We start from the raw sequence: 110172 nt of genomic DNA, 5'->3' as shown, positions 1-110172 counted from the left end.
CCAATGGCGCTGGACGACGACGTCGCCGAGCGCCGTTGCGGCGACGATATAGGCAACGAAGCCTATTACGCCGATCAGGAAGGCGAGCTTTCCACGTGACATCGAAGTGACATGAACTCCTTGGCCGCCATGGCCTTTTGACACCCGCCGAAGGTTGCGGGTCCTTCGCCCCAGAGGGTAGGCTCCGCGCCGAAAACCAGTCTGCGCCTCCCGCGCCGGCGGTGCGCCGCGAAGAAAGCCCGTGACCGAGCAAGAACTTAAGAGCCACATCCGTGGCATTCCCGATTTCCCGAAGCCGGGGATTCTCTTCTACGACATCTCCACGCTGCTCCGCCACGGCCCCGCCTGGAAGGCCGCGATGGCCGAGATGGCGGCGCGGGTGCGCCCGTATAAGCCCGATCTTCTGGCCGGCATCGAAAGCCGCGGCTTCCTGCTCGCCGCCCCGCTGGCGCTCGAACTCGGGCTCGGTTTCGTGATGCTCCGCAAGCCCCGGAAGCTGCCGGGTGCGACGGTGGGCTTCGACTACGCCCTGGAGTACGGCACCGACCGGATCGAGATGCAGGCGGATGCCGTCTCGCCCGGCCAGCGCGTCGTCCTGCTGGACGACCTCCTCGCCACGGGCGGGACCATGGCGGCTGGCCTGCAGCTGCTGCGCCAGGTGGGCGCCGTGGTTCCGGCGGTCGCCGCGCTGATCGAATTGACCTTCCTGGAAGGACGGAAGCGCCTCGATGTCCCCGTCGAAACGCTCCTGGCCTACGACGACTGACACGCCGGCCAGGCTGGACCCGGAACAGATCGCCCGCGATCCTTCCGGCAACATGATGCTGCATGGCGCCGGGGACACCATCCTCGGTGCCGGCATGGGCGAGCTTCTCGCCGCGGTCGCCGCGGCGGTGCCAGTCGGGGTCACCATCGCGGATGCGACGCAGCCCGATTACCCACTGGTCTTCGTCAATCCAGCCTTCTGCCGCATCACCGGCTACGCCGCCTCCGAGGCGCTGGGGCGGAACTGCCGCTTCCTCCAGGGGCGGGGAACGGCTCGCGAGCAGGTGCTGGAGTTGCGCCACGCGATCCGCGAGCGGCGGCCCATCACCATCGAGATCGTGAATCACCGCCGCAATGGACGCCGCTTCGTGAACGAGCTTCACGTCGCCCCCGTGCTCGACGCGACGGGCGAGCCCCTCGCCTACCTCGGAATCCAGCGGGACCTGACGGTGCTGCGCCGGACCGAGGCGAAAGCCCGTTCCGGCGCTCGTGCGGCTGAGCGTGTGCGGCGCCGCGCGCATGATTTCCTGACCCTCGCCTCCCACGAGCTGCGGACGCCGCTGCACAGCGCCGCGGGCATGCTGGCGCTCTTGCTCGAGACTCCCCTGGATGCCGAACAGCGCGCCTATGCCGAAGCCGCGCAGCGTGCCACGCACACGCTCGCCCACGGCATGGAGGAATTGCGAGACCTCAGCCAGCTCGAGGGTGGACAGCTTCAAATCTTGGCCGCGCCCTTTCAGCTCGGAGAGCTGCTGAAGGGGATCGTTCAGGAGTTGGCGCCCGCGGCCGAGGAGGGCTCCATACAGCTTGGCTACAGCCTGGATCATCTGCTTCCGCCGCGCGTGAAGGGCGATGCGGCGCGGATCCGGCAGGTGCTTCGCACGTTGACCGAAAACGCCATCCGCAACACCCAGCGCGGCGGGGTCGAGATTCGGGTCACGGCTCTGCCCGATGGGCATGTAGGCTTCGCCGTGACGGATACGGGCAGCGGCCTCGCCCCGCCCCTCGGACACCGGCTCTTCGGCCGAGCGCCCATGCCGGGAGAGCGGCCGGGCGCGGGCCTCAGCCTGACGATCGCTCGGCAACTCGTGTCGCTGATGGGCGGCGAACTCGCACTCGACAATGCGCCGGGACGCGGCAGCACCTACTTCTTCGACCTGGCCCTCGCCCGCCTGCCCTCGGCGAAACTCGCCGCACCCGCGAGGCCGGCGCGGGTCGCTCGCGCGCGCATCCTCGTGGCCGAGGATGGCCGGGCGAGCCAGCTGGTCGTTGCCTCCATGCTGCGGAAGGCCGGGCACAGCGTCGACCTCGCGCATGATGGCGTCGAGGCCGTGGCGCAGGCGCAGGCGAACGACTACGACCTCATCCTCATGGACCTTCGAATGCCGTTGCTGGACGGCTACGCAGCCACCCGCGCCATCCGCCACATCGAAGGGCCTCGGGGCCGGGTGGCGATCCTGGCCATGACCGCGAGCAGCCTGCCGGACGATGTGGAACGCTGCCTGGCGGCCGGAATGGACGGGCATCTCGCCAAGCCCGTCTTCGGCGCGCAGTTGCTGGCTGCCGTCGACCACGCCATCGGCAATCGCCCGCCCGTGCCGCAACCCGCCGGCGAACCGGGCGCGACCCCGCCGCTGATCGACCGTGAGACGCTGGAGGAACTGCGCTCGGCTGTCGGGCCGGGGCGCCTGCCCAACCTGATCGACGTCTTCGCCGCGGAGACGCGCGAGCGGGTGCGCCGCATGCGCGGCCTCTCCGACCCGGAGCGGATCGAGGACGAGGCGCAAGGGCTGCGCTCCGCCGCCGCGACCTTCGGCGCGCTCGCGCTGCGCGACGCCGCCGGGGCGCTGGAAGAGGCCTGCCATAGCGGCCGGCCTGAACGCTGGGCCGGATTGCTGGAGGGGCTGACGGAGCTGACGGAGCGGAGCCTCGCGGCCTTCCCGGCCCGGGGCAGGAAGAACTCCGGCGGCTAGAGCCGCCGCAACTCGCCGGCGATCTCCTCGAGCTCGGCCAGGACGCTGGCCAGCCCGCTCTCCTCAAGCGCCGGCTCAGCCAGCGGCAATTCGGGCTCCGTCTCGCCCAGCAGCCGCTGGACGCCCTTGATCGTATAACCTTGCGTATAGAGCAGGTCGGAGATGCGCTTGAGCAGCGCGATGTCCTCCGGACGATAGTAGCGCCGCCCACCCCCACGCTTCAAAGGCTTGAGCTGAGGGAACTTCGTTTCCCAGAAACGGAGCACATGCTGCGGGACATTGAGCTGATCCGCCGCCTCGCTGATGGTCCGGAAGGCTTGGGCGGATTTGCGCAAGCGGGGACGATCCTCTAGATCGGGCAGCCCACTCACGCCTCTTCGGCTTTCACCGGTTCGCCGTTGATCCTGGCCTTGAGGACCTGGCTCGGCCGGAAAGTCAGCACGCGCCGGGGCAGGATGGGGACTTCAACGCCGGTCTTGGGGTTGCGCCCGACGCGCTGCCCCTTCTGCCGAATGAGAAAGGTTCCAAACCCAGAAATCTTCACGGATTCTCCCGTTTCCAGCACGCTGGATATCCGCTCCAGCACCGCTTCAAGCAGGGCGGCGGATTCGTTCCGGGACAGTCCGACGGCAGCGTAGATGGCTTCGGCGAGGCCTGATCGCGTCAACGTCTCCATGGCGTGCGCCCAACCCTGCAAGTGATTGATGAAGCAGGAAAGCCGGTTCGGCCCCTCCGCGTCAACCATGTTTCGCAAGGGAATGCCGCGCCGCCGCAATCTTCCCTCATTCATTCGATTTTTACCGAGGGGTCGCCATTTCCGTGGCGGCCCAGGAAGGAGTCCTGACCAATGGCACGACGCCATGCTCCCTTTCGGGCCCTGTTTCCGGCCCTGATCCTCGCCGCCTCCCTCCTGTGGGCGGCGGCGCCTGCCCAGGCCCAGACGGCAAATGCCTGCCCGGATATTCTGCTCGGCGACAGCCTCGCCGAAGGCATGGGCCCCTATGCCCGGGAGCTCGGCTTCGAGGTGATCGCGAAGAACGGCGCCGGGATCTCCTGGCTGCGGACCCAGGCTCCGCGCTGCGCCCGCCGGCTGGTCCTCGTCTTCGGGACCAACGACCTCCGCGGCATGGACGCGGATTCCTACCTCGCGCAGATCGTGCAGGTGTTGCAGGGCTGGGATGCGCAGCAGATCATCTGGGCCACGCCGGGCTGCTTCTCGCAGGACAGCCAGCTGGACCGCAGTAGCCAGGCGCTGGAGCGAGCGCTCACGCGCATCCGCCGCTCGCCGGAGCGCACGCTCGACCTTCCCGCCATCAACAACGGACGCGAGGCGCGGTGCAGCTACCCCTCGCGCGACGGTATCCATCCCGCCACCGGCATGGCCTACCGGGCTTGGTGGCTGGGCCTCGCCGAGGTGCTGCAGCGCAATCGGCTGCCCGGCACCTGATTCAATCCCTGCGGCCTGAGGCGAGCAGGGCACGCGCCTCATCCAGGAAGGCGGGAATGCCGAAAGCCTGCATGAGCCCGTTCCACCCCTCCGCGACAGAGATGAGCGTCTCCGTTCCGGGCGCGACGGGCAGGCCGTAGGCGGCATCCACGATCGCGTCCGACCTCCCCATCAGCAGCAGCAGCCACACGACAGCCAGCACGGTCAGCGCGCCACGCAAAGGCATGGTCGCCGAGGAGCTCGAGAAGTCGTCGGCTACGCCCTTTCGGGCCGGCGTTCCGGGCGGGTTCAGCCAAGGCTGCTGCATGTGGCCAACTCCTCAGAACTGGAAGTAGATGAAGGGGGCCACGCCCTCGGGCCCCGCGAGCAGGATCGCGAGCAGCACCACCCCCACCGCCCCGCCCAGTACCAGCGGCGGCAGGCCCCGGATCCAATCCTCGACGCGCTCGCGCAGGTCCGGCGGCAGGAAGTGGATGCCCAGGCCGAACGCCACCAGCAGAAGCAGCCGCCAGCTCACCAGCTCCGCCGGCAGCGGCGAGGCGAGACCCGCCAGCATTGCGCCGAAACTCGCCATGTCCGGCGTACGGAACAGCACGAAGGCGAGCACCACGATGTGGAAGGTGATCAGCCAGCGCAGCAGCCGCCCCGTGCCTGTGCGCGGCTCCCCCTTACCGCCCAGAGCGCGCTCGACCGCGAGGGCCGCGCCGTGCAACGCCCCCCAGAGCAGGAAGGTCCAGTTCGCACCATGCCAGATGCCGCCCAGCACCATGGTCAGCAGCAGGTTCACGCGCGTCCGCGTCTCCCCCCGCCGGTTGCCGCCCAGGGCGCGGATGTAGAGGTAGTCGCGAAGCCAGGTGGAGAGCGAGATGTGCCAGCGTCTCCAGAATTCGGACAAGGTGACCGCCCGGAAGGGCTGATCGAAATTCTTCGGGAAGTGGTAGCCCAGCAGCGCCGCGAACCCGATCGCCATGTCCGAATAGGCCGAGAAGTCGCAGAAGATCTGCACCGAATAGGCGTAGGAAGCGAGCCAGACATCCGCCGCGCCATAGGCCGAGGGGTCGCGGAAGACCGGATCGACGAGGCCGGTCGCCAGTTCGCTCGCGATCACCATCTTCTTGAACAGCCCCCCCAGGATCAGGATAGCCGCCATCGCGACGGGAATGCGGAAACGGTCCGGAGGCGTGTGGAGCTGCGGCAGGAAATGCGCGGCGCGCACGATGGGCCCCGCCGCGAGGTGCGGAAAGAAGGTCAGGTAGACGAGCACGTTCAACGGGCTGCGCTCCACCTCCGCTTCGCCGGAATAGGCATCGACCATGTAGGAGATGGCCTGGAAGCAGTAGAAGGAGATGCCCACCGGCAGCACGATATCCAGGAGCGGTATAGGCCCGAGGCCCAGGAATTCCGCGCGGTTCAGGACCTCCTGGATGAAGAAGTTCGTGTATTTGAACCATCCGAGCCACAGCAGCGCGCCGCCGACGCCGACCCATAGCCAGGCCCGCGATCTCCGACCCCCAGCCAGCAGTCCGATCATCCAGGTCCAGAAGCCCACGAAGAGCAGCGCCGCGCAGAACTCCACGCTCCAGAACGCGTAGAAGGCTAGGTTCGCAGCCAGCAGGAAGAGTCGGTCCCATCGCGGCGCCCAGCGCACCAGCGACCAATGGCCGAGGAAGACAACCGCGAAGAAGATCGCAAAAATCCCGGTGGGAAAGAGCATGCGGTGGTCAGATCTCGTTCTGGCCGCGCGTGCCGAAACCAGCACCGCGCATGATGTGGGCGTAGAGCCGCTCGGCCGTCAGGCGGTAGCCGTCCGGGGTGAAGTGGACGAGGTCGGCGCGCATCAGCGGCGTGTCACCACTGGCCAACTCAGGCAGGCGGCAGATGTTGCGCGTCACCTCGGCGCTCCAATCGAAATAGCCGACGCGCGTCTGCTGCACGACGGCGCGCTGCGCCGCGCGCACGCGCGATAGCGCGACCAGCGGCGTCACTGCCGCGCAGCCCGTGGGCGGCCGGCGTGGTGGCGCGCCCCGGCGGACGGGCCGCGTGCTGACGCGCACGGGCCTTCCCGCATCGGGGACGCCCATAAGCAGGATGCCGCTGCGCGGGAGGATGCGCCGAAGCCGCTCGATCTGCCGGGTGAGCGCCGCGGCATAGGCCGCCTCGTCGAAGTCAGGGTCCGTCGCCTCGTTGGTGCCGAACTCTAGGATGACCAACGCGGGCGGCCGGCCCGTCAGCTCACGTGCCAGGATGTCCGGGTCGCGATATTCCAGCGAGGCGAGGGTCGCGCCATTGATCCCGAAGCCCTCGACCAGCACCCCCCGGCTCCGCCGCTCCAGGCCCCAGCCCAACAACTCAACCTGGCCGTCGCCGGTCAGCTCGATCGCAATCTCCCGGCTGTTGCGCGGGACATCCAGCGAGAGGGGGCGGAACTCGGCCCGTGCATGCCTGAGCGTCGCGGGGCCGATCCAGTTGTCATCCACGCGCAGCCGGAAGCTGCCGGCCTCCGGCCCCGTCATCATGGAAAGCTGCAGCCGGTCGAAGCCATCCGTCTCATTGGAACGGAGCGTGATCGTGTCTCCCGGTCCGGCGCCGGAGAGGCGATAGCCGGTCAGGCCGAACGGCCCCTGGGAACTCGCCCGCAACGCGTTGCGGGCGGTCCATTCGCCGGTCTGGGTAATCTGCACCGCCGTCGGGTTGAAGTAGCGCTGTGCGCGGCCCGGCGAGAGCCTTCCCACACCGGCCGCGCCGAAGCGCGACTGCATCAGGTATCGCAGATGCTCCACCATGACCGGGCCGGCGGTGTGGCTGTCGCCCATCAGCATGACGAGGGCGCGCGCTTCGCGGTCGCCCCGCTGGATACCGCGCAAGGCGGCGCCCAGGGGCGCATAGGCGTCGCCTCCCATGCGGACCGGCAGCACGGCGTCCAGGGCTGCATCGGGCGCCGATTCGACCCGGAAGGCCGGATCCTGCCATTCAGGCAGGTCGCCCGATCCATGCAGCCCGCCGCCGCCCGCGCATCCGCTCAGCATGGCGCCGAAGCCCGCCAGAATCCCGCGGCGATTCAGCATTTCTCCACGCTCCGGGACTTCATCGCGGCCCTGCTCATGCTATGCTTCCCCTCAGCATTTCCATGCGTGGCAACTTCCATGCACGGCAGATGCCGCCCTTTAAGTTGTGACCTTCTGGTCTGGAGAATGCGGCGTGGCCGTCGGCTTCGATGAACCTACTCTGCCCCGTCGATCCCTTCTCTATGGCGCAATAGCGCTCCTGTCATCGGCTAGCGCGGCACCGGCACAGAGCGCAGCGGAACGCGCGGTGCCGGATCGGGTGAACATCCTCTTTTGCGGCGACTCCCTGGCCCAAGGAATGTTCCTCTCCCTCAATGGCGTCCTGCGCCGCCGTGATGGCGTGCGCGCGACCAATGGAACGCTCCACGCCACGGGCGTGACCCGCAGCGACGAACGTGATTGGCCGACCGCCGCGCGAGAGCTCGTGATGCGGCATCGGCCGAACCTGGTGATTTTCTGGATCGGCGCGAACGACTTCCGCCCGCTCGTCGTGCGGGAGCAGCGCATCCGCTACGCTTTCGGCACGGCGGGCTTCGCCGATGGCTACGCCAAACGGGTGGAGGAGATGGTGGCGCCGGGTATCGAGACCGGGGCGCGCGTCGCCTGGTTCGGCCTGCCCAATATGCGGAACGCGCAATTCGCCGATGCCGCACGCCAGTTGAACGACATCCAGCAGGCGGCCGCGGAGCGCGCGGGCGCCGTCTGGATCCCGACCTGGGATGCGACCAGCGACGCGCAGGGCCGTTTCCTGCCGAGCGTCACCTCAGATCGGGGCAGCCGCCTCTTCCGCGCCGATGACGGCGTCCATTTCACCGATTGGGGCTATCGCCGCATCGCGTCGCTGTTCTTCGACGACGTCGACCATTTCTTCCCGGAGCTCGCGCCCGGGCTGGGCCGCATCAGCGACACCTGACCGGCCCGCGTCACGCTCAGGTTTGCCCCCGGCGCGGACGCGGCGTAATCAGTCTGCGGCAAAAGTGATGCGCGCGTGATCCTCAATCCTTTCGACGACCGGCCGGAGCGCTCCCGCACCAAGATCGCGCTCGTCTACATTCTTCTCCTGGCCGCGAATCTCGCCGCCTGGGCCTGGGCCTGGGTTGCCTTCTCGCATTCCCCGACGCTCATGGGCACGGCCTTCCTGGCCTATATGCTCGGCCTGCGGCACGCCTTCGACGCGGATCACATCGCGGCCATCGACAATGTTGTCCGCAAGCTGGTGCAGCAGGGCAAGGCACCGCACACGGCGGGCCTCTTCTTCTCACTCGGCCATTCGTCGATCGTGGTGATCGCCTCCGCCATCCTGGCCGCCACCGCGGCGGCGATGCAGGACGAGCTGGCCGAGTTCCACGAGATCGGCGGCATAATCGGCACCGTCATCTCGGCGGGATTCCTGCTGCTGATCGGCTTCGCCAACCTGCTGATCCTGCGGCGAATCTGGGCCGCCTTCCGCCGCGCCCGACAAGGCGAGCACGTCGCCGAGGAGGAGCTGGAAGCCGTTCTCTCCGGCCGGGGACTGCTCTCGCGGCTGTTCCGGCGGGCCTTCGGCCTCGTCTCGCGCTCCTGGCATCTCTACCCGGTGGGCTTCCTCTTTGGCCTGGGCTTCGACACGGCCACCGAGATCGGGCTGCTGGGCATCGCCGCGGCCCAGGGCGCACAGGGCATGCCGATCTGGACGATCCTGGTCTTCCCCGCGCTCTTCACCGCCGGCATGACGCTGATGGACACGACGGACAGCGTGCTCATGACCGGCGCCTACGGCTGGGCGTCGGTGCATCCGGTCCGCAAGCTCTGGTACAACCTGACGCTGACCGCGGCCTCGGTGGCAGTCGCGCTCTTCATCGGCGGACTCGGTGCGCTGGGATTGATCGCCGAGAAGCTGGGCCTGGAAGGCGGCATCTGGGATTTCGTGAGCGAACTGAACGAGAATCTCGGCCAGCTCGGCTACGCCGTCGTGGCGATCTTCCTCATCAGCTGGGTGGTGTCCGTCCTGGTCTATCGCCTGCGGGGCTACGACCGGATCGGGGTGGCGGAGACCCCTTAATACCGTACCAGCGCCGCGCCCCAGGTCAGCCCACCACCGATTGCCTCGAGGAGCACGAGGTCGCCTTTGTGGATGCGGCCGTCCGCGGTCGCCTCGGCCAGCGCCAGCGGCACGGAAGCGGCCGAGGTATTGGCGTGCCGCGCGACAGTCTTCACCACCCGGTCGCCGGAGAGGCCGAGCTTGCGGCCCATCGCGTCGATGATCCGCACATTGGCCTGGTGCGGGACCAGCCAATGCACGTCCTGCTTCGTGAGATTGTTGGCGGCCAAGGCCTCGTCCACCGCGGAGGAGAGCTTATTCACCGCCTGGCGAAACACTTCCTTGCCCGACATTCGCAGCGGCCCCGTCGTGCCCTGCACGTAGAGGATGCCGGCCTGGGTGCCGTCCGCATGCAGATGCGTCGACAGCACGCCGCGCTCGGTGCCCTCCTCGGCCCGCAGCACCACGGCGCCCGCGCCATCGCCGAAGAGCACGCAGGTGGAACGGTCCGTCCAGTCCAGGATGCGCGAGTAGACCTCGGACCCGATGACGAGCATGCAGCGGGCCTGACCGCTGCGGATCATCGAGTCGGCCACCGACAGCGCGTAGATAAAACCCGTGCAGGCCGCCGAGACATCGAAGGCGAAGCCCCGGCCGACGCCGAGCGCCGCCTGGATATGCGCCGCCGTCGAGGGGAAGGCGTTGTCCGGCGTCGAGGTCGCGACGATGATGCCATCCACCTCGGTCGCTGCGATCCCGGCGTGGGCCAGCGCGCGGCGTGCCGCTTCCGCGCCCAGCGAGGTTGCGGTGTCGTTCGGCCCGGCGAGATGCCGCTGCATGATCCCACTGCGCTCGCGGATCCACTCGTCGCTCGTGTCCAGCCCGTACTTCTTCGCCAGCTCGTCATTGGTGAGCACGAGTTCGGGGAGGTAGCCGCCGCAGCCGGCGATCACGGAACGAAGGGACAAGGTCGGTCTCAGTCCTGCTGCGCGGCGAGGGGCGGCGCGGTGTCGGGGATGAGGGGGCCGGCATGCTTGGCCAGCCGTGAAAGAGCATCGCGGATCGTCGGCGTGAAGCCGTGCGTCACCATGTCCATGGCGACATCGATTGCATGGGCGAAGCCCGTCGCATCCGTCCCGCCGTGAGACTTCACGACCACGCCATTAAGGCCGAGCAGGATAGCGCCGTTGTAGCGGCGCGGATCCATCCATTCGCGCAACCGATCCAGCGCGGGCCGCGCCAGAAGGTAGCCGAGTCGGGACGACAGGCTGGAGGTGAAGGCCTGGCGCAGCATGTCGCGCATCAGCTTGAACACGCCCTCGCCGGTCTTCAGTGCAACATTGCCCGTGAAGCCGTCGGTCACGATGACGTCGACCGTGCCGGCGCCGATGTCGTGGCCCTCGACGAAGCCGTAGAAGTTCAGGCCCGCATGGCCCTGGCGCAGCACCTCGGCCGCATCGCGGACACGGTCGTCCCCCTTCAGCTCCTCGGAGCCGACGTTCATCAGGCCGATACTGGGATTGGGCAGGCCGAGCACGGCGCGCGCAAAGGCATCGCCCATCACCGCGAACTCGACGAGGTTGCGCGCGTCGCACTGCACATTGGCGCCAAGATCGAGCAGCACCACATCGCCGCGGATCGATGGCGCGATGGCCGCGAGGGCCGGCCGGCTGATCTCGGGCATCGTCTTGATGACGATCTTCGCCAGCGCCATCAGCGCGCCGGTATTGCCCGCCGAGACGACGCCCGCGGCCTCGCCGGCCGCGACGGCGTCGATCGCCATGCGCATGGAGGATTTGCGGCCCTGTCGCAGCGCCTGGGTCGGCTTCATGTCGCCGGGAATCGCATCCGGCGCATGGCGCAGCACGCAAGCCTTGGCCGCGCGGGGACGCGTGGCCAGCGCGGCCTGCAGCCGCAGCTCATCGCCCAGCAGCAGGAACTGCGCACCGGGATGTCTTTCCGCCGCCAGCTCCAGACCATCGAGCACGATGTCGGGGGCGTGATCGCCCCCCATCGCATCGATCGCCAGGGAAAAGCGGCGCAGCTGGCCTTCGGCGGGCGTGGCCATGTTCACTGAGGAAGAGCCCCGCCCGTCGCCACGTCAGCCGCGGACCACGCCCTTCAGCGCGTCGGCGGCGGCGACCTCACGGCCGTCGTAGTGACCGCAGGAGGAGCAGACATGATGCGGGCGCTTCAGCTCGCCGCAGTTGGAGCACTCCAGGTGCGCTTCCTTGGCCACGGCGTGGTGGCTGCGGCGCATACCCATGCGGGAGGGCGAGACTTTCTTCTTGGGGACGGCCATCGGAGCCAGCCTTTCAACGGTAAATCTGGGGCATTTGCCCAAGCGGGGGCCACCGCGGCAATCCTGCAACGGCAGAGAGGGGGGCGCTTAGCACCCATCCTCCCCGGCGCGCAACCTACTCGGGCCGCTTGAGCTTCAACAGGGCTGCAAAGGGGCCATGCGGCGCGTCGTCGCCCAGCTCGGGCATCTCCGCGCCGGGCGCGCGGGGATAGGGGTCCAGCACCAGGGAGAGCTCCTGGGCCAACGCCTCGCCGAGGTCGACCACGCCACGCTCGCTTTCCAGATCGTCCGGGTCGTCCTCGCCATCCGAGGGTTCCATGCCCTCAGGGAGCAAGCGCCAGGCGAGCGGCACGTCCACTTCCTGCCGGACCGGGACCAGGGTGATCCCGCAGGCCTGCTCCAGCGCCGCCCGAAGGCGGCCGGTGACCTTCACCACGCCCTGCGGTCCCGGATCCATCTGGAGTTCGGCCGAGAGGCTCTGCAGCGATAGCAGGCCCAGGCGCTCGGCCAGGGCGGCGCGCTCGGCCTCGCTGGCCTCCAGGCGTAGGCCGCGCCCGCCGGAAGGAACATGCGACAGGATGACGGGATGGCTGAATTCCGTGCTCATGCGAATCGGGCCTCCCCCCGGACCAGGTCTTCGATGGGCTGGGCGGCCAGGATCGCGTCCGCCTCTGCCAGCCGGCGGCCCACCGCCAGCGCCGCGCCGGGCGGCGGCGGCTCCTTCGCCCAGATGTTGCGGGTCAGCGCCTCGGCCAGGGCCGAGTCGTCCGCAGCGGCCAGGGCCGCAGCGTAAGCCTCGGCACGGCCATGGAAACCTTCCCAGAGTTTCTTGACCCGCTTGCCGACGGTCATATCGCCGATGCCCATCTCGCGCAGGGTCACGTCCATATCGGCGAACATCGCGTCAAAAGTCGCCTGGGCGAGGTCGTCGCCCAGGCGGCTGCCCTCCGCACGAAGGCGGCGGATCACAAGGGCGACATGGGCGCAGATGAGCTCGAAACGGCCCGGCGTGGTGTCCGGAACCGCCATCGCCTCGTAGAATTCCGGCCGGCGGGCGGCGGCCACGGCGCAGCCATAGAGGAGGAAGCCTGCCCTCTCATGACGGGGGCGTCGGAAGAGGCCGAGAAGGCCCATGTGGGTCAGGGTCCTGAGGGAGCGCCCCTGGCCGATTGACCGCGAGGGCTGGGTGTCGTTAATCCCCGGCACATGGCCCGTCATCCCGCCCCGGTCAACATCCGCCGCACCGTGCGCGCCCCCTTCTGGGGAGTGCTGCTGCTCGCTCCGGTCCTGGCGGGATGCAACTACATGCCTCCCCTGCCGGAGCGGCCGCGAGACGTCTTCACGACGCCCCGCATTCCCCGGGGCCACGCGGTCACCGAGGAGCAGCTGGCCCAGGTCACACCCGGCGTCTCTACCCGCAACGACGTCCAGGCGGCGCTGGGCAGCCCAAGCCAGTCCGGAACCTTCACCGACGACGTCTGGTACTACATCAGCGGCGTGACGCAGCTCCGGCCGGCCCGCGCCCTGGCCCTGCGCTCGCAGAAGGTGGTGGTCGTCAAGTTCGACGATCGAGGGACGGTACAGGAAGTCCGCGAGCTGACGGACGCCGACATGCCGCGCGTCGATTTCGTTTCCCGCGAGACGCCGACGCCCGGCAACGACCGCAGCATCCTGCAGGCGCTCTTCGGCAATATTGGCCGCTTCGGGCCCACGCCGGGTGGCGGCGTCGGCGCCGATGGCATGTCGGGCACGGGTGCACCGGCCGGCGCCCCCCGGTAACGGTTCCGGGTCATTTTCAAGCCCAGGCTTGGCCTGAGCCCGCTTTTGCATCAAATTGGGGGTTTCTTCCCGCATCCTGCGGAAAGAGGACTCCAAGAGGAGCGCTGAAGCGTGATCCCCGCCCTGATGCCGACCTACAACCGTGCCGACCTCGCTTTCGAGCGTGGCGAAGGCGCCTATGTGTGGACGGAAGACGGGCGACGATTCCTCGACTTCGGCTCCGGCATCGCCACCTCCTCCATCGGCCACGCCCATCCGCACCTGGTGAAGACCATCGCGGACCAGGCTGCCAAGGTGATGCATGTGAGCAACCTCTACCGGGTGCCGCAGGCGGAAAAGCTCGCGGCCCGGCACGTGGCCGCCTCCTTCGCTGACTCGGTCTTCTTCTGCAATTCGGGCGCCGAGGCGAACGAGGGCATGATCAAGGCCGTCCGGAAGTACCACTCGGAGAACGGGCATCCGGAGAAGTTCCGGATGATCTGCTTCGAGGGCGCCTTCCACGGCCGCACGCTCGCCACCCTCTCGGCGACGGGCAACGAGAAGTACCTGGCCGGCTTCGGCCCGCCGGTGGACGGCTTCGACCACGTGCCCTTCGGCAACATGAACGCCGTGCGCGCCGCGATCACGCCCGCGACCGGCGGCATCATGATCGAGCCCATCCAGGGCGAAGGCGGCGTCCGCCCCGCGGATCTCCGCTTCCTGCGCGAGCTGCGCGCGGTCTGCGACGAGTTCGGCCTGCTGCTGGCGCTGGACGAGGTGCAGACCGGCATGGGCCGCTCCGGCAAGCTCTGGGCCCATGAATGGGCCGGGATCGAGCCGGACGTCATCTCCTCGGCCAAGGGCATCGGCGGCGGGTTCCCGCTCGGCGCCATCCTGGCCAAGGAGAAGGTGGCCAAGCACCTCAAGCCCGGCACGCACGGCACCACCTATGGCGGCAATCCGCTGGCCTGCGCGGCCGGCAATGCCGTGCTGGACGTGGTGCTGGCCGATGGCTTCCTCGCCCAGGTGGACCGCGTCGCGCGCTACCTGTGGAAGGGGCTGACGGCTCTGGCCGAGCGCCATTCGGCCATCGTCGAGAAGGCACAGGGCGCGGGGCTGCTCGTCGGCCTCAAGCTCAAGCCCGAGGTCACCAATGGCGATCTGCAGACCGCCTGCGTGAAGGAGGGGCTGCTGACCGTCGCCGCCGGCATGAACGTGCTGCGCGTCGCGCCGCCGCTCATCATCACGGAAGCCCAGGTCGACGAAGCGCTCGGGATGATGGACCGCGCGCTCACGGCGCTCACGCCCGCCAAGTCTCCGGCGCTGGCGAAGTGAGCGCCGTGCTCAAGCCCGTCGAGGGAAGTGGCGCGCCGCGCCACTTTCTCGAGCTCATGGACCATGACGCGCTGACCCTGCGCCGCATGCTCGACCTCGGTTCCCGCGCCAAGCGCGGGGACCTGGCGGGCAAGCCGCTGGCCGGCAAGCACATCGCCATGATCTTCGAGAAGCCCTCTACCCGCACCCGCGTCAGCTTCGAGGTGGGCATCCGCCAGCTCGGCGGCGACGTCGTGACGCTGGCCGGCAAGGACACGCAACTGGGACGCGGCGAGACGCCGGCGGATACCGCGCGCGTGCTCTCCCGCTATGTGGACGCGATCATCCTGCGCACGGACCGCGTCTCCAAGATGCGCGAGCTCGCGGAATACGCGACAGTGCCGGTCATCAACGGCCTCACCGATGTCTCCCACCCCTGCCAGCTCATGGCGGATGTGATGACCTTCGAGGAGCATCGCGGCCCCATCGCCGGCCAGACCGTGGCCTGGACGGGCGACGGCAACAACGTGGCCCAGAGCTTCATCCAGGCCGCCGCGCGCTTCGACTTCACGCTGCGCGTCGCGACCCCGCCCGAGCTCGCGCCCGACGCCGGCCTCATCAACTGGGCGCGCGGCCAGGGTGCCCGGATCGAGCTGACCAACAGCCCGCAGGAGGCCGTCTCCGGCGCGCGCTGCGTCGTGACCGACACCTGGGTCTCCATGAGCGACGACAAGACCTCGGCACGCCAGCGGCACAACCTGCTGGCGCCCTACCAGGTCAACTCGGCCCTGCTGAAGCATGCGGCATCGGACGCCATCGTGATGCACTGCCTGCCGGCGCATCGCGGCGAGGAGATCACCGACGAGGTGATGGACGGGCCGCAGAGCGTGGTGTTCGACGAGGCGGAGAACCGCCTGCACGCGCAGAAGGGCGTGCTGCTCTGGGCCCTCGGGCTCGCCTGACCGAAAAGGGTTGGGGTTATCCGCCCCAACCCCCGCGACCTGAGCCTCAATCGATACTCAGGTTCAGTCGCCGCACCATATCTTGCTCGTAGAGCACCCGCTCCCGCGCGAAGGCCAGGTATTCCTGCGGGCCGAGATACTCGTTCGGCAGTTCCCACCGCGTCACGATCGCCTGGCACAGCTCGTCGTCCAGGGCCTTCTTCAGCGAGCGGTGCAGCACGTCCACCACCTCCGGCGGCATCCCCTTCGGCCCTACGATGCCATAGGGCGAGGTAACGCTCATCCCAAAGCCGAGCTCGAGCAGCGTCGGCGCATTCGGCGCCGAACCGAGGCGCGTCAGAGTCCAGGCCGAGAGCAGCCGGAACTCCCCGCTCTCCACCTGCGGGCGCCAGCTCTGCGAATCCGCCACCACGTCGATCTGCCGGCCGAGCAGCATGGTCACACCTTCCTGCGACCCGCGTGTCGGGATGTGCTCCATCCGCCCGCCCCGGCGCGTCAGGATGTCCTCCATCGCCAGGTGGTTGGTCGTCGCGATGCCGGAGGTCGAGTAGCTGAGCGTGCCCGGCTTCTCGCGCGCCTCGTTCATCAGGTCGTCGAAGGTCTGCCACCGGCTGTCGGCACGCACGGCCGTTCCGAAGACGAAGCCCGTGATCTGCATGACATAGGTGAAATCGGTCACCGGATCCCAGGTCGGCTGCCGCGTCAGATACGGATGCCGCAGGATGGAGAGGTGATGATGCGCCAGCGTGTAGCCGTCGGGCCGGGCCTGCTGCGTGAGGAAGAAGGCCGCGCGGGTGCCGCGCGCGCCCGGCATGTTCTCGATGACGAAGCTCTGGCCCAGGTCGCGCCCCGCGATCTCGAACATCTGCCGGTGCAGCGCGTCGAGGCTGCCGCCCGGCGGCCAGGGGATGAGAAAACGGATCGGCCGGTTCGGATAGCGGCCCTGGGCAAGTGCAGGCGCCGAAAGCGCGGTCGCCGCCAGGGGCAGCGCCGCGAGTAGGTTTCTTCTTTTCATATGAACGTCTCCCCGTGAAATGGCCGCGCCCTATTCCATGCGGATGCCGAGCCTGGTCACGATGTCGCGCTCATAGGCCGCGCGGCGGACGACGAAGTCCTGGTACTGCTCGGTATTGAGGTACACGAGCGGCATGTCGAACTGCGCGCGCACGCGCGTGTTCTCCTGGCTCATCAGCGCGTCGCGCATCGCATCGTGCAGCACCTTCACCACGCCCGGGTCCATCCGCGGCGGGCCGCTGACGCCGTAGGGCGACGTGACCTCCATGTCGTAGCCGAGCTCCTTCAGCGTCGGCACGTTCGGGAAGCGCGGCGCGCGCTCGGCCGACCAGACGCAGAGCAGGCGCATCTGCCCGGCCTCCACATTGCCGGCCCAGGTGCTGCTGTCCGCGATCATGTCCACATTGCCGCCAAGCACCGCCGTCACGCCCTCATTGGCGCCGCGGAAGGGAACATGGGTCAGCTCGATCCGCTCCCGCGCGATCAGGTCTTCCATGGCAAGGTGATTGGAAGTCGCGATGCCCGAGGTCGCGAAGCTCAGCTTGCCCGGGTTGGCGCGGGCATAGGCGATCATTTCCGGGAAAGTCTGGAAGGGACTGTCGGCCTTCACCGCCACGCCGAAGAGCCAGCCCGTCATGCCGATGATGTGCGTGAAGTCCTTCGTGGCGTCCCATTGCGGCGTGCGGACCAGGAAGGGGCGCCGGATCACCGAGAGATGCATCTGGCCGAGCGTGTAGCCGTCCGGCCGGGCCTCGCGCGCCAGGTGCACCGCGTGCAGCGTGCCGCCCGCGCCGCCGCGGTTCTCGATCACCACGGTCTGGCCGAGCGCGCGGCCCGCGATCTCGCCGATCGAGCGCAGCTGGGAATCCGCGCTGCCGCCCGGAGGCCAGGGGATGATGAGGCGAATGGGCCGATCCGGATAACGGGCCTGCGCCAGCGCTGGTGCCGAGAGAAGCGGCGCCGCAAGCGGCAGGGCCAAAAGGGATCGACGCTTCATTCCATATTCTCCCAAGAACATTCTTCCGCCTCTCTCATTCCATCCGGATGCCGAGGCGGTTGACGATCTCGCGCTCATAGGCGGCGCGCCGGATGATGAAGTCCTGGTATTGCTCGGTATCGAGATAGGCGAGCGGCATGTCGAACTGGCCGCGGACACGCGCGTTCTCGGCGCTCATCAGCCCATCCCGCAGCGTATCGTGCAGCACGCGGACCACGCCCGGATCCATCCGCGCCGGGCCGCTGATGCCGTAGGGCGAGGTGACGACCATGTCGTAGCCGAGCTCCTTCAGCGTCGGCACGTTGGGGAAGCGGGCCACGCGCTCCGCAGTCCAGACGCAGAGCACGCGCATGGCGCCAGCCTCGACCTGGGGCGCCCAGGTGCTGCTGTCGGCGATCATGGTGACGTTGCCGCTGAGCACGCCCGTCACGCCCTCGCTGGAGCCGCGGAAGGGCACGTGCGTCAGCTCGATCCGCTCCTTCGCCGCGATATCCTCCATGGCGAGGTGGTTGGTCGTGGCGATTCCCGAGGTCGCGAAGCTCAGCCGGCCCGGGTTGGCGCGGGCATAGGCGATCATGTCCTGGAAGGTCTGGAAGGGGCTGTCGGCCTTCACGGCCACGCCGTAGAGCCAGCCTGTTAGGCCGATGATATGTGTGAAGTCGGTCGTCGCATCCCATTGCGGCGTGCGGACCAGATAGGGCCGCCGCACCACCGAGAGATGCATCTGCCCGATCGTGTAGCCATCCGGCCGCGCCTCGCGCGCCAGCGTCACGGCATGTAGCGTGCCGCCGGCGCCGGCCCGGTTCTCCGCCACCACGGGCTGGCCGAGCGCGCGGCTCGCGAGGTCCGCCAGATTGCGGAGCTGCACGTCCGAGCTGCTGCCCGGCGTCCAGGGAATGATCAGGCGGATCGGCTTGTCGGGATAGCGCGTCTGGGCCAGGGCAGGCGCCGCCAATGGCAGCGCCGCGGCTCCCAACAACAGATCACGGCGCGCAAACCGGGGCTGCGGCTGCCACATGAACCTTCCTCCAAGTGTCGCGCATCTGACGGCGCGGTCATCTTGGGATTGGGGCATGGATCGGCGGCCGGTGCCAAGCCCTTTCACCCCATGGGACGGCTCATCGGGACGCTAGGGCATCACGACGCAGGTCAGCGTGGTCTTGGACTGGAGCGCCGACACGGCGAGCCGGTTCGCCGTCCGCGCCAGCTCCCGCCGGGTGAAGCCATTCGGAGCGAGCTCGGAGGCTGGAGAGATGATCTCGCCGCCATCGCTGAACCGGTGCGTCACCGCGATGCGGCCCTGGCTGATGTTCCGCAGGTCCACCCGGTTGGTGAAATAGCCCCGGCTGAACTCGCTGGACCAGTTGGTGATGTCCAGCACCTGGCGGCATTCGACGGGCGTCTGCGCCTGCGCCAGGCTCGCCGCGGGCAGCATGAGCAGGGCTGCGAGAAGTGTCGGGCGCATGGCGGCCTCCTTCAGCGCGCGGTGCAGGTCAGCCGCGTCGCGGCGATGATCTCGTTCGGGGAATAGCGGTTGGTCGTCCGGGACACCTCGCGCCGGGCGGGCGCCCGCGCGGCGATGACCCGCGGCGCCGACCCGATGGCGCCGGGCCCGGTGAAGACGTGGGCGATCTCCACGGGCTGGCTCAGCTTGTTCACCAGGTCGACCCGGTTCGAGTAGTAGCCACGCTCATAGACGCTGGTCCACGTCATCTCGAAGGCCGTGCTGCAGGCGAGGACGGTGCCGGCCGGGTAGGACTGGGCCTGGGCGGGGGCGGCCAGGGGAGCCATCAGCATGGCAGCCAGCCAGATTCGTCGCATGGGAGTTTCCTTTCCGTATGCCCACATCTTGCCAAACTGGCAGGCCTGGGACCAATCGAAGCCTTCCATGCCGCCGATAGGCAAGGCCATAAGGCCCGGCTTGCGCCCTTTCCCGCCCCGCGTCAGTTTGCGGCGGCTTTCTAAGAGGATTTCCAATGTCCGCGACCGTCCCTGACAGCTTCGACGTCATCGTCATCGGCGCCGGCCCTGGCGGCTATGTCTGCGCCATCCGGGCCGCCCAGCTCGGCATGAAGGTGGCCTGCGTCGAGAAGCGCGCGACGCTCGGCGGCACCTGCCTGAACGTGGGCTGCATCCCCTCCAAGGCCCTGCTCCACTCGACCGAGCACTACGACGAGGCGAAGCACAAGTTCGCGACCCATGGCGTCGTGGTGGGCGAGGTCTCCTTCGACCTGCCGCAGATGATGAAGCACAAGGCGGATGTGGTCGGCGCCAACGTGAAGGGCGTCGAGTTCCTCTTCAAGAAGAACAAGATCACCTGGCTCAAGGGCGCGGGCAGCATCCCGGCGCCTGGCAAGGTCGCCGTGGACGGCAAGGAATACGCCGCCAAGCACATCGTCATCGCCACCGGCAGCGAGAGCATCCCGCTCCCCGGCGTCGAGGTGGACGAGAAGAAGATCGTGACCTCCACCGGCGCGCTGGAGCTGGAGACGGTCCCGGGCCACCTGGTCGTCATCGGCGGCGGCGTGATCGGGCTCGAGCTCGGCTCCGTCTGGAAGCGGCTGGGCGCCGAGGTCACGGTCGTCGAGTTCCTGGACCGCCTGGCCCCCGGCCTGGACGCCGAGGTCGGCAAGCAGTTCGACCGCGTGCTCCAGAAGCAGGGCATGAAGCTCAAGCTCAAGACCAAGGTCACGGCCGCCAAGGTCACCGACAAGGGCGTGGACCTGACGCTGGAACCCGCCGCCGGCGGCGCGGCCGAGACGCTCTCGGCCGACATCGTGCTGCTGGCCATCGGCCGCCGCCCCTATCTGGAGGGGCTCGGGCTCGACAAGGTCGGCGTGAAGCTGACCCCGCGCGGCCGCGTCGAGGTCGGCCCGCATTTCGAGACGAACGTGCCCGGCATCTACGCCATCGGCGACGCGATCGACGGCGCCATGCTGGCCCACAAGGCCGAGGACGAGGGCTCGGCTCTGGCCGAGATGCTCGCCGGGCAGAAGCCGCACATCAACTACGACGCCATCCCCTCGGTCATCTACACCTGGCCCGAGGTCGCCGCGGTCGGAAAGACCGAGGAGGAGCTGAAGGCCAAGGGCGTCGCCTACAAGGTCGGCAAGTTCCCCTTCACGGCCAATGCCCGCGCCCGCGCCATGGCCGAGACGGACGGCTTCGTGAAGGTGATCGCCGACGCCAAGACCGACCAGGTCCTGGGCGCGCACATCATCGGCCCGGATGCCGGCACGCTGATCGCGGAGCTGGCCATGGCCATCGAGTTCGGGGCGAGCAGCGAGGACGTGGCCCGCACCTGCCACGCCCACCCGACGCTGAGCGAGGCGGTGAAGGAAGCCGCCCTCGCCGTCGAAGGCCGGGCTTTGCACATCTAAGCCCTCGAACGCCGGGCGCGCGCATCCGCGCGCTCGGCTTCGCCGCGCGCCGGATCGAGCCGGGGCCGCCTTACTATCTTACCATCTTACTATCTTACCGCTCGCCGACGCGGACGCACCTCGCCACCAGCGAGCCGCCATTATAGGAAATTTGTCCTTATTTCTCAAGCGCGACGTGACGCGGCCGCCGTCATGACCGGCGCATGTCGGGGCGACCGCTATTCGGAGCGGAGGTTCGCCCGCTGCACCACGCCGCCCCAGCGCTCGCGCTCGGTCACCAGGAAGCGCGCGAAATCGTCCGGCGTGGGGCTCGTCTCGATCTCCACGCCGTTCTCCACCAGGCGCGCCCGGACCGTCTCGTCCGACAGGGCCGCGTTGAGCGCGGCATGGACGCGCAGCACCGCCTCCTGCGGCGTCCCCGTCGGCGCGAGCAGGCCGTACCAGGTCGCGCTCTCGATCTCGGGGAAGCCTTGCTCCACCGAGGTGCCGAGCTCCGGCAGGATGGAGGCGCGCTGCCGGCCCGCGATGGCCAGCGCGCGCAGCCGGCCTGCAGCGAGGAAGGGCAGGAAAGGCGCGGCCGCATTGGTGATCATCTGCACGCGGCCCGCCACCACGTCCGTCAGCGCGGGCGCGGTCCCCCGGTAGTGCACGAACTCGATCGGAAAGCCGAGCGTGACCGCGATCATCGCCCCCAGCGCATGCGCCGTCGTGCCCGCGCCGGGCGTGCCGAAGGTGATGGTGGGATGCGCGCGCGCATGGTCGCGCAGCTCGGCAAGGTTGCGGACGGGCACGGACGGATTCACCGCGATGACGTTCGGCCCCGCGCCGACGAGGCCGATGGCCGAGAACCCGTTTGCCACGTCATAGGGGACGCGCGGATGCACGAGGCTCGAGATCACGAAGCTGCCGCTGCCCGCGAGCAGCAGCGTGTAGCCATCGGCCGGCGCCTTCGCGACGAGATCGTTGCCGAGGATCCCCCCTGCCCCGCCCCGGTTCTCGATCACGATGGCCTGGCCGAGCCGCGCCGACATCGCCTCGGCCAGGATGCGGCCCACGATGTCGTTGCTGCCGCCCGCGGTGAAGGGAATGACCAGCCGCAAGGGCCGCGCGGGAAAGCCCTGCGCCCGCGCGACGGCGGGCGTGGCGAGCAGCGCGAGGGCCGCGCGGCGCTGGATCATGGAAGCTTCCCCGATCTTATTTGATCGGAAGCAGGCCCCGAAACACGGGGCCTGTCCAGCTCAACTCCGCTTCTCCTGCGCGTTCCGCAGCAGCGCGAGGCCGCGATACACGCCATGCACCATCTTGCTGTAGGGCAGCACCAGGAAGAGCGCGAGCACGAGGCCGAGATGCAGCGCCAGCATCACCCCCATCGCGCCCGTGTGCCGCACCACCAGCAGCAGAAGCCCCGTGATGGAGACGGAGAAGAGCAGGCCGAGCATGGCGTACTCGCCGCCCAGCAGCCGCTTCGCCACGGGGCCCGGATCGGTGACCGTCTTCACCCAGAGCAGCCCCGCCGTGCCGATGCACAGCAGCACGCCGCCCCAGGTGCCGAACTGCACCGGCAGGCTCAGGAAGGCGTGCGGCGACTTCCAGCCGAAGAGATGGTGGTAGATCGCGCCCGTGGTCGTGGCCGCGAAGCAGAGCATGAAGCCGTAGAACATGGACTGGTGGAACCAGCGCCGCGTCTGCGCGAAGCTGTCGTCCAGGTCGTTGCAGCCATGCCCGCCGCCGCCCAGGTTGCGCAGCGTCAGGATGTCCACCGCCGCCGTCGCGACGGGCTGCGCGGTGATGGGCTTCTGTCCTTTCCCCGGCGCCGTGCCGCGCCAGAAGCGGATGGCGCCCATCGTCATCGCGACGATGGCGTAGCCGAAGGTCAGCCCCGCCATGCCCGTCATCAGCCAGTAGGGAATCACGCGGAAGAAGGCGCCCGTGCCGGTCTGCGCCGTGTACAGGATCGCGGGATCCTGCAGGCCCATGGTCAGCAGCAGCACGGCCGTCACGGCCAGCACCGCCGTCAGCGTCACCAGCGTGCCGTTGCGCTCGAACAGGCGCCCCATCGGGGCGGGCCAGGCGTATTCGGCGTAGGATTCCTGGCGGATGGTCGCGAAGGTCGCGGGGATGTTCACGCCGAAGGGATGCGGCGGCGCGTACTGGCACGCGTGGTAGCAGCCCTTGCAGGAATGGCAGAGGTTCGCGAGGTGCGTGAGGTCGCCCGTCGTGAACTCGCGGCGCAGCGTCATGGCGGGGAAGACGGCGCAATAGCCCTCGCAATAGCGGCAGGCGTTGCAGATCTCCATCTGCCGCCGGGCTTCGATGACGGCTTCGGATTCAGTTGCGGACATACTTGGCTGCCCCCTCTCCCGCGAGGCGACCGAAGACGGTGCCGATGGTCATGCCGAAGCCCGCGAGATAGCCCTGGCCGAGGATGTTGCCGGCCATGATCTCGCCGGAGGCGAAGAGATTCCCGCTGGGCTTGCCGTCGGCCATCATCACCTGCGCGCGCTCGTTCACCTTCACGCCCAGGAAGGTGAAGGTGATGCCCGGCGCCAGCGGGTGGCCGTAGAAGGGCGGCGTGTCGATGCGGCGCGCCCAGTGCGTTTTCTCGATCGCGAGGCCCTTGGTACGGCAATCGTCCAGCTTGTTGCCGTGGAAGGTGCCGGGCTGAACGGCGGCGTTGTACTCGTCCACCACCGCCTGGAGCTTCGCGGCATCGAGGCCGAGCTTGCCCGCCAGCTCCGCGATGCTGTCCGCCTTCTCCGGCGGGAAGACGCTGGGAAGGTAGTTGTGCAGCGCCTGGCTGTCGGTGATGGCGAAGGCGCGCTGGTCGGGCTGCTGCGCGATGAGCCGCCCCCAGATGGCGTACCGCTTGGGCCAGACATCCTCGCCCTCGTCGTAGAAGCGGTCGACCCTCTTGTTCACGACGATGGAGAAGGGCACGCAGTCGAGCCGCATGGCGAGCCCGCCATCCACCATCGGCGCGCGTGCGTCGTTGGCGACGGCGTGGAACTGCGTGGGATCGCCCACCTCCTGCACGCCGCCGGCGAGCAGGTCCTTCAGCACCGTCCCCTGGGCATAGGGCGTGCCGCGGATCTGGAAGTTGTCGGCCGCGTCGCCCCAGTATTCCCGCAGCCATTCGCGGTTCGCCTGGAACCCGCCCGCCGAGGCCACGATGGCCTTGAAGCGGATGCGCTCGGGGAAGCCGCGCCAGGAGACGATGGCCTCGGTCGCGAAGCCGTCGCGCAGCTCGATGTGCTGCACCTCGGTGTCGTAGAGGATGGTGATGCCGAGCTTCTCGGCCGTGCGGTACAGCGCGTTCACCAGCGCCTTGCCGCCGCCTAGGAAGAAGGCGTTGGTGCGGCTGAGGCTGAGGGTGCCGGAAAGGCTCGGCTGGAAGACCACGCCGCAATCGGCCAGGAAGCCGGGCGCGTGCTGGCTCGCGCGGATGGTCATGCGCGCCAGCTCCTCGTTGGTGCGGCCACCGGTCACGCGCAGCAGGTCGTCCCAGTACTCTTCCTCGAGATAGCTCTCGGTGAGGACGCCCGTGGGCTTGGGGTGCAGCGCGCGAAGATTGCGCGTGTGACGGCTGTTGCCGCCGCGCATCGGTTTGGGCGCGTGCTCGGCCACGACCACGCTGGCCCCCGCCTGCCGCGCGGTGATGGCGGCGCAAAGGGCCGCGTTGCCCCCGCCCACCACCAGCACGTCGTAGGTGCGGGTGAAATCCATCCTGTCAGTTACTCCCATCCGGAACGGATTGTATCCGGCTGTATCCCGGCATGTCCATATGGGCTATGATCGCGCCATGGACGGCCAGACGCAGATCGGACGCGGCCAGGAGGCCTATGAGCGCGTGCGCGAGGCGATCCGCGACGGCTCCTTGCCGCCTGGCGTGCGCCTGACGGAGACCGACCTCGCCGCCCGCTTCGGCGTCTCCCGCACACCCATCCGCCAGGCCATCGCGCGGCTGGAGGCGGAGGGGCTGCTGACGCACGAGCCGCGCCGCGGCCTCTCCGTCACGCGGCACGACCATGCCCAGATGGTCGAGCTCTACGCGATGCGCGAGATCCTGGAGGGCGCGGCCGCGCGCCTCGCCGCCCAGCATGCGAGCGAGGTGGAGCTGGCCGCGATGGAGGAGCTGGTGGCGCGCGAGCCCGCCTGCCTCGGCGATGCCGCGCGGCTGGTCGAGGTGAACCAGAGCCTGCACGGGCTGCTCTACCTCGCCGCGCACAACCGCTACCTGCTGCGCAGCCTGGAGCAGCTTTCGGCCGCCATGTCGCTCCTGCCCTCGCTGCTGACGCGCGGCGGGCGGGCCGAGGAAGCGCATGCCGAGCACCGGGAGCTGCTGGCGGCGCTGCGCGCCCGCGACGGGGAGGCCGCGGAAGCGGTCGCCCAGCGCCATGCGCGATCCGCCCAGCGGCACCGGCTGGCTTGGCTGGTGCAGACGGGCGGCGTACCTGTGGCCGCACCAGGCGGCACCCCCCAGGAGCAGCGATGACCGAGACGGACCACGAGATCTACGCCCGCCAGGGCATGGGCCAGACCTCCGGCATGGGCGAAGCCCCGGCACTGGTCATCGTGGATTTCGTGGTGGGCTTCGCCGACCCCGCGCATTTCGGCGGCGGCAACATTGCCCCGGCCATCGCGGAGACGGTGAAGCTCCTCGCCTTCGCCCGCGCCCAGGGCTGGCCGGTGGCGCATACCCGCGTGGTTTATGCCGATGACGGCTCGGACGCGGGGGCCTTCACGCTCAAGGCGCCCTCGCTGCTGAAGCTGACCGAGACCTCGCCCCTCTCGCAGATCCTGCCGGAGCTGACGCCCGCGCCCGGCGAGCTGGTCGTGCGCAAGCGCGGCGCCTCGGCCTTCTTCGACACGCCGCTGAAGGGCTGGCTCACCTTCCGCCGCGTGGACACGCTGATCGTCGCGGGCTGCACCACGTCGGGCTGCGTGCGTGCGACGGTGGTGGATTCCATGCAGCACGACTTCCGCACCATCGTCGCCACGGATTGCGTGGGTGACCGCGCGCTGGCGCCGCATGAGGCGAATCTCTTCGACATGGGCCAGAAATATGCGGACCTCATGACACACGCCCAGATATCCGCGAGTGTTCGCCCTCGGAACTGAGGGAAGCAGGCGATGCCCGATATCCTGGGCTGGCGGAAGATCTTCGGCGTGATGGGCCCCTCCACGAACACCGTGGTGCAGCCCGATTTCGACATGATGCGCCCGCCCGGCGTGACGGCGCAGTACAGCCGCATCTTCACCCCCGATTCCGACGCGGTGAGCAACGAGAGCTTCCGCGCCGGCGTCGAGGTCATCGGCGCCAATACGCTCGACGCCGTCCGCAGCGTCATGACCGCAAGCCCGGACTACCTCGTGATGGGCATGAGCGCCGTGACCTTCTTCGACGGGGCCGAGGGCGCCGACCGCTTCGTCCGCAGCGTGGAGCAGGAGAGCGGGCGGCGCATCAGCATCGGCTCGCATTCCTGCACCGCCGCGCTGAAGGCCTATGGCGGCATCCGGCGCCTCGCGATCCTCTCGCCCTACTGGCCGAGCATGAATGCCGAGGTGATCCGTTACTTCTCCGACATGGGCTACGAGGTCGTGCGCGACCGCGCGCTCCAGTGCCGGAGCTGGACGGCCATCGCCAAGGTCCCGCCCTCGACGCTGGCGCCCGTGCTGCGGGAGCTGGACGGCGACGACGTGGACGCCATCATCCAGGTCGGCACCAACCTCTCCATGGTGCGCCTCGCGGCGGCGGCCGAGCTCTTCCTCGGCAAGCCGGTCATCGCCATCAACACCGCCACCTGGTGGCACGCGCTGCGCGCCAATGGCATCCACGACAAGCTCGACGGCTTCGGCCGCCTGCTCGCGGAGTTCTGAACATGCGTTTCGACGAGATCACCGCGCCCAGGCCCACCCCGGAAAGCCTCGCCGCCGACGCCGCCGAGGTCGCGACGCTGCTGGACAGCGGCGCCCGCGAAGAGGCCGTGGCGAAATGGGACGCCCAGCGCCGCAGGACCGATACCTGGAGCGCGCTGGTCCATCTTCGCTTCGCGCAGGACACCACCAGCCCCGAGGCCAAGGCCGCGCGCGAATATGCCGATGCGCTCTCTCCCGTCGCGACGGGGCATGAGGTGGACATCAAGCGCCGCCTGATCGACGACCCCGACCGCCCGGGCGTCGAGGCGCTGGTCACGCCGCATGTGCTGCGGCTCTGGGAAACCGACATCACCACCTTCGACCCCGTCATCGCGGCGGATCTGGAGGAGGAGTCGAAGCTCTCCGCGCGCTACACCGAGCTGCTGGCCTCGGCGAGCTTCGAGATCGGCGGGACCAAGGTGAACCTCTCCGGCCTCGCCCCCTATGCCGAGAGCAACGACCGCGAGATGCGGCACCGCGCGGAAAGCCTGCGCTGGGCCTTCTTCGAAAAGAACGGTGCCGAGCTCGACGCGATCTACGACGCGCTGGTGAAGCTCCGGCACGGCATGGCGCTGAAGCTGGGCGATGAGAGCTTCACGCCGCTGGCCTATCGCCGCATGCGCCGGGTGGATTACGACGCCGCCGATGTCGCGCGCTATCGCGACCAGGTGGCCGAGCACGTCGTGCCACTGGTCGGCCGGCTGCTGGAGGCGCGGCGCCAGGAATTCGGCTGGGACAAGCTGCGCTACTGGGACGAGGCGCTGGTGGACCCCGCCGGCAATCCGGCGCCTATCGGCGACCACGACACGCTCGTCGCCGCCGCGCAGACCATGTTCGACCGGATGGATCCGCGCCTCGCGGAGTTCTACCGGATGATGGAGGCCGGCGGCTTTCTCGACCTGAAGAACCGCCCCGGCAAGGCGGGCGGCGGCTTCTGCACCTCCTTCCCCACGGTCGGCGCGCCCTTCATCTTCGCGAACTTCAACGGCACGCATCACGATATCGGCGTCTTCACGCATGAGATGGGCCACGCCTTCCAGTGCTGGGAGAGCCGGCACCAGAAGGGCGTGGACCAGCTCTGGCCGACCATGGAGGCCTGCGAGATCCACTCGATGGGGCTGGAGTTCCTGACGCATCCGCAGATTGGGCTGCTGGTGGGGGATGCGGCGGCCGGCCGCTTCCGGCGGATGCACCTCATCACCTCGCTGGCCTTCCTGCCCTACGGCGTCTGCGTGGATCACTTCCAGCACGAGGTCTTCGCGAACCCGGGCGCCACGCCCGAGGAGCGCCATGCGATCTGGAAGCGGCTGGAGGCGCGCTACATGCCGTGGTCGGATTATGGCGACATCGCCTACCTGGCGAAGGGCGGGCGCTGGCAGGCCAAGCACCACATCTACAACAGCCCGTTCTACTACATCGACTACACGCTGGCGCTCTGCTGCGCGCTGCAGTTCTGGGCCAGGTCGCGGCGCGACCCGAAGGGCGCGCTGGATGCCTATGTGGCGCTGTGCGAACGCGGCGGCTCGGCCGCCTTCCAGGATCTGGTGCGCTCCGCCGGGCTGGTCTCTCCCTTCAGCGCGGGCGCGCTGGAGGAGGTGGTGCGAGAGGCCGAGGGCGCGCTGGGACTGTAGCGGGCAAAAATCACCCGCTCGTCAGGGTGAACTCCGCGCCGCCCTTGCCCGCGAAGCGGGCGATGAGCCGCGCGCGCGAGGCGTGGCGGATGGTGAGCGCCGCGCCAAGCCCGCGCTCATCGAGCGCACGCTTCAGCGAATCCACCTCCGGATGCTCCGCTTCCAGCGCGACGAGGCGCAGGTGGCTGTCGTGAAGCCGCTTACCCGCGCGCTCGCCTTTCCACTCGATCATCGCGGGAATCATATTGTCCATGTCCTGCCGCTGCGGCGGCAGCATCATGCGCCAGGCCAGGTCGCCGCGATGCATCTCGCGCAGCGCGCCGCCGCGCGGCCCCAGGCGGGACTTCACCGCATCCATCGCCGTCGTGCGCGCCACCCAGGTCAGCAGGCGCGGCTCGGCTTCCAGCATGGTCCTGGTCGCGGGGTCGTCGAGGTCGAAGAGGCGGGGCTGCGGCGGGTCGGGCTGCGAGGGATCGGGGGCGATGACCTCCAGGTAGCAGTCAGGCCCCATGCCCACGAGCATGTTGTGCGTGCCGGCGCCGTCATGCCGGCCGCCGGGCTGGGGCTTCACTCCCAGCTCGCGCTCGATGAAGGCGGCACCCTCCTCGAGGGTGCGGGCGCCGATGACGATGTGGTCGATCTCGGCCATGGCTCAGAAAGCCCCGAGTGGCGTGGCGCCGGACATGATCTTTGCGTTCCCCTCGTGAGTCGTCACACTCAGACGATGGGGCCGCGGTCGCGCCGCTGCAAGGAAAACGCCACAAATCCGTGCCTCAGGCGCGATGCGCCCGAGGCCACGATCAACCGATCGCGCGCTCCACGAGCGGACCGGGCGCCGGGATCGCCGCGACCTCGCGGATGATCTTGCGGCGCACCGCCTGCTCGAAGCTCTCGAAGCCCTCGGCCACCATCAGGAAGGCGCCGGGGCCGCCGATCACGCGCTCGCGGTAGTACTCGTCCAGCGGCTGCATGGCGCCGAGGCCCGGCGGCGGCGGCGTGCGGTCGAGCACGGCGAGGCCGTTCAGCACGATGCCCTTGTTCAGCGCATCCTCGCGCGCGAGGTTCACATCGCGGCCGGAGTTGTTGATGCCGTCGCCCGAGATGTCGACGACGCGGCGCGTGCCCTCGAAGCCCTGGCCGAACAGGCCGGAGGCGAAATCCATCGCGCCCGAGATCGAGGTGTAGAGATGCGTCCGGCGCGGTGCGGCGTCGAGCGCCTGGGCGAACCGCTCGGCCGCGGCCGGGCTGTCCAGCTTCATCCAGGGAACCAGGTGCTCCTGGATGTTCCAGTCGGACCAGGTGAAGAAGGTGCAGGCGATGGAGCCGATGGGGCCGCGCATCATCGCCTCGATCAGGCGCGGATCGCGGAAGGCGGCGGCATAGCCGTTGAACTGCATCTCCTGCTCTTCGGCGTCCACCGAGCGCGAGACGTCGACGGCGAGGACCAGTTCCACATCCACCGGTTCCAGCTCCTGCGCGCGGGCGCCGAGGCTGCGGATGAAGACCGGAGCGGCAAGGGCTGCGGTCAGAAGGCGACGACGGTGCATTCGAGCTCCCCCAAATCCAGGAGCCGTGCAGCGCATTTCTCCCAAGTCATGTCCCTGATCTGAACTTCGATCGGACAGGGGTCAAGACCTAATTGTTGCGTTGCAGCATGATCCGCCCGCGCCGCGCAAGCCTCCCGCGACCCTGGCGCAAAGGAAGCTGGCCCGGCTTGGCCGGGATGACCTGCAAGCCGCTGATTCCACGAGGAGGACTGGAATGGGCCATGAACCCATTCCAGGCGATGTTAGTCGAGCAGGGCCGATATGCGACCGACTGAGCCCACGGCCGCCGACCACTTCTGGCCGGGCAAGGGCGGCGCGCCGGTGGCGAGTCCGGCCACCACGAGCACCGCGCCGGCCGGAAGCCCGCCCAGCCGGCGCGCCTCGCCGGCGGCCTCCTCCATCAGCGCGGCCAGGGGCGCGCGAAGCTTGCGGGGATGGCTCCCGGTCGGGCCGATCCGCACTTCGCCATCCTCGGGCAGCGGCAGGGCGCTGCGCTTGCCGACGAGCACGAGGCCGAGCCCGCCGAGGTCGGCCAGCAGGCTCGGTGCGTCGGTGGGCGTGCGGCCGAAGCGGGTCGCGGCGATGTCGATGACGGGGTGGAGCGCGCTGAAGACCGGCGCGCCCTCGCCCAGCCCCTCGGCCAGGACGCCCAGGATCCCGGCGGAGATGCGGGGCTGCCGCAGCGTCGAGAGCGCGACGGGCGTGCCCGCGCGCAGCATGCGCGGCTCCAGCATCGGCGCGGCCAGGCGGGTCAGGCCATCCGGGCCGGGGGCGAGCCGGACGCCGCAGACGTGCTGGCCCAGTTCCTCCACGAGCGCGAGGGCGATGGCCTCGCCGGCCGCCATGTCCTTCGGCGCGGCTTCCGGCGGAAGGGACGCCAGCGCATCGCCGCTGTGCCAGGCTTCGGCGAGCCACTTCGCCGCGGCGGCGGCGGTATCCGGCATCATGAACGCATCACTGAAGGGGCGGCAATTCGGGCATTTCCTCTTCCTGGAAACCGCCGGCCGGCGGCGCGTCCATCTGGACCGCCGGGGGGCCGGACTGGCCGCCATACAGCTGTTCCGGCAGCCATGTCACGATGCCCGGGAAGATGTAGACCATGAGCATGGTGAAGACGACGATGTAGATGAAGGGCATGCAGCCCCTGAAGATGTCCTCGATCCTCACATGCTTCGGCGCTACGCCCTTGAGGTAGAAGGCGGCCATCGCGACCGGCGGCGAGAGGAAGCTGGTCTGCAGGTTCAGCGCGATCAGCACGCCGAAGAACATCGGGTCCACGCCGAAATCGTCGAGCAACGGCAGGAAGATCGGCACGAAGATCACGATGATCTCCGTCCATTCCAGCGGCCAGCCCAGAATGAAGACGATGGCCTGGGCCAGCAGCATGAAGGTGAAGGTGTTGAGCGGCAGCGACTTGACGAATTCCTCCACCACCGACTGCCCGCCGAGATAGCCGAACACCGAGCTGAAGATGTAGGAGCCGACGAAGAGCCAGCAGACCATCGCGCTGGTGCGCGCCGTGAGGAACACGCTCTCCTTCAGCTTCGGGAAGGAGAAGGAGCGGTAGGCCACCGCCAGGATGATGGATCCGAGGCTGCCCATCGCCGCCGCCTCCGACGGCGTGGCGAGGCCCATCAGGATGGCGCCTAGCACCATGGCGATGAGCAGCGCGAGGGGGAAGAAGCTCGTCAGCAGGGCCCAGAGGAGCTTGCCGAAGGGGACCTTCACCTCGTCGGGCGGCAGGCGCGGCGCGACCTCCGGCTTGATGATCGCGATGCCGATCGCATAGACGATGTAGAGGCCGGCCAGCATGATCCCGGGCAGGAAGGCGGCGGCGTAGAGCTGCACGACCGAGACGCCCGCCGTCGCGCCATAGAGGATCAGCATGATCGAGGGCGGGATCAGGATGCCCAGGCAGCCGCCCGCGCAGACGACGCCGGCCGCGAGCTTCGGGTCGTAACCCGCGCGCAGCATGGCCGGGAAGGCAAGCAGCCCCATCAGCGTCACCACCGCGCCCACGATGCCGGTGGCCGTCGCGAAGAGCGCGCAGGTGGCGAGCGTCGCGACGGCGAGACTTCCCGGGATGTTGCCGGAGGCCATCTGCAGCGACCGGAACAGGCGGTCCAGGATGTTCGCGCGCTCGATGATGTAGCCCATGAAGACGAAGAGGGGGACGGAGATCAGCACGTCGCTGCTCATCACCGCGTAGGTGCGCTGGATGAGCAGGTCGAAGACCCGGTCGCCCATGCCGAGGAAGCCGAAGAACAGGCCCATCGCCATCAGCGTGAAGGCGATCGGAAAACCCAGCAGGATGAAGAAGAGGAAGAGGAGAAGCTGCGTCAGGCCGAGGCCGGCATCGGAGATCATGGGGCGTCAGTGTCCCTTGTGGAGCACGGCGTCGCCCTGCGCGAGCTCGCGGGCGAGCTCCTCCGGGGACTTCTCGGCGGCTTGGGCGAGGATGATCTGGTCCAGCTCCTCCACATCGGAAAGGCGCTGCGGCCATTCGCCGGTGCGGATGCAGCGCACGCAGCGCACCACCTCCACGAGGCCCTGCAGCAGCAGCAGGAAGCCGACGACGGGGATGATGCCCTTGAATGGCCAGATGACGGGCCCGGATGGCGAGAACATGCTGTGCTCGTTCTGCAGCCAGCTGAGCTCGAAGAAGTGGAAGCCCGCGACCATGAAGGCGAAGATCGCGGGGAAGAAGAACAGGATGTAGAGAACGAGGTCGAGCATCGCCTGCCGCCGCGGCGGCAGCATGCGGTAGAGGAAGTCGCCGCGCACATGCCCGTTCCGGCTCAGCGCATAGGCGCCGGCGAACATGAACAGCACGCCGTAGAGCATGTACTGGCTGTCGTAGCCCCAATTGGTCGGCGCGGCGAAGAACTTGCGCGCCACGACCTCGTAGGTGATCGCGAAGGTCAGCAGCAGGATGCACCAGGCGAAGGTCTGGCCGGTGATCGTGGAGAGGCGGTCGACGCCCAGCAGCACGCGGTTCACCACCGGGCTGTTCCAGAACAGGATGCCCACGACAAGAGCTGCCACGACGAGCCCCGCGAGCCCGCCGGTAAACATGCTGTCGCTCACGCTCCGCCTCCCCCGTCAGGCAGAATGGGCCCGGGCGGACGCCCGGGCCGCGTCGTCCCGGTGCCGGTCAGCGCCGCGCGAAGAAGTGGTTGTAGGAAACCACCGGGCTGACCTGGTAGCGCAGGAAGAAGTTGCCGACGCGGGCGCACCATTCCCGCTGGCTGTCGCAGATCTTCTTGAACAGCGGGCCGTTCGCGGGGCTGCTGTTGTCGCCCTCCATCTTCGCGATCACGCGGTCCCAGGCCTGGAGCTGCGCGTCCAGGATGGGGCGCGGCGTCGCGCGCACGTTCACGCCCTGCTGCTGCGCCATGGCCAGCAGGTCGCGCGAGTAGCGGTCCTGCAGCTTCCAGGACATGTCGGCCGAGGCGGCCTCGGCGCTGGTGCGCAGGATGGCCTGCTGCTCGGCGGGTAGGCCCTCGATCTTGCCCTTGTTCCAGAGGATCTCGAAGCACTCCACCGCCTGGTGGTAGCTCTGGATGTAGAAGTTCTTCGCGACGTCCGGGAAGCCGAGCACGCGGTCGGAGGAGGGGTTGTTGAACTCCGCCGCGTCGATGACGCCGCGCTCCAGAGCCGGCACGATCTCGCCGCCCGGCAGCGCCACGACGGCGGCGCCCATCTCCTGGTAGAGGTCGGTCGCGAGGCCCACGGTGCGGTAGCGCAGGCCCCGGATCTGCTCGGCGCGCTCGATCGGGTTGCGGAACCAGCCGAGCGGCTGCGTGGGCATCGGCCCGGACATGAAGCCCACGACGTTCAGCCGCAGCGTGTCGACCAGCAGCTCCTTGTACAGAGCCTCGCCGCCGCCGTAGTAGAACCAGCCCAGCATCTGGTTGGCGTCGCCGAACCAGGGCGGCGTGGTCCCGAAGAGGCTGAACGCCTTGTTGCGGCCGAACCAGTAGGCCGCCACGCCGTGCCCGCCGTCGAGCGTCCCGGAATGCACGGCGTCCAGCAGCTGGAACGCGCCTACCACCGCGCCCGCCGCCAGGAGCTCCACCCGCAGCCTGTTGCCGGCGAGGTTATTCACCCGCGTCACGTAATCCTGCGCGAATTCATGGAAGATGTCGCGCTGCGGCCAGGTGGACTGGAAGCGCAGCGTGACGGTCTGCGCCCGGCTCACCTGCGGCGTCATCAGGACGGCGGCGCCGGCGGCCGTGACGGCGCCGGCCTTCAGCAGCCCGCGCCGCCCGGCCGGGACTTCGGATTCCGGACGCGACTCACTCTGCGTGATTTCAGACATTCTGCGCTCCCGAGTATTTTTGCTTCCGCTCGTTCTGGCGGATTTCATCGCAGATAAAGAAACGTCCATCGCTGCGCAATGGTCTATCGTCCCTCAGGCTTGACTCACCGCCCCCCGACGCGCGACGAAGGTGTTGGAACGCTGGGAAAGATGAACGAGCTCCTCGACCAAACCGGCCCGGAGACGACATCGCGAGAGGCACATGCGGGCTACCGCCTCGATGCCTCGGCCGGGCATCTGCTGCGCCAGGCGCACCAGCGGTACCAATCCATGTTCCAGGAATGCGCGGCGGGACTCGGCCTCACCGGGCCGCAATTCGCGACGCTGGTTCGCCTGTCGGAGACGGGGCGCGCCACACAGAATCACCTGGGGCGCCTGGCGGCAATGGATTCCGCAACGGTCCAGGGCGTGGTGCGCCGCCTGATCGACCGCGGCCTGGTCCGCACCGCCGCCGATCCCATGGACCGCCGCACGCGGGTCCTGACCATCACCGAGGAAGGCCAGGTGCTTCTCCGCACCGCGCAGGACGCCGGCATCCGCGCCAACGAGGCGTTGATGGCCCCGCTCTCCCCGGAGGAGCGGGCCAGCCTCATCATCCTGCTGAAGCGGATTTCCCGATAGGCGCATCGAACCGCTGGATCTCGAGCGTGTAGCCCGCCGGGTCGCGGAAGAAGAAATGCGTGATGCCGTAGCGCTCCCAGCGCGCGCAGCTTTCCGGCACATCCACGCCCTTGGCGGCCAATGCGGCGCGCCAGCCCTCCACATCTTCCGTGACCAGGGTCACCATCGCGCTGCCTTGCGCGCGCAGCACGGCCTGCCCCGGCTGCCGCGCGCGGCAGATGCCGAGGAACCCGCCGCCGGCCGCGTAGATCCGCACATCGCCCTGGTCGCGGACGAGCGGGAGTTCCAGCACCTCCTCATAGAAGCGCCAGGAGGCTTCGGGCGCCTCCGCGTAGAGGAAGGTGATCTGCTGCTCGATGCGACTGGCCATGCGGCGTCATCGCATGGGGCGCATGCATTCGTCAGCAAGTGCTTGCGGCGGTCACGGCGCCTCCGCTGAAATAACGGTCCAATCGAAAGGAGGCACGCATGCAGGCGCCCATCCAGATCACGCGGCCGCAATGGATAAAGGATTTCCAAGCCTTCCTCATGCGGGGCAACGTCATCGACCTCGCCGTCGGCGTGGTCATCGGTGCGGCCTTCACCACCGTCGTCACCTCGGTGGTCGAGGATCTGATCAATCCCCTCATCGGCCTGCTAATCGGCGGGATAGACTTCTCCAACCTCTTCGTGGTGCTGACGGGCGAGCGGCAGCCGACGCTGGAGGCAACGCGCCAGGGCGGCGCGGCCGTGATCGCTGTCGGCCGTTTCATCAACGCCGTGATCAAGTTCGTGATCGTCGGCTTCGCCGTCTTCTGGCTGGTGCGCGCGTTGATGAAGGTCGGCCTCGAATCCGGCAAGAAAGCCGGCCCGACGCCGAGCGAGAAGCTGCTCGCCGAAATCCGCGATGAGCTGAAGGTGCAGAACGAGCGCGGCGGGGTCGCGACGCCTCCGCCGGCGTGACGTCCTTCCGGCCCGGGGGCTTCGGCCCCGGGCCGGAAATCCGTCTACTCCGCGGCCAGCTTGGCCGCCTCGTCCATCGCCAGCCGCAGCATGCCATCCCGCGTCTGCGGCAGCTTGCGGCCCAGCAGCTGCTCGGCCACCTGGTTGCGCAGGATCTGCGCCGTGCCGCCCGCGATGGGGAACATCCGCGCGTCGCGCACGGCGCGCTCCATCGGGTTGTCGCGCGAATAGCCCGCCGCGCCCCAGAGCTGCAGCGCCATGTTCGTGACCTCGACGGCGCTGTCGGCCGCAAGCACCTTGGCGCGCGCCGCCATCAGCCGGTCGGGGAAGCCGTTCGGCCCAGCCGAGGCCGCCGCTTGCCAGATGAGCGCGCGGCTCGCCTCCAGCTTGATCGACATGTCGGCGAGCATCCAGCTCAGCCCCTGGAACTCCGCGATGGGCCGGCCGAACTGGCGGCGCTGCTGCACGAATTCCAGCGCGCGGTCATAGGCGCCGGCGGCGATACCGAGGGCGGCCGTCGCCGCGCCCACCCGCTGGCCATTGTAGGCGTCCATCAGCTTGCCGAAGCCGCGCTTGAAGCCGCCGGGCCCGCGCAGGACCATGTCGTCCGCGACCTCGAGGTCGCGGAAATGCAGCTCCGCCTCGGGCATGCCGCAGAGGCCCATGGAGGGGATGCGACGCTCGACCACCAGCTGCGCCGGATCGTTCTCGCCGTTGCGGACCACGAGGAAGCCGCCGATCCCCTGCTCCACCCCATCCTCGATGGCGCGCGCGAAGATCAGGTGCAGGCGCGACACGCCGCCGCCGGTAATCCAGTGCTTCACGCCGTTGATGATCCACTTGTCACCCTTGCGGACGGCAGTGGTGGTCATCTCGGAGGCGGCGGAGCCGGCCTCGGGCTCGGTGATGCAGATGGCGGGCTTGTCGCCGGCCAGCACGAGATCCGCGGCGATGCGCTTCTGCGCCTCGGTGCCATAGGTCATGACGGCGCCGACCGCGCCCATATTCGCCTCGACCGCGATGCGGCCGCAGACGGCGCACCCCTTGGCCATCTCCTCCACCACCAGCACGGCGTCGAGGTAGGAACCGCCCTTGCCGCCCCACTCGCGCGGGATGGTCAGGCCCATGAAGCCCTTCTCGGTCATGCGGCGGACCATGGGCCAGGGATACTGCAGGCTGCGGTCCGTCTCGGCCGACTGCGCGAAGGCCTCCTGCGCCAGCTCGCGCGCTTCGTCGCGCAGGCGCTGCTGCGCCGCATTCAAGGTGAACATTCGAACTAACCCCCCAGTCTTATGTCGACAGTCGTTTTTCGATGGCCGAAAGCGCGGCCTTGTCCAGCTTCAGCGCCTGGCCCAGGCGATCGAGCCAGGCGCGTTCCTCGTCGCTGACCTCGCCCACCGCGCCGAAGGCGGCGGCGTAGAGCTGCGCGGCCAGCATGGGGTCACGGGCGCCGCGTGCCAATTCCTCGATGCTCGCCGGACGGTCGAAATCCTCCAGCACGCGGTCGCGCTCCTCGACCGTGAGGCCCGCGGCGTCGAGGCGCTTCGCGATCTCCGTGCGCTCCGTCCGGTCCACGGCGCCATCGGCGCGCGACGCCGCGATCATGGCGCGCAGAAGCAGCATCGCCTCCGCATGCTCGGCGCCGGCGGCGGGCGGTGGAGGCGCCTCGGGCGCGCGGCCCGTGTCCGGAATCCGCCAGGGCGACGGGCGCGGTGGGGGGATGGGAAGGGGCCCCGCGGGCGCGATATCGGGGATGCGCCCCTGGGGCGCCCTCGGCGCGGGTTCATGGGAAGTGGGCCTGGACAGCGCATCCGCCGCGATGGAGGCCAGCGCGCCGATGGCCCGGCCGATCTGCCGCGTCTCGGCCTGGGTCATGCCGAAGGGGCCCGTGCCGCGCCGCGTGCCGGTGCCCTTCCGCGTGGTGCGCCGGGGGCGCTGGGCCGCGCCGTTCAGAACGGCGTCGAAGATGCGTCCATAATCCATGCCATCAGCCTACGCCCTCCGCGATGGAGGGCGCCAGCGCCCGGAACTCGGCGGCACGGGCGCTGCGCGGGCGCCAGGCAAGGGCAAGTGTGCGTGCCGGCGGCGCCTCGCCCCCCGAATCGCCGACCACCGGACGCACGACGAGCCCGGTTCCGCCCAGCACCCCGCCTTCCACGGCCAGGCGCGGCAGCAGCGTGAGGCCGAGCCCGCCCGCCACCATCTGGACCAGCGTGTGCAGCGAGGTCGCGGCGAAGCCCTCGGTGGAGATGCCGCGCGGCAGGCCGCAGGCTTCCTGCGCCTGGGCGCGCAGGCAATGTCCGTCCTCCAGCAGCAGCACCCGCTCCCCGGCCAAGGCCCCCATGGGCACCTGCGGCAGCGCGGCGAGGCGGTGGCTGGGCGGCAGCGCCAGCATGAAGGGGTCGGGCGCGATGGGCTGGATCTCCGCCGCCGCGCAATCGCACGGCAGCGCCAGCAGGATGAGGTCGAGCTTGCCCTGGTCGAGCTGCGCCATCAGCCGGTCCGTCATCTCCTCGCGCAGATAGAGCTTGAGGCGCGGGAAGGCGGCGCGCAGCGCGGGCATCAAACGCGGCAGCAGGAACGGCCCGATGGTCGGGATCACGCCCAGCCGCAGCGGGCCGGAGAGCGGATCGCGCGAGGCCGCGGCGGTCTCGAACACATCCTCCAGCGCGGCGAGCGCGGAACGGGCACGCGCGACGACCTCAAGCCCGATCGGCGTGAAGACCGGCCGCTTGGTGGCGCCGCGCTCGATCAGCGAGGTGTCGAGCTGGCGCTCCAGCGCCATGATTCCCGCGGAAAGCGTGGACTGAGTGACGGCGCAGGCCGTGGCGGCGCGTCCGAAATGACCGTGGTCCGCCAGGGCGGTGAGATAGCGAAGCTGTTGCGGGGACGGGAGTATCATCCAAGGAAACGATCATTTGAACCGGAATAATTCATTGGACCGCATGAGGGGACGAGACGCAAGCTACCCTCATGGCAAGCCAGACCAGCGTGCCAGTCGGCCCCTCACACGCCGCCGGCAGTCGATAGAAGCAACGAAGAGAATTGGAGAGAGATGATGGACGCAAACACGGAAGCAGGCGCGGGCAAATGCCCCTTCGGCCACGGTGCCAGCAAGCTCACGGTCGGCGGCGGGACCAACAACGCCAAGTGGTGGCCCAGCTCCCTGCGCGTGGACCTGCTGAACCAGCATTCCTCCCGGTCCGATCCTCTCCGCCAGGGCTTCGATTACCGTGAGGAATTCAAGAAGCTCGACTACGAGGCGCTGAAGGCTGACCTGCGCGCGCTGATGACCGATTCGCAGATCTGGTGGCCCGCGGATTTCGGCCATTACGGCCCGCAGATGGTCCGCATGGCCTGGCACTCGGCCGGCACCTATCGCCTCGCCGACGGGCGTGGCGGCGGCGGGCGCGGGCAGCAGCGCTTCGCGCCGCTCAACTCCTGGCCCGACAACGTCAATATCGACAAGTCGCGCCGCCTGCTTTGGCCGATCAAGCAGAAATACGGCCAGAAGATCTCCTGGGCCGACCTCTTCATCCTCGCCGGCAATGTCGCGCTGGAGACGATGGGCTTCCGCACCTTCGGCTTCGGCGGCGGGCGCGCGGATGTCTGGGAACCCGACATGGACGTGAACTGGGGCCTGGAGACCGCCTGGCTGCAGCATCGCCCGCTCGAGGATTTCAGCGGCCCCCTCGGCGCCACCGAGATGGGGCTGATCTATGTGAATCCTGAAGGCCCCGGCGCGAATGGCGACCCGGTCTCCGCGGCGCATTTCATCCGCGAGACCTTCAAGCGCATGGCGATGAACGACGAGGAGACCGTCGCCCTCATCGGCGGCGGACACACCTTCGGCAAGACGCACGGTGCCGCGGCCGAATCCCACAAGGGGCCGGAGCCCGAGGGCGGGCCGATCGAGGCCCAGGGCTTCGGCTGGACCAGCGGCTACGGCACGGGCCATGGCGCGGATACGATCAGCTCCGGCATCGAGGTGACCTGGACGCAGACGCCCACGCAGTGGAGCAATTTCTTCTTCGAGAACCTCTTCAAGTTCGAATGGGTGCAGACGCGCAGCCCGGCCGGCGCGATCCAGTGGGAGGCGAAGGACGCGCCCGACGTCATTCCCGACCCCTTCGACCCCACGAAGAAGAAGAAGCCGACCATGCTCACGACGGACCTGTCGCTGCGCATGGACCCGGAATACGAGAAGATCTCGCGCCGCTTCCTGAACAACCCGCAGGCCTTCGCCGAAGCCTTCGCCCGCGCCTGGTTCAAGTTGACCCATCGCGACATGGGTCCGCGCTCCCGCTACCTCGGGCCCGAGGTTCCGAAGGAAGTGCTGATCTGGCAGGACCCGGTGCCGGACGTCGATCATCCGCTGATCGACGAAGCGGACGTGAAGGCGCTGAAGGCGAAGATCCTCGCCACGGGGCTGACCGTTTCCGAGCTGGTCGGCGTGGCCTGGGCCTCCGCCTCCACCTACCGTCACGGCGACAAGCGCGGCGGCGCCAATGGCGCACGCATCCGCCTCGCGCCCCAGAAGGACTGGGACGCGAACGAGCCCGAGAAGCTCGCGAAGGTGCTGAAGGCGCTGGAGCGTGTGCAGTTCGAGTTCGGGCAGGAGGCCACGGGCGGCAAGAAGGTCTCGATCGCCGACCTGATCGTGCTCGCGGGCAATGCGGGCGTGGAGCAGGCTGCGCGTGCCGGCGGCGTGGAGCTGAACCTGCCCTTCTCGCCGGGCCGGACCGATGCGACGCAGGCGCAGACCGACGTCGAATCCTTCGATGTGATGGAGCCGGTGGCGGATGGCTTCCGCAACTTCGCGCGGGAGGGCCTGCCCGTTCCGGCCGAGGAAATGCTGGTCGACAAGGCGCAGCAGCTGACGCTGACGGCGCCGGAGATGACCGTGCTGGTGATGGGCCTGCGCGCCATCAACATCAACACGGGCGGCGCCACGCATGGCGTGCTGACCGCGCATCCCGGCACGCTCTCCAACGAGGTCGTGGTCAACCTGCTCGACATGGCGACCGAGTGGAAGCAGAACGGCGCCGACAAGACGCTGTACGACGGCAAGGATCGCGCGACGGGCGCCCCGAAATGGACGGCGACCCGCGCCGACCTGATCTTCGGCTCGAACTCGGTGCTGCGCGCGATCGCCGAGGTCTATGCCCAGGGGGATGCGAAGGAGAAGTTCGTGAAGGACTTCGCCGCCGCCTGGACGAAGGTCATGAACCTCGACCGTTTCGATCTGCACGGCTGAGAGGACGAGGCAGGGCGGCGCGATCCGCCGCCCTGAGACGAGGACGCCGCCGGGGATCTCCCGGCGGCGTTCTTCATTCCGCCGGCGCGGGCGCGGGCGCCGCGACGGCGCTCCACAATTCCGGCTTCAGCTCCTCCCGCCGGTTCGGGAACCAGATGGCGCAGACCAGCGTGATCACGCCGAAGCCGGCCAGAACCACCATGGCCAGTGCCAGGTTGCCCGTCGCCTCGTGCAGGAAACCCACGATGGGCGAGGCGAGCGCCGCCCCCATGAATCCCACCGTGAAGCGGATCGAGTAGATCTTCGCCCGCATCTCGGGCGCGATGTAGCGCGCGGTCATGGTCTCGTTCACGGTCACCTGGCCGAAGATGGCGGCGGCCACGAGCGCCGAGACCGGCAGCACCGCCCAGCCGTCCAGGAAGGACAGCGCCAGAAGCCCCGGCACCAGCACCAGCGCGAGCGGCATGAAGACGGACTTCAGCGTGCGCCGGTCGATCATCTGCCCCACAGTGAACTGGGTGATGCCGCCGCAGATGGTCGCCAGGAAGGCGAGCGCGCCCACGACGGGCAGCAGGTCCGGATTGCCGGCCAGCCTCTCCTCCATGAGCTTGGGCAGGAGCAGGGTGAAGGCATTGAAGATCAGCCCCGACACCGCGCCGATGGCGAGCAGCGACATGATGGCCTGGCGCACCACATGCGGCGGGATGGCGGGAAAGGGCTTGGTCTGCACGCCGGCCTTCTTCGCGTCGAAGGCGGGCTCGCGCAGGTAGAGCAGGCCGATGGCGAAGCAGGCGACACCCGGGAGGATGAAGGCCCAGCGCCAGCCGAACTGGAAGGCGAGGAAGGCGGTGACCACGGGCGCCAGCGCCACGCCGATGTTGCCGAAGACGCCGTTGATGCCCATGGCGCGGCCGACGCGGTCGCCGCCGGCCTCGGCGATGATCGCGGTGCCGATCGGGTGGTAGATGGCCGTGAAGGCACCCATCGCCGCCATCAGGATGGTCAGCGACAGCGGCCCGGAGGCGAAGCCGCAGGCCGCCATGGTGACGCCCGCGCCGAGGAAGAAGGCGACCATCATCGCCTTGCGCCCCACCTTGGCCGCGATGGAGCCCATCGGCAGTGCGCCCAGGCCGTAAACGACGAACATCGCGGTGCCGAGCGCCAGGATCGGCCCGAACTCCGAGCCGAAGACCTCCGGCTCCTGCTGCACCATGGCCAGGACGGCGGTCGCGAGGATCAGCAGGCTGTAATGGGTGAAGGTGTGGGCGGCGTTGATGAAGCACACCTGCCGCGTGGCGGATGACATGGCGGTTTCCTTTCGTTGTCCGAAGGAGTAGCTTGTCCGTCTCTCAATGTCCTGACGTATCATGTCGCTAAACGGCCAAAACCCGCGCACCGTCGCCCATGAGAAGGTGGACCGTCCCCTCGCCGCCTATGCGCGCGACTACGAGGATGGCGAGGAGACGGGCTGGCACGACCATGTCCGCGCCCAGCTCCTCTACGCGACCGAAGGCGTGATGCGCGTGGGCACGAGCCCGATGCAGTTCGTGGTACCCCCGGGCCGCGCGCTCTGGGTGCCGGCCAATACGCTGCACGAGGTGCGGACGCAGGGGCGGGTCGCGATGCGCGCGCTGTTCTTCCGGGCCGACGCAGCCCAGGTGGGGGAGCTGAAGCCCGCCGTGCTCGGGGTCTCCAACCTCCTGCGCGAACTCATCCTCGCGGCCTGCGCCGAGCCGCTGGAATGGGACGAGGCCGGGCGCGGCGGGCACCTCGCCGCGCTGATTCTCGAGGAGGTGGCGCGCGCGCCCCGCCTGCCTTTCGCCATCCCCGCCCTGCAGGACCCGCGCCTGCGCCGCCTGGCCGAGGCGCTGGCCGCCGACCCCCGGAGCGACCTCACCCTCGACGACTGGGCGGCGCGCTGCGGCGCCAGCGCGCGCACCATGGCCCGGCTCTTCCATGCCGAGACGGGGATGGGCTTCGCCCGATGGCGGCAAACGCTCAGGCTGGCCGAGGCGGCGGCGCTGCTGGCGGGGGGCGCCACCCCGGCCCGGGCGGCGGCGGCCGTGGGCTATGCCAGCGCGCCGGCCTTCGGCGCGGCCTTTCGGGCCGCCTTCGGCATCACGCCGGGCGAGGCGCGGTAGCCCTCAGCTCCCGCGCAGCTTGCGCGCATTGGCCCGCACGCGGCGGCGAACGGGGGCGACGGCGGCCTCGGCCACGGTCCGCGGGCCGGAGCCGCGCGCGGCAGCCGTCAAGGCTCCGGCCATGCCCTGGGCGAAGGCGATCTGCTTCTCGGCCGCCAGGACCGCGAGCCGCTGGCCGGCGCTCGCGGGCTCGGCCCAGAGGCGGGCGCTGTGCATCAGGAACACCCACCCCGCCTCCGCGAGCCAGGCATGGGAGGCGGTGGATTTGCGGCGGGCCATGCTCAGGCCCTCTCGTAGACCAGCCGCCGCGCCAGCCAGCAGCCGACCTCGACGCTGGCGGGCCTGCCCGAGGCATCGCGGCGGAAGGCCAGCGTCCAGTCGCCGGGCGGCGTGTGGTCCAGCGCGCGCGGACAGGGCAGCGCCCAGAGGTCCGGCGCGATGGGGTTCAGCAGCTCCATCCGCCCCTGGCCGAGAAAGCCCGAGAAACCGCCATAGAGCGTGCCGCCCGTCTCCACGATGGTGAGCTCGGCATCGAGCTCCGCGCAGCGGTAGCGGCCGCCGGTATCGGCGGTGGGCTCCCCGGAAACCGCCTGCAGGCGGGTCGTGAAATTCTCCTGCGGCCGGTCCATCCAGAGGCCGTCATCCGCCATCCGGAGCTTCGTTCGGCCATTGCCCGCCGTGCCGTCGGCATGGAGCCTCAGGCGCTCGGGGGAATGGCCGAAGCGCAGCAGGACTTCGCCGCCCCCCAGGGATTCGATGCGGGCGGAAAGGCCGGTCTCGGGCTCCGCATACGCGCCAAGCCAGGCGGGCGGCGGCAGGCTCGGGTCGGGCGCGGCGCGCTCCTCGCCGAGCACGGCGGCCAGGAGGTCCATGGCCGCGCCATAGGCATCGCCGAAATGGTTGAACATCACCACGACGGAGACGCGCTCGGACGGCACGTAGAGCCGGTGGCTGCGCCAGCCGCGCAGTGCGCCGCCATGGCCGGTATGGGCGCGGCCGAAATCCGTGCCGCGCGCGAGTCCGAAGCCATAGGGCGCCTCGGCGCCGTCCGCGAAGGAGACAGGCGCCGCGATGCGGCCGTAGAGCGAGTCCGGGTCGTCGCGCGTCGCGTCGATATGGCGCTCCCAGGCGATCATGTCGTCCAGCGAGGCGCCGAGCCCGGCATCGCCGGTCCAGAGGATGCGGTTTTCCGCGGCCCGGAAGCCTGTGACGGGGTTGCCCTCATAACCCTCGGTCCCGTCGGGCATGGCGCGCGTGTCGGCGGCGAGGATGGCGCTGTCCATCCCGGCGCGGTCGAAGACGCGTTCCCGCAGGAGATCGGCGAAGGACGACCCGGTGCGGTCCTGCAGCAGGTCCGAGATCAGGCGGAAGTTCTGGTTGACGTAGGAGTAGCGCGTGCCCGGCGCGAAATGCAGCGATCGCGTGCCCGAGATGACGCGCTCGCCCTCCGTGTCGCCGAAAGGCGCCTCGACCGGCGAGCCGTGCAGCATGGCTACGGCCCAATAGTCGCGCAGACCGGACTGGTTGTGGGCCAGCTCCCGCACGCCCGGGGCGCGACCTTCGAGCAGCGGCAGGCGCGCGCGCAGGTCCGCATCCAGCACCGACGGGTCGGGAAAGAGCTCCAGCAGCGCCGCGCAGGTGAACTGCTTGGTGATGGAGCACATGCGGAAGAGCGTGCGCGGCGTGAAGGGAATCCGTCGCTCGGCATTGGCGAAGCCCCAGGCGTGGCGGACCAGCACCTCGCCATCGCGCAGCACGGCCACGGCGCCGCCCGGGCCGGGATAGGCGCGCGGGAGGCGCGCCAGAATCTGGTCGAGGGAGGGCATCAGGCTTCGGTGGCCTCGGGGAGCTTCATCCAGGCAGGCACGACCGGGCGCAGCCGCGCCTCGCCCGCCCTGAGGTCACCGCCCAGCGCGGCGATGCGGATCAGCGCCATGCCTCGCTTGCCCTGGCCGGAGCGCATCTCGCCCACCTCGGCGCCGCCGCGGGTGACGGGGGTGCCGCGCGGGGGCAAGGGGCCCTCCACCAAGACGGGCACCAGCCGCTTCTTGATCAGGCCGCGATACTTGGTCCGCGCCGTCAGCTCCTGGCCCATGTAGCAGCCCTTGGTCCAGGAGACGCCGTTGAGCTCGTCGAAGCCGGCCTCGAGCAGGATGGAGTGCTCGGCCTCCATGTCGCGGCTGCCGTCCGGCAGGCCGAGGGCGAGGCGATGGGCATCGTATTCGTCCAGGCTCGCGCTCGTGGGCAGCGGGGCCGGGGTCATCAGGCGCCAGCCCGCCTCGGGCAGTCGCGGATCGGGGCTCGCCCCCGGCGGCGCGGCCCCTCCCCAGCCGGCCTGGACAACCCAGCCCTCCGGCCGGGACATGGCCACCTTGGACCGCAGGCGGAAGCGCAGCAGCTTCGCCATCACCATCTCGGCCAGCCCGGCTTCGACATCCATCAGCACGCGATCCGGCGCGGCGGCCAGGAAGAAGTCCGCCAGCCATTTGCCCTGGGGCGTCAGCAACGCCGCCCAGAGCGCTCTTTCCTCGCCGATCTGCGTCACATCGTTGGAAATCAGCCCCTGGAGGAAGGCGAGGCGGTCCTCGCCGGTGACTTCCAGGACGGCGCGGTCGGGCAGGGTCGCGATGGGCATGGGGCAAAGGTGGCCGCGATCTCCCCCGGCTTCAACTACGGGGCCTCAACAGGGGCGCTTCAACAGGTGGGGGTTCAAGACAAAGGCTTTCTGCTAGAGGGAGCCCGTGCGGATCCTTTTCATCACCTCCACCCGGATCGGCGACGCCGTGCTCTCCACGGGCCTGCTCGACCACCTCCTGCGGCAATATCCCGAGGCCCGGTTCACCGTGGCCTGCGGCCCCGTCGCGGAGGGCGTCTTCACGCGCATGCCCCGGCTGGAGCGCCTGATCGTCCTGGCCAAGAAGCGCTGGTCGCTGCACTGGCTGGAGCTCTGGTGGCAGGTGGGCTTCAGCCGCTGGGACCTGGTGGTGGATCTTCGCGGCTCGGCCATGGCCTGGCTGCTCCGGACAAAGCGGCGCGCCGTGATGCGCGGCGGCCGGCGGGCCGGGCACCGGTTGGTGCATATCGCGGACACGCTGGGCGTCACGCCCCCTCCCCGGCCCGTCGTCTGGTTCGACGCCGCGGAGGCGGGCCGCGCCGAGGCGCTGCTGCCCGGCGCCCCCTGGCTGATCCTGGGCCCGACCGCCAACTGGGCCGTGAAGACATGGCCCGCCGCGCGCTTCGTCTCGCTCGCCTCCCGCCTGACCGCCCCGGGCGGGGTGCTGGCCGGGGCCCGCATCGCGATCCTGGGCGGGCCGGGCGAGCAGGAGCGCGCCGCCGCCGCCCCGGTGCTCGCCGCCCTGCCGGGCGCCGTGGACCTGGTCGGCAAGCTGCCCCTGCCGGAGGTCGCGGCCGTGCTGGAGCGCGCCGCGCTCTATGTCGGCAATGATTCGGGGCTGATGCACATCGCCGCCGCCACTGGGGCGCCGACGCTGGGGCTGTTCGGCCCCACGCCCGCCAGCGAATACGGCCCGGTCGGCCCGCGCGCCGAGGCCGTGCTGGCCGACGGCCCGCCGGCCGGCTCGCCGATGGACCGGCTCTCCGTGAATGCCGTGGTCGAGGCCGCGACCCGCCTTCTTGCCCCGGTGCCGGCATGAGGCTCTCGGCGCTCGTCGTCGCCCGCAACGAGGAGGCGCGGCTGCCCGCCTGCCTCGCCACGCTCGGCTTCGCGGACGAGATCGTCGTCGTGCTCGACCGCAGCACCGACCGCAGCGCCGAGATGGCGCGCGAGGCCGGCGCCGTGCTGCTGGAAGGCGAATGGGCGCTGGAAGGCGAGCGGCGCAATGCCGGCATCGCCGCCTGCACCGGCGACTGGATCCTGGAGATCGACGCCGACGAGCGCGTGCCGCCCGAGCTCGGCGCCGAGATCCGCCGCGTGGCCGAGGCCAGCGCCGACGCCTTCCACCGCGTCCGCATCGACAACTACGTGGGCGAGCGGCTGATCCTGCACGGCTGGGGCGGCAGCTTCGGCACCACGCTCAAGCCCATCCTTTTCCGCAAGGGCGCCAAGCATTGGCGCGCCCAGCGCGTGCATCCCGGCCTCGACTGGACCGGCAGCGAGGGCGAGCGGATCACGAAGCACGGCATCCGCCACGAGGTGGACCGCGACATTTCCGACATGCTGCGGCGGCTGGACCGCTACAGCAGCGCCAAGGCGGCGGACATGCTGGAAGCGGGCGACATCGGCACGCTCGGCAACAACCTCCGCCGCTTCGTCTCGCGCACCTTCAAGTGCCTGATCGGGCGCAAGGGCTACAAGGAAGGCGGATGGGGCGTGCTCATCGCGCTTTGCGCCGGGCTGTTCCCGCTGCTGTCGCATCTCAAGGCCCGGCTCGAACCGGAGCGTCACCGGCCTTGAGGATCGTGCTGGCCAATGAAGGGCCGCGCATCGAGGCGGCCGCCATCGGCACGCGCCCGCTGGGCGGGGTCGAGACGGCGGTAGCGCTGCTGGCCGATGCCTTCGCCCGTGGCGGCCACGACTTCCACCTGCATTTCGAGGGCGAGGCCGCGCCGCTCCCCCCGCGCGCGGATCTGGTGATCGCGGCGCGCGTGCCGCGCCTGTTCCGCGAATTGCCGAAGGGGCATCGCGCGCTCTGGCTGCACAATCCCGCGCGATACCTGAAGAAGCCGCGCCACCTGCTGCCGCTACTGGGCGCGCGGCCGGATCTGGTCACGCTGGGCGCGCATCACGCTGCGACGCTGCCGCGATGGCTTCCGGGGCGGCGCGTGGAGATCCCGCTCGCGGTGGCGCAGCCCTTCGACCAGCCTGCGCCCGAGCGTGCCCCGCCCGCGCCGGTGGCCATCTTCACCTCCAGCCCGCTGCGCGGCCTCGATGAGCTGGCCGCGCTCTGGCCGGAGATCGGCGTGGGGGAGCTGCACGCCTATTCGGGGGCCGCGACCTATGGCGGCCATGCGCGGCTCGCCGAGCGCGCCGCCCCCATCCTCGCCCAGGCCGCCGCGACGCCGGGCGTGCTGCTCCACACCCCCCTGCCCCGCGCCGAGCTGCGCGAGCGGCTGATGGCGGCCCGCTGCATGCTCTACCTCGGCGACGAGGGCGAGACCTTCTGCCTCGCGCTCGCCGAGGCGCAGGCGGTGGGCCTGCCCTGCGTGGTGATGGATCGCGGCGCCGTGGCCGAGCGCATCCGGGATGGCGTGACGGGCATCGTCGCGCGGGACAAGGCGCAGTTCGTGCAGGCCGCGCGGCGCCTCATGACAGATGACGGGACCTGGCGCGCCATGCACCAGGCGGCGCTGGCCCGCGGCCCCGGACCCGGCTGGCCCGAGATCGCGCAACGCTTCGAGGCCCTGGCATGACGCGCATCGCGAACATCATGGCCGGCGCCCGCCACGGCGGCGCCGAGGCCTTCTACGAGCGCCTGACCATCGCGCTGCATGGCGCGGGCGAGGAAGTGCTTGCCGTCATCCGCCGCGACGAGGAACGCGCCGCGCGCCTCGCGGCCGGCGGCGTGGCGCCCCTGCAGCTAGGCTTCGGCGGCCCGCTCGACATCCTCACGCGGCCGCGCATCGGCCTCGCGCTCAAGCGCTTCCAGCCGCGCGTCGCCGTGGTGTGGATGAACCGCGCGGCGAGCAAGACGCCGGAGGGCCCCTGGCCGCTGGTCGGCCGCCTCGGCGGCTATTACGACCTGCGCTACTATCGCTTCTGCGATCACCTCGTGGGCAATACGCGCGACCTGCGCGACTGGATCGTCTCCCAGGGCTGCCCGCCCGAGCGCGCGCACTACCTGCCTAACTTCGCCGCCGACTTCGCGGGGGTGACTCCGGCCGGGCTGCCCGGCCAGTCGCCGCGCCTGCTGGCCATGGGGCGGCTGCACCGGAACAAGGGCTTCGACACGCTGATCCGCGCGCTGGCGCTGGTGCCGGACGCCACGCTCTGCATCGCGGGGGAAGGGCCGGAGCGCGCGGCGCTCCAGGCGCTGGCCGAGGAATGCGGCGTGGCGGGGCGCGTCCACCTTCTGGGCTGGCGGCAGGACACGGGCGCGCTGCTGGCGGGCTGCGACGTCTTCGTCTGCTCCTCCCGGCACGAGCCGCTGGGCAATATCGTCCTGGAGGCGTGGTCCGCTTCGCGCCCCGTGGTCTCCACCGCCGCGCAGGGGCCGAGCGAGCTGATCGAGCCGGACGAGACCGGGCTTCTCGTCCCGGTCGAGGATCCGGAAGCCCTGGCCGGCGGCATCCGCCGCCTCCTGGCCGAGCCGCAGGCGGCCGCGCGCCTCGCCCAGCTGGGCCGCGCTCGCTTCGAGCGCGACTTCGCCGAGGGCCCGGTCCTCGCAAGCTGGCGCGAATTCCTGCACAAGGTCGAGCGATGAGGAACATGCCATGTGCGGCCTAGCCGGCCTCGCCCTGCTTCCGGGCGTCGCGCCCCAGGCCTCGGTCTTGGAGGCGATGACGGCCGCGCTGGCGCATCGCGGGCCGGACGGCGCGGGGCTTCACCTCGCGGGTGGCGTCGCGCTCGCGCATACGCGGCTCTCGATCATCGACCTCGTGACGGGCGACCAGCCGCTCTTCGCGGGCGGCGCCGCGCTCGTCGCCAACGGCGAGATCTACAACTACCGGGAGCTGCGGGAGCAGAACCAGCTGGTCTGCGCGACGCAGTCGGATTGCGAGCCGCCGTTGCACCTCTACCGGCGCGACGGGCTCGCCTTCGTGAACAACCTGCGCGGCATGTACGCCATCGCGCTGCATGACCGCGCGGCGCGGCGCCTCGTGCTGGCGCGCGATCCCTTCGGCATCAAGCCGCTTTACATCGCCGAGACGGCGGATGGCGTCGCCTTCGCCTCCGAGCCGCAGGCGCTGATCGCGGCCGGCATCGTGAAGCCGCGAATCCGCTCGGAGGCACGGGACGAGCTGCTGCAGCTGCAGTTCACGACGGGCGCCGAGACCATCTTCGAGGGCATCCACCGCCTGCTGCCCGGCGAGAGCCTGAGCGTGGCGGACGGCCGCATCGTCGAGCGCCACCGCCGCATGGCCCTGCCCGAGGGTGGCCCGGAGACGATCGGCGAGGAGGAGGCGCTGCAACGCCTGGATCGCGCGCTGGAGGAAAGCGTCGCGCTGCACCAGCGCAGCGACGTACCCTATGGGCTCTTCCTCTCGGGCGGCACGGATTCCGCCGCGATCCTGGCCATGATGGCCCGGCTGAACGAGAAGCCGGTGATGGCCTTCACCGCCGGCTTCGACGTGAAGGGCGCCGCCGACGAGCGCGAGGCCGCGCGCCGCGCCGCCCAGGCCGCCGGCGCCGAGCATGTCGAAGTGCAGGTCGGCGAGGAGATGGTCTGGCGGCACCTGCCCGAGATCGTCGGCGCCATGGACGACCCGGCGGCCGACTACGCCATCATCCCCACTTGGTTCCTCGCGCGGCGTGCCCGGCAGGATGTGAAGGTGGTGCTTTCCGGCGAGGGCGGAGACGAGATCTTCGGCGGCTATGGCCGCTACCGGGCCGCGATGCGGCCCTGGTGGCTCTGGGGCCGCGCCATGCGCTCGCGCGGGGCTTTCGACCGGCTGGACGTGCTGCGCACCGAGCCGCGCTTCTGGCGCGACGGCATCGCCTCCGCCGAGACCGAGGTCGCGGGCGGCGGCCGGACCCGCCTGCAGGCCGCGCAGGCAGTGGACATCGCGGACTGGCTTCCGAACGACCTGCTGACCAAGCTCGACCGCTGCCTGATGGCGCATGGCGTGGAGGGGCGCACGCCCTTCCTCGACCCCGGCGTCGCGGCGGCCGCTTTCCGCCTGCCGGACGGGCTGAAGGTGCGGAAGAACACGGGCAAGTGGCTGCTGCGCCAGTGGCTGCAGCGGCACTTCCCGGCCTCCGAGCCCCACCGGCCCAAGCAGGGCTTCACCGTGCCCATCGGCGCGTGGATCGCCCGGCGGGGCGACAAGCTGGGGCCGCTGGTCGCGAAGCAGCCGGGCATCGCCGAGATCTGCAAGCCCGGCCGGGTCGAGCAGCTGTTCCGCCACGCCGCCGAGAAGCGGCCCGGCAGTGCGGCCTGGCACCTGCTCTTCTACGCCATCTGGCACCGCCGCCACGTCGAGGGACGCCGGGCCGAGGGGGATGTGTTCGACTTCCTGGCGTAGGTCACTCGCCGATGTTGAGCAGCGCGCCCTTCACCCGCGCCGCCTGGAACTGGCTCATGAAAAGCCAGCCCATGGCCGCGAGCCAGACCGCGTCCAGCACATAGGCGGCGCCCAGATGGCCCCAGGCGATCTCGCCATGGGTCAGAGCCGCGCGCATCCCCTCGAAGACATGCGAGGCCGGGAGCGCCAGCGCGACGGGCTGCAGCCAGGCGGGCAGCACGCTCACGGGATAGAAGACCGCGGCGAACGGCGTGATGCCGAAGAGCACCGACCAGGCCAGCGTTTCCGCCCCGGCGCCATAGCGCAGGATGAGCGAGGTGACGCCGAGCGCGACCGCCCATCCCATAACGATGAGCGCCGCGAAGAAGGCCACCACCACGGGCCCCATCACGAGGATGTTGAAGTGGTAGAGCAGCCAGGCCAGCAACATGGCCGGCACCACGCCGATCAGCGTCCGCAACACGGCCATGACCGCGAGCCCCGCCACCAGCTCCCCTGGCCTGAGCGGCGAGACGAAGATGTGGCCGAGGTTGCGCGACCAGATCTCCTCGAGGAAGGAGACGGAGAAGCCCATCTGGCTGCGCAGAGCGCCCTCCCACAGCAGCACGCCGCCCAGCAGCACGCCGGCCGCGATGGAGCCGAGATTGTCCTGCACGCCGGCGAGATAGGCCGTGATGAACCCCCAGACGACCATCTGCAGCACGGGCCAGTACATCAGCTCGATGAGGCGCGGCGGCGAGCGGCGGTAGAGCGCGAGGTGGCGATAGACCAGCCCCCAGACGCGACGGAGCGACCCGTTCACTGCGTCGCCTCCGCGCGGGTTCCGCGCGCGATGTCGAGGAAGACCTCCTCCAGATCCTCGCGCCCGAAGCGCTCGACCAGGTCGCAGGGGCTGCCCTGGTCCACCACCTTGCCCTGCTTGAGCATGAGCACGTGGTCGCAGAGCCGCTCCACCTCGCCCATGTTGTGGCTGGCGAGAAGGATCGCGCAGCCGGTCTGCGCGCGGTAGCGCTCCAGCCAGCTCCGCACCCAATCGCCCGTATCCGGGTCGAGACTCGCGGTCGGCTCGTCCAGCAGCAGCAGCTCCGGGCGGTTGATGAGCGCCTTGGCCAGCGCCACGCGCGTCTTCTGGCCGGCGGAAAGCTCCCCGGCGGGACGGCCGAGCAGGTCTTCCAGCTGTAGGTCGCGCGCCAGTTCCGCGATGCGGGCCTCGGCGTTCCGCACATTGTAGAGATGGCCGTAGACCCGCAGGTTCTCGGCCACCGAGAGGCGGTGCGGCAGGGCGATGTAGGGAGAGGAGAAGTTCATCCGCGCCAGCGCGCCGAAGCGGTCGCGCGCCATGTCGTGGCCCAGCGCCGTGATCCTTCCCGAAGTCGGAACCAGCAGGCCGAGCAGCATGGCGATGGTCGTGGTCTTCCCCGCGCCATTGCCGCCGAGCAGCCCATAGGTCGCGCCCATGGGCATGGTGAAGCTCAACCCGGCCACCGCGGGCGGACGGTCGGGAACGTAGGATTTGACGAGGTTCTCGACCGTGAGTGCCTGGACCATGCGGGAGGATATGCGGTGGCCAGGTGGCCGCGCCATCCCCCGGACCGGACGGCCACCCTTGCGCCCCGCGCCGGACGCGTCAGATTGCGCCGGTCTATCTTCCGGAGTGTTACCCGATGCCCCATTTCGATCTCATCCTGCGCGGCGGCCAGGCCGTCCTCCCCTGGGGCATCGAGCCGCTGGACATCGGCGTGCGCGACGGCCGCATCGCCGCCATGGGCGCGCTCCGCACCTCCGAGGGCGCGCAGGAGATCGATTGCCGCAACCTGCACGTCCTGCCCGGCCTGATCGACGCGCATGTCCACCTGCGCGAGCCGGGCGACCCGGCCGTCGAGACCATCGAGACAGGTACCAAGGCGGCGGTCCTGGGCGGCCTCGCGGCGGTGTTCGACATGCCGAACACCTCCCCCTCCATCACCGATTCCGCCCAGCTGGCCTGGAAGCGCGAGCACGTCTCCCATCATGCCTGGTGCGACACGGGCCTCTATGTCGGCGCCTCGCGCAAGAACATCGCGGAGCTCGCCTCGCTGGAGCTGGAGCCCAATGTCTGCGCCGTGAAGGTCTTCGCCGGCTCATCCACCGGCGACCTGCTGATCGAGGACGACGCGACGCTGGAGGCCGTGATGCGCTCCGGCCGCCGCCGCATCTGCTACCACTCCGAGGACGAGTACCGCCTCCAGGAGCGCAAGCCCCTCTTCACGGAGGGCATGCCGCACCGCAACCACATGGAATGGCGCGACGTGGAATGCGCCATGCTGGGCACGAAGCGCCTTGTGACCCTCGCCCGCAAGACCGGCCGCCCCGCGCACATCCTCCACGTCTCGACGGCCGAGGAGCTGGAGTACCTGGGCGAGCACCGGGACGTCGCCTCGGTCGAGGTGCTGATGAACCACCTCACCCAGACCGACGAGGCCTATGACCGCCTCGGCGGCTATGCCGTGATGAATCCGCCCATCCGCGACAAGCGCCACCTCGAGGCGGCCTGGGCCGCCGTGCGCAACGGCACGGTGGACGTGGTGGGCAGCGACCACGCCCCGCATTCCCGCGCGGCGAAGGAGCGCCCCTGGCCCAACACCGCCGCCGGCCTGACCGGGGTGCAGACCATCGTCCCCGTGATGCTGGACCATGTGAGCGCGGGCCGCCTCAGCCTCTCCCGCCTCGTGGACCTGATGTGCGCCGGTCCCGCGCGGATCTACGGCGCGGTGAACAAGGGCCGCCTCTCCGTGGGTTACGACGCCGACTTCACGCTGGTGGACATGGCGAAGTCCCGCGAGATCACCAACGACTGGATCGCGAGCCCCTGCGGCTGGACGCCCTTCGACGGCTATCGCTGCCAGGGCTGGCCGGTGGGCACCATCATCCGCGGCCATGTCGCCATGCGTGAGGACGAGGTTCTGGGCAGCCCGCAGGGCAAGCCGGTCAACTTCCGCTGAGATCATGGCCAAATCCCCCAAGGATTTGGATTTCCATGAATACGCCTCCCCGGCCTGCTACCTGCACGAGCTCGACCCGGCCTATGCGCCCGAGCCCGATGCCCAGCAGCGCCGGGACGTGGCCCGCTGGCGCAAGGCCGAGCGCGAGCGGCTGATCGCCGCCCGCCTCGCCATCCCCGCCGGGGCGCGGGCAGCGGGCACGGAACGGATCGCCGCGGCGCTGGAGGCGGCCCTCGGCGATCTCTCGGGCCGGATCATCAGCCTCTACTGGCCCTTCCGGGGCGAACCGGACTTCAGGCCCTGGATGAAGCGCCTCGCCGCCCGCGGCGTCCGGACCGCGCTCCCCGTGGTGGCCGAGCGCGCCAAGCCCCTGATCTTCAAGCTTTGGTCCCCCGGCGATCCCCTCACCCCCGGCATCTGGAACATTCCCGTGCCGGCCAACGGTGCCGAGGTCGTGCCCCATATCGTCCTGGCCCCCGTCGTCGGCTTCGACCCGGCCGGCTACCGGCTGGGCTATGGCGGGGGTTATTTCGACCGAACGCTCGCCGCCCTCGCGCCCCGCCCGACGGCGATCGGGGTCGGCTGGTCGGCGGCCGCGATCCCCACGATCTTCCCACAGCCGCACGACATTCCGATGGACCTGATCCTCACCGACCTCACAGATCCGGCCAGCGCGCCGTCCGGTCCTGCTCCTGCGCGGGCGTGAGGGTCACAGGCCCATTCACCACCCCCTCCTGCATGGGAATGCTGGGCGGGCGGGTCACCCAGCAATCCACGCTGCCCCGGCTGCGGGTGCAGTAGGGCGGCGGCCCGGGGGCGGGCGCCTGGGCTTCGCAATAGGAAAGCCCCCGGTCCAGCCGGACCACGGAGCAGTCCCGCCCCGTCACCCCGGAAACCAGCAGGTCGGGCACCGCCCGGCCGAAGACGGTGATGGAGGCGACGTTCACCCCCACGGTCGCGACCGCCGCCGGGCCGTCGCAGGCGGCCAGGAAAAGGAGGATCAGAAGGGGGACCGGGCATCGCACGGGGACCAGCCAACACCGGCAAGCCTTAACGCCACGCGAAGGGGCCGCTATACCCCCTCCTCCCGAACCGCGAGGACGCCAGACTCTTGTCCGATCTGATCAGTGAAGTCGATGAGGAGATGCGCGCCGAACGGGCCCGCAAGCTGGCCCAGCGCTTCGGCGGTGTCGCCGCCGTCATCGTCGTGCTGGGACTCGCGGGCTTCGCCGGCTGGGAAGGCTGGCGCTGGCATGAGCGGCGCGAGGCCGCCAAGGCGGCCGAGACCTTCCTCTCCATCTCCCGCGACGCCGCGGCCGAAGGCGCGGACCTGCGCGCCGTGGCCGACAGCTTCGAGGCCGTCTCCCGGGACGCTCCCGCGGGCTACCGCACCATGGCGCGGCTGCGCGCCGCCGCCCTGCTCGCGGAAACGGGCCAGCTGGACCGCGCGTTGGCCGCCTATGACGCCATCGCCCGCGATCCGGATGCCGACCAGCTCTACCGCGACCTCGCCACCGTCATGTGGGGCCTGCACGCCGTCGATACGGTGGACCCCGCCCAGGTCGAGGCCCGCGTGACGCCGCTCGCCGCCGACGGCGCCCCCTGGCGTGCCTCCGCCCGCGAGGTCCTGGCGCTCGCCGCCATCAAGCGCGGCAATACCGATCTCGCCCGCACCACGCTCGAGTCCCTGCAGACCGACGTGGCCACTCCGCAGGGCCTGCGCGACCGCGCGGGCCGCCTGCTCCAAGGACTGGGAAGCTGATGTCCGACATGACGAGACGCCCGATGGGCCGTCGCCTGGCCCTGATGGGCGCGGCCGCCACCCTGGCCGGCTGCGAGAGCGTCCGCGACCGGGTGGACGACTGGCTGAGCCCGACCAAGGTTCCGCTCCAGGGCGAGCGCCACGCGATCCTCGCCGCCGAGCGCCAGGTCGCGATCGACGATACCGCCCGCACCCGCGCCTTCAGCCTGCCGCCGCCTGTCCTCAACATGGAATGGCCGACCGCGGGCGGCAATGCGGGCCACGCGCCGGGCCACCTCTCGCTCCCGCGCCCGATCGGCGAGGTCTGGCGGTCCTCCATCGGCTCCGGCACATCCTACCGCCGCCGCCTCACCGCCGCGCCGCTGGTGGTGGGCGAAACGGTTTTCGGCATCGACGCCTATGGCTGGGTGACGGCGCTGGATGCCGCGCGGGGCCGGCAGCGCTGGCAGACCGACACCCGTCCCCGCCGCGACCGCGACGGCGCGCTGGGCGGGGCCTTCGCCTATGCCAACGACACGCTCTATGTCGCGACCGGCCTCGCGGAGGTGATGGCGCTCGACCCGGCCTCGGGCGAGATCCGCTGGCGCGCGCCGCTGCCCGTGCCCGCGCGCGGCGGCCTCTCCGTCGCCGGCAACCGAATCCTGGTGCCGACGGTGGAGAACCAGCTCCTCGGCCTGAACGCGGAGAACGGCGAACGCGTCTGGACCTTCCGCGCGACTCCCGTCCAGGCCATGCCGCTCGGCCTGCCGAGCCCGGCCGTCGAGGGCGAGATCGCCGTCGCGGGCTTCGCCTCGGGCGAGGTCGTGGCCCTGACCATCGCCGATGGCCGCGTGCAGTGGAGCGAGAGCCTCGGCACCACGCGCGGCGGGGCTTCCATCGCCGATATCGGCGCGATCACCGCACTCCCCGTCATCGACCGCGGCCGCGTCTTCGCGGTCGGCATGGCGGGCGCGGCCACCGCGCTCGACCTGCGCTCCGGCCGTCGCGTCTGGGAGCGCGAGGTCGGCGGCACGCTGACGCCCAGCGTCGTGGGCGACTGGATGTTCATGCTGGCGCGCGGCAATGCCCTGATGGCCATGACGCGCGACGATGGCCGCATCCGCTGGATCACCCAGCTTCCGAGCTATCGGGACGAGGCCCGGCGCCGGAACCCCATCGCCTGGGGCCCGCCGGTGGTCGCGGGCGGCCGCGTGCTCATCGCCGGCAACCATGCCCAGCTCTACGAGATCGATGCCGATACCGGCGAGGTCGCCGGGCGCTCCCGCCTGCCGGACGGCACGACGCTGGAACCTGTCGTGGCCAACAATAGCGTCTATATGCTGACCGACGGCGGCACGATCGTCGCCCTTCGCGGAGTGGGATGAGATGGCGCGTTCCGGGCACTCCGGCGCGGAGGGTCCGGACCGCGACACCTCCGCCCTGCCAGTCGTGGCCATTCTGGGCCGGCCGAATGTAGGCAAATCCTCGCTGTTCAACCGGCTTGTAGGCCGGCGTATCGCCATCGTGGACGATACGCCTGGCGTGACGCGCGACCGCAAGGAAGCGGAGACCCAGATCGCGGGCCGCGACATCCTGCTGATCGACACCGCCGGGCTGGAAGAGGCCGCGCCCGAGACGCTCTTCGGCCGCATGCGCGCGAGCTCCGAAGCCGCGCTGGAACAGGCCGACGTCGCCGTCTTCGTCATCGACGCCCGCACCGGCATCACCGCTTCCGACCGTGCCTTCGCCAATTGGCTGCGCCGCGCGCGCCGGCCCGTCCTGCTCGTCGCCAACAAGGCCGAGGGCCGAGGCGGCGCCGCGGCCGCGATGGAAGCCTACGAGCTCGGCCTCGGCGACCCCATCGCCGTCTCCGCGGAGCACAACGAAGGCATCGCGGGGCTGATGGAGGCCATCGGCGAACACCTGCCCGACAAGCCCGAAGCCCCCGAGGGCGAGGAGGAATCCAAGCTGCTGCGCCTGGCCATCCTCGGCCGGCCCAATGCGGGCAAGTCCACCCTGCTCAACACGCTGCTCGGCGAGGAGCGCATGATCACCGGGCCCGAGCCCGGCCTGACGCGCGACGCCATCGCCGCCCAGTGGCAGGACGACGAGGGCCCCATCCGCATCGTGGACACCGCGGGCATGCGCAAGCGCGCCCGCATCAACCACCGGCTGGAGGAGATGAGCGTCGCCTCCTCCATCAACGCCCTGCGCGAGGCGGAGGTGGTGATCCTGGTTCTCGACGCCCTGCTGGGCCTGGAGGAGCAGGACATCCGCATCGCCCGCCTCGCCGAGCGCGAGGGGCGCGCGGTCGTTATCGCGCTCAACAAGTGGGATGCGGTGGAGGATCGCGCGGCCGCCCGCCAGCGCGTATCCGACACGCTGGAGACCTCGCTCAACCAGCTGCGCGGCATCGAGGTGGTCACCATCTCGGCTGCCACGGGCGCGGGCGTGGACAAGCTGATGCCCGCCGTCCGCCGGACGCATGAGCGCTGGAACCGCCGCGTCGGCACCGGCGCGCTCAACCGCTGGTTCTCGGACATGCTGGAACGGCATCAGCCGCCGCTAGTGGAGGGCCGCCGCCTCAAGCTGCGCTATGCCACCATGCCCAAGGCGCGCCCGCCGACGATCACCATCTTCGGCACGCGGGCCGAGCAGCTGCCGCAGGAATACCAGCGCTACCTGCTCAACGGCTTCCGCGAGCAGTTCGACATGCCGGGCGTGCCGATCCGGCTGCAGCTGCGCGGAACCGACAACCCCTACTCCGAAGAGCAGGACTGAGTTTCGGAAAATGCCGAACGGTTCCGCCCGTTCGGCCGTCTAGGCTCTGCGCTCCCAGGGAGGAAAGCCCATGAGCGCCGCCTACGAGACGTTCCGCGACCTGCATAAGTCCTGCTTCGTCATGCCCAACCCGTGGGATGGCGCCTCTTCCGTGCTGCTGGCGCGCGAGGGCTTCCCGGCGCTCGCCTCCACCTCGCTCGGCATAGCCTTCGCCATGGGTGTGCCCGATGGCCGAGCGGCGCTGAGCCGCGAGGTATCGATCGAGAACGCGGCGATGATCCATCGCCTCACGGGCCTGCCCGTGAACGGCGACCTGGAGGACGGCTTCGGCCCCTCGCCCGAGGATTGCGTGCTGACGGTCGAGGCCTCGATCAAGGCGGGGCTCGCGGGCCTCGGCATCGAGGACACGACGGCCAACCCGGCGGATCCGATCCATGGCTTCGACCAGGCGGTGGCGCGCGTAAAGGCGGCGGCCAAGGCCGCGAAGGGCCGGATCCTCCTCACCGGACGCACCGACAATTTCCTCAACGGCCGGCGCGACCTGGACGACACGATCCGCCGCCTGCAGGCCTTCGCCGAAGTGGGCGCGGATGTGCTCTACGCGCCCGGCCTGCCGGACATGGCGGCCATCGAGGCGGTGGTGAAGGCGGTGGCGCCCAAGCCCGTGAACGTGGTCTTCGGGCCCGGCACCGGGCCGGTGCCCCTTTCGGTGCTGGCGGCGGCGGGCGTGAAGCGCGTCTCGCTCGGGGGCGTGCTGTACCGGCACGCCATGGGCTCGATGGTGCTCGCGGCGAAGCGCCTGCGCGAAGGCGACTTCGACATCATGAAGGGCATGCCGACGAGCGCGGAAATCACCAAGCTGCTGCCGCAGCTTGGTTGATTCCCCGCCGCCCTCAAGCGCGCGGGGAGGGGTCATGGGCGGCGCCGGCCGGTATTCGCGGCCGGAAGGATCTCCGATGGCTGGCCTGATCCCTGGCCTGGGACTAGCGTTCACGGCAATCAATGTCCGAGGATTGCCGTGAACGCCCCCGACCGCCTGCGTGCCCTGCTCGCCAAGCCCGATTTCGTCACCATGCCCGCCGTCTGGGACGGGCTAAGCGCCAAGCTCGCCGCCGAGGCGGGCTTCCCCACCGCCTTCCTCTCCGGCTCCTGCGTCGCGGCCAGCCGGCTCGGCGGGCCGGATCTCGACCTGCTTTCCTTCGCCGAGATGTTCGACAGCTTCCAGATGGTCCATGGCGCCGCGCCGCAGACCCTCGTGCTGGCCGATGGCGACCATGGCTACGGCAATGCGATGAACGTACAGCGCACCGTCCGGGCCTATGGCCGCGCGGGCGCCGCCGCCATCCTCATCGAGGACAAGATCACGCCCCGCGAACTGACCGCCGCCGGCAAGCCCTGCCTTCCGCGCGAGGAAGCGCGGATGAAGCTGCGCGCCGCCGTGGAGGCCGCGAAGGATTCCGGCATCCTGGTCCTCGCCCGCACCGATTGCCGGCCTACCCAGGGCATCGACGAGGCCGTGGCACGGATCGAGATGTTCGTGGAGGAAGGCGCCGACATCCTCTTCCTCGACAGCCCCGCCGATGACGGGGAGTTCCGCCGCGCGGTGGCCGCCGCCAAGGGCAAGCCCTCCTTCGCCGTGCTCTCCCCGGGACCGGGCCGCCGCATCCCGACGAAGCAGGAGGCGATCGCGCTCGGCATCAAGATCGGCACCTACCCCACGGGCATGATCTCGCCCGTCGCGGCCGCGATGAAATCGGGGCTGGCGGCGCTCGTGGCCGGTGAGGCGGAATCGAAGGACGCGCTCCCGCCGGCCGAGCTGCGCGCCACCCTCGGCTATGGCGACTACGATACCGCGGCGAGGCGCTTCCACATCGCGAGCTGAGGCTATCCCAGCCGCCAGCATGGCTGATTTCCCGGCCGCGGGTCTTGGAGAATGCGTTTCCCCAACGCAGTATCGCCCGCGCCCGGGGGCGGCGCCCCCATCGACGGCGTAATGCGGAGTGGGGACGGAAATCGATTCATGATCAATAAGATCGTCAAGACGCTGGCCGAGGCGCTGAACGGCATCAAGGACGGCTCCACGGTCCTCATCGGCGGCTTCGGCAGCGCGGGCCAGCCGGACGAGCTCATTGAGGCGCTGATCGAGCAAGGCGCCAAGGACCTCACCTGCGTCGCCAACAATGCGGGCACGGGCCATGTGGGCCTGGCTCGGCTCATGGAACTCGGGCGCGTGCGCAAGATCATCTGCTCCTTCCCGCGCAGCGCCGGCAGCGTGGTGTTCGAGCAGCTCTACCGCGAGGGCAAGCTGGAGCTGGAGATCGTCCCCCAGGGCACGCTGGCCGAGCGCATGCGCGCCGCCGGAGCCGGCATCCCCGCCTTCTTCACCGCGACCTCGCACGGCACGCTGCTCGCCAAGGGCAAGGAGGAGCGCGAGTTCGAGGGCCGCGACTATGTGATGGAGCGCTGGCTGAAGGCCGATGTCGCTCTCATCGAGGCCTGGAAAGCCGACCGCTGGGGCAACCTCGTCTACAACCAGTCCGGCCGGAACTTTAACCCGGTGATGGCAACGGCCGCCGAGCTGACCATCTGCCAGACCCAGCATATCGTGGAGCTGGGCGAGCTCGACCCGGAAGCGATCGCGACCCCCGGGATCTACGTGAACCGCGTCGTGCAGGTGGATCGCGGCGCCCCCTGGGCGCCCTGATCTTCGCGTTCAGCCGTAGCGGCGGCGGGGCATGGCGGCGAGAAGCCGCTGCGCCTCCATCGCGCGGGCACGCGTCTCCTCCAGCGGCGTGATCTCCGCCATGGAGCGCGCCAGCCGCGCCATGGTCGCCTCCCCTGCCTTCACCAGCGGCAGGCGCGGCTCGGCCGCGCAGAATCCCAGCAGGTGCAACGCCATCTTCGCCGGAACCGGATTGGTCTCGACGAAAAGCGCTTCGTGCAGCGGCGCGAGCGTGTCGGCGAGTTCGGCGAAGCGGCGCAGGTCGCCGGCCCGCCAGGCCTCCTGTACCGCCGCGCACAGCGCGGGCATCACATTCGCCGTTACGGAGACACAGCCCGCGCCTCCCATCGCCAGATGCGCGGGCGAGGTCGCGTCGTCCCCCGAGAATTGCGGAAACTCCGCCCCGCAGAGCCGCCGCAGGCGGAAAAGGCGCGCGATGTCGCCCGTCGCGTCCTTGATCGCCGCGATCGCGCCCTCCTCCCAGAGGCGGGCGATGGTCTCGTCGGCGAAGCCCACCGCCGCGCGCGAGGGCACGTCGTAGAGCATCACCGGCAGGCCGCTGCGCGCGGAGACGGCGCGGACATGCGCGCGCAGCCCCTCCTGCCCCGGCCGTACATAGGGCGGCGCCGAGACCAGCAGGGCCGAGGCGCCCATATGGCCGGCCGATTCCGCGAGGCGCACCGCGCCCTCCGTGCAGGAAGCGCCGATGCCCGCGATCACGGGCGCGCGCCCGGCCACGGCCTCCAGCACGGCGGCCAGGGCGCGCATCTGTTCCTCGGCCGACATGGCCGGAGCCTCGCCAGTGGTGCCGCAGACCACCACGGCGGCCGACCCGCGCGAGACGGCGCGATCGGCCAGCCGCGCGAGCGCCGGCAGGTCCGGCTCCATCGATTCCGCCTCGAAGGGCGTGACGAGGGCGGGGATGCTGCCCTGGATCCCCGCGAAGCCGCGGAACAGGCGCATGGGGGCGGTATTCCTCATCGCGCGGACCCGTAGCGGCAGAGCAGCAGAACGCCGCCATCGGCGGCAGCGCGGCGGCGGACGCGGGCGAAGCCGTAGGCATGGAGGCGGCGGCGCACCCCACGCACGGCCGCGACGGCACCGCCTTTCAGCAGCAGCGCGAGGCGCCCGCCTCGCGGCAGAGCGCGGCTGGCACTCGCGGCCACCTCGACAGCCTCCTCCGGTGTCTCGATGCGGGGTGCGAGCACGAGGTCCGCGGGCTCAGGATGGCGCGGCGGCGTGGCGACCGTCATCGCCGTGCGGCAGCCGTGGCGCAGCGCCGAGCAGAGCAGCGCCGGGCCGCCGCGCACCAGCAGCACGCGGTCCTCCGGGCCGGCGTGAACGGTGTCCAGAAGGTCTTCAGGTCCAGGATCTGGGGTGTGGGGCATGGTCCTCTCCATGCCTCAAGGCTGCGCGCGCCGGCCGTCGCGAAGCGATGCGGAAGAGGACGGCGCGGCGTAAGCGTCACGTAAGGCCGGGGTGCTGGACCTCGGATGCCGGCAGGCTTAACTTCGCGGCCTCAAGGAGGAATGACCCATGCCTTTCAGTCGAACCGACATGGCCGCGAAGGCGGCCGCCGACATTCCTGAGGGCTGGGTGGTCAACCTCGGCATCGGCATGCCGACGCTCATCGCCAATGAGGTTCCGCTCGAGCGCGAGGTGATCTTCCAGTCGGAGAACGGCGTGCTCGGCATGGGCCCCGCGCCGGAGCCCGGCAAGGAGACACCCTGGCTCATCAACGCGGGCAAGCAGTTCGTGACGCTGCGTGCCGGCGGCTCCTTCTGCCACCATGCCGACAGCTTCTCGATGATCCGGGGCGGGCATATCGACCTCTGCGTGCTCGGCGGCTTCGAGGTCGCGGAGAATGGCGACCTCGCCAACTGGGCGACCAGCGAGAACGATACGGCCCCGGCCGTGGGCGGGGCGATGGACCTCGGCGCGGGCGCGAAGCGCCTCTGGGTCGTGATGGACCACACCACGAAGGACGGCCGCTCCAAGATCGTGGAGAAGTGCGGCTATCCGCTGACGGCGCTCGGCAACGTCTCGCGCGTGTACACCAACCTCGCCGTGCTGGACGTGGTGCAAGGCCTCGGCTTCGTCGTGCGCGATATCGCGCCGGGCATGAGCCTCGAGGAACTTCAGTCCAAGAGCAGCGCCAAGCTGCACACCCGCTCGTGAGCGCCGCCACCGCCGCCGGCGTCGCGCCCTTCTCGGGCGAGCGCGCCGAGAGCATCGAGATGATCCGCGACTCCGCGCGCGGTCTCCTCGGCGCCGAGATGGCCCGCATCCGCAAGCTCCGCTTCACCGAGCCGGGCTTCGATCCCGCGCTGCTGCGCCAGATGGGCGAGGCCGGCTGGATCGGCCTTTCCGTCTCCGAGGAGGCCGGCGGCACCGGCCTCGGCATGGGCGAGATGATCGCGCTGGCCGAGGAAATGGGCCGTTCGCTCGCGCCCGAGCCGCTGATCGGCTGCGCCATGTCCGCGCATCTTCTCGCGGCCGCCGGCGAGACGGAGCTGCTCGGCCAGCTCCTGGCCGGCGAGGCCGTGGTGCTCACCGCCTGGCAGGACCGCGCGAACACGCTCCAGCTCTCCGCCACCGCCGACGGCGCGCGCCGCTTCGTGCCGATGGCCGCGGGCGCCACGCATATCCTCTGGCCCGTCGTGGACGAGGCGCGCGTCGCGCTGCACGTGCTGACGCGCGACGAGGTCGAGATCACGACCGAGGCCACGCAGGATGGCGGGCATCTCGGCACCGTCACGCCCAAGGCCGGCCCCGGCCGCAAGGTGGCGGACAATGTCTACGCCGCGCTCTCCGAGGCACTGGACCGCGCCGCGCTCGCCACCGCCGCCTCGCTGCTCGGCGGCATGGAGGCGAGCTTCGCGATGACGCTCGACTATCTCCGCACGCGCCAGCAGTTCGGCAAGATCATCGGCACCTTCCAGTCGCTGCAGCACAAGGCCGCGGATGCGAAGATCCAGGTGGCGCTGACCCGCGCGGCCGTCGAGCAGGCGGCCGTCGCGCTGGATGACGGCCTGGGCGGCGAGGCCGCGCAGGCCATCGTCAGCCGCGCCAAGGCGCGCGCCAGCGAGGCGGCGATGCTCGTCGCCCAGGCCTGCGTGCAGCTGCATGGCGGCATCGGCTACACCGACGATTACGATGTCGGCCTCTACATGCGCCGCGCCATGGTGCAGGCGCCCGCGCTCGGCGGAGCCGCCCTGCACCGCAAGCGCTTCATGGCCATGGCCCCGGAGACCGAGGAATGAACGACGTGACGGAAGCGCCCGTGATGCGCATCGCCGAGGAGCGGCACGGCGCCGTCCTCGTCCTCACGCTCGACTATCCGGCGCGCCGCAATGCGCTGGCCGTCCCGCTGCGCCAGCAGATGGAAGACGCGATCGAGCGCGCGAACATGGACCGCGGCATCCGCTGCCTGGTGCTCACCGGCTCGGGCGGGGTGTTCAGCGCCGGCGGCGACATCTCCGGCATGAACATCGAGAACCCGTATGACGGGCGCGAGCGCATGCGCCGCACGCACCGCCTGGTGCGGATCATGGCGCGCAGCAACCTGCCCATCGTCGCCGCCGTCGAGGGCTGGGCGGTGGGTGCGGGCCTCTCGCTGGCGCTGCTCTGCGACACCATCGTCTCGGCCGAGAATGCACGCTTCATGGCGGGCTTCCACAAGATCGGCCTGATGGCTGACATGGGCATGCCCGCGACGCTGCCCGCGCGCATCGGCGTCGGCCGCGCGCGCGACATGCTGCTGCACCACACGCAGTACCTGGGCACGGAGGCGAAGGAGATCGGCCTCGTCGACTACGTGGTCGCCCCCGGCAAGGCGCTGGAAGTGGCCATGGAGAAGGCGCAGGCGCTGGCCGAATCCGCCCCGCTGCCCATCGCCTTCACGCGGCAGTGGTTCGCCGAGGATCTCGACAAGGCGCTGGCGCGCGAGGCCGATTTCCAGGCGACGCTCTTCGTGACGCAGGACCACAAGGAAGGGCGCGAGGCGTTCCTCGGCAAGCGCAAGCCGGTCTTCACCGGCAAGTAGCCGCCCAAGGATCTGGTGCTCAAACGCGCGGGCCGCGTTTGCGGCCTCGGCACGAGGCAAAGCCTCGTGCCGCTGGCGTGAGTGCCTTTTCCGTCGAAGGCCCCCGGAAAATCAAGATTTTGGCTGCGCTAGGTGCTCCACCAGGCGCCGCGCGTGCGGCGGCAGGCCGGCCAGGCTGCGGACGCAGATGCCCAGGCGCCGCTCGGCCCAGGCATCGGTCAGGGGCAGGATGCGGATGGGCGCGGTGCGGCGCGCACGCTCGGCCGCCGTGCGGGGCACCACGGCGATCCCGACCCCCGCCCCCACCAGCCGGCAAATCGCGTCAAAGCTCGGCACCCGCACGCGCAGCCTGAGCTTCCGGCGCAAGGCCGCGGCATGGCCCGAGAGATGCCCCTGCATCGCGACATCCTCGGGCTGGCCCACGAAGTCGAAGCGCAGGCATTCCTCGAAGGCCACGGCACGCCGGGCGGCCAGCGGATGCTCGCGCGGGGCCACCAGCACCAGCCGGTCCAGCCGGAAGGGCAGCAGTTCCAGCCCCGCCGTCGGTGCCCAATCCGCCACGATCCCCGCATCGGCATGGCCGGCCGCCACCGCCTCGACGATGGCATGGCTCGGCCGCTCCTCCAGCTCGACATCGACATTGGGATGCTCGGTCAGCCAGGGGGCGAGCACGTCCGGCAGGAATTCGCTGAGCGCCGAGGTGTTGGAGAGCACGCGCACCTGGCCGCGCAGGCCGCGCGCGTAGTCGTCCAGCTCGCCGCTCATGCGCTCCAGCTGCTCCAGCACCGCGCGGGCGTGTCGCGCCAGCACGCGGCCCGCCGGCGAAGGCGCCACGCCACGGCGCCCGCGCAGCAGCAGCGGCGTTCCCAGAGTCTCCTCCATGCCGCGGATGCGCGCGCTGGCCGAGGCGAGGGCAAGCGCCGACCGGTCCGCACCGCGCGTGATGCTGCCGGCCTCCACGGTGGCCAGGAACAGGCGCAGATCGGTCAGGTCGAAGCGCATGGGAACCCTCCTGCCTTCGTCCTTTCCGAAGGCTGCCTCCTGGAAAGCCAGATTGTGCGGGGGATGCGCGACCAGCAAGGTCCCGTCACCGCATTTCCTGGGAGGATCGGGCATGAGGCGCATTCTGGCCGCGACGCTGCTGGCAACGCTGCCCCTCGCCCCTGCCGCGGCGGACCGGCCGGAGCGCTTTCCGCTCCACGACCATCCTGCCATCACCGGCGTGATGTCCTTGCCCCTCGCCCCGGCCCACGAGCGCGCGCCTGCCGTGCTGGTCCTGCCCGACGCGCTGGGCCCCGATCGCCGCGCCGACCCCTATGTGGAAGCGCTGAACGCCGCCGGCATGATGGTGCTGGAGGTGGATCTCGAATCCGTCTCGGAACAGGCGGACATCGCCCCCGCCGAGGCCGCCGCCCTGGTTTTGCGGGAGCTGGCGCGCGATCCCCGGGTGGAGCACGGCCGCATCGGCGTGCTGGGCTTCGGCGCCGGCGGCCGGGCCGCACTGCTCGCTTTGCCCGGGGTCGCGCGCGTCGCTCTCTATCCGGGCTGCGCGGGCCTGCCCGGGGTCGCCGGCCGCGCCCTGATCGTCCATGGCGAGGCCGATGCCGCCAACACCCGCACCGATTGCGCGCGCCTCGGCACCGCGCGGGCCGAGATCCCGGGCGCCGGCTATGCCTGGGACCGCCCGCCCCATGGCGGCGAGGGCCCTTCCCTGCTGCCGCGCCCCGATGGCGCCGGCCGCATCGTCGCGACGCCGCATCCGCAATTCTGGGCGGTCTCCGTGCCTCTCGTCGCCGACTGGCTGGTGCGGGAGCTGCGCGATGCCGAGTGATCCCGCGCTGCTCGCCTTCGTCGCGGCGGTCTTCGTGCTGGCAGGGATCGTGAAGGGCGTGGTGGGACTCGGCCTGCCGACGCTGTCGATGGGGCTGCTGACGCTCGCCGTCGCGCCCGCGCAGGCGGCCACGCTGCTGCTCGCACCCTCCTTCGTTACCAACCTCTGGCAGATGATGACAGGGCCGCATCTGCGGCCGCTGCTGCGGCGGCTGTGGCCCCTGCTGGGCGGCGCCTGCCTCGGCACGCTGCTGGGCTCGGGCTCGCTCGCCACGGGCAGCCGGATGGCGGTCGCGGGTCTGGGCGCCGTGCTGGTGCTCTATGCCGCCGTGGCGCTGCGGGCCCCGCGGCTTCGCGTGCCGCGCGCGGCGGAGATCTGGCTCGGACCGCTCATCGGCATCGCCACGGGTCTGGTGACGGGCGCGACAGGCGTCTTCGTGGTGCCGGCGGTGCCGTATCTCCAGGCGCTCGGGCTGAGCAAGGACGAGCTGGTGCAGGCGCTCGGCCTGTCCTTCACCGTCTCGACGATGGCGCTCGGCGCGGGCCTCGGTCTGCATGGAGGATTCGCCTCGCCGATGGTGATGGCGTCGCTCGTCGCGCTGCTGCCCGCGATGCTCGGCATGCAGATCGGCCAGCGCATCCGCGAGCGGATGGAGCCGCGCATCTTCCGCCTCTGGTTCCTGGCCTCGCTGGTCGTGCTGGGTGGCTGGCTGGCGCTCTCTGCCCTATAGACCAACCGCTCGGTCGGGGGCCTCTAGCGGGGCCGGGCCGGATGGCGCAAAATGGCGCCAGGAAGCGGTTAAGGAAGCCAGCCCATGAATGCCATCACCGGCCGCGAGCCGCAGGACCTCAACGCCCTTCCGGACGACGCCTTCCGCGCGCATATCCGCGCGTGGATCGAGGCCAACTACCCCGCCGAGATCCGCAATCCCGAGAAGCGCCTCCATTGGGAAGAGAACAAGGTCTGGTACTTCAAGCTGGCCGAGAAGGGGTGGCTCTGCCCCGGCTGGCCGCGCGAGTACGGCGGCCTCGGCCTCGCCCCGGCCAAGCAGATCATTTTCACCGAGGAGCTGGAGCGCCACGGCTGCGCTCGCTGCAACGACCACGGCATCATCATGCTCGGGCCGCTCGTCATCCGCTACGGCACGGAGGAGCAGAAGAACTTCTACCTGCCGAAGATCCTGAGCGGCGAGCATATCTGGTGCCAGGGCTATTCCGAGCCGAATTCCGGCTCCGACCTCGCCTCGCTGCGCACCGAGGCGGTGGACCAGGGCGACCACTATGTCGTGAACGGCCAGAAGATCTGGACGACGCTCGCTCAGGACGCGAACTGGATCTTCCTCCTCGTCCGCACCGACAAGAACGCGAAGAAGCAGGAGGGCATCTCCTTCCTGCTGGTGGACATGAACACGCCCGGCATCACCGTGCGGCCCATCATCAACCTCGAGATGCATGACGAGTTCTGCGAGGTCTTCTTCGACAATGTGAAGGTGCCCAAGGCGAACCTGGTGGGCCAGCTCAACAAGGGCTGGGACATGGCCAAGGCACTGCTCTCCTTCGAGCGCATCTACCTCGGCTCCCCGCGCCAGAGCGCCTATGCGCTGACGCGCCTCAAGCAGCTGGCCGAGCGCATGGGCGTCCAGGACGAGGCGTCGTTCCAGGAGCGCTATGCGAAGCATCGTTGCGACCTGGAGGACCTGAAGGCGCTCTACGGCCGCTATGTCGAGGTGCTGAAGCAGGGCCGCCCGCTCGGCGCCGACGTATCGCAGCTGAAGGTGATCCAGTCGGAGCTCTTCCAGCGCATCTCCGAGACGATGATGGAGATCGCGGGCGAGAATGCCGGCCTCTTCGGGCCAATGGAGGGCAACCGGAACCTCAATCCCGGCGCGCTCTACATCCAGGCACGGCCGACGACGATCTACGGCGGCACGAACGAGATCCAGCGCAACATCATCAGCAAGAACGTCCTCGAACTGCCGGGGTGAGTTGACCGGCAGCGCCGCCGGGCGAAGGATCGCGCCCTTCGCTGTAAAGGGGTGGGCGGGATGACGGAACTCTGGAAACTGGACGCGACGGAGGTCGCCCGCCGCGTCCATATCGGGGAAGTGACGGCGCGCGAGGTCACGCTCTCCGCCCTCGCCCGGCTCGATGCGGTGAACCCGCGCCTCAACGCCGTCATCCAGACCATGCCCGAGGAAGCGCTGGCGGCCGCCGACGCGGTGGACCAATCCCTCGCGCGCGGCGAGAAGCCCGGGCTTCTCGCGGGCGTGCCCGTCACCGTGAAGGTGAATGTCGACCAGAAGGGCTTCGCCACCACCAACGGCCTGACCCTCCAGGCGCAACATCGTGCGCATGAGGACAGCCCCGTCGTCGCCAATCTCCGCAAGGCGGGCGCCGTCATCATCGGGCGCACGAACACGCCGGCCTTCTCGGTTCGGTGGTTCACCTCCAACAACGTCCATGGCGCCACGCACAACCCGCGCGACAAGGGGCTGACGCCCGGCGGCTCCTCGGGCGGCGCGGCGTCCGCGACCGCGGCGGGCATCGGCGCGATCGGGCATGGCACCGATATCGGCGGCTCTGTGCGCTACCCGGCCTATGCCTGCGGCATCCACGGGCTGCGGCCGACGCTGGGGCGCATCCCCGCCTGGAACCCGAGCCTGCCGGACCGCGACATCGGCCCGCAGCTGATGGCCGTCAGCGGGCCGCTGGCGCGCAGCATCCCCGACATCCGCCTCGCGCTCGAGGCCATGAGCGCGCCCGACCCGCGCGACCCCTGGTGGGTGCCCGCCCCGCTCGTCGGCCCCGAGGCACCGAAGCGCGTGGCGCTCTGCGTGGCGCCGGAGGGCATGAAGGTCGTCCCCGCCGTCGAGGCCGCGCTGCGCGATGCGGCGGCCCGGCTGGTCGAGGCCGGCTGGCAGGTCGAGGAGGTGGCCAGCGTACCCCCGCTGCGCGAGCCCGCGCGGCTGCAGGCACTGCTCTGGCTCGCCAACCTGCCGCGCGGCGGCATGGAGGCGGTGGAGCGCGAGGCCGAACCGACCTCCCTGGCCGTCTTCCGGCACATGGTGGAGCTGAGCTCCGTCCCCGGTCTCGTCGAGTTCCAGGACGCGTTGACCGCGCGCCTCGGCTTCCTGCGCGCCTGGAACCTGTTCTTCGAGCGCTATCCGGTGGTGCTGGTTCCCGTCTCCGGCGAGCTGCCCTTTCCCGACCATGACGACCAGTCCGGCCTCCAGCGCTTCACCGAGATCATCGAGGCGCAGCTGGTGCAGGTCGGCCTGCCGCTGATGGGCCTGCCGGGGCTGACCGTCTCGACAGGGTTGGTGGGCAAGACTCCGGTCGGCGTGCAATTGCTGGCCGGCCGCTATCGGGAGGATCTCCTCCTGGCCGCCGGCGAGGACATTGCCGCGCTCGGCACACCGCCGGCGCCCGTGGATCCTGATTGGGACTGAATGATGCGCCCCTGGCCGCTTCTGCTTCTGCTCACCGCCTGCGCGGCCCCGGGCGGGCAGGTATCCACCCTGGGCTGCTCCGGGCAGCTCACGGTGCGGAACTCATCCTCCCAGGCTATCGAGCAAATCTACGTCAGCCAGGCCGGCCCTCGCGACTGGGGGCCCGACCTGCTGGCCACCGGCACCATGCCGATGGGAGATAGCCGGACCTTCCAGGCGAAGCCTGGCGTCAACAGCTTTCGCGCCGTCTTCGTGAACGGCCGCGCCGCGGAAATGGCGGGGCTGGACGTCTGCGACACGCCGGTCCTGACGGTGCTTCCGAACAACCTGGCCCCGGGCCGCTGAGACCCCTTCGGGGCGTCTCGCAAGTTTTGCTGATCCGCCGATGCAACCCAGGATTGCCAAATTTCCTTGAGCCATGAAGCAATCGACGACTTCTAAGCGTCAGAATCCAACGCATTATCTTATTTTTGATACTTTTCTCACTGATTTTATTTTTGAGGCTTTGTTCTCTTTATTTTTCTGGTTACGTTTACCCTCAGGCCGCTCAAGGCGTCGCACGCGTTAGGCACGCCAGAGATTGCGCTTTTTTGATGATTGTCTCTCTTTTTGAATATTCATCAGAGCTGGTCCTTCGCGGAGCGCTTGAATATGCGTGGTACCCTTTCCCTCATCCTGGCCGGCTCTTGCCTGGCGATCCTGCCGCTGCTCGGTCCGGCCGGCACGGCACTATCGAGCCGCCATGCCGGTACGGCCGTCCTCTGCGCCGCGCCGGACGCGCGGGTGATGACCGCGGCCCGGGATTGGATGGGCAGCCTGCAGGGCTGGTCGGATAGCCCGCTGCTGCTGACCTGGCGCAACCTCGTGGCGTCGAGCAAGGGGACCGAGGCGCCCGCCGCCTGCCGCCACTGAGCGACGCGTTCCGCTGAAACGAAAACGGCGCCCCCGCAGCGATGCGAGGGCGCCGTTTTCCGTTCGAGGCCGGGCGCGAAGCGCCCTGCCGTTATGCCTTGCGGGCGAGCGTCGGGATTTCCTCACGCAGACGGAAACGCAGCGCGGACCACGTATCGTCGAGGGCCACCTGCGTTACCGGCAGAAGGCCGGATTGCGCCAGCGCTTCCCAGCCATGGTCGCGGTCGAGGTCGGAGCGGACGGGCCCGTTCTTCTTCGGATAGGCGAACCAAAGCCGGCCGCCCACGCCGTAGAGATCCAGCGCGCGGTTCACGACGCGGCCCAGCGAGGCACGGTCGGTCGCAAAGGCCAGGATCAGCTCCGGCTCGGAGGCGGAGGTCGCGGGCAGGCCATGCTTCAGGCCCGCCGGCGGTTCGAGGACAGAGCACACCATGCCGGGCTTGTAGCCAAGCTTGCGGGGGATGGTGGCTTGGGCGGTCACGTCAATCAGCGGTCACTCCGGCGGCTCTGGCCACCGGCCCCCATATCGAATCCTGCGCGCGAATGGTGGCTGCAAGCTCCGCCCGATTCCCCCCGATGGGTTCCGCGGACAAGGCCCTTAGCCTTCGAACCACCACGGCATCGCGCGCCGCCGCAATGGCTGCTGTCTCCAGAGTGGAAAGGACGGAATCGGCCAATCCCCGTGGACCCATCAGCGCGAGCCAGGTCTCGGCTTCATAGCCGGCGACCGTCTCCGCCACTGTCGGGGTTTCGGGCAACAGGGCCGATCGTGAGCGGGAAGTGACGGCGAGCAACTTGACCCGCCCTTCCCGCACCAATGGCAATCCAATGACAGCGGCCTCCACATAGACCTGCACCTCCCCGCTGAGCAATTCCGGAAGTGCGCCCGAGATGCCGCGGAAGTGCACGATGTCGCAGCGCGCACCCGTCGACCGGAGCAGGAGTTCCAGCGCCAGATGCTGCGCGGTGCCCGCGCCCGGAGTGCCGCAAGTGCTTGGTCTTGCTTTGAGAAGTTCGATGAGATCAGCGACCGTGCGCACCCCCGATCCGGGCGCCGTCAGCAGCAGCAGGGGCAGGCTCGCGAACCTGCTGATGGGGGTCAGGTCTGCTTGTGGGTCATAGCCCAGCTGGCGCGATAGATGCCGCGTCAAAATCACCGTCGTCGCGGTCACGACGCCGAGCGTATTTCCATCCGGAGTCGCGCGCGCAACCTCCGCCGCCGCCACGTTTCCACGCGCGCCCGTCTGGTTCTCCACCGTCACGGGCCGGGAGAGCTGTCGGCCGAGCGCCTCGGCAAAGACACGCGAGATCCCGTCGACGCCGCTGCCGGGCGGAAAGCCGACGAGAAGGCGAATGCCCGCATCCGGCGCCGCCGGCTGTGCATGCGCGGGGGCGCTGGCCAGCGCCAGCAGCATGGCCAGCGCGGCGCCGACGACCCGGCGGTGGCGTTCCCGTTTCACGCCGAAAACATGCCGCGAAATCAAGGCGAAATCCTGTTCGTGCAAAGCCTTTGTAGTGCAGGCAAACTCCCGCCCCGGCGCGCCGCGGTCAACCCGGAATTTCCCCGGGGCGCCTCAGCCAGTCCCGCATCGCCCCTCGCTTTGCGAATTATTCGCAACTGATGCAAAGGCTTGGTTGGATTGACGCAACTGCGAAGGCGAGCCTAGAAGGAGCGCAATATCCAAGGCCCGGAGTTGCTTCGAGATGAAGGCGAAAAGCGCATGAGTGACCCGCGCGAGGCCGGCATGATCGGCCGCCGCACGGACGGCAAGATCGTTCGCCGCCCGCTTTCGCCGCATCTGCAGGTCTACGACATGATGCAGATGACGAGTGCCACCTCGATCATGCATCGCATCACGGGCTGCGCCTGGGCCGGTGGCACGCTGCTCCTGATCTGGTGGCTCATGGCCGCCGCGACGGGCGAGGTCGCCTTCGCCCGCGTGCAGTGGTTCATGTCCTCCTGGCTCGGCCTGCTGATCCTCTTCGGACTCACGGCCACCGCCTGGTACCACACGCTTGCCGGCATCCGGCACCTCGCCTGGGATGCGGGCTACGGCTTCGACATCCCCTCGGTCTATCGCACCGGCCGCATGCTGGTCATCGGCACCGTCGCGCTGACGGTCCTGACCTGGATCTTCGCCGTGATCTTCTGGGGTTGATCGGAATGGCCACGGACACCTCCTCCTCGCAGACCGCCCTCCGCACCCCGCTCGGGCGCGTGCGGGGCCTCGGCTCCGCCAAGTCGGGCACGCATCATTGGTGGATGCAGCGCGTCACCTCCATCGCGCTGCTGCCGCTGACCATCTGGTTCGTGCTAAGCATGATCGGATTGGCTGGCGCCTCCTACCTGGAGACGCTCATCTGGATCGCGACGCCGGTGAACGCCGTGCTGCTGGTCGCGCTGCTGCTGCTGACCTTCCATCACATGGCCAACGGCATCCAGGTCGTGGTCGAGGATTACGTTCGCAACGAGATGCAGCGCATCATCGTGATGCTGATCGTCAAGGGCGCCTGCGCACTGCTGGCGCTCGCCGGCGTCTTCTCGGTGCTGCGGATCGCCTTCGCCCTCTAAGGGGGTCGTGTTTCGGGCGGCGCGACGCGCCGCCATTCGGGCCGGGATGTTCCGGCGGATTGTTTTGAAGCGCACGGCTGCCACCCGTGCGCCAGAGAGCGGATCGGGTCGATGAACGCCATCAGCAAGCCCTCCTTCGGCGCGTACCGCGTCGTGGATCATACCTACGACGTGGTTGTCGTCGGCGCCGGTGGCGCGGGCCTCCGCGCCACCTTCGGCATGGGCGCCGCGGGCCTCAAGACGGCCTGCATCACCAAGGTCTTCCCCACGCGCTCGCACACCGTGGCTGCACAGGGCGGCGTCGGCGCCTCCCTCGGCAACATGGGCGAGGACGACTGGCGCTGGCACATGTACGACACCGTGAAGGGGTCGGACTGGCTCGGCGACCAGGATGCCATCGAGTACATGTGCCGCGAGGCCGTGCCCGCGATCATCGAGCTCGAGCATTTCGGCGTCCCCTTCTCCCGCACCGAGGACGGCCGCATCTACCAGCGCCCCTTCGGCGGTCACATGCAGGACTACGGCAAGACGCCGGCGATGCGCGCCTGCGCCGCAGCCGACCGCACGGGCCACGCGATCCTGCACACGCTCTACCAGCAGTCGCTCAAGCACAATTGCGAGTTCTTCGTCGAATACATCGCGCTCGACCTCATCATGGACGATGAGGGCGTGTGCCGCGGCGTCACCGCCTGGTGCCTCGAGGACGGCTCGATCCACCGCTTCCGCGCGCAGACCGTGGTGATGGCGACAGGCGGCTACGGCCGCGCCTACTTCTCCTGCACCTCGGCCCACACCTGCACGGGCGATGGCGGCGGCATGGTGCTGCGCGCCGGCCTGCCGCTGCAGGACAACGAGTTCGTGCAGTTCCACCCGACCGGCATCTACGGCTCCGGCTGCCTCGTCACCGAGGGCGCGCGCGGCGAGGGCGGCTACCTCACGAACTCCGAGGGCGAGCGCTTCATGGAGCGCTACGCGCCGACCGCGAAGGACCTCGCCAGCCGCGACGTCGTGAGCCGCGCGATGTCCATGGAGATCCGCGAAGGCCGCGGCGTCGGCCCGCTGAAGGATCACATCTACCTGCATCTGGAGCACCTGGGCGCGGACCTGCTGCATGAGCGCCTGCCCGGCATCTCCGAGACGGCGAAGATCTTCGCCGGCGTGGATGTGACGAAGGAGCCCATCCCGATGCTCCCGACCGTCCACTACAACATGGGCGGCATCCCCACGAACATCCACACCGAGGTGCTGCGCCCGACCGCGCAGGACCAGGACGCGATCGTCCCCGGTCTCATGGCCGTCGGCGAGGCCGCCTGCGTCTCGGTGCACGGTGCGAACCGCCTCGGCACCAACTCGCTGCTCGATCTCGTGGTCTTCGGCCGCGCGGCCGCGCTGCGTGCCGCCGACACGATCAAGCCGGGCGCGAGCCAGCCGCCGCTGCCGCCCAAGGCCGGCGAGAACGCGCTCGACCGCCTGGACCGCGTGCGCCACGCCAAGGGCGGCACCAGCGTGTCCGACCTGCGGCTCGAGATGCAGCGGACCATGCAGGCGCACGCCGCGGTCTTCCGCACCTCCGAACTGCTGAAGGAGGGCGTGGAGAAGATGGCCAAGGTGGCGCAGGGCTACGGCGACATCCGCGTCGCCGACCGCTCGCTCATCTGGAACAGCGACCTCGTGGAGGCGCTGGAGCTGGACAACCTGATCGACAACGCGCTCACCACCGTCGTCGGCGCCGAGGCCCGCAAGGAGAGCCGCGGTGCCCACGCGCAGGAGGACTACCCCGAGCGCGACGACGTGAACTGGATGAAGCACACGCTCGCCTGGGTGAACGACAAGCGCGACGTGAAGCTTGACTATCGTGACGTGAAGATGCGGACGCTGACCAATGAGGTCCAGGTGTTTCCGCCCAAGCCGCGGGTGTACTGATCGATGGCCACTTTCACCCTTCCCAAGAACTCGACCGTCACCGCCGGCAAGACCTACAAGGCCGAAGCCGGCGCGACGAAGGTCAAGACCTTCAAGATCTACCGCTGGGATCCGGATGACGACGCGAACCCGCGGACCGACAACTACGAGATCGATCTCGACAAGTGCGGCCCGATGGTCCTGGACGCCCTCATCAAGATCAAGAACGAGGTCGACAGCACGCTGACCTTCCGGCGTTCCTGCCGCGAGGGCATCTGCGGCTCCTGCGCGATGAACATCGACGGGCTGAACACGCTGGCCTGCCTGAAGCCCATCGACGAGGTGACCGGCGACGTCCGCATCAGCCCGCTGCCGCACATGCCGGTGGTGAAGGACCTGGTGCCGGACCTGAGCCAGGTCTACGCGCAGTACCGCAGCATCGAGCCCTGGCTGCAGGCCGACACGCCGGCCCCGCCGGATGAGGAACGCCGCCAGTCCAAGGAGGAGCGCGCCAAGCTCGACGGCATGTGGGAGTGCATCCTGTGCTTCTGCTGCTCCACATCCTGCCCCAGCTACTGGTGGAACGGCGACCGCTACCTCGGCCCCGCGGTGCTGCTCGCGGCCTATCGCTGGATCGCGGACAGCCGCGACGAGGCGACCGGCAAGCGCCTGGACGATCTCGAGGATCCGTTCCGCCTGTACCGCTGCCATACCATCATGAACTGCACGCGGACCTGCCCGAAGGGGCTAAACCCCGCGGAAGCGATCGGCAAGATCAAGAACCTCATGGTCACGAGGCAGGGTTAGCCCTGCCTCGCTAACGCCCTCAGGCGCCGGCCGCTTTTCGCGGCCGGATAGTCCCGGGGGTGGCTAAGGGGGCCTTGCCCCTTGCCCGACTCCCTGCCCGGGCCCATTCATTCCCCATGCTGCACCTCATCAAGCTCTCCGTCGGCTCGAAGGATGTGGCGGGCCTGCAGGCCTGGCAGGCCGAGCGCGCCATCACGCACGCCCCCCTGCGCCACCGCACCCGCAACCGCCCCAAGCGCCGGGAAGAGATCCTGGGCGGCGGCAGCATCTATTGGGTGATCGGCGGCTTCATCCAGGCGCGGCAGCGCATCGTGGACCTCATGGAGGACACGATGGAGGACGGCACCCCCTGCACCGGCATCGTGCTCGACCCGGTCCTGGTGCCCGTCGCGGCGCGCGCCACCAAGGCCTTCCAGGGCTGGCGCTACCTCGAGCCAGACGCCGCGCCGCCCGACCTCGCGGACCACAGCATGGCGCCGGGCATCGAGGCCCTTCCGCCGCATTTGCGTGCGGCGCTGCGCGAGGCGCGGCTTATCTAGCTCTCGCCAGCACCTTCCGCGCCCGCTCCACCACCGGCAGGTCGATCATCGCGCCCTCGAAGGCGACGGCGCCCAGCCCCTTGGCGATGGCCTCCTCGAAGGCCGTGATCAGCCGCCTCGCCCGGTCCACCTCGGCCGCCGAGGGGCCGTATTCCTCGTTGATGATGGGCACGTGCAGCGGGTGGATGCAGGCCGTGCAGCCGAAGCCCAGCTTGCGCGAGCGCTGCAGCGAGGCGCGGTAACCCTCCAGGTCCGAGAAATCGGCGAAATTCCCGACCGAGCCCATGGGCAGGATCCCCGCCCCGCGCGCCGCGGCTACCACCATCATGCCGAAGACGTACATGGTGTCGGCGCCCGGCACGGCCTCCAGCTCGGTGCAGAGGTCCTCCGTGCCCACGCCGATCGCGGCCATGCGCGGGTCGGCCAGGGCGATGGCGTTCAGCGCCGGCAGCGCGGCCGGCGTCTCCACCACGCCGATGAAGCGCGTGTGGCCGTTCGGGAGCTCCAGCAGCGCCTCGCGGGCCGCCACCACCTCGCTCAGCAGCTTCACATGCTCGGGGCCCATCACCTTGGGCAGCATGAGGATGGAGACCTCCGGCATCACCGCCGCCGCGATGTCGGCGACCGCCATCTCCATGGGCCGGTTGATACGGACGCAGACCTCCGCGCCCGCCTGGTTCACGGTGCGCGCGGCATGGGCCAGCGCATCGCGGGCGGCCTGCTTCTCGCCGGGCGGGATACTGTCCTCGAGGTCGAGGATGATGACGTCGGCGCCGCGCGTATGGGCCTTGGCGACGAAGCGCTCGGCGGTCGCGGGCACGAAGAGCAGGGATCGCCAGTTGGGCGCGGGCATGGGCTTCACTCCTGTGGCGGGCATCTCCGCCTTCGGGTTGCCATCCTAGTCCCGGAGCATCCGCGCGATAGCCCGGGGAGGTCGATCATGCGGGGGATATGCGTGGTGGCGCTGCTGCTGGCGCCCATGGCCGCCTTCGCGCAGAAGGGCGCCCCACGCTCCTGCGCCGCGCCGCTGCGCGCGGGCTGCGAGCGCATGCACGGCTCCTGCCAGCTCGCGTGCCCGCCGCTGTGGAGCACTCGTCCCGGCGCGCCGGCCTTCACGCCCACCAACCGCTCCGCTTGCCTGCAGCGCTGCATGTTCAACCGGCTGAGCTGCATGCAGACCTACGGCTGCTAGGTTCCCTCGAAGGCCGCGCCCGCTTCCAGCATCGCGGCGATGGCCTCTTCGTCGTAGCCCATCTCTTGCAGCACCTCGCGCGTGTGGCGGCCGAGCTGCGGGGCGGGCAGCACCTCCTCCCGCATGCCGCCGCTGAACTTGTTGGCGACGCTGGTGCGGCGGATGCGGCCTTCGGTCGGGTGGTCGTCGAAGTTCCAGAAGCCCACATCCTGCAGATGCGGATCCGCCAGCAGGTCGTCGATGCTGTTGTAGGGCGCAACCGGCACGTCGGCGGCGGTGAAGATCTCGATCCACTCGGCCGTGGTCTTCTCCTTCAGCGCCTCGCAGCGGAGCTCGAAGAACTCGGCCGCATGGTGCGTGCGCGCGATGGGCGAGCAGAAGCGCGGGTCCTCCTTCAGCTCCGGCCGGCCGATCGCGTCCAGGAAGGCGAAGGCCTGCGCGTTGCTGTTGGGATGCGCGGTGATGTAGCCGTCCTTGGTCGGCAGCGGGCGGTAGTAGGGGCTGAGCAGACGGCCATCGCCGGTCGGCCCCTCGGGCGGGTCGAAGGTGGCGGCGCCCAGGTGCTCGCTGGTCACGAAGCTCGCCATGTTCTCGAACATGGGGACCTCGATCGCCTCGCCGATGCCGGTCTTCTCGCGGCGATAGAGCGCGAAGCCGATGCTCTGCGCGGCGATGAGGCCCGTGGTGTGGTCCGTCATCACCATGGGCACGAAGCGCGGCTCGCCCATCGCGCGGTGGAAAGTGCCCGCGACGCCGGAGAGCGACTGGATCACCGGGTCATAGGCCGGCCGGTTGAAGTAGCGGCCGCCCCGCCCGAAGGCGAGGATACTGCAATGAATCAGCCGGGGGTTGATGGCGGAGAGCCCGGCGAAGTCCAGGCCTGCCCGCTCGAGCGCCGCCGGGCGGACATTGCTGACGAAGACATCCGCCTTCGCGATCATCGCCTTCAGCGCGGCAAGCCCCTCGGGCCGCTTGATGTTGAGGCCCACGCTGCGCTTGTTGCGGTTGAAGTTGATGAACTTGCCGCTCATCGCCGGCGTGCGGCTGCCGGCGGCCAGGAACCGCAGGATATCGCCGCCCGGCGCCTCGACCTTGATGACCTCCGCCCCCTGGTCGGCGAGCGTGCGCGTGCAGATCGGCCCCACGACGACCGTGGTGAGGTCCACGACCTTCACGCCATCCAGGGGTCCGCTCATGCGAAATCGAGCTCCATCTGCGCGCAGAGCCTGCCGTCGCGATCCGCGACCCAGGCCTCCATCCGGCCTTCCTTCACGGCGGTGCCGACCAGCGTGACGGTGTCGCCCACATAGATGGGCCGCGTCAGCCGCGCGCCGATCCCGGCCAGGCGATGGGCCGGCGCGTTGCGCACGGCAGCGTCCAGCAGCAGCTGCATGGTCAGCCCGCCATTCTGCACCGTGTTGGGATAGCCCTCCTCGGCGCGGGAGTAGTCGGCATCGTAGTGGATGCGATGCGCGTTCCAGGTGATGGCCGAGTAGCGGAAGACCAGCGTGGGCGGCAGGTGCTTCGTCTCGCTCCAGGCGGCGTCCGTGGGGGCCGCCACGCCCTCGTTAACGGGCGACTTGGTGCCGGGCGGCACGGCCTCGCGATACACCGCGTCGAACTCGTCCACGGCCACCACCTTCCCGCCCACCTCGAAGGTGTTACGCATGGTCAGCACGCAGATGGTGCCGGTGCGGGCCTGCTTGGGCTCGATGGCCGCGACCTCGGCCTTCTTCACCAGCGCGTCGCCCACGCGCAGCTCGCCGGGGATGCGGACGCGGCGGCCCGCGCCCATGCGGCGCGGCAGCGGGATGGGCGGCAGGATCACGCCCTTGTTGGGGTGCCCGTCGGGGCCGATGTCCGATTGCCGCGCGCTCTCGCAGGCGAACATGGAGAACCAGTGCGGCGGCAGCAGCGCCCCCCGCGGATAAGCGTCGGGGTCGAGGTCCAGCATCGCGGCGATTCGCCGCAGCATGCTGGGCGAGACGTCGTCCTCGGTGACGCGCACATGGCCCAGCCAGTCGCGCTTCACCGCTTCGATCGCAGTCGTGAAATCCATGTTCAGTCGGCCACCAGGTTGAGACGTCGGATCAGGGGCCCCCAGCGCTCGGCATCGGCGCGGGTGACGCGGTAGAAATCCTCGGGCGTGTTGCGCGCTGCCGCATCGGCGCCGACGCGGGCATAGCCGGCGCGCACGCGCGGATCCTGCAGCGCGTCGTTGAGCGCGGCGGAGATGCGCTGCACGGCCTCGGGCGGGGTGCCCGTGCGCACGGTCAATCCGAAATAGGCGAGGCCCGTGAACCCCGGAATGCTCTCGCCCACCGTCGGCACGCCGGGCCACTCGTCGCGGCGCTCGGCGCTGGTGATGGCGAGCGGGCGGACGCTTGCGACGTTGCGGACCGTCTCGGCCTCCGGCAGCCCCATGCAGCGCGCGTGGATACGGCCGGAGAGGAGGTCCGTCATGGCCTGGGTGCTCTGGCGATAGGGCACGTGCACCATGTCGAGGCCGAGGTTCGCGCCGATATCTTCCATCAGCAGGTGCGTGCTGGCGCCCACGCCCGCCGAGGCGAAATTGAACTTGCCGGGATTGGCGCGGATCCAGCCCACCAACGCAGGAAAATCCTCGGCCGGGATGGAGCGGTGCACGACCACCGCATGCGCCGTCGAGCAGAACTGGCCGACCGGGAGGAAATCCTTCTCCCAGTCATAGGACAGGTTCCGGTACAGCAGCGCGTTGAGGCCGCTATTCGTCCCCATCGTCGCGATCATCACCGTATAGCCATCGGCCGGCGACCGTACGACCGCCTCAGCCGCGGTGTTCCCCGCCCCGCCCGGCCGGTTGTCCACCAGCACGGGCTGGCCCAGCCGCTGCTGCAGCGCCTCTGCCGTGACGCGGGAGACGATGTCGGTCTGCCCGCCGCCGCCATAGGGCACGACAAGGCGGATCTGCCGGTCGGGATAGGCGGCTTGGGCGAGGCCAGGCGCGGCCAGGGCGAAAGCACCGCCGAGCGCGGCGCGGCGCGGGACGCGGAACGTCATGGGAGGTTTCCTCGGCGTTATATTTGACCGGAACTCTGTGCCGGAACGCCGCCGCCGTCAAAGGCGAAGGAAAACCTCCGTATAAGGACTAAGCGGCTTTCTCGCCGACATCCCACCACATGCCGGCGAAGGCCAGCAGCCCCTCGCGCGCCGGGCCGGGCAGCAGATGCTCGTCCGGGCCGTGCTGCTTGCAGCCATTGTAGCTGTGCGGCACCCAGACCAGCGGCACGTTCAGGTGATCCACGAAGACATCGCCCGGCAGGCCGCCGGACGAGTTCGGGATCACCTGCACCGGCTTGCCGAGCGAGCGCTCCATGCTCTCCCGCGCCCAGACCACCCAGGGGTGCGAGGGCGAGGTGCGCGAGGCCGGCATGCGGATCCCGGCATTCTCGATCTTCACGACCTCCAGCCCATGCACGTCGAGGTGCCGGCGCAGCGCGGCCTCGAAGCCGGCGGGGTCGCTGTCCACCGTGTAGCGGATCTGGCAATGCGCGCGTGCGTCCGGCGCCACGGCGTTCACCGGGTTCTCCGGCCGGCCGCTGATCATCGCCAGGATGATGAGACTGTTCCAGCCGTAGATCTTCTCGGCCGCCGTCAGCCCCGGCTCGCCCCAGCCCTCGTCGATCGTCGCGGCCTCGGCCCCGCCGCCAACCTCGCAACCGGCGAGCACGCCCCGCACATCGGCGGGCACGCCGTTCCGGGGCAGCCAGTCGCGGACGAGAATCTTGCCGTTGCGGTCCATCATCGTGCCAATGGCATGGGCGAGGATCACCGCCGGGTCGGTCGTCAGCCCGCCCCAATGGCCCGAATGCACGCCGCCGTCGCGCAGCTTCACGACCAGGTCGAAATGGAAGGTGCCGCGCGTGCCGGTCGCGATGGTCGGGATCTCCGGCATCACGCGCGGGCCGTCGCTCGCGATCAGCGCATCGGCGGAGAGGGCCTCGGCATTGAGCGCCACGAATTCGCGCAGGCCCCGGCTGCCGCGTTCCTCCGCCATCTCCAGCACCAGCTTCACATTGGCGCCGAGCTTGCCCTCGCGCGCCTTCAGCACGGCCTCTAGCGCCATCAGGTTGATGACGTGCTGGCCCTTGTTGTCCGCCGTGCCGCGGCCGTACCACTTGCCCTCGCGCTCGATGAGCTCCCAGGGCTTGAGGCCGGGGCTCCACTGCTCGTCCAGGCCGCGCACCGTATCGCCATGGCCGTAGAGCAGGATGGTGGGGCGGGCGGGGTCCTCGATGCGCTCGGCGGTCAGGATGGGACCGAAATCGGGCAGCGGGTTGGGATGAATCCGAACCTTGAAGCCCATGCCCTCGACCCAGGGGCGGATCGCCTGGTCGAGGTAGCGATGGAGGTGCTTCTCCATCGTCTCGTCCTGCGCCGTCGAGGGGATGGCGACGAAATCGGCCAGACGCGCCTTCAGCCCGCCGTCATCGAACTTCGCGGCGGCGAGAGCGAGTGCCTGATCCCGGGTTGCCATGTGTAGGACTCCAAACTTTTTCCGGGATGGGAAACTGCCCCAGGGCGGGGCACGCGTCCATGGACGCCGGGATGTAACATGCAGGCCGGCTACAACCCGGGAGCGGGCAGCCCCTCAGCTCGCCATGAGGTCGAAGTCGTAGATCGAAAAACAGCGGATCATCGCGACCTCGTCCACCAGCCCGTTGAAGCCGGTCGCGAAAAGCTGGGAGGTGGGGGCGAAGTGCAGGATGCGATGCCGGCCGTAGTCCCCGAGCTGGGCCACGCGCGGAACCAGGCCGCCATCGGGCAGGTCCACCAGGAAGGCGTTCAGGGTGATGTTGGGCATGCGCCGGTCGAAGAAGCCGATCAGCCGCTCGACCGCCTGCCGCTCATCCCCCTCGTTCGGCGCGATATAGACCAGCAGGCACCGGTGAGGGCCGTGGATCGCCCGGCGGAAGTGATCCACATGGCGGGCGAAGGTCCGGTAGTCCTCGTCGTTCCGCAACGGGTTGTGATGATTGAAGACCGGCGAATAGGCCGGACTCATCATGGAGCCGTAGAGCCGGTGCTGGGTCCGCAGGCCGAGCCGCTCGTCGGCGGGCCGGAAATCCTCGTACTGGGAGCGGTCGAGGAAGGTCGCGAAATCGTCGGCGATGGCGTGCTCTACGACCTCGGCGCTGGAGTGAAGCCAGTCGAAGGGCCCACTGGCTGCCCGCAGCTTCCAGCGGCGGAGAATGGAGGCCGTCGCGCAGGCACGCCCGATGCCGATGACGTGATGGAAGGACTGTACCGCCTGCTGGCTGGGCAGGCGGGTCATCAGGTCGGTATAGGCGCCCTCCCGGGTGCGTGCCTTGTACTCCTCGCTGCCGACGAAGATCCGGAACAGGCCGGGCAGGGCCGCTAGGCCCCCTTGGGCCTGGATGCCCCGCAGGTGGCCCTCCACGCCCTCCGGCTCGCCCGGGCGCTCAAGGATGCCGAGGTAGAGGCTCTCGATAACCCGCCGCATCTGCGCGTCATCGAGCGCCGCGGGCTCCTGAGCCTGATTGAGATCCACGCCGTACCCCTCGAAGGTCACCAAATTGCATCATAACCCATGAAATCCGCGCCGGGAGGGCTCCCCGTCACGGCAGGGCCGGATGCTCCGCGCGCCAGCGCAGCCACGGCGCGATCTGCACGAGGCGGCGGGGGGTGCGGCTGGAGCCCGTCAGCCGCAGCCCGGTCTCCGGCGCGCCCTCGGCCACCGGCAGGGTGAGGTTGAGGTCCAGCACGTCGCGGGGCAGGTCGATCTGGCCCGCGAGGCCGAGCAGCAGCCCCCCCTCCCCGCTCAGCGTCGCCTCGGTGAAGTTCACGCGGCCATTCTCGATCGTGAGCCTCGCCGATCCGCGCTCGACCGGCGTGGCCCCACCGGAGAGCGCCGTGCGGAGCGTGCTTTCCACGTCGCGCGGGTTGGACTGGCCCAGCGCCGCCGCGGCGGCCGCGCTGTCGAGGCCCAGCACCACGCCGTCGCGCAAGGTGACCTGGGCGGTACCCGTAAGCCCGGCGATGACGGATTCAGGCGCATGGCCGCCGCTGCGGAGATCGAGCTCGCCCGAGAGCCGGCCGGAGCCGATATCCACCGGCCGGTCCGTGAGCGGCCCCGTCAGCACGATGTCCGCGAAGCGCCCCGCGAGGGCGAGGCGCGGCTGGTCGGTGCGCTGCCAAGCCAGGCTGCCCTCGACCGTGCCGCCACCCAGCGCCGCCCGGAAATCTTCCAGCTTCACGGCCTGGCCGTCGCCCCGCAGATGGGCCGAAGCCTGCTCCAGCGTCGGCAGCCCCTCTGGCTGCAGGCTCTCGGCGGAGAGTGCAAGGTCGAAGTCCAGCGGCGGCCAGCGCGTCAGCTCGGCGCCGCGCCAGCTGGGCAGCAGCAGGCGTTCAAAGGCGAAGCGCCCGCTGAGCGCGGGGCGCTCGGCGGCCGTGTTGAGGGCCAGCTGCCCCCGGCCGCGCAGGCCGCCGGCCACCAGCTCCAGGCTTTCCGCCGTCCAGCTGCCCCGCCGCCCCGTGATGGGGGCGATAAGCGAGAAGGAGCCCTCTCCGATCCAGGCCGGGGCCTGCCGCTGACCGAGCGTGCCGAACATGCGGGCCGCGCCGGGATGGCGCAGCGTCAGCGTGCTCTGGAAGCGTTCCTGCGGCTGGTCGATGGTGGCCTGGGCCTCCAGCCGGGCCTCGGCGAAGTCGCCCTCCACGCGCAGCGCCAGCGCGTCGAGCGGCCCGCCGCCCGAGGCCCGCAGCCGCACGGGCGTCGCCGCCAGCGCCGGCCGCTCCAGGCCCAGCCGGCTCAGCAGCGGCCCCGCCACGCCCTCGGCCTCCAGGGTCAGGTCGGCGATGCGGTTGTCGGCCACGGTGCCCGAAGCGGCGAGGTCGAGCCCCAGATGCCGGGCCGCGAGGCGGCGCAGCACCACGCGGTTCGCCTCGGCGGCGCCGTCCAGCGCGATGCGTTCCCAGACCGAGCCGCCGAGGTCGAGCCGGCTGATCCCCACGCGCAGCTGCAGGTCGGAGGCCGCCCGCGCCTCGCGCAGCGCGGCCAGGAGGCCGCCGGGCGTCATGTCGAGATCGAGGCTGTCCACGTCCAGCCCCAGCGCCAGGCTCGGCCGCGCCTGCTGCCGCCAGACGAAGCCGCCGGTGACGCGCGTGCCGCCCAGCCGTGCGGTGAGCTCCGTGACCGCGAATTGCGGCCCCTCCCAGGAAAGACGCAGCTGCCCCTCCGAGGCGCCTCGCGGCAGGACGGTGCGGAAGGGCACGCCCAGCAGCTCGGCCAGCAGCTCTGGGCGCGCGGAGCGCCAGCGCAGGCCGATATCCAGCCGCGGCCCGGCGCTGGCGCCGGACAGCTCCACATTCGTCTCGCCCGGCAGTTCCGCCGAGACGTCGCCGAGCGTGAGGCGGTCGGCCTGCAGGAAGACCGAGGCGCGGAGTTTGCGCAGCTGCATCGCGCCCAGGACCGCGCCCTCGGCGGTGAGGTCGATCGAGACGGGGAAGGCCTGCGGCCCCGCGCCGCGCAGCGCCAGGAGCCAGGGCTCCACCTCGACGCGCGGCGCCGTCAGCGAGAGATCGAAGCGCGGATCGACCCCCAGGCGGAGCTGGGCGGAGCCGCGCACGGTCTGGCCGCCAACCTCCAGCGCCAGCCGGGTCGCGTTCAGCTGCTCGGCGCCGGCGGCCAGCTGCGCAGTGGCGCGGAAGGCGCCGGGCGGTGCCGGCAGCAGGGCCGCGAGGTCGGGGCCGGCGATCTCCAGGCGGCCCTCGAAGCCGCCCTCGCTCAGCAGCACGCCCCGCGCCTGAAGGTTCAGCCCGCCTTGCATGGCCGTGACGTCGAGCGGCGCGACGCCGTCATCCCCCGCGCGGCCCAGCGTGGCCTGGAAGCGGACGGGCCGGCCGCGCCAGTTCATGGCGCCCTCGGCAGTCAGCGCCTCGGAATAGGCGCCGGCCGTGAGATGCGCGTTGACGCCCTCGACCACCGCGCCGCCGATCTCGATGCGGCTGTCCTCAAGCCGGGCATCCAGCCCGGTGAGCCAGGGCAAGGGCGTGAGGCCGGGCAGCGAACCGGGCGGCCAGGGCAGCTTGATCTCGGCGCCGACGAGCGCGAGCTCCCGCACCTCCAGCCGTCCCAGCAGCAGGGCGCCGAGGTCGAGGCGCAGGCGCAGGCCGCGCGCCGACATCCGGATGCCGTCGGAGGTGGGGCCGATGACGACCCGCGACGCCTCCAGCCGCGCCTGGGGCAGCAGCAGCAGGTTGACCGGCCCCTCCAGCGAGACGGGTCGCCCCAGGCGCTGGGAGGCGATGGCCGCCAGCGCCTCCCGATGCTTGTCCCAGTCGAGCCAGCGCGGCAGCGCGTAGGCGGCTGCCGCGGCAAAGGCGAGCAGGCCCAGCAGGAGGGCGAGGAGCCCTCCGCGCGCGACGAAGCCGCGGCTCAAGCCGCTCCCCAGCCGCCGCCGCCCGGCGTCTGGACGACGAGGATGTCGCCCGCCGCTAGGTCGGCCTTGCCGGCATTGCCGGGGATGACGTCGCGCTTGCCGTCCACGCGGTCCACCCACTGGCGGCCCGGCTCGCCATTCGCCCCGCCATGCAGCCCGTGCGGCGCGACGTTGCGGCGCGATGCCACGACCACGGCCTGCATGGGCCGCAGGAAGCGGATGCGCCGCGTCGTGCCGTCGCCGCCCCGCCAGCGCCCCGCGCCGCCCGAGCCGCGCCGGATCGAAAATTCCTCGAGCCGCACCGGGTACCGCATCTCCAGGATCTCCGGATCGGTCATGCGGGTGTTGGTCATGTGCGTCTGCACGGCGCTGGTCCCGTCGAAGCCGGGGCCGGCGCCGGTGCCGCCGCAGATCGTCTCGTAATACTGGTAGGTCGCGTCGCCGAAGAGCGAATTGTTCATCGTGGACTGCGCGGCGGCGCAGGCGTCGAGCGCGGCGAGCAGCGCGTTGCACGTCACCTGGCTGACTTCGGTATTGCCCGCCACCACGGCGCGGCCGGGCGTGGGGCTCAGGAAGCTCGCGGGCGGGACCACGATCTCCAGCGGCTTCAGGCAGCCGTCGTTGAGCGGGATGTCCTCGCCCACCAGGCTGCGGAAGCAGTAGAGCACGACGGCGCGGCAGACCGCCGCCGGCGCGTTGAAGTTGTCCGGCCGCTCGGGCCCCGTGCCGGTGAAGTCGATCACGGCCTTGCGGTTCGCCTGGTCCACCCGCACCGAGACGACGAGCGGCGTGCCGTCATCCGTCACCGTCTCGAAACGGCCATCCTTCAGCGTGGAGAGCACGCGGCGCACGCTCTCCTCCGCATTGTCCATGACGTGGCGCATATAGGCGCGTACCACGTCGAGGCCGAATTCGCGCACGGCCCGGCGGAGCTCCTGCACGCCCGTCTCGTTGGCGGCGATCTGCGCCTTCACGTCGGCTACGTTCACGTCCGGGCTGCGCGCGGGATAGCGCGCGGAACCGAGAAGTTCGCGGAACTCCTTCTCGCGGAAATGGCCGGCATCGACGAGCAGGAAGTCATCGATCACCACGCCCTCCTCCTCCAGCGTGGAGGAGCCGGGCGGGGTGGAGCCGGGAGTGAGGCCGCCGATATCGGCATGATGCCCGCGCGAGCCGACGAAGAAGAGGATCTCCTTACCGGCCTCGTCGAAGACCGGCGTGATCACCGTCACGTCCGGCAGGTGCGTGCCGCCATTATAGGGGTTGTTGAGCGCCACCACGTCGCCGGGCCGCAGCGTGGTGCCGCGCTGGCGGATGACGGTGCGCACGCTCTCGCCCATCGCGCCCAGATGCACGGGCACGTGCGGCGCATTCGCCACCAGCTGGCCCGTGGCGTCGAAGATGGCGCAGGAGAAGTCCAGCCGCTCCTTGATGTTCACGCTGAGACTGGTGTTCTGCAGCACCGTGCCCGTCTGCTCGGCGATGGACATGAAGAGGCTGTTGAACAGCTCCAGCATCACCGGGTCCACGCGGCCCTCGGCGGCGAGGCGGGCGGCGGCGCGGGCCTCGATCCGGTGCAGGACGAGGTGGTCCAGCGGCGTCACCCGCGCTTCCCAGCCGGGCTCCACCACCGTGGTCGCGATGGCCTCGCGGATCAGGGCGGGGCCGCGGATGGCGTCGCCGGCGCGCAGTGCCTCGCGGTCATGTACCGGCGCATCATGCGCAGCGCCCTGCGCGAAGAGCGTGACGCGGTCGAGCAGCGGGATCGCCTCGTGGGAGGCGCGCTCCGCGAGCTTGTCCTCCTGCACGGCCTCGCCGGGCATGGTGACCTCGGCGAGCGCGGCCTCGACCACCACCTCGCGCTCGGGCGTCGCGAAGCCGAAGCGCGCGCGATGGGCCTCGGTGAACTCGCGCAGCACGTCGCGATAGGCGCCGAAGGCAACGGGCAGGAAGGAATCCGTGCCGGCATAGCGCAGGTGCAAGCGATGCGCGGCCTGGAGGCGCGCGGGATCGGCGCCCTGGCGCGCGAGCTCCTGGCGGCCCTCATCCTCCAGCTCGGCCAGCCGCGCCTCAAGCGCCGCGATGGCATCCACCTCAAGCGGCTTCTCGATGGCGGCCTGACGGATCACCGACTGGTCGGCGAGGCCCATGCCATAGGCGCTGAGCACGCCAGCGAAGGGGTGGATGAACACCGTCTCCATGCCCAGCTCGTCGGCCACGAGGCAGGCATGCTGCCCACCCGCGCCGCCGAAGCACGCCAGCGCGTATTTCGTGACGTCATAGCCCCGCTGCAGGCTCACCTGCTTGATGGCATGCGCCATGTTGGAGACGGCGATGCGCAGGAAGCCCTCCGCGACCTCCTCGGGCGAGGGCCTCGTATCCGTCGTGGCCGCGATCTCGGCGGCCAGCGCGGCGAACTTCTCGCGCACGATCCCGGCGTCGAGCGGCTGGTCGCCATTGGGGCCGAAGATCGCGGGGAAGTGCTTGGGCTGGATCTTGCCGACCATGACGTTCGCGTCGGTCACCGTCAGCGGCCCGCCACGGCGGTAGCAGGCCGGGCCCGGCACCGCGCCCGCGCTCTCGGGCCCGACGCGGTAGCGCGCGCCGTCGAACTTCAGGATGGAGCCGCCCCCGGCCGCGACCGTGTTGATCGCCATCATCGGCGCGCGCATCCGCACGCCCGCCACCACCGTCTCGAAGGCACGCTCGAAGGCGCCGGCATAGAGCGCGACGTCCGTGGAGGTGCCCCCCATGTCGAAGCCGATGATGCGGTCGTAGCCCGCCATGGCCGCGGTGCGCGCCGCGCCCACGATGCCGCCGGCCGGGCCGGAGAGGATGGCGTCCTTGCCCTGGAAGCTGCTGGCCTCCGCCAAGCCGCCCGAGGACTGCATGAAGTAGAGGCGCGTGTTGCCGCCCAGCTCGCCCGCCACCTGCTGCACGTAGCGGCCGAGGATGGGCGAAAGGTAGGCGTCGACCACCGTAGTGTCGCCGCGCGGCACGATGCGCGGCAGCGGGCTCGCCTGGTGCGAGAGACTGATCTGCGGGAAGCCGATCTCCTTCGCGATCTCGCCGACGCGCTTCTCATGCTCCGGATGCGCCCAGGCGTGCATCAGCACGACGGCGACGGCGCGGATACCTTCGTCATAGCCGGCCTGCAGCGCCGCCCGCGCGGCGGCCTCGTCGAGGGGCTCGATCTCGGTGCCGTCCACGGCCACGCGGCCGCCGATCTCCACCACGCGCTCGTGCAGCAGCTCGGGCAGCTTCACGTTCAGATCGAAGAGGCGGGGGCGGGCCTGGTTGCCGATGCGCAGCATGTCGGCGAAGCCGTGCGGGACCAGCAGCAGCACACGCTCGCCCTTGCGCTCGAGCAGGGCGTTGGTGGCGACGGTGGTGCCCATCTTCACCGCCTCGACCATCCCCTCGGGCAGGGGGGCGCCGGCCGGCAGGCCCAGGATCTGGCGGATGCCTGCCACGGCCGCATCCTTGTACCGCTCCGGGTTCTCGGAAAGCAGCTTGGCCGTCGAGAGCGAACCATCGGGGTGGCGGGCGACGATGTCGGTGAAGGTACCGCCGCGGTCGATCCAGAATTGCCACTTACCCAGGTTCATCCCAACACTCCTCGATCCCGCTTCGCTTTGCAGGGGTGGGGCGTGGCGCGCAAGGGGGGCGCCGTGTTACTGAACACGCCAACAAAGGGATCTGTATTGAGCTTCTGGGGCAAGATCATCGGAGGGATCGCGGGCTTCGCCACGGGCGGCCCGGTGGGCGCCGTCATGGGCGCCATCGCGGGCCATGCGGCGGACAACGCCAAGCGCCTCGGCCCCAATGCCGCGAACATGGCCGCGATGCTGGGCTCGCGCGAGCAGCTCTTCGCCATTTCCGTCGTGGTTCTCTCGGCCAAGCTGGCGAAATGCGACGGCCCCGTGGTCCGGGCCGAGATCGACGCCTTCAAGCGCATGTTCCGCATCCCGCCCCAGAACATGAAGGACGTGGCCGAGCTTTTCGACGAGGCCCGCGAGACCGCCACCGATTTCGAGCCCTTCGCCGACCGCCTGGGCGAAGCCTTCGCCGCCGAGCGCCCCGTGCTGGAGGACGTGCTGAGCGCCCTCTTCCAGATCGCCCGCGCCGACGGCCCCCTGACCCGCGGCGAGGTCCGCTTCCTGCAACGCGTTCAGATCGGCTTCGGATTGGAGGCCAGGGAATGGGAACGCGCCCGCGACGGGCAGGCCCGCCCCGGCGCCGAGCCCGAGCGCGGGGGCATCGACGCCTACGCCGTGCTGGGCCTGCCCAAGGATGCCTCGGACGAGCAAATCCGCGCCACCTGGCGCCGCCTGATGCGCGAAAACCATCCTGACGCGATGGCGGCCCGGGGCATGAACAAGGACATCATCTCTCGCGCTACGGACAAGGTGGCGGAGATCAATTCCGCCTGGGACCGGATCAAGCGAGAGCGGAAGCTCTGATGCAACGCGTGACGGAGCTGCCTTCGCCCAATGTGGAGACGCGCCCGCCCGGCGCCGTCATCGACATGCTGATCCTGCACTACACCGGGATGCGCAGCGGCCGAGAGGCCATCGCCCGCCTGCGCGACCCGGAGGCCGTGGTGTCCTCTCATTATGTGGTCGAGGAGGACGGGCAGATCTTCCGGCTGGTGCCCGAGACGCTCCGGGCCCGGCATGCCGGGATCTCCCATTGGCGGGGGCGGGAGGCACTGAACGGTACCTCGATCGGCATCGAGATCGTCAATCCGGGCCATGAATGGGGTTATCGCCATTTCCCCGCCCTGCAGATGGCGGCGGTGGCCGAGCTGGCGCTGGATATCCTGGAGCGCCATCCCATCCCGCCGCGCAACGTGGTGGGGCACAGCGACGTCGCGCCCGACCGCAAGCAGGATCCAGGCGAATTGTTCGACTGGCAGGGGCTGGCGGCGAACGGCATCGGGATCTGGCCGGAGGCCGATGGGCCTGCAGAGGGCGACGCGCTCGAGCTGCTGGGCCGCATCGGCTACCGGACCGACCTGCCGCTGGACGTGCTGGTGACGGCCTTCCAGCGCCATTGGCGGCCGGAATTCGTCGATGGGCGGGCCGATGCGGAGACGCTCGCGCGCATGCGGGGCGTGCTCGCCGCAATCGGATGACGCCCGAGGGGGTCGCGGCGCTCTGCCGTGAGAATCCGGGGATGCGCGCAGCGCTGAAGGCGGTGGCGCGGCATGGCCCGCCGGGCGCCTGGATCGGCGCGGGATTCCTGCGGAATGCGGTGTGGGACGTGCTGCATGGCAGGCGGCCGGATGTAGCCGAGCTGGCCGATCTGGATGTGGTGTTCCTGGATGCGGCCCATCCCGATCCGGCGGCGGACGAGGCATGGGAGGCTCGGCTGCGCGAGGCCCTGCCCCTGCCCTGGTCCGTGACCAACCAGGCGCGCATGCACGGCCGCAGTGGCCAGGCTGCCTATTGCGACCTGGCCGAGGCCATCGCCCATTGGCCCGAGACCGCGACGGCCGTGGCGGCGCGCATGGCAGGCGGGAAGGTCGAGCTGCTGGCGCCGCATGGATGGACGGACCTGCTGAGACTTCTCGTGCGGCCCACGCCGGCCTTCGAGGCCCGGCGAGAGGTCGTCGCGCAACGTGCCGAGGCAAAAGGCTGGCGCCACCGATGGCCCAGACTAACCTTCGCGTAGCAGCACGCCTTCCCGGAATCCGGCCGCCCGGCGTCTGAGGGCAGGAAAAACCAAATTCATTCGCCTCCGGCGGATGAATTTGGTGCCGGGCAGCCTGTAAGCCGGGTTCTGTCTTGGCCCGAAGGCCATGGACGACCATTCCTCTGGGACCTGCGTTGCCGCAGGCCTCGCGCGGCCAACCCGGAGGACGAGGCGGAAATGCCCCTGCTTGCGCTGCCCTCCCTATTCGGCCTTGCTCCCGGTGGGGTTTGCCGTGCCGCCGCCATTGCTGGAAGCGCGGTGGGCTCTTACCCCACCGTTTCACCCTTGCCATGTGCGCCGAAGCGGCCATGGCGGTCTGTTCTCTGTGGCACTTTCCCTAGGCTTTCGCCCGCCGGCCGTTGGCCGGCACCGTATTTCCGTGGAGCCCGGACTTTCCTCCAGCCCCGCGATCGCTCGCAGGACCAGCGGTCGTCCAGCCACCCGGCACCGCCGCGTCCTTCGCGCCCCTTTCGGCATAGGTCAAGTCAAACCCTGTTGCTCCTGTGCAACACGGCCCAAAGAAGGTGACCAACCATGGACATGGAATTTTAAGTTATGGCCATACCGTTTTGAATAAGAACGATTTTTCTCGTTTCGGCGTGTTTCGGGATGAGTCGTTATCCCTTGATCACCCATAATCACCCAGATAAAACCACCTCAGCCCAATACGGATGACAGCACGCTCGGGGGGGCGAGCCATCTGGAAATGGGCTGGTCGGGCGAGCCGACGGGATTCCGGGGGGGATCTCGTCGGCCGCTGCTCCCGCCCCGCGGCATTCCGGAAGTCCCCCTTGGCACGTTCGAAAGGGGCATCGGACCGCAGGATGACCCAGTTCCGGGGCAAGTTCACCAACGGGTTGGACAAGAAGGGCCGCTGCAGCGTGCCCGCTCAGTTCCGCACCCGTCTTGCCGGCGAGAGCCTGGTCCTGCGCCGTTCCACCCGCCACCCGTGCATCGAAGCCTGGCCGGCCTCTGCCTTCGACGCCGAGCTCGCTTCCCGCAGCCCCTTGGATGAACCCGACGAGGACGAGGAATTCAAGGCCTATGCCCTTTTCTCCGACACCGTCGAAGTCACCCCCGATCCGGACGGCCGCATGATCCTGCCGGCGGATCTCATCGCTTTCGCTGGCCTCAGCGACAGCATCTCCTTCCTCGGCCGCATGGAGCGCATCGAGCTCTGGGAGCCCGCGGCCGCCGAGGCGATGATCGAGAAGGCCCGCCAGGCCCTGGCCGACAAGGCCCGCGCTCGCGCCAGCACGGCCGGGGGCGGCTGATGCATATCCCCGTCCTCCTCCCCGAGGTCCTGCAGTACCTGGCGCCCCGCGCCGGCGAGGCGATTCTCGACGGCACCTTCGGCGGCGGCGGCTATACCCGCGCCATCCTGGACGCCGCCCCTTGCACCGTCTGGGCCATGGATCGCGACCCCGACGCGATCGCACGCGGGGCAGCGTTGGTAGCCGCCTATCCGGGCCGCCTGCACCTGATCGAGGGCCGCTTCGGCGACATGATGGAGCACCTCGCCGCCCATGGCGTGACCCAGCTCGACGGCGTGGTGCTCGACCTCGGCGTCTCCAGCTTCCAGCTGGACGAGCCCGAGCGCGGCTTCTCCTTCCGCGCGGACGGGCCGCTCGACATGCGGATGGGCCGCACCGGGCCGAGCGCGGCGGACCTCGTGAATACGCTGCCGGAAGCCGAGCTCGCCGACCTCATCTGGGAGTTCGGCGAAGAACGCCATTCCCGCCGCGTCGCCCGCGCCATCGTGAAGGCCCGCGCGGAGGAGCCCTTCACCACCACGCTGCGCCTCGCCGAGACCATCCGCCGCTCCGTCCCCCGCGACCCTTCCGGCATCCATGGCGCGACGCGCAGCTTCCAGGCGCTGCGCATCCGCGTGAACGACGAGCTGGGGGAGATCGAACGCGCCCTCGAGCAGGCGATGAAGCTGCTGGCCCCCGGCGGCCGCATCGTCGTCGTCTCCTTCCATTCGCTGGAGGACCGCATCGTGAAGCGGGCCTTCCAGAAGGCGGCGGGCCGCACGCCCGGCGCCTCGCGGCACGATCCCGGCTCGCTGCTCGCCCCGCGCGCGGCCACCGGCTTCGAGCTGCTGACCACCCGGTCCGTCCGCCCCACCGCGGCCGAGAGCGAGGCCAACCCCCGCGCCCGCTCCGCCCATCTCCGCGCCCTGCTCCGCAAGCCCGAAAGCCGCGCCGCATGATTCATCCGCTCACCATCGTCACCTTCGCGGCGTTCCTCGGGGCCGGTCTCTACGTCTTCCAGACGAAGGAAGAGGTCTCGAAGCTGGACCGCGAGCTGCGCGACATCCGCCGCCAGACGGAGACGGAGCGCGGACGCACGCAGACGCTCTCGGCGGAATGGGCCAGGCTGAACGACCAGGATCGCCTGCGGACCATGGCTGGCGCTTATCTGCGCGACATGCAGCCAATGGAGCCGGCCCAGTTCCAGCGGCTGGAGGATGCCCAGCGCCGCATGCCCCAGGCCGTGGCCTTCGCCAGCACGGGCTCGGGCTTCCGCCGCCGCGCGGACGCGCCTTCCGCGCCCGGCGAGGTGCTGATCTTCAGCGCCTCCACCATGTTCGCCGAGGCCGAGCCGCGCCGCGCCCCCGTGCCGGCGGCCGCGACCACCGCGGAGCCGGTCGCGCCGGTCGTCGCCGCGGCCGCCCCGCCCGCCGCCCCTCCGGCACCTGCACCGGCACCCGCGCCCGTCGTGGCCGCCGCGCCCGTTTCGCCGCCGCCTGCCCCGCGCCCCGCGCCGGTCGCCGCCGCCGCCGCGCCACGCCCCGCGCCAAATCCAGCCGCCGCGGCGCTGCCGCCCATCGCGGCCCCCGCCCTGGCCGCCGAAGCCGCGCCGCGCCACGCCGCGCCGGTCGCCGCCGCCGCGCCGCCGATCGCAACATCGGCCTCGGCCCGCCTGGCCGACGCCGCGCCCGTGGCCCGGCCGGCACCCCGTCCGCGCGCCGAGCCCGTGACGCCCGCGCCCCGCCAGCTGGCCCGGAACGACGCCCCGGCGGCGGCCCCGGTCGCGATGCGGACGGCGCTGCACGTGGCCCCCGCGCCGATCGGCGGCTCGATGCTCGGCGGTTCCGCCCTGCCGCCCCCGGTACCCTTCGCCCGATGACCGACCTGCCGCCTCCCTCCCCGGAATCGCGGCCCGCCGGCTTCGGCGGAATGCCGCATGTGGAGCCGGTCCTGCCGGTGCGGGAGGCCGCGCCCTCGCGCGCCCTGGTGCGGGTCCAGGCGCAGGACGCCCAGTTCCAGCGCCGCATTCGCGGCCGGCTGGCCTTGGCCTCCATCGGCTTCGGCGTGCTGTTCCTGGCGGTGGCGGCGAAGCTGACGGATGCGATGATCCTCTCGCCCGCGACATCGCGGATCGCGCAAGCGCCGCGTCTTCCCTCGGCCGAACCCGCCGTCTCGCGCGCCGCCATCACCGACCGCAACGGCGAGATCCTCGCCGTCACCGTGCGCGGCACCGCGCTCTACGCCCGGCCGGGCGAGATCGACCATCCCAGTCAGGTGGCGGATCAGCTCGTCCGCATCCTGCCGCATCTGGACCGCGCGCGGCTGGTCCAGCGCCTGAGCCCGCCGCGGCAGTTCGCCTATATCGACCGCTTCATCACGCCGCGGCAGCAACAGCAGATCAACGACCTCGGCATCCTCGGCCTCTATTTCGAGACCGCCGAACGCCGCACCTATCCGCGCGGCCGCGACGCCGCTCATGTGCTGGGCGCGGTGGACGTGGACGGCGAGGGCATCGCAGGCGTCGAGAAGTGGTACGATGAGCGCCTGCGCGTCAGCCCCACCCCGCTGCGGCTCTCGATCGACATCCGCATCCAGCGGGAGCTACGCGAGGCCCTCGACTGGGCCATCGACCGCTTCAGCGCCATCGGCGGCTCGGCCATCCTGATGGATGTCAACACGGCGGAGGTGCTCGGCATGGTGAGCCTGCCCGACTTCGCCGCCTCCGACCTCGCCACCGCCTCGGCCGAGAGCCGGTTCAACCGCGCGGTCACCGGCGCCTACGAGCCGGGCTCGACCTTCAAGCTCTTCACCGCCGCTTCGGCGCTGGAAGCGGGCGTCGTTCAGATCAACGGCGGCTTCGACGCCACCCGTCCCATTCGCATCGGCCGGTTCGAGATCAACGACTTCCACGGCAAGCACCGCTGGCTGAGCCTGCCGGAGATCATCGCCTACTCCTCCAACCTCGCCAGCGCGCACATGGCGATGGCGGTGGGCGGCGGGCGGCATCGCGAGTTCCTGATGCGGATGGGCATGGGCGGGCGCCTGGGCATCGAGCTGCCGGAAGCGGCTTCCACGCTGGTGCCCTCGGTGCGGCGTTGGCGCGACATCAACACCATGACCATCGGCTTCGGCCAGGGCATCTCGGTCACGCCGCTGCACATCATCACGGGCGTCTCCGCGCTCGCCAATGGCGGCACGCTGCGCCAGCCCACCGTCCTCGCCGTCCCGCCGGGACAGGAGCGCGAGGGCGTGCGCGTGATCAGCGAGCGCACCTCCGAGCAGATCCGCCGCCTGATGCGGGTGGCCGTGACCGACGGCTCCGCGCGTTCCTCGGACTCGCCCGGCTACTTCATGGGCGGCAAGACCGGCACGGCGCAGAAGGTCGGCGATCGCGGCCAGTATCTGGAAAACCGGCGTATCTCCTCGTTCATCGGGGCTTTCCCGATGAATGCGCCGCGCTACGCCATGCACATCCTGGTGGACGAGCCGAAGCCGCGCGCCGATACGGGCGGATACGCCACCGCGGGCGTGGTGGCCGCGCCGACCGCCCGCCGCGTCGTGGAGCGCGTGGGCCCGATCCTGGGCCTGGTGCCCGAGACCGAGCGCATCGCCCAGATCCAGCAGACCATCGCGCTGCCGCTGCAGTCCGCGCGCCCGCGCGCCGCCACGACGACGACCACCCCCACGGTCGCGCCGCCCCGCTCGCCCACGCCCGTCCCCGCGCCGGCAATGCTGCCGCGCACCCCGCCCTCGATGGACCCGCAGGCTCCCCCGCTCCGCCGCACCGATGCGGGGGATGGCATCGCCATGCCGCGCCTCGTGCTGCATCTCCCCGCCCCCATGCCCCCCGAGACAGGCCGTGCATCTCGATGAGCTCCGCAGCCTCTGTCCGGAACTGAGGGGCGAAGGCCCCGCCGAGATACGCGGCATCACGGCCGATAGCCGCGCGGTCCGCCCCGGCTTCCTCTTCGCGGCGCTGCCCGGCGCCAAGGCCGACGGCGCCCGCTTCATCGCGGACGCGGTGCGGGCGGGCGCGGCAGCGATCCTGGCGCCCCAGGGCACCGAATGGCCCGCGGGCGTGCCCTCCCTCCCCTTCCTGCGCGCGGCCGACCCGCGTCGTGTCCTCGCGCTCATGGCCGCCGCCTTCCACGGCGCGCAGCCCGAGCGCGTGGTCGCGATCACGGGCACCAACGGCAAGACCAGCACGGCGGATTTTCATCGCCAGCTCATGGGATTGGCCGGGAGGCGCGCGGCCTCGCTCGGCACGCTCGGCCTCGTCGCCGAGGGCTTTCCCGTGGGTCCCAGCCTCACCACGCCGGACCCCGTCACCCTCCACGCACAGCTGGCCGAGCTGGCGCGGGCGGGCGTGACGGACCTCGCACTGGAAGCCAGCTCCCACGGGCTGGACCAGCGGCGGCTGGATGGCGTTAAGCTCGCGGCCGGCGCCTTCACCAACCTCACGCGCGACCATCTCGACTACCATCGCGACATGGCGGGATACCGCGCCGCCAAGCTGCGCCTCTTCGATACGCTGCTGCCGAAGGGCGCGGCGGCCGTTCTTCACACGGAGATGGACAGCGAGACCCTCGCCGCCCTTCGCGCCATCGTGGCGGAGCGCGCCCTGCGCGGGATCGAGGCCGGCGAGGCCGGGCGCGATATCCGGCTCCTCGCGCAGCGGCCGCTGCCCGGCGGCCAGGTGCTGGCGCTGGACGCCTTCGGGCGGAAGGCCGAAGTCACACTCGCCCTGCCCGGCCGCTTCCAGGCCGACAACGTGCTGGTGGCCACGGGCCTCGCGGTGGGTCTCGGCCTCGACATCGGGCGCGTGCTGGACCTGCTTCCCTCGCTGCGGGGCGTGCGCGGCCGGATGGAGCTGGCCACGACCCTGCCCAACGGCGCCGCCGTCTATGTCGACTATGCCCATACGCCCGATGCGCTGGAGCGCCTGCTGGACGCGCTGCGCCCGCATGTCGGGCCCGGCGGGCGGCTGCACGTGCTGTTCGGCGCGGGCGGCGACCGCGATCCCGGCAAGCGCCCCCTGATGGGCGCGGCCGCCGCGCGCGGTGCCGACGAGCTCTGGATAACCGACGACAACCCGCGCAGCGAGGATCCCGCCGCGATCCGCGCCGCCATCCGTGCCGCCGCGCCCTCCTCCCGCGACGCGGGCGAGCGCGAGGGCGCCATCGCCGCCGCGCTGGCCGCGCTCAGGCCAGGGGATGTGTTAGCCGTGGCAGGCAAGGGCCATGAGAGCGGCCAGACCATCGCGGGCGTCACCACCCCCTTCGACGATGCCGAGGTGGTCCGCCGCCTCGCCGGAGCCCTGCCATGAGCGCGCTCTGGACCGCCGAGGAGCTGCGCGCCGCCACGGGCGGAGCCTGTCCGGACGGTCTGACGGCCGATGGTGTCTCCATCGACAGCCGCACCGTCCAGCACGGCGATCTCTTCGTGGCGCTCCGCGACGCACGGGACGGGCATGAGTTCGTCGCCCATGCTCTCGCCAAGGGCGCGAGCGCCATGGTCGATCGCGACATGGGCGAAGGCCCCTTCCTGCGCGTGGCCGAGACCCTGCAGGGCCTGACGGCCCTCGGCGCGGCCGGGCGCGAGCGCTGCGGCGCACGGGTGATCGCCGTCACCGGCAGCGTCGGCAAGACCACGACCAAGGAGATGCTGAAGCGCGCCTGCGCGGCGCTCGGCGCCACCCATGCCTCGGTCGCCAGCTACAACAACCAGTGGGGCGTGCCTCTGACGCTGGCCCGGATGCCGCGCGCGACCGAATGGGCCGCGATCGAGATCGGTATGAACCACCGGGGCGAGATCGCCCCCCTCTCCCGCCTCACCCGGCCGCATGTGGCGCTGGTGAGCCATGTCGGCACGGCGCATATCGGCAATCTGGGCAGCGCCGAGGCCATCGCGGATGAGAAGGCGGACGTCGCGGCGGGCCTGCTGCCCGGCGGCGTCGCCGTCCTGCCGCAGGACAGCCCCTTCTTCGGCCGGATGGCCGATATCGCAGCGGCCGCGGGCGCCATCGTGGTCGGGTTTGGCGAGAGCCCCGAGGCCTCGGCGCGCCTGCTCTCCTATAGGGGGCTGGAAGCGGCGGGCGAGGCGGAGTTCGAACTGTCCGGCCGCTATGTGGCCGTGCGGCTCGAGCAGCCCGGCAAGCATATGGCGATGAACGCCCTGGCCGCGCTGGCCGCCATCCAGGCGGCCGGGGGCGATGCCGGGCTGGCCGCCGCCGCCCTCTCGGGCTTCGGCGCCGGGGCCGGGCGGGGCGAGATGCGGCGCGTCTCCACGCCCGACATGGGCACCGCCCTGCTGCTGGACGAGAGCTACAACGCCTCGGACAGCGCCGTCCGGGCGGCGCTCGGCGTGCTCGCTCAGCAGAAGGCCAAGCGCCGGATCGCGGTCCTGGGCGACATGCTGGAGCTCGGCGAGTTCGGGCCCGACCTGCACGCGGCGCTGGCCACCGATGTGGCCAACGCAGCCGACCTGGTCTATGCGTGCGGCCCCCTCATGGGGCATCTCTTCGCCGCCCTGCCGGCCGCCAAGCAGGGCGCACACACCCACGACGCCGCGAGCCTCGCGCCCATCGTCTCCGCCGCCCTGCGTGACGGAGACGCGGTGCTGGTGAAGGGATCCCTCGGCATGCGCATGGCCGAGATCATCCGCGCGATCTCCGGCGCCCAGAGGAATACCGCATGATCCCGCTGCTGGTCGGCCCGCTCGCCGACGACTTCATCCTGTTCAACCTGGCCCGCTACACGACCTTCCGCGCGGGCGCGGCCTGCATGACCGCGCTCTTCATCTGCCTCGTCTTCGGCAGCTCCATCATCAACTGGCTCCGCAGCTTCCAGCGCGGCGGCCAGCCCATCCGCGAGGACGGGCCCGAGAGCCACCTCATCACCAAGAAGGGCACGCCCACCATGGGCGGCGTGATGATCCTGCTCTCGCTCACCCTCTCCGTGCTGCTCTGGGCCGATCTGCGGAACGGCTTCGTCTGGGCCGTGCTCTTCGTGACGCTGGGTTACGGGGGCCTCGGCTTCGCGGATGACTGGCTGAAGGTCACGAAACGCAACACCAAGGGTGTCTCCGGCCGGCAGAAGCTCATCGCGCAGGGGGCCATCGCGCTGGCCGCCGGCATCTGGTTCTCGCTGATGCTGCCGGAGCCGTTGTCCACCACGATGGCGGTGCCCTTCCTGAAGGACTTTCTCATCCCCTTCGGGCTTTTCTTCCCGCTGGTCGCCGCCTTCGTGATGATGGGCGCCTCCAACGCCGTGAACCTGACGGATGGACTGGACGGCCTCGCCATCGTGCCGGTGATGATCGCCGCGGCCGTCTTCGCGCTGATCGCCTATCTCGTCGGCAACCGCGTCTTCGCGGACTACCTGCAACTGCACGGTGTGCCGGGTTCCGGTGAACTCGCGGTGTTCTGTTCCGCGCTGATCGGCGCCTCGCTCGGCTTCCTGTGGTTCAACGCGCCGCCGGCGGCCGTCTTCATGGGCGATACGGGCAGCCTCGCGCTCGGCGGCGCGCTCGGCGCGACCGCCGTCGCGACCAAGCACGAGATCGTGCTGGCCATCGTAGGCGGGCTCTTCGTGGTGGAGACGCTGTCGGTCGTGATCCAGGTCTTCTGGTTCAAGCGCACGGGCCGGCGCGTCTTCCTCATGGCGCCGCTGCATCATCACTTCGAGAAGAAGGGCTGGGCCGAGCCCACCATCGTGATCCGCTTCTGGATCATCGCGATGGTGCTGGCGCTGGTCGGCCTTTCGACGCTGAAGATCCGATGATGGCGTCCGATCGCGAAGCGGAGCGAAGCGTGAATCGGCCGCCCCGCGATCTGCCGTTTCGCGGAGAGCGGATCGCCGTCGTGGGGCTCGGCAAGGCCGGGCTTCCGGCCGCGCGCCGCCTTCGCGAATGGGGCGCCGAGGTCACTGCCTGGGACGACAAGGAGCCCGCGCGGGCCGAGGCCGCAGCCCTGGGCCTGACCGTCGCCGACCCGGCCGTGAGCTTCGGCTTCGATGCCCTGCTGCTGTCGCCGGGCATCCCGCACATCCTGCCGCGCGTCCATCCGGCCGCCGCCGCCGCGCGCGCGGCCGGCACGCCGGTGCTGGCCGATGTCGAGTTCCTCTACCGCGCGGTGCGCGCCGCCGGCAGCCAGGCGCGCTTCGCCGGCATCACTGGCACCAATGGCAAGAGCACGGTGACCGCGCTGCTGGCCCATCTGCTCTCGGGCGCCGGAATCCCGGTCCAGGCGGGCGGCAACCTGGGGCCGGCGGCGCTGGACATGCCCATTCTCGGCGACGACGGCGTCTACGTGCTCGAAATGTCGTCCTACATGCTGGAGCGAATCGATTCGCTTCGATTCAACTCGGCGGCCATGCTGAATCTCAGCGCCGATCATCTCGATCGCCATGGCGACATGGCGGGCTACCTGGCCGCCAAGGCCCGGATCTTCGCGCGCCAGCTCGCCGAAGACACGGCGGTGCTCGGCATGGACGATCCGGAGACGGCGGGGCTGCGCGGCGGCCTCGCAGCGCATGTCGTGCCCATTTCGGGGCATACGCCCGTGCCCGGCGGCTACTGGGCCCAAGGCAGCCTGCTGCGCGACGAGCAGGGCCTGATCGCCGACCTTTCCACCTGCCGCACCCTGCCGGGCCAGCACAACGCCCAGAACGCGGCGGCCGCCTGCGCCATGGCCGTCTCGCTGGGCCTGCGCCGTAACCGGCTGGCCGATGGGCTGCACTCCTATCCCGGCCTGCCGCACCGGCAGGAGCTGGTGGGCGAGATCCGAGGCGTGCGCTTCATCAATGACAGCAAGGCCACCAATGCAGACAGCGCGGCCCGCGCGCTGGCGAGCTATCCGCGCGTGATCTGGATCGCGGGCGGCGTCGGCAAAGAAGGCGGCATCGAGCCGCTGGCCCCCTATTTCGGCCATGTGGCCGAGGCCTTCCTGATCGGTCAGGACGCGGCGGCCTTCGGCGCCACGCTCTCGGCCCACGGGGTGCCGCACCAGTTCAGCGGCACGCTGGCCGAGGCGCTCTCCGGCGCGGCCGAGGCCGCCTTCTCGGGCGCCGCCGAGGTGGTGCTGCTCTCCCCGGCCGCGGCCTCATGGGATCAATTCACTGGTTTCGACCAGCGCGGCGACGCCTTCCGCGCGCTGGTCCGTCATATGCCCGGAGGGCAAGGCTGATGGCCGTCTCCCGCACCGACACGTCCCTTCTCGGCCGCTGGTGGTGGAGCGTGGATCGCTGGACCCTGGCCGCACTGCTGGCGCTGGTCGCGATCGGCTACGTCATGATGCTCTCTGCCTCGCCCGCCGTGGCCGAGCGCATCGGCGCCTCCTCGCGCCACATGTTCCTCGCGAGGCAGGTCTTCTACTCGGCCATCGCGGTGGTGGTGATGGTCGCGGTCTCGCTCTGCTCGCCGCGATGGGTCTTGCGGCTCGCGCTGCTGGGCGCGCTGGGCGCGCTGGTGCTGACGGCGGCGACGCTGGTAATCGGCGTCGAGATCAAGGGCGCGCGCCGCTGGCTGCCTATCCCGGGCCTTTCGCTGCAGCCCTCGGAATTCCTGAAGCCCTGTCTCGCCGTGGTCTGCGGCTGGCTGCTGGCCGAGGGCAAACGCTCACGCCGCTTCCCCGGCCTGCTCATTGCCTTCGGCTGCATCGGCATCGTCGCGGTGCTGCTCAAGCAGCAGCCGGATATCGGCATGCTGGCCGTCATCGTGATGGTGTTCCTCGCGCAGGTCTTCGTCTCGGGCATCAACCTCTTCTGGGTGGCCATCGCCGGCTGCGCCGTGCCGCTGCTCGGCGTGTTGGCCTATATGTTCCACCCGCACGTCCGCAGCCGCGTGCAGCGGTTCCTCGACCCCGAGGCTGGCGACAATTTCCAGATCCGCATGTCGCTCGAGGCCTTCGGCAATGGCGGCCTGCTGGGCCGCGGCCCTGGCGAGGGTCGCGTGAAGGACGTACTCCCCGACGCCCATGCCGACTTCGTCTTCCCCGTGGTGGGCGAGGAATTCGGCCTCGTCATCTGCCTCGTGATCCTCGCGATCTTCGCCTTCGTGGTGATCCGGGGCCTCGTGCGCCTGATGCCCGAGCGCGACCCCTATGTGAGCCTCGCGGCGACCGGCCTGCTGACGCAGTTCGGCCTTCAGGCCTTCATCAACATGGGCAGCTCGCTGCACCTGATCCCGACCAAGGGCATGACGCTGCCCTTCGTTTCCTACGGCGGTTCCTCGGTCGTGGCGCTGGCCCTCGGCATGGGGTTCCTGCTGGCGCTGACGCGCAAGCGCATGCCGCGCGCCGATGACACGCAGCCCTTCCTCGCGGGCGGCCGTGCGCCCGCGATGTCATGAGAGGGCCGGCCGTGTCTCCCATCGCCATCGCCGCCGGAGGCACCGGGGGACACCTCTTCCCCGCCGAGGCGCTGGCCGCCGAGCTGACAGCGCGCGGCGAGCGGATCGTGCTCTTCACCGATGCGCGCTCGGCTGCCTTCGACAGCCCCGCCTTCTCGAATGCCGAGCGCTTCGTGCTCAGCGGCGAGGGCATAGCGGGCCGCAGCCCCGTCAAGGCGGCCAAGGGCGCGATGAAGCTCGCCGCCGGGACCATGACGGCGCGGGGCCTGCTGAAGCGGCTGAACGCGGCGGCCGTGGTGGGCTTCGGCGGCTACCCGGCCATCCCGCCCGCCCTCGCGGCGCTGAGCCTCGGCCGGGGGCGGCCGGCCCTGATCCTGCACGAGCAGAACGCGGTCCTCGGCCGCGCGAACCGGGCGCTCGCCCCGCGCGCGGACCTGCTGGCCCTGGCCTATGCCGAAACCTCCCGCGTGCCGCCCAGCGCCCATGTCGCCCATGTGGGCAACCCGGTCCGCCCGGCGCTCGCGGCGCTGGCGGGCGCGGAATACCCCTCCGCCGACGGGGCGCTGCGGCTGCTGGTCACCGGCGGCTCGCTTGGCGCGCGGGTCTTCGCGGACCTCGTGCCCCCGGCCATCGCAGCTCTCCCCGAGGCGATCCGGACGCGGCTGGTGATCGACCAGCAATGCCGCGTGGAGGACCTGGAGCGGGTCCGCGCCGCCTATGCCGGCACCGGAATCCCCGTGCAGCTCTCGCCCTTCTTCCCTGACATCGCGGGAAGGTTGGCCAGTGCCCATCTGGTGATCGCCCGCGCCGGGGCCTCGACCGTGGCCGAGCTCGCCTGCGCGGGCCGCCCCTCCCTCCTGCTGCCCCTGCCCTCGGCCATCGACAACCACCAGGCGGCCAATGCGCGCGCCCTGGAAGCGGCCGGAGCGGCCCTGGTCCTGCCCCAGGCCACGACCACCCCGGCGCGACTCGCTGAATTGCTGGAACAATTTCTGGGCTCGTCGGAGAGGCTTGCCGAAGCGGCCCATGCTGCGGCATCCCTGGCAAGGCCCCAGGCCGCGCGAGACCTCGCCGATCTGGTCCTTGCCCTCGCCCATCGGGCGCAAACCCTTCAGGAACCACGCTGATGCGCGCGCTGCCGCTCTCCATCGGAACGATCCACTTCGTCGGCATTGGCGGCATCGGCATGTCGGGCATCGCCGAGGTGCTGCATAACCTTGGCTACACGGTCCAAGGCAGCGATCTTTCCGAGAGCGCGAATGTCGCCCGCCTGCGCGAGGCGGGGATTCCCGTCACGGTCGGTCATGCCGCCGAGAACCTGGGCGGCGCGCAGGTCGTCGTCGTCAGCACCGCCGTGAAGAAGGACAACCCCGAGGTCCAGGCCGCCCGCGCGCGCCTGCTGCCCGTGGTGCGCCGCGCCGAGATGCTGGCCGAGCTCATGCGCCTCAAATGGGGCATCGCCGTCGGCGGCACGCATGGCAAGACCACCACGACCAGCCTGATCGCCTGCGTGCTGGAGCAGGCGAAGCTCGACCCCACCGTGATCAACGGCGGCATCATCAACGCCTATGGCACCAATACCCGCATGGGCACGGGCGAGTGGATGGTGGTCGAGGCCGATGAGAGCGACGGCTCCTTCCTGCGCCTGCCCTCCACGGTCGCCGTCGTCACCAACATGGACCCCGAGCACCTGGATCACTGGGGCACCGAGGAGGCGATGAAGGAGGGCTATGCCCAGTTCGTCGGCAACATTCCCTTCTACGGCTTCGCCGTTCTCTGCGCCGACCATCCGGGCGTGCAGCAGATGATCCCGAAGCTGGACCGCCGCCTCGTCACCTACGGCTTCTCGCCGCAGGCCGACGTGCGCGCCGAGAAGGTGCTGACCAACCGCATGGGCGCAAGCTTCGAGGTCACGGTGCAGGACCGCACGACGGGCCGCGCGCGTACGCTGCAGCCCTTCCGCCTTCCCATGCTCGGCCACCACAACGTCCAGAACGCGCTGGCGGCCATCGCTGTCGGCGTCGAGATGGACGTGCCGGAGGATGTGATCCGGGCGGCGCTCGCCGGCTTCAAGGGGGTGAAGCGCCGCTTCACCCGCGTGGGCGAGACGGGCGGCATCACGGTGATCGACGACTATGGCCACCACCCGGTCGAGATTGCGGCCGTGCTCAAGGCCGCGCGCCAGGCCGGCGCGCGAGACGTGATCGCGGTGGTGCAGCCGCACCGCTATTCGCGCCTGCAGCAGCTCTTCCCGGAGTTCTGCGCCTGCATGAACGATGCGGGCACCGTCATCGTCGCCGACGTCTATGCGGCCGGCGAAGCGGCGATCGAGGGCGTGGACAAGGATGCGCTGGTGGATGGGCTGCGCGCCCGCGGCCACCGCAGCGTGGTGCCGCTGCCCGAGCCCGACAGCCTCGCCGAGATGATCAACGCCATCGCGCGGCCGGGCGACTACGTGGTCTGCCTCGGCGCGGGCAACATCACGGCCTGGGCGCATGCGCTGCCGGGGCAGCTGGCCGCTCTCCAGGCCCAAGGCGGTGCACATGGGGGCGCGGGGTCGCGGGTCACGCCGCTGCGCCGCGCATGAGCATGCGGGGCACCTCGCCGCATCGGATGCCGGCCATTCGCGGCCGGGTGGAGGCGGGTGCGAGCCTCGCACCCTTCACCTGGTTCCGCGTGGGCGGGCCTGCCGAGTGGCTGGCGCGCCCCGCCGATGCCGAGGACCTTCTCGCCCTGCTCGCGGCGCTCGACCCCGCCACGCCGCTGACGGTGCTGGGCGCGGCCTCCAACCTCATCATCCGTGACGGCGGGCTGCCCGGCGTCACGCTGCGCCTGCCGCCGCGCGGCTTCGGCGCGGTGGCCGTGGAGGCCGATGGCCTGATCGCGGGCGCCGCCGCGCTGGATGCGACCGTCGCGCAACACGCGGCGGCGGGCGGGCTTTCCGGCCTCGAATTCCTGAGCGGCATTCCCGGCAGCATCGGCGGCGCCATCGCCATGAATGCCGGCGCCTATGGGCGCGAGATCGTCGACGTCCTGGACTGGGCCGAGGTCGCGACCGCGGACGGTCTCCTGCGCCTGGATGCGGCGGGGCTGCGCCTCGCCTACCGCCATGCCGAGCTGCCCTTCCGCGGCGTCGTCACGCGCGCCCGGCTGCGCGGTACGCCCGGCGATTCCTCCGCCATCGGGGCGCGGATGGCCGAGATCCGCACCTCGCGCGAGGCCACGCAGCCCGTGCGGGCCAGGACCGGCGGCAGCACCTTCCGCAACCCGGAGGGCCGCAAGGCCTGGGCGCTGATCGACGCCGCGGGATGCCGCGGCCTGCGCCTCGGCGGCGCCCAGGTCAGCGAGAAGCACACCAACTTCCTGCTCAACACGGATGACGCCACGGCTTCCGACCTGGAAGCCCTCGGCGAGACCGTCCGCGCCCGCGTGCTGGAGCATTCCGGCATCGAGTTGCAGTGGGAAATCAAGCGTATCGGAGTTCCGGCATGAATGCCTTCGCCCCCATCGCCCGCGACCCGAAGGACACCCATGTGGCCGTGCTGCACGGCGGCATCTCCGCCGAGCGCGAGGTGAGCCTCGCCAGTGGCGCGAAGGTCATCGATGCGCTGCGCGAGGCCGGGTACCGCGTGACGCCCCTCGACGTCGGCACCGATCTCGCGGCCACCATCGCCACGCTGCGCGCCTCGGCGCCGGACGTGGTCTTCAACGCGCTGCACGGCCGCTTCGGCGAGGATGGCTGCATCCAGGGCGTGCTCGACTGGATGGGCCTGCCCTATACGCATTCGGGCGTGCGCGCCTCCGCGCTCGCCATGGACAAGGTGGCCGCCAAGGCCGTGTTCCGCGCGGCCGGCCTGCCCGTGACGCCACATCGCGTGGTCGATATCGAGGAGTTGGAGGCCGAGGACCCGATGCCCCGGCCCTATGTGGTGAAGCCGGTCAACGAGGGCTCTTCCGTCGGCGTGCACATCGTCCGCAGCGGCGACAACCGCCGCGCCGAGATCGCGCGCAACTGGCGCTTCGGGAAGCAGGCGCTGGTGGAAGAATACATCCCCGGCCGCGAACTGACCGTCGGCGTGATGGGCGACCGCGCGCTGGCCGTGACCGATATCCTCGCCGATGCGGGCGAGTTCTACGACTACGATTCCAAATACGCGAATGGCGGCTCGCGCCACGTGATCCCCGCGCAGGTCGCGCCCGAGATCTACGAGAAGGCGATGGAGGTCGCGGTCGCGGCGCATCAGGCGCTGGGCTGCCGCGGCGCCTCGCGCTCCGATTTCCGCTACGATGACACGGCCGGCGAGCCGGGTCGCCTGATCCTGCTGGAGGTGAACACCCAGCCGGGACTGACACCCACATCGCTGCTGCCGGAGCAGGCAGCGCATCGTGGCATCGACTTCAAGGCGCTTTGCGCCTGGATGGTGGAGCAGGCCAGCCATGGCCCGTGAGCCCCGCAGCCGCGGCGCCGCGCGCCCGCCGAAACGGCCCTCTGCCACGCGCCTCTGGTTCAAGCGTTGGCGCAACTGGTTGCGGGGTGTCGGCCTCGCCTCCGTCGCCATCGGCGCGACAGTTGTCCTGGTTGTCGGCGTGGTCGCGCTGGACCCGGCGGCACGGCTGCGCGACGCCTCGGGCTGGCTGGCATCGCTCGGGCGCGGCCCTGGCCTCCTCGTGCAGGAGATCCGCGTGGAAGGCCGCGAATTCGCGCCGCGCGAGGCGCTGCTCGCCGCGATTGCCACCTCGCCCGGCGACGCGATGCTGGATTTCGATCCGGCCGCGGCAAAGGACCGGCTCGAACGCATCGCCTGGGTGGAGCACGCGCATGTGGAACGCCGCCTGCCCGGCACCATCCTCATCCGCCTGACGGAGCGCCGAGCCTTCGCCATCTGGCAGCGCGAGGGGCGCTTCTCGGTCATCGACCGCGAGGGCCGGATCATGGCGACGGAACGGCTCCAGGCCTTCGGCCCGCTGCCGCTCGTCGTCGGCGCGGGCGCCGAGCGCGATGCCGCGACGATGATCGACCTGCTGCGCAGCGCGCCGGAGATCGCGGACCGCGTGCAGGCCATCGTCCGCGTGTCCGAACGGCGCTGGAACCTGCGCCTGCAGAGCGGCGCGGACATCCTGCTGCCGGAAGGGCATGAGGTCGCGGCCATCACGCGCCTCGCGGAGCTCCATGCGCGCGACAAGCTGCTGGACCGGCCGCTGGCGGCCGTGGACATGCGGCTGCCGGACCGCCTGGTCGTCCGCCTGCAGCCGGCGGCGCCGGCAGCCTCTCCCGCCACCCCGAACCGGAGTCAGCGTGGATGAACGAGCTCGTTCGCTACACCGCCCCCCAGGCCGAGCTGCCGAGCCGCGGGAGCCGTCTCGGCCGCGCGCGCTCGGGCGTCTTCGGCGTGCTCGACGTGGGCTCGACCAAGGTCGTCTGCCTGATCGCGCGCATCGAGAGCGA

The 110172-nt window shown here is 70.2% G+C and carries 112 protein-coding genes and 1 other RNA gene (2 of these 113 cut by a window edge); 63 read left to right on the top strand and 50 right to left on the bottom strand.

Annotated elements, in window-relative coordinates:
- Positions 1–102, bottom strand: partial view of a DUF2842 domain-containing protein gene (locus tag WJM96_RS06710; RefSeq protein WP_424811660.1) — the 5' portion only. The gene continues 87 nt to the left of window position 1, outside the view; 102 of the gene's 189 nt are visible here — the first part of the coding sequence; it begins with the start codon at positions 100–102; its stop codon lies beyond the left edge, outside the window.
- Positions 103–241: 139 nt separating this feature from the next.
- On the opposite strand from WJM96_RS06710, the gene WJM96_RS06705 reads away from it, so the two are divergent.
- Both WJM96_RS06705 and WJM96_RS06700 read left to right on the top strand, forming a co-directional pair.
- Positions 242–766 carry an adenine phosphoribosyltransferase gene (locus WJM96_RS06705; protein WP_424811659.1) on the top strand — a complete coding sequence of 175 codons (525 nt, stop codon included), beginning with the start codon at positions 242–244 and terminating at the stop codon, positions 764–766.
- Positions 729–2738 carry a response regulator gene (locus WJM96_RS06700; protein WP_424811658.1) on the top strand — a complete coding sequence of 670 codons (2010 nt, stop codon included), beginning with the start codon at positions 729–731 and terminating at the stop codon, positions 2736–2738. Before WJM96_RS06705 ends, WJM96_RS06700 begins: the two co-directional genes overlap by 38 nt.
- Here the strand turns inward: WJM96_RS06700 and WJM96_RS06695 are convergent.
- Both WJM96_RS06695 and WJM96_RS06690 read right to left on the bottom strand, forming a co-directional pair.
- On the bottom strand, positions 2735–3073 hold the full coding sequence (locus WJM96_RS06695) for a MerR family transcriptional regulator (RefSeq protein ID WP_424811657.1): 339 nt from the start codon (positions 3071–3073) through the stop codon (positions 2735–2737). The two genes, WJM96_RS06700 and WJM96_RS06695, sit on opposite strands and share 4 nt — an antisense overlap.
- 32 nt (positions 3074–3105) lie before the next feature.
- A complete protein-coding gene (locus tag WJM96_RS06690) occupies positions 3106–3414 on the bottom strand; it encodes an integration host factor subunit alpha (RefSeq protein WP_424811833.1) in 309 nt (102 codons plus the stop codon).
- A 171-nt stretch (positions 3415–3585) separates the two neighbouring features.
- Between WJM96_RS06690 and WJM96_RS06685 the strand changes: the two genes are divergently transcribed.
- Entirely contained in the window at positions 3586–4185 is a 600-nt protein-coding gene (locus tag WJM96_RS06685; protein ID WP_424811656.1) for a hypothetical protein, read from the top strand.
- A 1-nt stretch (position 4186) separates the two neighbouring features.
- Here the strand turns inward: WJM96_RS06685 and WJM96_RS06680 are convergent, their stop codons facing one another.
- The 3 genes from WJM96_RS06680 to WJM96_RS06670 are packed head-to-tail and all read right to left on the bottom strand — an operon-like array spanning position 4187 to position 7250.
- Entirely contained in the window at positions 4187–4492 is a 306-nt protein-coding gene (locus tag WJM96_RS06680) for a hypothetical protein (RefSeq protein ID WP_424811655.1), read from the bottom strand.
- 12 nt (positions 4493–4504) lie between these two features.
- The gene (locus WJM96_RS06675) at positions 4505–5899 is read right to left on the bottom strand and encodes an MBOAT family O-acyltransferase (protein ID WP_424811654.1); all 1395 of its coding nucleotides are present in this window, start codon (positions 5897–5899) and stop codon (positions 4505–4507) included.
- A gap of 7 nt (positions 5900–5906) precedes the next feature.
- Complete coding sequence (locus tag WJM96_RS06670) at positions 5907–7250, bottom strand: GDSL-type esterase/lipase family protein (RefSeq protein WP_424811653.1); 1344 nt, start codon at positions 7248–7250, stop codon at positions 5907–5909.
- A gap of 106 nt (positions 7251–7356) precedes the next feature.
- On the opposite strand from WJM96_RS06670, the gene WJM96_RS06665 reads away from it, so the two are divergent.
- Positions 7357–8163 carry a GDSL-type esterase/lipase family protein gene (locus WJM96_RS06665; RefSeq protein ID WP_424811652.1) on the top strand — a complete coding sequence of 269 codons (807 nt, stop codon included), beginning with the start codon at positions 7357–7359 and terminating at the stop codon, positions 8161–8163.
- Positions 8164–8238: 75 nt separating this feature from the next.
- Positions 8239–9291: a HoxN/HupN/NixA family nickel/cobalt transporter gene (locus tag WJM96_RS06660; protein ID WP_424811651.1), complete on the top strand. Its 1053-nt coding sequence runs from the start codon at positions 8239–8241 to the stop codon at positions 9289–9291.
- On the opposite strand, the gene WJM96_RS06655 is transcribed toward WJM96_RS06660, so the two are convergent.
- From WJM96_RS06655 to WJM96_RS06635, 5 genes are all read right to left on the bottom strand, one after another.
- The gene (locus WJM96_RS06655; RefSeq protein WP_424811650.1) at positions 9288–10238 is read right to left on the bottom strand and encodes a beta-ketoacyl-ACP synthase III; all 951 of its coding nucleotides are present in this window, start codon (positions 10236–10238) and stop codon (positions 9288–9290) included. The two genes, WJM96_RS06660 and WJM96_RS06655, sit on opposite strands and share 4 nt — an antisense overlap.
- 8 nt (positions 10239–10246) lie before the next feature.
- The gene (gene plsX, locus WJM96_RS06650) at positions 10247–11338 is read right to left on the bottom strand and encodes a phosphate acyltransferase PlsX (protein WP_424811649.1); all 1092 of its coding nucleotides are present in this window, start codon (positions 11336–11338) and stop codon (positions 10247–10249) included.
- A gap of 33 nt (positions 11339–11371) precedes the next feature.
- The gene (gene rpmF / locus WJM96_RS06645; protein WP_424811648.1) at positions 11372–11572 is read right to left on the bottom strand and encodes a 50S ribosomal protein L32; all 201 of its coding nucleotides are present in this window, start codon (positions 11570–11572) and stop codon (positions 11372–11374) included.
- 115 nt (positions 11573–11687) lie between these two features.
- The gene (locus WJM96_RS06640; protein ID WP_424811647.1) at positions 11688–12179 is read right to left on the bottom strand and encodes a DUF177 domain-containing protein; all 492 of its coding nucleotides are present in this window, start codon (positions 12177–12179) and stop codon (positions 11688–11690) included.
- Complete coding sequence (locus tag WJM96_RS06635; protein WP_424811646.1) at positions 12176–12637, bottom strand: ubiquinol-cytochrome C chaperone family protein; 462 nt, start codon at positions 12635–12637, stop codon at positions 12176–12178. Before WJM96_RS06635 ends, WJM96_RS06640 begins: the two co-directional genes overlap by 4 nt.
- 141 nt (positions 12638–12778) lie before the next feature.
- Between WJM96_RS06635 and WJM96_RS06630 the strand changes: the two genes are divergently transcribed.
- The 3 genes from WJM96_RS06630 (at position 12779) to argF (ending at position 15606) form a co-directional block, all read left to right on the top strand.
- Positions 12779–13351, top strand: a complete 573-nt coding sequence (locus WJM96_RS06630) for an outer membrane protein assembly factor BamE (RefSeq protein WP_424811645.1) — start codon at positions 12779–12781, stop codon at positions 13349–13351.
- 111 nt (positions 13352–13462) lie between these two features.
- Entirely contained in the window at positions 13463–14665 is a 1203-nt protein-coding gene (locus WJM96_RS06625; protein WP_424811644.1) for an aspartate aminotransferase family protein, read from the top strand.
- A complete protein-coding gene (gene argF, locus WJM96_RS06620) occupies positions 14662–15606 on the top strand; it encodes an ornithine carbamoyltransferase (protein WP_424811643.1) in 945 nt (314 codons plus the stop codon). The genes WJM96_RS06625 and argF overlap by 4 nt, the downstream gene beginning before the upstream one ends.
- 46 nt (positions 15607–15652) lie before the next feature.
- Here argF and WJM96_RS06615 read toward each other — a convergent pair whose 3' ends face one another.
- The 5 genes from WJM96_RS06615 to WJM96_RS06595 all read right to left on the bottom strand — a co-directional run bounded on the left by WJM96_RS06615 (position 15653) and on the right by WJM96_RS06595 (position 19438).
- Positions 15653–16621 (bottom strand): tripartite tricarboxylate transporter substrate binding protein, encoded by a 969-nt coding sequence (locus WJM96_RS06615; RefSeq protein ID WP_424811642.1) that lies wholly within the window; start codon positions 16619–16621, stop codon positions 15653–15655.
- 30 nt (positions 16622–16651) lie between these two features.
- A complete protein-coding gene (locus WJM96_RS06610) occupies positions 16652–17617 on the bottom strand; it encodes a tripartite tricarboxylate transporter substrate binding protein (RefSeq protein ID WP_424811641.1) in 966 nt (321 codons plus the stop codon).
- A gap of 34 nt (positions 17618–17651) precedes the next feature.
- Entirely contained in the window at positions 17652–18596 is a 945-nt protein-coding gene (locus WJM96_RS06605) for a tripartite tricarboxylate transporter substrate binding protein (protein WP_424811640.1), read from the bottom strand.
- Positions 18597–18746: 150 nt separating this feature from the next.
- Positions 18747–19082, bottom strand: coding sequence for a hypothetical protein (locus WJM96_RS06600; RefSeq protein ID WP_424811639.1), 336 nt, complete (start codon positions 19080–19082; stop codon positions 18747–18749).
- Positions 19083–19093: 11 nt separating this feature from the next.
- Positions 19094–19438 (bottom strand): hypothetical protein, encoded by a 345-nt coding sequence (locus WJM96_RS06595; protein WP_424811638.1) that lies wholly within the window; start codon positions 19436–19438, stop codon positions 19094–19096.
- A gap of 155 nt (positions 19439–19593) precedes the next feature.
- Between WJM96_RS06595 and lpdA the strand changes: the two genes are divergently transcribed.
- Complete coding sequence (gene lpdA, locus WJM96_RS06590) at positions 19594–20997, top strand: dihydrolipoyl dehydrogenase (RefSeq protein ID WP_424811637.1); 1404 nt, start codon at positions 19594–19596, stop codon at positions 20995–20997.
- 218 nt (positions 20998–21215) lie between these two features.
- Here the strand turns inward: lpdA and WJM96_RS06585 are convergent, their stop codons facing one another.
- The 3 genes from WJM96_RS06585 to tcuA are packed head-to-tail and all read right to left on the bottom strand — an operon-like array spanning position 21216 to position 24720.
- The gene (locus tag WJM96_RS06585; protein ID WP_424811636.1) at positions 21216–22175 is read right to left on the bottom strand and encodes a Bug family tripartite tricarboxylate transporter substrate binding protein; all 960 of its coding nucleotides are present in this window, start codon (positions 22173–22175) and stop codon (positions 21216–21218) included.
- 60 nt (positions 22176–22235) lie between these two features.
- A complete protein-coding gene (gene tcuB / locus WJM96_RS06580; protein ID WP_424811635.1) occupies positions 22236–23339 on the bottom strand; it encodes a tricarballylate utilization 4Fe-4S protein TcuB in 1104 nt (367 codons plus the stop codon).
- On the bottom strand, positions 23326–24720 hold the full coding sequence (tcuA, locus tag WJM96_RS06575; RefSeq protein ID WP_424811634.1) for an FAD-dependent tricarballylate dehydrogenase TcuA: 1395 nt from the start codon (positions 24718–24720) through the stop codon (positions 23326–23328). Before tcuA ends, tcuB begins: the two co-directional genes overlap by 14 nt.
- A gap of 76 nt (positions 24721–24796) precedes the next feature.
- Between tcuA and WJM96_RS06570 the strand changes: the two genes are divergently transcribed.
- Genes WJM96_RS06570 through WJM96_RS06555 form a run of 4 tightly spaced genes read left to right on the top strand, consistent with a single transcriptional unit; the run spans position 24797 to position 28544 of the window.
- Entirely contained in the window at positions 24797–25489 is a 693-nt protein-coding gene (locus WJM96_RS06570) for a GntR family transcriptional regulator (RefSeq protein ID WP_424811633.1), read from the top strand.
- Positions 25486–26115: an isochorismatase family protein gene (locus WJM96_RS06565; RefSeq protein WP_424811632.1), complete on the top strand. Its 630-nt coding sequence runs from the start codon at positions 25486–25488 to the stop codon at positions 26113–26115. Before WJM96_RS06570 ends, WJM96_RS06565 begins: the two co-directional genes overlap by 4 nt.
- 12 nt (positions 26116–26127) lie before the next feature.
- Complete coding sequence (locus WJM96_RS06560) at positions 26128–26874, top strand: maleate cis-trans isomerase family protein (RefSeq protein ID WP_424811631.1); 747 nt, start codon at positions 26128–26130, stop codon at positions 26872–26874.
- Positions 26875–26876: 2 nt separating this feature from the next.
- Complete coding sequence (locus WJM96_RS06555) at positions 26877–28544, top strand: M3 family oligoendopeptidase (RefSeq protein WP_424811630.1); 1668 nt, start codon at positions 26877–26879, stop codon at positions 28542–28544.
- Positions 28545–28554: 10 nt separating this feature from the next.
- Here the strand turns inward: WJM96_RS06555 and WJM96_RS06550 are convergent, their stop codons facing one another.
- The 6 genes from WJM96_RS06550 to WJM96_RS06525 form a co-directional block, all read right to left on the bottom strand.
- Positions 28555–29193, bottom strand: a complete 639-nt coding sequence (locus WJM96_RS06550) for a VOC family protein (protein WP_424811629.1) — start codon at positions 29191–29193, stop codon at positions 28555–28557.
- Between the two features lie 151 nt (positions 29194–29344).
- Positions 29345–30091 (bottom strand): DUF1194 domain-containing protein, encoded by a 747-nt coding sequence (locus tag WJM96_RS06545; RefSeq protein ID WP_424811628.1) that lies wholly within the window; start codon positions 30089–30091, stop codon positions 29345–29347.
- 242 nt (positions 30092–30333) lie between these two features.
- Complete coding sequence (locus tag WJM96_RS06540; RefSeq protein ID WP_424811627.1) at positions 30334–31038, bottom strand: hypothetical protein; 705 nt, start codon at positions 31036–31038, stop codon at positions 30334–30336.
- A gap of 7 nt (positions 31039–31045) precedes the next feature.
- Positions 31046–32458, bottom strand: a complete 1413-nt coding sequence (locus tag WJM96_RS06535) for a TRAP transporter large permease (protein ID WP_424811626.1) — start codon at positions 32456–32458, stop codon at positions 31046–31048.
- A 6-nt stretch (positions 32459–32464) separates the two neighbouring features.
- Positions 32465–33178 (bottom strand): TRAP transporter small permease subunit, encoded by a 714-nt coding sequence (locus WJM96_RS06530; RefSeq protein WP_424811625.1) that lies wholly within the window; start codon positions 33176–33178, stop codon positions 32465–32467.
- Between the two features lie 67 nt (positions 33179–33245).
- A complete protein-coding gene (locus WJM96_RS06525; RefSeq protein WP_424811624.1) occupies positions 33246–34412 on the bottom strand; it encodes a TRAP transporter substrate-binding protein in 1167 nt (388 codons plus the stop codon).
- Between the two features lie 150 nt (positions 34413–34562).
- Here WJM96_RS06525 and WJM96_RS06520 point away from each other — a divergent pair, with 150 nt between their 5' ends.
- Positions 34563–35033: a MarR family winged helix-turn-helix transcriptional regulator gene (locus WJM96_RS06520; protein WP_424811623.1), complete on the top strand. Its 471-nt coding sequence runs from the start codon at positions 34563–34565 to the stop codon at positions 35031–35033.
- Here the strand turns inward: WJM96_RS06520 and WJM96_RS06515 are convergent.
- Positions 35005–35403, bottom strand: coding sequence for a VOC family protein (locus tag WJM96_RS06515; RefSeq protein ID WP_424811622.1), 399 nt, complete (start codon positions 35401–35403; stop codon positions 35005–35007). The genes WJM96_RS06520 and WJM96_RS06515 overlap by 29 nt on opposite strands.
- 98 nt (positions 35404–35501) lie before the next feature.
- Here WJM96_RS06515 and mscL point away from each other — a divergent pair, with 98 nt between their 5' ends.
- Positions 35502–35975: a large conductance mechanosensitive channel protein MscL gene (gene mscL, locus WJM96_RS06510; protein ID WP_424811621.1), complete on the top strand. Its 474-nt coding sequence runs from the start codon at positions 35502–35504 to the stop codon at positions 35973–35975.
- Between the two features lie 44 nt (positions 35976–36019).
- Here mscL and acdA read toward each other — a convergent pair whose 3' ends face one another.
- The 3 genes from acdA to WJM96_RS06495 are packed head-to-tail and all read right to left on the bottom strand — an operon-like array spanning position 36020 to position 38877.
- Positions 36020–37246 carry a 3-sulfinopropanoyl-CoA desulfinase gene (gene acdA / locus WJM96_RS06505; protein ID WP_424811620.1) on the bottom strand — a complete coding sequence of 409 codons (1227 nt, stop codon included), beginning with the start codon at positions 37244–37246 and terminating at the stop codon, positions 36020–36022.
- 19 nt (positions 37247–37265) lie between these two features.
- Positions 37266–37958 carry a DUF533 domain-containing protein gene (locus WJM96_RS06500; RefSeq protein ID WP_424811619.1) on the bottom strand — a complete coding sequence of 231 codons (693 nt, stop codon included), beginning with the start codon at positions 37956–37958 and terminating at the stop codon, positions 37266–37268.
- 4 nt (positions 37959–37962) lie between these two features.
- The gene (locus WJM96_RS06495) at positions 37963–38877 is read right to left on the bottom strand and encodes a hydrogen peroxide-inducible genes activator (protein ID WP_424811618.1); all 915 of its coding nucleotides are present in this window, start codon (positions 38875–38877) and stop codon (positions 37963–37965) included.
- 156 nt (positions 38878–39033) lie between these two features.
- Here WJM96_RS06495 and katG point away from each other — a divergent pair, with 156 nt between their 5' ends.
- The gene (katG, locus tag WJM96_RS06490) at positions 39034–41232 is read left to right on the top strand and encodes a catalase/peroxidase HPI (protein ID WP_424811832.1); all 2199 of its coding nucleotides are present in this window, start codon (positions 39034–39036) and stop codon (positions 41230–41232) included.
- Positions 41233–41305: 73 nt separating this feature from the next.
- On the opposite strand, the gene WJM96_RS06485 is transcribed toward katG, so the two are convergent.
- Positions 41306–42538 (bottom strand): MFS transporter, encoded by a 1233-nt coding sequence (locus tag WJM96_RS06485; protein WP_424811617.1) that lies wholly within the window; start codon positions 42536–42538, stop codon positions 41306–41308.
- Between the two features lie 61 nt (positions 42539–42599).
- Here WJM96_RS06485 and WJM96_RS06480 point away from each other — a divergent pair, with 61 nt between their 5' ends.
- Positions 42600–43373, top strand: coding sequence for a helix-turn-helix domain-containing protein (locus WJM96_RS06480; protein WP_424811616.1), 774 nt, complete (start codon positions 42600–42602; stop codon positions 43371–43373).
- 3 nt (positions 43374–43376) lie between these two features.
- Here the strand turns inward: WJM96_RS06480 and WJM96_RS06475 are convergent, their stop codons facing one another.
- Genes WJM96_RS06475 through WJM96_RS06465 form a run of 3 tightly spaced genes read right to left on the bottom strand, consistent with a single transcriptional unit; the run spans position 43377 to position 46008 of the window.
- Entirely contained in the window at positions 43377–43652 is a 276-nt protein-coding gene (locus WJM96_RS06475) for a hypothetical protein (RefSeq protein WP_424811615.1), read from the bottom strand.
- Between the two features lie 2 nt (positions 43653–43654).
- Positions 43655–45199: a D-aminopeptidase gene (locus WJM96_RS06470; RefSeq protein ID WP_424811614.1), complete on the bottom strand. Its 1545-nt coding sequence runs from the start codon at positions 45197–45199 to the stop codon at positions 43655–43657.
- A complete protein-coding gene (locus WJM96_RS06465) occupies positions 45199–46008 on the bottom strand; it encodes a YgfZ/GcvT domain-containing protein (RefSeq protein ID WP_424811613.1) in 810 nt (269 codons plus the stop codon). The genes WJM96_RS06470 and WJM96_RS06465 overlap by 1 nt, the downstream gene beginning before the upstream one ends.
- Before the next feature lie 106 nt (positions 46009–46114).
- Here WJM96_RS06465 and WJM96_RS06460 point away from each other — a divergent pair, with 106 nt between their 5' ends.
- From WJM96_RS06460 to asnB, 5 genes are read left to right on the top strand one after another with little or no spacing between them, the layout of a single operon-like run.
- Complete coding sequence (locus tag WJM96_RS06460) at positions 46115–47026, top strand: glycosyltransferase family 9 protein (RefSeq protein ID WP_424811612.1); 912 nt, start codon at positions 46115–46117, stop codon at positions 47024–47026.
- Entirely contained in the window at positions 47023–47787 is a 765-nt protein-coding gene (locus tag WJM96_RS06455; RefSeq protein WP_424811611.1) for a glycosyltransferase family 2 protein, read from the top strand. Before WJM96_RS06460 ends, WJM96_RS06455 begins: the two co-directional genes overlap by 4 nt.
- Before the next feature lie 5 nt (positions 47788–47792).
- Complete coding sequence (locus WJM96_RS06450) at positions 47793–48743, top strand: glycosyltransferase (protein ID WP_424811831.1); 951 nt, start codon at positions 47793–47795, stop codon at positions 48741–48743.
- On the top strand, positions 48740–49753 hold the full coding sequence (locus tag WJM96_RS06445; protein WP_424811610.1) for a glycosyltransferase: 1014 nt from the start codon (positions 48740–48742) through the stop codon (positions 49751–49753). The genes WJM96_RS06450 and WJM96_RS06445 overlap by 4 nt, the downstream gene beginning before the upstream one ends.
- Before the next feature lie 10 nt (positions 49754–49763).
- Positions 49764–51515 carry an asparagine synthase (glutamine-hydrolyzing) gene (asnB, locus tag WJM96_RS06440; protein ID WP_424811609.1) on the top strand — a complete coding sequence of 584 codons (1752 nt, stop codon included), beginning with the start codon at positions 49764–49766 and terminating at the stop codon, positions 51513–51515.
- A gap of 1 nt (position 51516) precedes the next feature.
- Here the strand turns inward: asnB and WJM96_RS06435 are convergent, their stop codons facing one another.
- Positions 51517–52317, bottom strand: coding sequence for an ABC transporter permease (locus tag WJM96_RS06435; protein ID WP_424811608.1), 801 nt, complete (start codon positions 52315–52317; stop codon positions 51517–51519).
- Complete coding sequence (locus WJM96_RS06430; protein ID WP_424811607.1) at positions 52314–53063, bottom strand: ABC transporter ATP-binding protein; 750 nt, start codon at positions 53061–53063, stop codon at positions 52314–52316. Before WJM96_RS06430 ends, WJM96_RS06435 begins: the two co-directional genes overlap by 4 nt.
- Positions 53064–53179: 116 nt before the next feature.
- Between WJM96_RS06430 and WJM96_RS06425 the strand changes: the two genes are divergently transcribed.
- On the top strand, positions 53180–54496 hold the full coding sequence (locus WJM96_RS06425; protein WP_424811606.1) for a dihydroorotase: 1317 nt from the start codon (positions 53180–53182) through the stop codon (positions 54494–54496).
- 4 nt (positions 54497–54500) lie between these two features.
- Entirely contained in the window at positions 54501–55202 is a 702-nt protein-coding gene (locus WJM96_RS06420; RefSeq protein ID WP_424811605.1) for a 5-formyltetrahydrofolate cyclo-ligase, read from the top strand.
- Here the strand turns inward: WJM96_RS06420 and WJM96_RS06415 are convergent.
- Positions 55153–55521: a hypothetical protein gene (locus tag WJM96_RS06415; RefSeq protein WP_424811604.1), complete on the bottom strand. Its 369-nt coding sequence runs from the start codon at positions 55519–55521 to the stop codon at positions 55153–55155. The genes WJM96_RS06420 and WJM96_RS06415 overlap by 50 nt on opposite strands.
- A gap of 86 nt (positions 55522–55607) precedes the next feature.
- Between WJM96_RS06415 and WJM96_RS06410 the strand changes: the two genes are divergently transcribed.
- From WJM96_RS06410 to WJM96_RS06385, 6 genes are all read left to right on the top strand, one after another.
- Entirely contained in the window at positions 55608–56258 is a 651-nt protein-coding gene (locus WJM96_RS06410) for a tetratricopeptide repeat protein (RefSeq protein WP_424811603.1), read from the top strand.
- A complete protein-coding gene (locus WJM96_RS06405; RefSeq protein WP_424811602.1) occupies positions 56258–57622 on the top strand; it encodes a PQQ-binding-like beta-propeller repeat protein in 1365 nt (454 codons plus the stop codon). The genes WJM96_RS06410 and WJM96_RS06405 overlap by 1 nt, the downstream gene beginning before the upstream one ends.
- Position 57623: 1 nt before the next feature.
- On the top strand, positions 57624–59018 hold the full coding sequence (gene der, locus WJM96_RS06400; RefSeq protein ID WP_424811601.1) for a ribosome biogenesis GTPase Der: 1395 nt from the start codon (positions 57624–57626) through the stop codon (positions 59016–59018).
- A gap of 70 nt (positions 59019–59088) precedes the next feature.
- Entirely contained in the window at positions 59089–59898 is an 810-nt protein-coding gene (locus WJM96_RS06395; protein WP_424811600.1) for an isocitrate lyase/PEP mutase family protein, read from the top strand.
- Positions 59899–60036: 138 nt separating this feature from the next.
- Entirely contained in the window at positions 60037–60900 is an 864-nt protein-coding gene (locus WJM96_RS06390) for an isocitrate lyase/PEP mutase family protein (protein WP_424811599.1), read from the top strand.
- A gap of 138 nt (positions 60901–61038) precedes the next feature.
- Positions 61039–61722, top strand: coding sequence for a 3-oxoacid CoA-transferase subunit A (locus WJM96_RS06385; RefSeq protein WP_424811598.1), 684 nt, complete (start codon positions 61039–61041; stop codon positions 61720–61722).
- A gap of 9 nt (positions 61723–61731) precedes the next feature.
- Here the strand turns inward: WJM96_RS06385 and dapA are convergent, their stop codons facing one another.
- Positions 61732–62703: a 4-hydroxy-tetrahydrodipicolinate synthase gene (dapA, locus tag WJM96_RS06380; protein WP_424811597.1), complete on the bottom strand. Its 972-nt coding sequence runs from the start codon at positions 62701–62703 to the stop codon at positions 61732–61734.
- A gap of 14 nt (positions 62704–62717) precedes the next feature.
- A complete protein-coding gene (locus WJM96_RS06375; protein WP_424811596.1) occupies positions 62718–63128 on the bottom strand; it encodes a hypothetical protein in 411 nt (136 codons plus the stop codon).
- A gap of 148 nt (positions 63129–63276) precedes the next feature.
- Between WJM96_RS06375 and WJM96_RS06370 the strand changes: the two genes are divergently transcribed.
- The 3 genes from WJM96_RS06370 to WJM96_RS06360 are packed head-to-tail and all read left to right on the top strand — an operon-like array spanning position 63277 to position 65785.
- Positions 63277–63918, top strand: coding sequence for a 3-oxoacid CoA-transferase subunit B (locus WJM96_RS06370; RefSeq protein WP_424811595.1), 642 nt, complete (start codon positions 63277–63279; stop codon positions 63916–63918).
- Entirely contained in the window at positions 63915–65003 is a 1089-nt protein-coding gene (locus WJM96_RS06365) for an acyl-CoA dehydrogenase family protein (RefSeq protein WP_424811594.1), read from the top strand. Before WJM96_RS06370 ends, WJM96_RS06365 begins: the two co-directional genes overlap by 4 nt.
- On the top strand, positions 65000–65785 hold the full coding sequence (locus WJM96_RS06360) for an enoyl-CoA hydratase/isomerase family protein (protein WP_424811593.1): 786 nt from the start codon (positions 65000–65002) through the stop codon (positions 65783–65785). The genes WJM96_RS06365 and WJM96_RS06360 overlap by 4 nt, the downstream gene beginning before the upstream one ends.
- A gap of 111 nt (positions 65786–65896) precedes the next feature.
- On the opposite strand, the gene WJM96_RS06355 is transcribed toward WJM96_RS06360, so the two are convergent.
- Complete coding sequence (locus WJM96_RS06355) at positions 65897–66787, bottom strand: LysR substrate-binding domain-containing protein (RefSeq protein ID WP_424811592.1); 891 nt, start codon at positions 66785–66787, stop codon at positions 65897–65899.
- 112 nt (positions 66788–66899) lie between these two features.
- On the opposite strand from WJM96_RS06355, the gene WJM96_RS06350 reads away from it, so the two are divergent.
- From WJM96_RS06350 to WJM96_RS06325, 6 genes are all read left to right on the top strand, one after another.
- Positions 66900–67616: a dienelactone hydrolase family protein gene (locus WJM96_RS06350; RefSeq protein ID WP_424811591.1), complete on the top strand. Its 717-nt coding sequence runs from the start codon at positions 66900–66902 to the stop codon at positions 67614–67616.
- Positions 67606–68346: a sulfite exporter TauE/SafE family protein gene (locus WJM96_RS06345; RefSeq protein ID WP_424811590.1), complete on the top strand. Its 741-nt coding sequence runs from the start codon at positions 67606–67608 to the stop codon at positions 68344–68346. Before WJM96_RS06350 ends, WJM96_RS06345 begins: the two co-directional genes overlap by 11 nt.
- Before the next feature lie 84 nt (positions 68347–68430).
- On the top strand, positions 68431–69600 hold the full coding sequence (locus WJM96_RS06340; protein WP_424811589.1) for an acyl-CoA dehydrogenase family protein: 1170 nt from the start codon (positions 68431–68433) through the stop codon (positions 69598–69600).
- 60 nt (positions 69601–69660) lie between these two features.
- Positions 69661–71064: an amidase family protein gene (locus WJM96_RS06335; protein WP_424811588.1), complete on the top strand. Its 1404-nt coding sequence runs from the start codon at positions 69661–69663 to the stop codon at positions 71062–71064.
- Positions 71065–71409, top strand: a complete 345-nt coding sequence (locus WJM96_RS06330; protein WP_424811587.1) for a hypothetical protein — start codon at positions 71065–71067, stop codon at positions 71407–71409.
- 306 nt (positions 71410–71715) lie between these two features.
- On the top strand, positions 71716–71976 hold the full coding sequence (locus WJM96_RS06325; RefSeq protein WP_424811586.1) for a hypothetical protein: 261 nt from the start codon (positions 71716–71718) through the stop codon (positions 71974–71976).
- A gap of 91 nt (positions 71977–72067) precedes the next feature.
- Here WJM96_RS06325 and WJM96_RS06320 read toward each other — a convergent pair whose 3' ends face one another.
- Positions 72068–72457, bottom strand: a complete 390-nt coding sequence (locus WJM96_RS06320; protein WP_424811585.1) for a hypothetical protein — start codon at positions 72455–72457, stop codon at positions 72068–72070.
- Position 72458: 1 nt separating this feature from the next.
- Positions 72459–73481: a Bug family tripartite tricarboxylate transporter substrate binding protein gene (locus WJM96_RS06315; protein WP_424811584.1), complete on the bottom strand. Its 1023-nt coding sequence runs from the start codon at positions 73479–73481 to the stop codon at positions 72459–72461.
- A 216-nt stretch (positions 73482–73697) separates the two neighbouring features.
- On the opposite strand from WJM96_RS06315, the gene sdhC reads away from it, so the two are divergent.
- The 5 genes from sdhC to WJM96_RS06290 all read left to right on the top strand — a co-directional run bounded on the left by sdhC (position 73698) and on the right by WJM96_RS06290 (position 77796).
- The gene (gene sdhC, locus WJM96_RS06310) at positions 73698–74135 is read left to right on the top strand and encodes a succinate dehydrogenase, cytochrome b556 subunit (protein WP_424811583.1); all 438 of its coding nucleotides are present in this window, start codon (positions 73698–73700) and stop codon (positions 74133–74135) included.
- Between the two features lie 5 nt (positions 74136–74140).
- Positions 74141–74548, top strand: coding sequence for a succinate dehydrogenase, hydrophobic membrane anchor protein (sdhD, locus tag WJM96_RS06305; RefSeq protein WP_424811582.1), 408 nt, complete (start codon positions 74141–74143; stop codon positions 74546–74548).
- A gap of 111 nt (positions 74549–74659) precedes the next feature.
- On the top strand, positions 74660–76471 hold the full coding sequence (sdhA, locus tag WJM96_RS06300) for a succinate dehydrogenase flavoprotein subunit (RefSeq protein WP_424811581.1): 1812 nt from the start codon (positions 74660–74662) through the stop codon (positions 76469–76471).
- Between the two features lie 3 nt (positions 76472–76474).
- Positions 76475–77257, top strand: a complete 783-nt coding sequence (locus tag WJM96_RS06295) for a succinate dehydrogenase iron-sulfur subunit (RefSeq protein ID WP_424811580.1) — start codon at positions 76475–76477, stop codon at positions 77255–77257.
- A gap of 116 nt (positions 77258–77373) precedes the next feature.
- Positions 77374–77796 (top strand): DUF1489 family protein, encoded by a 423-nt coding sequence (locus WJM96_RS06290; protein ID WP_424811579.1) that lies wholly within the window; start codon positions 77374–77376, stop codon positions 77794–77796.
- Here the strand turns inward: WJM96_RS06290 and WJM96_RS06285 are convergent.
- On the bottom strand, positions 77789–78673 hold the full coding sequence (locus WJM96_RS06285; RefSeq protein WP_424811578.1) for an HpcH/HpaI aldolase/citrate lyase family protein: 885 nt from the start codon (positions 78671–78673) through the stop codon (positions 77789–77791). The two genes, WJM96_RS06290 and WJM96_RS06285, sit on opposite strands and share 8 nt — an antisense overlap.
- Positions 78674–78736: 63 nt before the next feature.
- Between WJM96_RS06285 and WJM96_RS06280 the strand changes: the two genes are divergently transcribed.
- Complete coding sequence (locus WJM96_RS06280; RefSeq protein WP_424811577.1) at positions 78737–78988, top strand: hypothetical protein; 252 nt, start codon at positions 78737–78739, stop codon at positions 78986–78988.
- Here the strand turns inward: WJM96_RS06280 and WJM96_RS06275 are convergent.
- The 7 genes from WJM96_RS06275 to WJM96_RS06245 all read right to left on the bottom strand — a co-directional run bounded on the left by WJM96_RS06275 (position 78985) and on the right by WJM96_RS06245 (position 91037).
- Positions 78985–80184, bottom strand: coding sequence for a CaiB/BaiF CoA transferase family protein (locus tag WJM96_RS06275; RefSeq protein WP_424811576.1), 1200 nt, complete (start codon positions 80182–80184; stop codon positions 78985–78987). The genes WJM96_RS06280 and WJM96_RS06275 overlap by 4 nt on opposite strands.
- Entirely contained in the window at positions 80181–81047 is an 867-nt protein-coding gene (locus WJM96_RS06270) for an FAS1-like dehydratase domain-containing protein (protein ID WP_424811575.1), read from the bottom strand. The genes WJM96_RS06275 and WJM96_RS06270 overlap by 4 nt, the downstream gene beginning before the upstream one ends.
- A 2-nt stretch (positions 81048–81049) precedes the next feature.
- Positions 81050–82027 carry a Bug family tripartite tricarboxylate transporter substrate binding protein gene (locus WJM96_RS06265; RefSeq protein ID WP_424811574.1) on the bottom strand — a complete coding sequence of 326 codons (978 nt, stop codon included), beginning with the start codon at positions 82025–82027 and terminating at the stop codon, positions 81050–81052.
- An 88-nt stretch (positions 82028–82115) separates the two neighbouring features.
- Positions 82116–83504: a M20/M25/M40 family metallo-hydrolase gene (locus tag WJM96_RS06260; RefSeq protein ID WP_424811573.1), complete on the bottom strand. Its 1389-nt coding sequence runs from the start codon at positions 83502–83504 to the stop codon at positions 82116–82118.
- A gap of 114 nt (positions 83505–83618) precedes the next feature.
- Complete coding sequence (locus tag WJM96_RS06255) at positions 83619–84560, bottom strand: DUF1796 family putative cysteine peptidase (protein ID WP_424811572.1); 942 nt, start codon at positions 84558–84560, stop codon at positions 83619–83621.
- A gap of 46 nt (positions 84561–84606) precedes the next feature.
- A complete protein-coding gene (locus tag WJM96_RS06250; protein WP_424811571.1) occupies positions 84607–87429 on the bottom strand; it encodes an AsmA family protein in 2823 nt (940 codons plus the stop codon).
- Positions 87426–91037, bottom strand: a complete 3612-nt coding sequence (locus WJM96_RS06245) for a hydantoinase B/oxoprolinase family protein (protein WP_424811570.1) — start codon at positions 91035–91037, stop codon at positions 87426–87428. The genes WJM96_RS06250 and WJM96_RS06245 overlap by 4 nt, the downstream gene beginning before the upstream one ends.
- A gap of 96 nt (positions 91038–91133) precedes the next feature.
- Between WJM96_RS06245 and WJM96_RS06240 the strand changes: the two genes are divergently transcribed.
- The 3 genes from WJM96_RS06240 to WJM96_RS06230 are packed head-to-tail and all read left to right on the top strand — an operon-like array spanning position 91134 to position 93105.
- Positions 91134–91892, top strand: a complete 759-nt coding sequence (locus tag WJM96_RS06240; RefSeq protein ID WP_424811569.1) for a TerB family tellurite resistance protein — start codon at positions 91134–91136, stop codon at positions 91890–91892.
- Complete coding sequence (locus tag WJM96_RS06235; protein WP_424811568.1) at positions 91892–92566, top strand: N-acetylmuramoyl-L-alanine amidase; 675 nt, start codon at positions 91892–91894, stop codon at positions 92564–92566. Before WJM96_RS06240 ends, WJM96_RS06235 begins: the two co-directional genes overlap by 1 nt.
- The gene (locus WJM96_RS06230) at positions 92563–93105 is read left to right on the top strand and encodes a nucleotidyltransferase family protein (protein WP_424811567.1); all 543 of its coding nucleotides are present in this window, start codon (positions 92563–92565) and stop codon (positions 93103–93105) included. Before WJM96_RS06235 ends, WJM96_RS06230 begins: the two co-directional genes overlap by 4 nt.
- An 81-nt stretch (positions 93106–93186) precedes the next feature.
- On the opposite strand, the gene rnpB is transcribed toward WJM96_RS06230, so the two are convergent.
- Positions 93187–93571: RNase P RNA component class A (gene rnpB / locus WJM96_RS06225), an RNA gene on the bottom strand.
- Positions 93572–93950: 379 nt separating this feature from the next.
- Here rnpB and WJM96_RS06220 point away from each other — a divergent pair.
- The 15 genes in view from WJM96_RS06220 to ftsA are tightly spaced (at most 11 nt apart) and all read left to right on the top strand, a layout consistent with a single transcriptional unit that may run on beyond the window.
- Positions 93951–94400: a division/cell wall cluster transcriptional repressor MraZ gene (locus WJM96_RS06220; protein ID WP_424811566.1), complete on the top strand. Its 450-nt coding sequence runs from the start codon at positions 93951–93953 to the stop codon at positions 94398–94400.
- Positions 94400–95338 carry a 16S rRNA (cytosine(1402)-N(4))-methyltransferase RsmH gene (gene rsmH, locus WJM96_RS06215; RefSeq protein WP_424811565.1) on the top strand — a complete coding sequence of 313 codons (939 nt, stop codon included), beginning with the start codon at positions 94400–94402 and terminating at the stop codon, positions 95336–95338. Before WJM96_RS06220 ends, rsmH begins: the two co-directional genes overlap by 1 nt.
- Positions 95335–96258 (top strand): cell division protein FtsL, encoded by a 924-nt coding sequence (gene ftsL, locus WJM96_RS06210; RefSeq protein WP_424811564.1) that lies wholly within the window; start codon positions 95335–95337, stop codon positions 96256–96258. The genes rsmH and ftsL overlap by 4 nt, the downstream gene beginning before the upstream one ends.
- A complete protein-coding gene (locus tag WJM96_RS06205) occupies positions 96255–98252 on the top strand; it encodes a peptidoglycan D,D-transpeptidase FtsI family protein (RefSeq protein ID WP_424811563.1) in 1998 nt (665 codons plus the stop codon). The genes ftsL and WJM96_RS06205 overlap by 4 nt, the downstream gene beginning before the upstream one ends.
- The gene (locus WJM96_RS06200) at positions 98239–99705 is read left to right on the top strand and encodes a UDP-N-acetylmuramoyl-L-alanyl-D-glutamate--2,6-diaminopimelate ligase (protein ID WP_424811562.1); all 1467 of its coding nucleotides are present in this window, start codon (positions 98239–98241) and stop codon (positions 99703–99705) included. The genes WJM96_RS06205 and WJM96_RS06200 overlap by 14 nt, the downstream gene beginning before the upstream one ends.
- Positions 99702–101075, top strand: a complete 1374-nt coding sequence (locus WJM96_RS06195) for a UDP-N-acetylmuramoyl-tripeptide--D-alanyl-D-alanine ligase (protein ID WP_424811561.1) — start codon at positions 99702–99704, stop codon at positions 101073–101075. Before WJM96_RS06200 ends, WJM96_RS06195 begins: the two co-directional genes overlap by 4 nt.
- A complete protein-coding gene (gene mraY / locus WJM96_RS06190) occupies positions 101072–102160 on the top strand; it encodes a phospho-N-acetylmuramoyl-pentapeptide-transferase (protein ID WP_424811560.1) in 1089 nt (362 codons plus the stop codon). The genes WJM96_RS06195 and mraY overlap by 4 nt, the downstream gene beginning before the upstream one ends.
- A complete protein-coding gene (murD, locus tag WJM96_RS06185; RefSeq protein ID WP_424811830.1) occupies positions 102160–103563 on the top strand; it encodes a UDP-N-acetylmuramoyl-L-alanine--D-glutamate ligase in 1404 nt (467 codons plus the stop codon). Before mraY ends, murD begins: the two co-directional genes overlap by 1 nt.
- On the top strand, positions 103560–104726 hold the full coding sequence (locus WJM96_RS06180) for an FtsW/RodA/SpoVE family cell cycle protein (RefSeq protein WP_424811829.1): 1167 nt from the start codon (positions 103560–103562) through the stop codon (positions 104724–104726). The genes murD and WJM96_RS06180 overlap by 4 nt, the downstream gene beginning before the upstream one ends.
- 11 nt (positions 104727–104737) lie before the next feature.
- Positions 104738–105853, top strand: a complete 1116-nt coding sequence (gene murG, locus WJM96_RS06175; RefSeq protein WP_424811559.1) for an undecaprenyldiphospho-muramoylpentapeptide beta-N-acetylglucosaminyltransferase — start codon at positions 104738–104740, stop codon at positions 105851–105853.
- The gene (gene murC / locus WJM96_RS06170; protein ID WP_424811558.1) at positions 105853–107313 is read left to right on the top strand and encodes a UDP-N-acetylmuramate--L-alanine ligase; all 1461 of its coding nucleotides are present in this window, start codon (positions 105853–105855) and stop codon (positions 107311–107313) included. Before murG ends, murC begins: the two co-directional genes overlap by 1 nt.
- Positions 107310–108218 (top strand): UDP-N-acetylmuramate dehydrogenase, encoded by a 909-nt coding sequence (gene murB / locus WJM96_RS06165; protein WP_424811557.1) that lies wholly within the window; start codon positions 107310–107312, stop codon positions 108216–108218. The genes murC and murB overlap by 4 nt, the downstream gene beginning before the upstream one ends.
- The gene (locus WJM96_RS06160; protein WP_424811556.1) at positions 108215–109174 is read left to right on the top strand and encodes a D-alanine--D-alanine ligase; all 960 of its coding nucleotides are present in this window, start codon (positions 108215–108217) and stop codon (positions 109172–109174) included. Before murB ends, WJM96_RS06160 begins: the two co-directional genes overlap by 4 nt.
- Positions 109164–110030 carry a cell division protein FtsQ/DivIB gene (locus WJM96_RS06155; RefSeq protein ID WP_424811555.1) on the top strand — a complete coding sequence of 289 codons (867 nt, stop codon included), beginning with the start codon at positions 109164–109166 and terminating at the stop codon, positions 110028–110030. Before WJM96_RS06160 ends, WJM96_RS06155 begins: the two co-directional genes overlap by 11 nt.
- Positions 110027–110172 carry the start of a cell division protein FtsA gene (gene ftsA, locus WJM96_RS06150; RefSeq protein WP_424811554.1) on the top strand. Its footprint extends 1159 nt past the window's final position, so 146 of the gene's 1305 nt are visible here — the first part of the coding sequence; it begins with the start codon at positions 110027–110029; the stop codon falls past the right edge of the window. The genes WJM96_RS06155 and ftsA overlap by 4 nt, the downstream gene beginning before the upstream one ends.

This window comes from Roseococcus sp. YIM B11640 (assembly GCF_049727625.1).
In the GTDB taxonomy this organism is placed as follows: Bacteria; Pseudomonadota; Alphaproteobacteria; order Acetobacterales; family Acetobacteraceae; genus Roseococcus.
This window is presented reverse-complemented; position numbering and strand designations above follow the sequence as displayed.

Bases quoted from the DNA above. Each gene is read 5' to 3' on its own strand.
- der (WP_424811601.1), top strand. From the start codon at position 57,624: ATGGCGCGTTCCGGGCACTCCGGCGCGGAGGGTCCGGACCGCGACACC.
- WJM96_RS06685 (WP_424811656.1), top strand. From the start codon at position 3,586: ATGGCACGACGCCATGCTCCCTTTCGGGCCCTGTTTCCGGCCCTGATC.
- WJM96_RS06280 (WP_424811577.1), top strand. From the start codon at position 78,737: ATGCGGGGGATATGCGTGGTGGCGCTGCTGCTGGCGCCCATGGCCGCC.
- WJM96_RS06550 (WP_424811629.1), bottom strand. From the start codon at position 29,193: ATGGCCGAGATCGACCACATCGTCATCGGCGCCCGCACCCTCGAGGAG.
- WJM96_RS06285 (WP_424811578.1), bottom strand. From the start codon at position 78,673: ATGCCCGCCACAGGAGTGAAGCCCATGCCCGCGCCCAACTGGCGATCC.
- WJM96_RS06220 (WP_424811566.1), top strand. From the start codon at position 93,951: ATGACCCAGTTCCGGGGCAAGTTCACCAACGGGTTGGACAAGAAGGGC.
- WJM96_RS06540 (WP_424811627.1), bottom strand. From the start codon at position 31,038: ATGATGCCGGATACCGCCGCCGCCGCGGCGAAGTGGCTCGCCGAAGCC.
- WJM96_RS06420 (WP_424811605.1), top strand. From the start codon at position 54,501: ATGGCCAAATCCCCCAAGGATTTGGATTTCCATGAATACGCCTCCCCG.
- WJM96_RS06205 (WP_424811563.1), top strand. From the start codon at position 96,255: ATGACCGACCTGCCGCCTCCCTCCCCGGAATCGCGGCCCGCCGGCTTC.
- WJM96_RS06325 (WP_424811586.1), top strand. From the start codon at position 71,716: ATGCGTGGTACCCTTTCCCTCATCCTGGCCGGCTCTTGCCTGGCGATC.
- WJM96_RS06385 (WP_424811598.1), top strand. From the start codon at position 61,039: ATGATCAATAAGATCGTCAAGACGCTGGCCGAGGCGCTGAACGGCATC.
- WJM96_RS06560 (WP_424811631.1), top strand. From the start codon at position 26,128: ATGCCCGATATCCTGGGCTGGCGGAAGATCTTCGGCGTGATGGGCCCC.
- WJM96_RS06470 (WP_424811614.1), bottom strand. From the start codon at position 45,199: ATGCCCTCCCTCGACCAGATTCTGGCGCGCCTCCCGCGCGCCTATCCC.
- WJM96_RS06395 (WP_424811600.1), top strand. From the start codon at position 59,089: ATGAGCGCCGCCTACGAGACGTTCCGCGACCTGCATAAGTCCTGCTTC.
- WJM96_RS06340 (WP_424811589.1), top strand. From the start codon at position 68,431: ATGAATGCCATCACCGGCCGCGAGCCGCAGGACCTCAACGCCCTTCCG.
- lpdA (WP_424811637.1), top strand. From the start codon at position 19,594: ATGTCCGCGACCGTCCCTGACAGCTTCGACGTCATCGTCATCGGCGCC.
- WJM96_RS06295 (WP_424811580.1), top strand. From the start codon at position 76,475: ATGGCCACTTTCACCCTTCCCAAGAACTCGACCGTCACCGCCGGCAAG.
- WJM96_RS06515 (WP_424811622.1), bottom strand. From the start codon at position 35,403: ATGGCCAGTCGCATCGAGCAGCAGATCACCTTCCTCTACGCGGAGGCG.
- murC (WP_424811558.1), top strand. From the start codon at position 105,853: ATGCGCGCGCTGCCGCTCTCCATCGGAACGATCCACTTCGTCGGCATT.
- WJM96_RS06260 (WP_424811573.1), bottom strand. From the start codon at position 83,504: ATGGCAACCCGGGATCAGGCACTCGCTCTCGCCGCCGCGAAGTTCGAT.
- WJM96_RS06535 (WP_424811626.1), bottom strand. From the start codon at position 32,458: ATGATCTCCGATGCCGGCCTCGGCCTGACGCAGCTTCTCCTCTTCCTC.
- sdhD (WP_424811582.1), top strand. From the start codon at position 74,141: ATGGCCACGGACACCTCCTCCTCGCAGACCGCCCTCCGCACCCCGCTC.
- WJM96_RS06600 (WP_424811639.1), bottom strand. From the start codon at position 19,082: ATGCGCCCGACACTTCTCGCAGCCCTGCTCATGCTGCCCGCGGCGAGC.
- WJM96_RS06430 (WP_424811607.1), bottom strand. From the start codon at position 53,063: ATGGTCCAGGCACTCACGGTCGAGAACCTCGTCAAATCCTACGTTCCC.
- WJM96_RS06670 (WP_424811653.1), bottom strand. From the start codon at position 7,250: ATGCTGAATCGCCGCGGGATTCTGGCGGGCTTCGGCGCCATGCTGAGC.
- tcuA (WP_424811634.1), bottom strand. From the start codon at position 24,720: ATGGATTTCACCCGCACCTACGACGTGCTGGTGGTGGGCGGGGGCAAC.
- ftsL (WP_424811564.1), top strand. From the start codon at position 95,335: ATGATTCATCCGCTCACCATCGTCACCTTCGCGGCGTTCCTCGGGGCC.
- rpmF (WP_424811648.1), bottom strand. From the start codon at position 11,572: ATGGCCGTCCCCAAGAAGAAAGTCTCGCCCTCCCGCATGGGTATGCGC.
- WJM96_RS06370 (WP_424811595.1), top strand. From the start codon at position 63,277: ATGCCTTTCAGTCGAACCGACATGGCCGCGAAGGCGGCCGCCGACATT.
- plsX (WP_424811649.1), bottom strand. From the start codon at position 11,338: ATGGCCACGCCCGCCGAAGGCCAGCTGCGCCGCTTTTCCCTGGCGATC.
- WJM96_RS06485 (WP_424811617.1), bottom strand. From the start codon at position 42,538: ATGTCATCCGCCACGCGGCAGGTGTGCTTCATCAACGCCGCCCACACC.
- mraY (WP_424811560.1), top strand. From the start codon at position 101,072: ATGATCCCGCTGCTGGTCGGCCCGCTCGCCGACGACTTCATCCTGTTC.
- murD (WP_424811830.1), top strand. From the start codon at position 102,160: ATGGCGTCCGATCGCGAAGCGGAGCGAAGCGTGAATCGGCCGCCCCGC.
- WJM96_RS06495 (WP_424811618.1), bottom strand. From the start codon at position 38,877: ATGATACTCCCGTCCCCGCAACAGCTTCGCTATCTCACCGCCCTGGCG.
- WJM96_RS06615 (WP_424811642.1), bottom strand. From the start codon at position 16,621: ATGAAAAGAAGAAACCTACTCGCGGCGCTGCCCCTGGCGGCGACCGCG.
- murB (WP_424811557.1), top strand. From the start codon at position 107,310: ATGAGCATGCGGGGCACCTCGCCGCATCGGATGCCGGCCATTCGCGGC.
- WJM96_RS06335 (WP_424811588.1), top strand. From the start codon at position 69,661: ATGACGGAACTCTGGAAACTGGACGCGACGGAGGTCGCCCGCCGCGTC.
- WJM96_RS06525 (WP_424811624.1), bottom strand. From the start codon at position 34,412: ATGTCTGAAATCACGCAGAGTGAGTCGCGTCCGGAATCCGAAGTCCCG.
- WJM96_RS06445 (WP_424811610.1), top strand. From the start codon at position 48,740: ATGACGCGCATCGCGAACATCATGGCCGGCGCCCGCCACGGCGGCGCC.
- WJM96_RS06520 (WP_424811623.1), top strand. From the start codon at position 34,563: ATGAACGAGCTCCTCGACCAAACCGGCCCGGAGACGACATCGCGAGAG.
- WJM96_RS06290 (WP_424811579.1), top strand. From the start codon at position 77,374: ATGCTGCACCTCATCAAGCTCTCCGTCGGCTCGAAGGATGTGGCGGGC.
- katG (WP_424811832.1), top strand. From the start codon at position 39,034: ATGGACGCAAACACGGAAGCAGGCGCGGGCAAATGCCCCTTCGGCCAC.
- WJM96_RS06235 (WP_424811568.1), top strand. From the start codon at position 91,892: ATGCAACGCGTGACGGAGCTGCCTTCGCCCAATGTGGAGACGCGCCCG.
- mscL (WP_424811621.1), top strand. From the start codon at position 35,502: ATGCAGGCGCCCATCCAGATCACGCGGCCGCAATGGATAAAGGATTTC.
- asnB (WP_424811609.1), top strand. From the start codon at position 49,764: ATGTGCGGCCTAGCCGGCCTCGCCCTGCTTCCGGGCGTCGCGCCCCAG.
- WJM96_RS06245 (WP_424811570.1), bottom strand. From the start codon at position 91,037: ATGAACCTGGGTAAGTGGCAATTCTGGATCGACCGCGGCGGTACCTTC.
- WJM96_RS06155 (WP_424811555.1), top strand. From the start codon at position 109,164: ATGGCCCGTGAGCCCCGCAGCCGCGGCGCCGCGCGCCCGCCGAAACGG.
- rsmH (WP_424811565.1), top strand. From the start codon at position 94,400: ATGCATATCCCCGTCCTCCTCCCCGAGGTCCTGCAGTACCTGGCGCCC.
- WJM96_RS06545 (WP_424811628.1), bottom strand. From the start codon at position 30,091: ATGCACCGTCGTCGCCTTCTGACCGCAGCCCTTGCCGCTCCGGTCTTC.
- WJM96_RS06475 (WP_424811615.1), bottom strand. From the start codon at position 43,652: ATGGCCCGCCGCAAATCCACCGCCTCCCATGCCTGGCTCGCGGAGGCG.
- WJM96_RS06480 (WP_424811616.1), top strand. From the start codon at position 42,600: ATGTCGCTAAACGGCCAAAACCCGCGCACCGTCGCCCATGAGAAGGTG.
- WJM96_RS06270 (WP_424811575.1), bottom strand. From the start codon at position 81,047: ATGGATTTCACGACTGCGATCGAAGCGGTGAAGCGCGACTGGCTGGGC.
- WJM96_RS06355 (WP_424811592.1), bottom strand. From the start codon at position 66,787: ATGCGCTTCGACCTGACCGATCTGCGCCTGTTCCTGGCCACCGTGGAG.
- WJM96_RS06405 (WP_424811602.1), top strand. From the start codon at position 56,258: ATGTCCGACATGACGAGACGCCCGATGGGCCGTCGCCTGGCCCTGATG.
- dapA (WP_424811597.1), bottom strand. From the start codon at position 62,703: ATGCGCCTGTTCCGCGGCTTCGCGGGGATCCAGGGCAGCATCCCCGCC.
- WJM96_RS06500 (WP_424811619.1), bottom strand. From the start codon at position 37,958: ATGGATTATGGACGCATCTTCGACGCCGTTCTGAACGGCGCGGCCCAG.
- sdhC (WP_424811583.1), top strand. From the start codon at position 73,698: ATGAGTGACCCGCGCGAGGCCGGCATGATCGGCCGCCGCACGGACGGC.
- WJM96_RS06160 (WP_424811556.1), top strand. From the start codon at position 108,215: ATGAATGCCTTCGCCCCCATCGCCCGCGACCCGAAGGACACCCATGTG.
- WJM96_RS06265 (WP_424811574.1), bottom strand. From the start codon at position 82,027: ATGACGTTCCGCGTCCCGCGCCGCGCCGCGCTCGGCGGTGCTTTCGCC.
- WJM96_RS06425 (WP_424811606.1), top strand. From the start codon at position 53,180: ATGCCCCATTTCGATCTCATCCTGCGCGGCGGCCAGGCCGTCCTCCCC.
- WJM96_RS06230 (WP_424811567.1), top strand. From the start codon at position 92,563: ATGACGCCCGAGGGGGTCGCGGCGCTCTGCCGTGAGAATCCGGGGATG.
- WJM96_RS06700 (WP_424811658.1), top strand. From the start codon at position 729: ATGTCCCCGTCGAAACGCTCCTGGCCTACGACGACTGACACGCCGGCC.
- WJM96_RS06555 (WP_424811630.1), top strand. From the start codon at position 26,877: ATGCGTTTCGACGAGATCACCGCGCCCAGGCCCACCCCGGAAAGCCTC.
- WJM96_RS06455 (WP_424811611.1), top strand. From the start codon at position 47,023: ATGAGGCTCTCGGCGCTCGTCGTCGCCCGCAACGAGGAGGCGCGGCTG.
- WJM96_RS06640 (WP_424811647.1), bottom strand. From the start codon at position 12,179: ATGAGCACGGAATTCAGCCATCCCGTCATCCTGTCGCATGTTCCTTCC.
- WJM96_RS06610 (WP_424811641.1), bottom strand. From the start codon at position 17,617: ATGAAGCGTCGATCCCTTTTGGCCCTGCCGCTTGCGGCGCCGCTTCTC.
- WJM96_RS06195 (WP_424811561.1), top strand. From the start codon at position 99,702: ATGAGCGCGCTCTGGACCGCCGAGGAGCTGCGCGCCGCCACGGGCGGA.
- sdhA (WP_424811581.1), top strand. From the start codon at position 74,660: ATGAACGCCATCAGCAAGCCCTCCTTCGGCGCGTACCGCGTCGTGGAT.
- WJM96_RS06675 (WP_424811654.1), bottom strand. From the start codon at position 5,899: ATGCTCTTTCCCACCGGGATTTTTGCGATCTTCTTCGCGGTTGTCTTC.
- WJM96_RS06275 (WP_424811576.1), bottom strand. From the start codon at position 80,184: ATGAGCGGACCCCTGGATGGCGTGAAGGTCGTGGACCTCACCACGGTC.
- WJM96_RS06690 (WP_424811833.1), bottom strand. From the start codon at position 3,414: ATGGAGACGTTGACGCGATCAGGCCTCGCCGAAGCCATCTACGCTGCC.
- tcuB (WP_424811635.1), bottom strand. From the start codon at position 23,339: ATGTCCGCAACTGAATCCGAAGCCGTCATCGAAGCCCGGCGGCAGATG.
- WJM96_RS06585 (WP_424811636.1), bottom strand. From the start codon at position 22,175: ATGATCCAGCGCCGCGCGGCCCTCGCGCTGCTCGCCACGCCCGCCGTC.
- WJM96_RS06465 (WP_424811613.1), bottom strand. From the start codon at position 46,008: ATGCCCATCGCGACCCTGCCCGACCGCGCCGTCCTGGAAGTCACCGGC.
- WJM96_RS06350 (WP_424811591.1), top strand. From the start codon at position 66,900: ATGAGGCGCATTCTGGCCGCGACGCTGCTGGCAACGCTGCCCCTCGCC.
- WJM96_RS06360 (WP_424811593.1), top strand. From the start codon at position 65,000: ATGAACGACGTGACGGAAGCGCCCGTGATGCGCATCGCCGAGGAGCGG.
- WJM96_RS06680 (WP_424811655.1), bottom strand. From the start codon at position 4,492: ATGCAGCAGCCTTGGCTGAACCCGCCCGGAACGCCGGCCCGAAAGGGC.
- WJM96_RS06375 (WP_424811596.1), bottom strand. From the start codon at position 63,128: ATGCCCCACACCCCAGATCCTGGACCTGAAGACCTTCTGGACACCGTT.
- acdA (WP_424811620.1), bottom strand. From the start codon at position 37,246: ATGTTCACCTTGAATGCGGCGCAGCAGCGCCTGCGCGACGAAGCGCGC.
- WJM96_RS06630 (WP_424811645.1), top strand. From the start codon at position 12,779: ATGGCCCGTCATCCCGCCCCGGTCAACATCCGCCGCACCGTGCGCGCC.
- WJM96_RS06565 (WP_424811632.1), top strand. From the start codon at position 25,486: ATGACCGAGACGGACCACGAGATCTACGCCCGCCAGGGCATGGGCCAG.
- WJM96_RS06330 (WP_424811587.1), top strand. From the start codon at position 71,065: ATGATGCGCCCCTGGCCGCTTCTGCTTCTGCTCACCGCCTGCGCGGCC.
- WJM96_RS06570 (WP_424811633.1), top strand. From the start codon at position 24,797: ATGGACGGCCAGACGCAGATCGGACGCGGCCAGGAGGCCTATGAGCGC.
- WJM96_RS06345 (WP_424811590.1), top strand. From the start codon at position 67,606: ATGCCGAGTGATCCCGCGCTGCTCGCCTTCGTCGCGGCGGTCTTCGTG.
- WJM96_RS06595 (WP_424811638.1), bottom strand. From the start codon at position 19,438: ATGCGACGAATCTGGCTGGCTGCCATGCTGATGGCTCCCCTGGCCGCC.